Annotated in this window: 96 protein-coding genes (1 of these 96 running past the window's edge); 45 read left to right on the top strand and 51 right to left on the bottom strand. The window is 43.8% G+C overall.

The genetic code is table 11. The features are described 5' to 3' along the window. On the bottom strand, positions 1–1,111 hold the start of the coding sequence (locus Q0L00_RS06820; protein WP_297336124.1) for a TonB-dependent receptor. The gene continues 1,346 nt to the left of window position 1, outside the view; the window shows 1,111 of its 2,457 coding nt (coding positions 1–1,111); it begins with the start codon at positions 1,109–1,111; its stop codon lies off the left edge, out of view. 81 nt (positions 1,112–1,192) lie between these two features. Continuing rightward, positions 1,193–1,498 (bottom strand): hypothetical protein, encoded by a 306-nt coding sequence (locus Q0L00_RS06815; protein ID WP_297336123.1) that lies wholly within the window; start codon positions 1,496–1,498, stop codon positions 1,193–1,195. Positions 1,499–1,592: 94 nt separating this feature from the next. Here Q0L00_RS06815 and Q0L00_RS06810 point away from each other — a divergent pair, with 94 nt between their 5' ends. Continuing rightward, positions 1,593–4,169 (top strand): TonB-dependent receptor, encoded by a 2,577-nt coding sequence (locus Q0L00_RS06810; RefSeq protein ID WP_297336122.1) that lies wholly within the window; start codon positions 1,593–1,595, stop codon positions 4,167–4,169. Between the two features lie 71 nt (positions 4,170–4,240). Here Q0L00_RS06810 and Q0L00_RS06805 read toward each other — a convergent pair whose 3' ends face one another. Together Q0L00_RS06805 and Q0L00_RS06800 are read right to left on the bottom strand one after the other, a co-directional pair. Next, positions 4,241–5,581 (bottom strand): amidohydrolase family protein, encoded by a 1,341-nt coding sequence (locus Q0L00_RS06805; RefSeq protein WP_297336121.1) that lies wholly within the window; start codon positions 5,579–5,581, stop codon positions 4,241–4,243. Between the two features lie 225 nt (positions 5,582–5,806). Then, positions 5,807–9,034: a S41 family peptidase gene (locus Q0L00_RS06800; protein WP_297336120.1), complete on the bottom strand. Its 3,228-nt coding sequence runs from the start codon at positions 9,032–9,034 to the stop codon at positions 5,807–5,809. Positions 9,035–9,316: 282 nt separating this feature from the next. Here Q0L00_RS06800 and Q0L00_RS06795 point away from each other — a divergent pair, with 282 nt between their 5' ends. Further along, positions 9,317–10,270 carry a nitrilase family protein gene (locus tag Q0L00_RS06795; RefSeq protein WP_297336119.1) on the top strand — a complete coding sequence of 318 codons (954 nt, stop codon included), beginning with the start codon at positions 9,317–9,319 and terminating at the stop codon, positions 10,268–10,270. A 105-nt stretch (positions 10,271–10,375) separates the two neighbouring features. Here Q0L00_RS06795 and Q0L00_RS06790 read toward each other — a convergent pair whose 3' ends face one another. The 12 genes from Q0L00_RS06790 to Q0L00_RS06735 all read right to left on the bottom strand — a co-directional run bounded on the left by Q0L00_RS06790 (position 10,376) and on the right by Q0L00_RS06735 (position 21,865). Further along, positions 10,376–10,663, bottom strand: a complete 288-nt coding sequence (locus tag Q0L00_RS06790) for a hypothetical protein (RefSeq protein WP_297336118.1) — start codon at positions 10,661–10,663, stop codon at positions 10,376–10,378. 108 nt (positions 10,664–10,771) lie between these two features. Continuing rightward, positions 10,772–11,308, bottom strand: coding sequence for a GNAT family N-acetyltransferase (locus Q0L00_RS06785; RefSeq protein ID WP_297336117.1), 537 nt, complete (start codon positions 11,306–11,308; stop codon positions 10,772–10,774). 184 nt (positions 11,309–11,492) lie between these two features. Continuing rightward, complete coding sequence (locus Q0L00_RS06780) at positions 11,493–12,455, bottom strand: transketolase C-terminal domain-containing protein (protein ID WP_297336116.1); 963 nt, start codon at positions 12,453–12,455, stop codon at positions 11,493–11,495. An 18-nt stretch (positions 12,456–12,473) separates the two neighbouring features. Beyond that, on the bottom strand, positions 12,474–13,325 hold the full coding sequence (locus Q0L00_RS06775) for a transketolase (protein ID WP_297336115.1): 852 nt from the start codon (positions 13,323–13,325) through the stop codon (positions 12,474–12,476). Positions 13,326–13,335: 10 nt separating this feature from the next. Continuing rightward, positions 13,336–13,785 carry a thioredoxin-dependent thiol peroxidase gene (gene bcp, locus Q0L00_RS06770; RefSeq protein ID WP_297336114.1) on the bottom strand — a complete coding sequence of 150 codons (450 nt, stop codon included), beginning with the start codon at positions 13,783–13,785 and terminating at the stop codon, positions 13,336–13,338. Positions 13,786–13,810: 25 nt separating this feature from the next. Continuing rightward, complete coding sequence (locus Q0L00_RS06765; RefSeq protein ID WP_297336113.1) at positions 13,811–15,685, bottom strand: M23 family metallopeptidase; 1,875 nt, start codon at positions 15,683–15,685, stop codon at positions 13,811–13,813. Further along, positions 15,672–16,283, bottom strand: coding sequence for a fumarylacetoacetate hydrolase family protein (locus Q0L00_RS06760; RefSeq protein ID WP_297336112.1), 612 nt, complete (start codon positions 16,281–16,283; stop codon positions 15,672–15,674). Before Q0L00_RS06760 ends, Q0L00_RS06765 begins: the two co-directional genes overlap by 14 nt. Before the next feature lie 153 nt (positions 16,284–16,436). Further along, positions 16,437–17,153, bottom strand: a complete 717-nt coding sequence (locus Q0L00_RS06755; protein ID WP_297336111.1) for a GDSL-type esterase/lipase family protein — start codon at positions 17,151–17,153, stop codon at positions 16,437–16,439. Further along, positions 17,150–18,193, bottom strand: coding sequence for an LD-carboxypeptidase (locus Q0L00_RS06750; protein ID WP_297336110.1), 1,044 nt, complete (start codon positions 18,191–18,193; stop codon positions 17,150–17,152). The genes Q0L00_RS06755 and Q0L00_RS06750 overlap by 4 nt, the downstream gene beginning before the upstream one ends. A gap of 141 nt (positions 18,194–18,334) precedes the next feature. Then, positions 18,335–19,321 carry a 6-phosphofructokinase gene (gene pfkA, locus Q0L00_RS06745; RefSeq protein ID WP_297336109.1) on the bottom strand — a complete coding sequence of 329 codons (987 nt, stop codon included), beginning with the start codon at positions 19,319–19,321 and terminating at the stop codon, positions 18,335–18,337. Positions 19,322–19,324: 3 nt separating this feature from the next. Beyond that, positions 19,325–19,696, bottom strand: coding sequence for a methylglyoxal synthase (locus tag Q0L00_RS06740; protein ID WP_297336108.1), 372 nt, complete (start codon positions 19,694–19,696; stop codon positions 19,325–19,327). A 123-nt stretch (positions 19,697–19,819) separates the two neighbouring features. Further along, positions 19,820–21,865: a S9 family peptidase gene (locus tag Q0L00_RS06735; RefSeq protein WP_297336107.1), complete on the bottom strand. Its 2,046-nt coding sequence runs from the start codon at positions 21,863–21,865 to the stop codon at positions 19,820–19,822. A gap of 176 nt (positions 21,866–22,041) precedes the next feature. On the opposite strand from Q0L00_RS06735, the gene mscL reads away from it, so the two are divergent. Then, positions 22,042–22,464, top strand: coding sequence for a large-conductance mechanosensitive channel protein MscL (mscL, locus tag Q0L00_RS06730; protein WP_297336106.1), 423 nt, complete (start codon positions 22,042–22,044; stop codon positions 22,462–22,464). A gap of 74 nt (positions 22,465–22,538) precedes the next feature. On the opposite strand, the gene Q0L00_RS06725 is transcribed toward mscL, so the two are convergent. Genes Q0L00_RS06725 through Q0L00_RS06710 form a run of 4 tightly spaced genes read right to left on the bottom strand, consistent with a single transcriptional unit; the run spans position 22,539 to position 25,238 of the window. Beyond that, complete coding sequence (locus Q0L00_RS06725) at positions 22,539–22,991, bottom strand: hypothetical protein (RefSeq protein ID WP_297336105.1); 453 nt, start codon at positions 22,989–22,991, stop codon at positions 22,539–22,541. After that, the gene (locus tag Q0L00_RS06720) at positions 22,988–23,353 is read right to left on the bottom strand and encodes a hypothetical protein (protein ID WP_297336104.1); all 366 of its coding nucleotides are present in this window, start codon (positions 23,351–23,353) and stop codon (positions 22,988–22,990) included. Before Q0L00_RS06720 ends, Q0L00_RS06725 begins: the two co-directional genes overlap by 4 nt. 31 nt (positions 23,354–23,384) lie before the next feature. After that, entirely contained in the window at positions 23,385–23,933 is a 549-nt protein-coding gene (locus Q0L00_RS06715; RefSeq protein ID WP_297336103.1) for an RNA polymerase sigma factor, read from the bottom strand. 54 nt (positions 23,934–23,987) lie between these two features. Then, positions 23,988–25,238 carry an Nramp family divalent metal transporter gene (locus Q0L00_RS06710; RefSeq protein WP_297336102.1) on the bottom strand — a complete coding sequence of 417 codons (1,251 nt, stop codon included), beginning with the start codon at positions 25,236–25,238 and terminating at the stop codon, positions 23,988–23,990. A gap of 65 nt (positions 25,239–25,303) precedes the next feature. Between Q0L00_RS06710 and Q0L00_RS06705 the strand changes: the two genes are divergently transcribed. The 4 genes from Q0L00_RS06705 (at position 25,304) to Q0L00_RS06690 (ending at position 30,495) form a co-directional block, all read left to right on the top strand. After that, complete coding sequence (locus Q0L00_RS06705; RefSeq protein WP_297336101.1) at positions 25,304–26,317, top strand: alpha/beta hydrolase; 1,014 nt, start codon at positions 25,304–25,306, stop codon at positions 26,315–26,317. Next, on the top strand, positions 26,307–27,554 hold the full coding sequence (locus tag Q0L00_RS06700) for a DNA recombination protein RmuC (RefSeq protein ID WP_297336100.1): 1,248 nt from the start codon (positions 26,307–26,309) through the stop codon (positions 27,552–27,554). The genes Q0L00_RS06705 and Q0L00_RS06700 overlap by 11 nt, the downstream gene beginning before the upstream one ends. Positions 27,555–27,695: 141 nt before the next feature. Then, positions 27,696–29,042 carry a Trk system potassium transporter TrkA gene (gene trkA / locus Q0L00_RS06695; RefSeq protein ID WP_297336099.1) on the top strand — a complete coding sequence of 449 codons (1,347 nt, stop codon included), beginning with the start codon at positions 27,696–27,698 and terminating at the stop codon, positions 29,040–29,042. A gap of 4 nt (positions 29,043–29,046) precedes the next feature. Further along, positions 29,047–30,495: a potassium transporter TrkG gene (locus Q0L00_RS06690; protein WP_297336098.1), complete on the top strand. Its 1,449-nt coding sequence runs from the start codon at positions 29,047–29,049 to the stop codon at positions 30,493–30,495. Here the strand turns inward: Q0L00_RS06690 and Q0L00_RS06685 are convergent. Then, positions 30,492–32,951 carry a ligase-associated DNA damage response DEXH box helicase gene (locus tag Q0L00_RS06685; RefSeq protein WP_297336097.1) on the bottom strand — a complete coding sequence of 820 codons (2,460 nt, stop codon included), beginning with the start codon at positions 32,949–32,951 and terminating at the stop codon, positions 30,492–30,494. The genes Q0L00_RS06690 and Q0L00_RS06685 overlap by 4 nt on opposite strands. After that, a complete protein-coding gene (locus Q0L00_RS06680; RefSeq protein WP_297336096.1) occupies positions 32,941–34,533 on the bottom strand; it encodes an ATP-dependent DNA ligase in 1,593 nt (530 codons plus the stop codon). The genes Q0L00_RS06685 and Q0L00_RS06680 overlap by 11 nt, the downstream gene beginning before the upstream one ends. 122 nt (positions 34,534–34,655) lie before the next feature. Here Q0L00_RS06680 and Q0L00_RS06675 point away from each other — a divergent pair, with 122 nt between their 5' ends. Next, on the top strand, positions 34,656–35,162 hold the full coding sequence (locus Q0L00_RS06675) for a hypothetical protein (RefSeq protein WP_297336095.1): 507 nt from the start codon (positions 34,656–34,658) through the stop codon (positions 35,160–35,162). Between the two features lie 76 nt (positions 35,163–35,238). On the opposite strand, the gene Q0L00_RS06670 is transcribed toward Q0L00_RS06675, so the two are convergent. The 5 genes from Q0L00_RS06670 to Q0L00_RS06650 all read right to left on the bottom strand — a co-directional run bounded on the left by Q0L00_RS06670 (position 35,239) and on the right by Q0L00_RS06650 (position 41,851). After that, positions 35,239–35,841, bottom strand: coding sequence for a hypothetical protein (locus Q0L00_RS06670; RefSeq protein WP_297336094.1), 603 nt, complete (start codon positions 35,839–35,841; stop codon positions 35,239–35,241). Positions 35,842–35,854: 13 nt separating this feature from the next. Further along, on the bottom strand, positions 35,855–38,170 hold the full coding sequence (locus Q0L00_RS06665; RefSeq protein ID WP_297336093.1) for a TonB-dependent receptor: 2,316 nt from the start codon (positions 38,168–38,170) through the stop codon (positions 35,855–35,857). A 109-nt stretch (positions 38,171–38,279) separates the two neighbouring features. After that, a complete protein-coding gene (locus Q0L00_RS06660; RefSeq protein WP_297336092.1) occupies positions 38,280–39,524 on the bottom strand; it encodes an MFS transporter in 1,245 nt (414 codons plus the stop codon). Between the two features lie 115 nt (positions 39,525–39,639). Continuing rightward, the gene (locus Q0L00_RS06655; RefSeq protein ID WP_297336091.1) at positions 39,640–40,515 is read right to left on the bottom strand and encodes a PfkB family carbohydrate kinase; all 876 of its coding nucleotides are present in this window, start codon (positions 40,513–40,515) and stop codon (positions 39,640–39,642) included. Beyond that, positions 40,505–41,851, bottom strand: coding sequence for a sugar porter family MFS transporter (locus Q0L00_RS06650; RefSeq protein ID WP_297336090.1), 1,347 nt, complete (start codon positions 41,849–41,851; stop codon positions 40,505–40,507). Before Q0L00_RS06650 ends, Q0L00_RS06655 begins: the two co-directional genes overlap by 11 nt. Positions 41,852–42,274: 423 nt before the next feature. On the opposite strand from Q0L00_RS06650, the gene Q0L00_RS06645 reads away from it, so the two are divergent. The 11 genes from Q0L00_RS06645 to Q0L00_RS06595 all read left to right on the top strand — a co-directional run bounded on the left by Q0L00_RS06645 (position 42,275) and on the right by Q0L00_RS06595 (position 57,406). Next, the gene (locus tag Q0L00_RS06645) at positions 42,275–45,652 is read left to right on the top strand and encodes a methylmalonyl-CoA mutase family protein (protein ID WP_297336089.1); all 3,378 of its coding nucleotides are present in this window, start codon (positions 42,275–42,277) and stop codon (positions 45,650–45,652) included. A 62-nt stretch (positions 45,653–45,714) separates the two neighbouring features. Then, a complete protein-coding gene (locus Q0L00_RS06640; protein WP_297336088.1) occupies positions 45,715–46,131 on the top strand; it encodes an OsmC family protein in 417 nt (138 codons plus the stop codon). Next, on the top strand, positions 46,128–46,367 hold the full coding sequence (locus Q0L00_RS06635; protein WP_297336087.1) for a hypothetical protein: 240 nt from the start codon (positions 46,128–46,130) through the stop codon (positions 46,365–46,367). The genes Q0L00_RS06640 and Q0L00_RS06635 overlap by 4 nt, the downstream gene beginning before the upstream one ends. Positions 46,368–46,388: 21 nt before the next feature. Then, complete coding sequence (locus tag Q0L00_RS06630) at positions 46,389–47,399, top strand: cysteine protease (RefSeq protein WP_297336086.1); 1,011 nt, start codon at positions 46,389–46,391, stop codon at positions 47,397–47,399. A gap of 2 nt (positions 47,400–47,401) precedes the next feature. Further along, a complete protein-coding gene (locus Q0L00_RS06625) occupies positions 47,402–50,254 on the top strand; it encodes a PAS domain-containing hybrid sensor histidine kinase/response regulator (protein ID WP_297336085.1) in 2,853 nt (950 codons plus the stop codon). Positions 50,255–50,929: 675 nt separating this feature from the next. Beyond that, positions 50,930–51,406, top strand: a complete 477-nt coding sequence (locus Q0L00_RS06620) for a TIGR02391 family protein (protein ID WP_297336084.1) — start codon at positions 50,930–50,932, stop codon at positions 51,404–51,406. Between the two features lie 370 nt (positions 51,407–51,776). After that, positions 51,777–52,541, top strand: a complete 765-nt coding sequence (locus Q0L00_RS06615) for a DUF6577 family protein (protein ID WP_363318517.1) — start codon at positions 51,777–51,779, stop codon at positions 52,539–52,541. Continuing rightward, positions 52,538–53,650 carry a nucleotidyl transferase AbiEii/AbiGii toxin family protein gene (locus Q0L00_RS06610; RefSeq protein WP_297336082.1) on the top strand — a complete coding sequence of 371 codons (1,113 nt, stop codon included), beginning with the start codon at positions 52,538–52,540 and terminating at the stop codon, positions 53,648–53,650. The genes Q0L00_RS06615 and Q0L00_RS06610 overlap by 4 nt, the downstream gene beginning before the upstream one ends. 87 nt (positions 53,651–53,737) lie before the next feature. Further along, a complete protein-coding gene (locus Q0L00_RS06605) occupies positions 53,738–54,793 on the top strand; it encodes a DUF4917 family protein (protein WP_297336081.1) in 1,056 nt (351 codons plus the stop codon). A gap of 41 nt (positions 54,794–54,834) precedes the next feature. Beyond that, the gene (locus Q0L00_RS06600; protein ID WP_297336080.1) at positions 54,835–55,980 is read left to right on the top strand and encodes an ATP-binding protein; all 1,146 of its coding nucleotides are present in this window, start codon (positions 54,835–54,837) and stop codon (positions 55,978–55,980) included. Next, positions 55,958–57,406 carry a hypothetical protein gene (locus Q0L00_RS06595; RefSeq protein ID WP_297336079.1) on the top strand — a complete coding sequence of 483 codons (1,449 nt, stop codon included), beginning with the start codon at positions 55,958–55,960 and terminating at the stop codon, positions 57,404–57,406. The genes Q0L00_RS06600 and Q0L00_RS06595 overlap by 23 nt, the downstream gene beginning before the upstream one ends. Here the strand turns inward: Q0L00_RS06595 and Q0L00_RS19670 are convergent, their stop codons facing one another. From Q0L00_RS19670 to trpS, 3 genes are all read right to left on the bottom strand, one after another. After that, positions 57,407–57,643: a LytTR family transcriptional regulator DNA-binding domain-containing protein gene (locus Q0L00_RS19670; RefSeq protein WP_363318516.1), complete on the bottom strand. Its 237-nt coding sequence runs from the start codon at positions 57,641–57,643 to the stop codon at positions 57,407–57,409. Continuing rightward, positions 57,628–58,797, bottom strand: coding sequence for a helix-turn-helix domain-containing protein (locus Q0L00_RS06590; protein WP_297336078.1), 1,170 nt, complete (start codon positions 58,795–58,797; stop codon positions 57,628–57,630). Before Q0L00_RS06590 ends, Q0L00_RS19670 begins: the two co-directional genes overlap by 16 nt. Before the next feature lie 237 nt (positions 58,798–59,034). Then, entirely contained in the window at positions 59,035–60,009 is a 975-nt protein-coding gene (gene trpS / locus Q0L00_RS06585) for a tryptophan--tRNA ligase (RefSeq protein ID WP_297336077.1), read from the bottom strand. Positions 60,010–60,078: 69 nt separating this feature from the next. On the opposite strand from trpS, the gene Q0L00_RS06580 reads away from it, so the two are divergent. Further along, positions 60,079–61,170, top strand: coding sequence for a DUF1573 domain-containing protein (locus tag Q0L00_RS06580; protein WP_297336076.1), 1,092 nt, complete (start codon positions 60,079–60,081; stop codon positions 61,168–61,170). A 25-nt stretch (positions 61,171–61,195) separates the two neighbouring features. Continuing rightward, positions 61,196–64,945 (top strand): T9SS type A sorting domain-containing protein, encoded by a 3,750-nt coding sequence (locus tag Q0L00_RS06575; RefSeq protein WP_297336075.1) that lies wholly within the window; start codon positions 61,196–61,198, stop codon positions 64,943–64,945. A gap of 246 nt (positions 64,946–65,191) precedes the next feature. On the opposite strand, the gene Q0L00_RS06570 is transcribed toward Q0L00_RS06575, so the two are convergent. Beyond that, a complete protein-coding gene (locus Q0L00_RS06570) occupies positions 65,192–66,397 on the bottom strand; it encodes an acyl-CoA dehydrogenase family protein (protein ID WP_297336074.1) in 1,206 nt (401 codons plus the stop codon). Positions 66,398–66,517: 120 nt separating this feature from the next. On the opposite strand from Q0L00_RS06570, the gene Q0L00_RS06565 reads away from it, so the two are divergent. Beyond that, the gene (locus tag Q0L00_RS06565; protein WP_297336073.1) at positions 66,518–67,477 is read left to right on the top strand and encodes a tryptophan 2,3-dioxygenase family protein; all 960 of its coding nucleotides are present in this window, start codon (positions 66,518–66,520) and stop codon (positions 67,475–67,477) included. A 13-nt stretch (positions 67,478–67,490) separates the two neighbouring features. Here Q0L00_RS06565 and Q0L00_RS06560 read toward each other — a convergent pair whose 3' ends face one another. After that, positions 67,491–69,095, bottom strand: coding sequence for a membrane dipeptidase (locus Q0L00_RS06560; protein ID WP_297336072.1), 1,605 nt, complete (start codon positions 69,093–69,095; stop codon positions 67,491–67,493). A gap of 3 nt (positions 69,096–69,098) precedes the next feature. Further along, positions 69,099–70,160: an alpha/beta hydrolase gene (locus Q0L00_RS06555; protein WP_297336071.1), complete on the bottom strand. Its 1,062-nt coding sequence runs from the start codon at positions 70,158–70,160 to the stop codon at positions 69,099–69,101. A gap of 238 nt (positions 70,161–70,398) precedes the next feature. Here Q0L00_RS06555 and Q0L00_RS06550 point away from each other — a divergent pair, with 238 nt between their 5' ends. Further along, positions 70,399–71,418: an alkaline phosphatase D family protein gene (locus Q0L00_RS06550; protein WP_297336070.1), complete on the top strand. Its 1,020-nt coding sequence runs from the start codon at positions 70,399–70,401 to the stop codon at positions 71,416–71,418. 11 nt (positions 71,419–71,429) lie between these two features. Then, complete coding sequence (locus Q0L00_RS06545; protein ID WP_297336069.1) at positions 71,430–72,926, top strand: calcineurin-like phosphoesterase family protein; 1,497 nt, start codon at positions 71,430–71,432, stop codon at positions 72,924–72,926. Between the two features lie 39 nt (positions 72,927–72,965). On the opposite strand, the gene ggt is transcribed toward Q0L00_RS06545, so the two are convergent. From ggt to Q0L00_RS06530, 3 genes are read right to left on the bottom strand one after another with little or no spacing between them, the layout of a single operon-like run. Continuing rightward, positions 72,966–74,678 carry a gamma-glutamyltransferase gene (gene ggt / locus Q0L00_RS06540; protein ID WP_297336068.1) on the bottom strand — a complete coding sequence of 571 codons (1,713 nt, stop codon included), beginning with the start codon at positions 74,676–74,678 and terminating at the stop codon, positions 72,966–72,968. Further along, positions 74,671–77,043 (bottom strand): prolyl oligopeptidase family serine peptidase, encoded by a 2,373-nt coding sequence (locus Q0L00_RS06535; protein WP_297336067.1) that lies wholly within the window; start codon positions 77,041–77,043, stop codon positions 74,671–74,673. Before Q0L00_RS06535 ends, ggt begins: the two co-directional genes overlap by 8 nt. Positions 77,044–77,063: 20 nt before the next feature. Then, positions 77,064–77,399, bottom strand: coding sequence for an Hpt domain-containing protein (locus Q0L00_RS06530; RefSeq protein WP_297336066.1), 336 nt, complete (start codon positions 77,397–77,399; stop codon positions 77,064–77,066). Between the two features lie 175 nt (positions 77,400–77,574). Between Q0L00_RS06530 and Q0L00_RS06525 the strand changes: the two genes are divergently transcribed. From Q0L00_RS06525 to Q0L00_RS06515, 3 genes are read left to right on the top strand one after another with little or no spacing between them, the layout of a single operon-like run. Further along, positions 77,575–77,721 carry a hypothetical protein gene (locus Q0L00_RS06525; RefSeq protein WP_297336065.1) on the top strand — a complete coding sequence of 49 codons (147 nt, stop codon included), beginning with the start codon at positions 77,575–77,577 and terminating at the stop codon, positions 77,719–77,721. Continuing rightward, positions 77,721–78,179, top strand: a complete 459-nt coding sequence (locus tag Q0L00_RS06520; protein ID WP_297336064.1) for a DUF2452 domain-containing protein — start codon at positions 77,721–77,723, stop codon at positions 78,177–78,179. Before Q0L00_RS06525 ends, Q0L00_RS06520 begins: the two co-directional genes overlap by 1 nt. Position 78,180: 1 nt before the next feature. Beyond that, the gene (locus Q0L00_RS06515) at positions 78,181–78,855 is read left to right on the top strand and encodes a hypothetical protein (protein WP_297336063.1); all 675 of its coding nucleotides are present in this window, start codon (positions 78,181–78,183) and stop codon (positions 78,853–78,855) included. 35 nt (positions 78,856–78,890) lie between these two features. On the opposite strand, the gene Q0L00_RS06510 is transcribed toward Q0L00_RS06515, so the two are convergent. Together Q0L00_RS06510 and Q0L00_RS06505 are read right to left on the bottom strand one after the other, a co-directional pair. After that, a complete protein-coding gene (locus tag Q0L00_RS06510) occupies positions 78,891–79,508 on the bottom strand; it encodes a deoxynucleoside kinase (RefSeq protein ID WP_297336062.1) in 618 nt (205 codons plus the stop codon). 27 nt (positions 79,509–79,535) lie between these two features. Continuing rightward, a complete protein-coding gene (locus tag Q0L00_RS06505) occupies positions 79,536–80,426 on the bottom strand; it encodes a 3-hydroxybutyryl-CoA dehydrogenase (RefSeq protein ID WP_297336061.1) in 891 nt (296 codons plus the stop codon). Between the two features lie 180 nt (positions 80,427–80,606). Between Q0L00_RS06505 and Q0L00_RS06500 the strand changes: the two genes are divergently transcribed. The 3 genes from Q0L00_RS06500 to Q0L00_RS06490 are packed head-to-tail and all read left to right on the top strand — an operon-like array spanning position 80,607 to position 82,933. Continuing rightward, positions 80,607–81,437: a S1-like domain-containing RNA-binding protein gene (locus Q0L00_RS06500; RefSeq protein WP_297336060.1), complete on the top strand. Its 831-nt coding sequence runs from the start codon at positions 80,607–80,609 to the stop codon at positions 81,435–81,437. Positions 81,438–81,439: 2 nt separating this feature from the next. Next, positions 81,440–81,955 carry a YkgJ family cysteine cluster protein gene (locus Q0L00_RS06495; protein ID WP_297336059.1) on the top strand — a complete coding sequence of 172 codons (516 nt, stop codon included), beginning with the start codon at positions 81,440–81,442 and terminating at the stop codon, positions 81,953–81,955. A gap of 42 nt (positions 81,956–81,997) precedes the next feature. After that, the gene (locus Q0L00_RS06490; protein ID WP_297336058.1) at positions 81,998–82,933 is read left to right on the top strand and encodes an ROK family protein; all 936 of its coding nucleotides are present in this window, start codon (positions 81,998–82,000) and stop codon (positions 82,931–82,933) included. Here the strand turns inward: Q0L00_RS06490 and Q0L00_RS06485 are convergent. Continuing rightward, positions 82,914–83,297: a hypothetical protein gene (locus tag Q0L00_RS06485; RefSeq protein ID WP_297336057.1), complete on the bottom strand. Its 384-nt coding sequence runs from the start codon at positions 83,295–83,297 to the stop codon at positions 82,914–82,916. The genes Q0L00_RS06490 and Q0L00_RS06485 overlap by 20 nt on opposite strands. A 306-nt stretch (positions 83,298–83,603) precedes the next feature. Between Q0L00_RS06485 and Q0L00_RS06480 the strand changes: the two genes are divergently transcribed. The 4 genes from Q0L00_RS06480 to Q0L00_RS06465 all read left to right on the top strand — a co-directional run bounded on the left by Q0L00_RS06480 (position 83,604) and on the right by Q0L00_RS06465 (position 89,945). After that, on the top strand, positions 83,604–84,092 hold the full coding sequence (locus Q0L00_RS06480) for a DNA topoisomerase IV (RefSeq protein WP_297336056.1): 489 nt from the start codon (positions 83,604–83,606) through the stop codon (positions 84,090–84,092). A gap of 16 nt (positions 84,093–84,108) precedes the next feature. Next, the gene (locus Q0L00_RS06475; protein ID WP_297336055.1) at positions 84,109–86,010 is read left to right on the top strand and encodes a DNA topoisomerase IV subunit B; all 1,902 of its coding nucleotides are present in this window, start codon (positions 84,109–84,111) and stop codon (positions 86,008–86,010) included. Between the two features lie 606 nt (positions 86,011–86,616). Next, positions 86,617–89,229 carry a DNA gyrase/topoisomerase IV subunit A gene (locus Q0L00_RS06470; RefSeq protein WP_297336054.1) on the top strand — a complete coding sequence of 871 codons (2,613 nt, stop codon included), beginning with the start codon at positions 86,617–86,619 and terminating at the stop codon, positions 89,227–89,229. A gap of 17 nt (positions 89,230–89,246) precedes the next feature. Then, positions 89,247–89,945: an RNA methyltransferase gene (locus Q0L00_RS06465; protein WP_297336053.1), complete on the top strand. Its 699-nt coding sequence runs from the start codon at positions 89,247–89,249 to the stop codon at positions 89,943–89,945. On the opposite strand, the gene Q0L00_RS06460 is transcribed toward Q0L00_RS06465, so the two are convergent. The 3 genes from Q0L00_RS06460 to pckA all read right to left on the bottom strand — a co-directional run bounded on the left by Q0L00_RS06460 (position 89,942) and on the right by pckA (position 92,862). After that, the gene (locus tag Q0L00_RS06460; RefSeq protein ID WP_297336052.1) at positions 89,942–90,541 is read right to left on the bottom strand and encodes a hypothetical protein; all 600 of its coding nucleotides are present in this window, start codon (positions 90,539–90,541) and stop codon (positions 89,942–89,944) included. The two genes, Q0L00_RS06465 and Q0L00_RS06460, sit on opposite strands and share 4 nt — an antisense overlap. A gap of 123 nt (positions 90,542–90,664) precedes the next feature. After that, positions 90,665–91,102 (bottom strand): peptidylprolyl isomerase, encoded by a 438-nt coding sequence (locus Q0L00_RS06455; RefSeq protein ID WP_297336051.1) that lies wholly within the window; start codon positions 91,100–91,102, stop codon positions 90,665–90,667. 158 nt (positions 91,103–91,260) lie between these two features. After that, positions 91,261–92,862: a phosphoenolpyruvate carboxykinase (ATP) gene (gene pckA / locus Q0L00_RS06450; RefSeq protein ID WP_297336050.1), complete on the bottom strand. Its 1,602-nt coding sequence runs from the start codon at positions 92,860–92,862 to the stop codon at positions 91,261–91,263. Between the two features lie 282 nt (positions 92,863–93,144). Between pckA and Q0L00_RS06445 the strand changes: the two genes are divergently transcribed. Next, positions 93,145–94,701: a peptide MFS transporter gene (locus tag Q0L00_RS06445; protein ID WP_297336049.1), complete on the top strand. Its 1,557-nt coding sequence runs from the start codon at positions 93,145–93,147 to the stop codon at positions 94,699–94,701. A gap of 56 nt (positions 94,702–94,757) precedes the next feature. Here the strand turns inward: Q0L00_RS06445 and Q0L00_RS06440 are convergent, their stop codons facing one another. Then, the gene (locus Q0L00_RS06440; RefSeq protein ID WP_297336048.1) at positions 94,758–95,453 is read right to left on the bottom strand and encodes a TetR/AcrR family transcriptional regulator; all 696 of its coding nucleotides are present in this window, start codon (positions 95,451–95,453) and stop codon (positions 94,758–94,760) included. A gap of 137 nt (positions 95,454–95,590) precedes the next feature. After that, positions 95,591–96,883 (bottom strand): tyrosine--tRNA ligase, encoded by a 1,293-nt coding sequence (gene tyrS / locus Q0L00_RS06435; RefSeq protein ID WP_297336047.1) that lies wholly within the window; start codon positions 96,881–96,883, stop codon positions 95,591–95,593. 174 nt (positions 96,884–97,057) lie between these two features. Here tyrS and Q0L00_RS06430 point away from each other — a divergent pair, with 174 nt between their 5' ends. Then, positions 97,058–100,285 (top strand): S41 family peptidase, encoded by a 3,228-nt coding sequence (locus Q0L00_RS06430; RefSeq protein ID WP_297336046.1) that lies wholly within the window; start codon positions 97,058–97,060, stop codon positions 100,283–100,285. A gap of 88 nt (positions 100,286–100,373) precedes the next feature. On the opposite strand, the gene Q0L00_RS06425 is transcribed toward Q0L00_RS06430, so the two are convergent. Together Q0L00_RS06425 and Q0L00_RS06420 are read right to left on the bottom strand one after the other, a co-directional pair. Beyond that, positions 100,374–100,703 (bottom strand): BlaI/MecI/CopY family transcriptional regulator, encoded by a 330-nt coding sequence (locus Q0L00_RS06425; protein WP_297336045.1) that lies wholly within the window; start codon positions 100,701–100,703, stop codon positions 100,374–100,376. Positions 100,704–100,851: 148 nt separating this feature from the next. After that, on the bottom strand, positions 100,852–101,601 hold the full coding sequence (locus tag Q0L00_RS06420; protein WP_297336044.1) for an acyl-CoA desaturase: 750 nt from the start codon (positions 101,599–101,601) through the stop codon (positions 100,852–100,854). A gap of 219 nt (positions 101,602–101,820) precedes the next feature. Here Q0L00_RS06420 and Q0L00_RS06415 point away from each other — a divergent pair, with 219 nt between their 5' ends. Further along, positions 101,821–102,189: a phage holin family protein gene (locus Q0L00_RS06415; protein WP_297336043.1), complete on the top strand. Its 369-nt coding sequence runs from the start codon at positions 101,821–101,823 to the stop codon at positions 102,187–102,189. Here the strand turns inward: Q0L00_RS06415 and Q0L00_RS06410 are convergent. Next, positions 102,178–102,612 carry an ATP-binding protein gene (locus tag Q0L00_RS06410; RefSeq protein ID WP_297336042.1) on the bottom strand — a complete coding sequence of 145 codons (435 nt, stop codon included), beginning with the start codon at positions 102,610–102,612 and terminating at the stop codon, positions 102,178–102,180. The genes Q0L00_RS06415 and Q0L00_RS06410 overlap by 12 nt on opposite strands. Before the next feature lie 104 nt (positions 102,613–102,716). Here Q0L00_RS06410 and Q0L00_RS06405 point away from each other — a divergent pair, with 104 nt between their 5' ends. The 5 genes from Q0L00_RS06405 to Q0L00_RS06385 all read left to right on the top strand — a co-directional run bounded on the left by Q0L00_RS06405 (position 102,717) and on the right by Q0L00_RS06385 (position 107,610). Continuing rightward, positions 102,717–103,265, top strand: coding sequence for a hypothetical protein (locus Q0L00_RS06405; RefSeq protein WP_297336041.1), 549 nt, complete (start codon positions 102,717–102,719; stop codon positions 103,263–103,265). Between the two features lie 56 nt (positions 103,266–103,321). Continuing rightward, positions 103,322–104,224, top strand: a complete 903-nt coding sequence (locus tag Q0L00_RS06400; RefSeq protein ID WP_297336040.1) for a histone deacetylase — start codon at positions 103,322–103,324, stop codon at positions 104,222–104,224. Positions 104,225–104,313: 89 nt separating this feature from the next. Then, on the top strand, positions 104,314–104,916 hold the full coding sequence (locus Q0L00_RS06395; protein ID WP_297336039.1) for an OmpH family outer membrane protein: 603 nt from the start codon (positions 104,314–104,316) through the stop codon (positions 104,914–104,916). Between the two features lie 100 nt (positions 104,917–105,016). After that, positions 105,017–105,988, top strand: a complete 972-nt coding sequence (locus Q0L00_RS06390) for a deoxyhypusine synthase family protein (RefSeq protein WP_297336038.1) — start codon at positions 105,017–105,019, stop codon at positions 105,986–105,988. A gap of 2 nt (positions 105,989–105,990) precedes the next feature. Continuing rightward, complete coding sequence (locus tag Q0L00_RS06385; RefSeq protein WP_297336037.1) at positions 105,991–107,610, top strand: OmpA family protein; 1,620 nt, start codon at positions 105,991–105,993, stop codon at positions 107,608–107,610. 74 nt (positions 107,611–107,684) lie between these two features. On the opposite strand, the gene Q0L00_RS06380 is transcribed toward Q0L00_RS06385, so the two are convergent. Continuing rightward, positions 107,685–109,142, bottom strand: a complete 1,458-nt coding sequence (locus Q0L00_RS06380; protein WP_297336036.1) for a Gfo/Idh/MocA family oxidoreductase — start codon at positions 109,140–109,142, stop codon at positions 107,685–107,687. A 406-nt stretch (positions 109,143–109,548) separates the two neighbouring features. On the opposite strand from Q0L00_RS06380, the gene Q0L00_RS06375 reads away from it, so the two are divergent. From Q0L00_RS06375 to Q0L00_RS06365, 3 genes are all read left to right on the top strand, one after another. After that, on the top strand, positions 109,549–111,162 hold the full coding sequence (locus Q0L00_RS06375; RefSeq protein ID WP_297336035.1) for a beta-N-acetylhexosaminidase: 1,614 nt from the start codon (positions 109,549–109,551) through the stop codon (positions 111,160–111,162). Positions 111,163–111,309: 147 nt separating this feature from the next. Continuing rightward, positions 111,310–112,662, top strand: coding sequence for an alanine/glycine:cation symporter family protein (locus tag Q0L00_RS06370; RefSeq protein WP_297336034.1), 1,353 nt, complete (start codon positions 111,310–111,312; stop codon positions 112,660–112,662). After that, positions 112,659–113,756 (top strand): glycerate kinase, encoded by a 1,098-nt coding sequence (locus Q0L00_RS06365; protein WP_297336033.1) that lies wholly within the window; start codon positions 112,659–112,661, stop codon positions 113,754–113,756. The genes Q0L00_RS06370 and Q0L00_RS06365 overlap by 4 nt, the downstream gene beginning before the upstream one ends. On the opposite strand, the gene Q0L00_RS06360 is transcribed toward Q0L00_RS06365, so the two are convergent. From Q0L00_RS06360 to Q0L00_RS06350, 3 genes are all read right to left on the bottom strand, one after another. After that, positions 113,753–114,184 carry a DUF6526 family protein gene (locus Q0L00_RS06360; RefSeq protein ID WP_297336032.1) on the bottom strand — a complete coding sequence of 144 codons (432 nt, stop codon included), beginning with the start codon at positions 114,182–114,184 and terminating at the stop codon, positions 113,753–113,755. The two genes, Q0L00_RS06365 and Q0L00_RS06360, sit on opposite strands and share 4 nt — an antisense overlap. Before the next feature lie 300 nt (positions 114,185–114,484). Further along, positions 114,485–114,673: a hypothetical protein gene (locus Q0L00_RS06355; protein WP_297336031.1), complete on the bottom strand. Its 189-nt coding sequence runs from the start codon at positions 114,671–114,673 to the stop codon at positions 114,485–114,487. Positions 114,674–114,742: 69 nt separating this feature from the next. After that, entirely contained in the window at positions 114,743–115,216 is a 474-nt protein-coding gene (locus Q0L00_RS06350; protein ID WP_297336030.1) for a hypothetical protein, read from the bottom strand. Positions 115,217–115,343: the final 127 nt, after the last annotated feature.

The raw sequence follows: 115,343 nt of genomic DNA, 5'->3' as shown, positions 1-115,343 counted from the left end.
CTGAGAAATTGTGACGCAAGGAAACCGTAGCGTTGAGCGTATTTTCATTAAGGTAATCATTGGACGCACTCAAGGAAGTCGTGATGGGAGTGGTAAACAAATCTCGATTCCCAAAAGCTGCCTGTCCACGATCCAGTCTTCCTTTAGAATCTTGATAGACGATATCAAAGTTTAGACTGGTATTTTCTGTAGGTAAAAAGGCAAAAGAGGGTGCGAGAACCAGATTTCTACTGAATTGCAAATCCCGGAAACCGTCGGTGTTCTCAAATCCAATATTCAAACGGTAAAGTAATTTTTCGTCCTCGGTCATCGCTCCGGTGAAGTCAGCCAAGGTGCGGATGGTATTAAAGCTCCCTACAGAAGTGGAGATGGATTTTCGGGATTCAGCCAAAGGTTTTTTGGTGACCCGGTTTATTGCACCTCCCGGAGAGGCATTTCCAAACAGGGCTGAAGCAGGTCCTTTGATGACTTCCACCCGCTCGATATGAGGGATCAATTGCTGTTTCCAAAAACTGGTAAACGTTCGCATTCCATTGAGTAGGGTACCTGAGTTTTGCTGTCCCTGTACTCGAAATCCTCGAATGGTAATATCATTGTAAAAACTGTATTGATTGACTCCAGCTACATTTTTGACCACATCGTTGACAGTAAAAGCTACCTGATCCAGCATCAATTCTTTGGTGACAAAGTTTATCGATGTGGGGACATCCTTGATCAAGGATGCAGTTTTTGTAGCCGAAAAGGTTTTTTTATTGTCGTAGCCAATTTCACGTCTTCCGGTGATTTCTACAGTTTGCAAAGCCTGAAGTGACTCAGTTAAGGTAAAGTTAAGTTCCAAGGTCTGTCCGGCCGAAAGGGAATAGGTCTGACTTTCTTTACTAAAACCGATGGAAGAAATCGTTATGGTTCCTTCCCCACTCGGGACATTGTCGATTAAAAACATCCCTTCTATGTCGGTGATGGCACCTTTTCCAGTTCCGATCAAGCTGACATTCACAAATTCCAAAGGTGAGCCTGCTTGGTCGGTGACCCTACCTTTGATGGTGCCTGTTTGGGCAAATACACTCTGGGTGATGAGGATTGACCAAAAGAACAGTATAATGTATCTCATTGCTTTTATTTAGATTGATTTTAAACAGAGACAAATATAGAGGGGCAACTTTAATCTATCCAAATTTTATCTAGACTATTTCTAATTAACGATCCCCATGTGGGGATGGAGCTTTGGATGAACCGTTTTCTTTAAATAAAAATGGGAAATGGGAAGAAACCCGAACCGTTGCCGATACTTTCGATGGGGTTGGTAGAAATGAACGGGTGGTACGGCAAGTGCTTTTTCAACCTGCCGGTAGGCTGCAATTCCTTTTTCAGCTTTTTTAAATTCACGGATAGTCCTGTGCAAGATCATTGCTGAAATCCTGTATTTGATAACAAAGCATTTATTTCCGGATAACCGTTGACTGCATTTTCCTCCGTATTTTTGATTCAATGACCCCATGCATAAAATCGAGCTTGACCTCAAAGGTCCAAGCGGAGAGCCAAAATTCCCTGAGCGAGATTCCTGCGGGCTATCAAGAACAAAAACTAACTTTATGAAACAGCTTTTACTTTCAGTGCTGCTGCTCTTTCTTTTTTTACATGCAGGCGCGCAATCTTTGGGAAATTTACAGGGAACGGTTCGGAATGAGAAAAAAGAAGTACTGCCCGGTGCTCTGGTCATGATGAAGGGCTTAAATAAATCTGCGGTTACCAATACGAACGGACAGTTCTTTTTTGAAGAAATTCCAACAGGAAACTATTCTTTAGAAGTTAGTTTCATTGGGTTCACAACCCTTCAAATTGAAGTTTCTGTATCTTCAGAATCGAGTTCTCCTTTAGAGCTTACCCTGATTTCCAATGCAATTCAGCTGGAAGGGCTGGTAGTGACGTCCCAGCGAAGAAGTCAACTGATCAAAAATGTGCCCATTGCCGTGACTTCTTATGGCAATGAGTTTCTGACCCGAACCAATACCTTTGAATTTGATGCACTTTCAGAATTTGTACCGGGTTTGCAAGTACAACTTCAAAGTGTAAACAACCCCGGTTTTGTAATCCGTGGGATCACCTCAGATGATGGGGATTCTCGCGTAGAACCTCGGGTTTCGGTCTTTCAGGACGGGGTGTCGATTAGTAAATCCAGGGGTTCGGTTGTGGAGCTATTTGATATGGAGCGGGTCGAAGTACTGAAGGGGCCACAAGGGACGCTCTTTGGTAGAGGGGCTCAGATTGGGGCCATCCATTTGATCCAAAATAAGGCAAAAAACAGGTTTTCCTCCCAAGTTCGATTGGGTGCGGGGGATTTCGGTCAGCGATTGGCAACCGGACATGTAAATGTTCCCCTTTCGGATCAATTTTTTCTTCGAGTGGCAGGGATTTATAATGGAAGAGAGGGATATGTTGAGAATATTTCCGGAGGTAGGTTAAACGGAAAGGAAACTCGAGCAGGACGTGTAGCCCTAAAATATCTTCCGGGAAAAAACACGGCCATTGATTTGATTTTCAATTATCAAAAGGACAGCCCTCCAGGCACGGCTTTCAAAAGCGGGACGTATGCACCTTTAGGGGGAGACTTGCGTCCGAATACATTTGCAGATTTGGAACGGGGGCGACAATTGGGGGTGGAACGCTCGGTATGGGGAGCCACTTTTCTGTTGAATCAAACCCTGGGTCCAACTTGGGATTTGAGTTCGATTACCGCCTATCGGGCGTTTGATTCTTTTGAAACCTTTGATTCAGATGGGACAGCGGCTCCTGCTTTATTTTTGGGGGAGGAGGCCATCGGAAAGCAATTTAGCCAAGAGCTTCGTTTCAACTTTGCCGATGAGTCCCGGTTCAGAGGGTTTACGGGCTTGAGTTTTTTTTACGAAAATGGATTTCAGCGATTGCCCTACCAGGGCGACGAGCGAAGTTTGTATGCCTTATTCACTCCTTTTATCAGGGAGGGAATAAGTGGGGCTCCACTTCCTGATCCGGTAAAGGAACAGCTTTTAGCCGCCATTCCATTTGAGCCCTTGGTGATCAATGGACAAGCCAACCTGGTAAATAACATTCCCAATGTGCCGGCTATTTTTGGGCCCTTAGCGGGGGCTCCGCTCAAATCCAATCATCGCGAAGTCAGCACAAATTTTGGGCAAAATTATGCCTATGAGGTCTTTGCTGACGGTACCTATGATTTGAATTCCAAGCTAAGTGTGACCGCAGGTCTTCGTGGAACCTATGAACAGATTACAGGAGCCTTGGATACCCCGGAAGCCGAGGAGCGAGGGACATTGGGCTTTATATTGACGGGAGGGTCTGCAAACAATATTTTCACTCCGACTAACGGAAGACTGGAAACCAGGGAAGAATTTTTATCCGCAGTGGGAAGATTGGCGCTGGATTATAAAATGAATTCAAGCACTACTTTTTTTGGCAATATGGCACGAGGTCGACGACCTAATGTGGTACAAGTCTTAGCCACAGAGACCAATGTGCTCAATGCAGAAACTGTTTGGAGTTATGAAGTAGGGGTGAAAACCCTTTCTTCGGATGACCGCCTAAGTTTTGATCTGAATGCCTACTACTACGACTATTCCAATTTTCAAACCAGTATTGCCGTGGCTGATCAGGACGGTTTACGGATTGATACCCGGGATGAAGGCGCATCCACTGCTCTTGGCTTTGAGACCGCTTTCCGATATGCGGCATTACAAAATCTTAGTTTCTTTGCCAATTATGGCTTTATCGATGCCAGCTTCGATGAAGTTGATGCGGAAGGGAACGCACAGAATTTGGCCGGAAACACCTTTCGTTTGACCCCAAAACACAGTTTTTCTGCGGGCTTGGACTTCGGTCTTCGGTTTATGGAAAAAAGTCTGATCTATTTTAGGCCAACTTACAGCTATAAGTCACGGGTGTTTTTCGAGGAGACCAACCTTGCAGGGATTGAGCAGGGAGCCTATGGACTGCTTAATCTTCGGTTAGGACTCAATTTCAATCAAAAATACGACTTGATGCTTTTTGCCAATAATGCTTGGGATGAATCTTATAGCATTGATGCGGGCAATACAGGCGGGGCTTTTGGAATTCCCACATTTATTGCTGGTCCGCCTCGGATGATAGGAGCGCAATTTACGGTGAACTTTAAGTAGAAGCAGGCTGCCTGGAGGTTCTTTTTGGAGTCGGATTTTGAGGAGTAGAAGCCTTCCTGCTTAGTCTAAAATCAATTTTCAAGTTGATTTTTAATGATTCTTCCGTCTTTGAGAATGAATTTGATCGTTTCCTTTGGCTTTAGGATTTGTTCTAAATTCTGGATCATGCTTTCCTCAAAAATCAGGATATCGGCTAAGGCCCCTTCCTCAATGACTCCCAGCTTACCGGCGTAAGGGCTTCTTTTTCCTGAAAGGGCCAATAAGCTGCCATTGTTTCCGGTTGCCATTTTCAGAATTTCCAAATTGGAAAACCAACGTTTCATTTTAAGGAGCTGCGCTCCGGGCTGAGCAGCCTTTTGAGCATCAAAAAGCACATCGGTACCGTAGGCGATTTTCATCTGGTACTTTTTTGCCAGTTCAAAAGCAGTGTCTGTTCCTTGATACATTTCGAGTTGTTTGGCACGACTCTCTGGGCTTAGTACTCCTTTGTCTCCTTCATCAATAAAGGGTTGCAAACTCCAAAATACCTCATGCTCTACCATCATTTTGACCGTTTCTTCATCGATAAGTTGGCCATGGTCAATGCATTTGACCCCGGCGCGGATCGCCTGTTGAATGGCTCGTGGGGTGTAGGCATGTACGGTCACATAGGTTCCCCAATTTTCAGCGGCTTCCACTGCCGCCCGGATTTCGGCTTCGGTATATTGGGTGACATCGAGTGGATCGTAGAGGGAAGAAACTCCTCCGCCTGCCATGAGTTTTACCTGAGATGCTCCCAGCATCAGTTGCTCCCTTGTTCGTAAGCGAACCGCATCCGGGGAGTCCGCAATAGCGGCTGCATTGATGCGCTCGGCATAGCTCAAGCCACGGTTGGGATCGGTTGGAATATCATTGGGAAAACGAAAATCGCCATGTCCACCTGTTTGGGAAATAAAAGCTCCCGATGGCCAAATTCGTGGACCGGGAATGATTCCTCGGTCTATGCCCATTTTCAATCCGAAGATAGGCCCTCCTAAATCACGAATACTGGTAAAACCGCTTTGGAGTAGGTTTTCCGCATTTTTACCGGCTACCAAATTGACAAAGCCAATGTCAGCAGTCAATAAAGCCACTTGGGAAAGGGTAGCAAACATGGCATGATAATGCGCATCGATTAAGCCGGGCATCAGGAATTTACCTTTTCCATCGATGCGGGTCACCGCGGTGTTTGCAGGGACAGGGATGGGAGAGGAAGAAATCCGATCGATTTTATTTCCTCGGATTAGGAGATTTCCTATTTGGGTTTGGTTTGATTTCCCGTCAAAAATTTCGACGTTGTTGATTAAAATCAGGGATTCAGTTTGAGCTTTCAATTCGAAAGTGAAGCAAATCAGGAGGAAGAAAAAAAAGTAGGTAGGTAAAAGCTTTTTCATAAAGAAATCAGGTTAAAGATCGATGTTTCAAAATAGGGAAAAATCAGATATACTGGGGGTTTTGGTTCCTATTTTTTTACCAAGCACCTAAAAATCTTTGGTAGTAAAAGGGGGGATCTTAGCAGTTTTTTACCCGCTGACCAAGGAAAAAGCGATCTAGGGTTGATTTAGAAAAAAACCTGCTGAATGGTCCATTCAGCAGGTATTAGCCTCAAATCATCGATCTTAATTTCCTTTCGGTCTAAAATATCGAATCGGTGGAGCAGGTTCAGGCTTTAGTTCAATTCCCTCGGTTTCGAGTAATTTCAAGGCCTCCTGAACGGCTCTTTCCAACTGGGGATCTCCTCTGGCAGCTACCTGCTTTGGAGTTTGCTCTACGGCAATATCCGGGGAAATTCCTACGCCCTCAACGGCCCATTCTCCATTTACATCATAGAATCCTCCTCGTGGTGCTACCATTCGCCCCCCATCAATAAACGGAGGTGTATCCCAAGTCCCCACTAATCCTCCCCAGGTTTTGGTTCCAATCAGTGGTCCGATTTCCATCTTATTAAACAGATAGGGAAGCAAATCACCCCCTGAACCCGCGCGCTCATTAATGAGCATGACTTTGGGACCCCAAATGCCTGACATGGGAGTGGTAAAGGGACGGTGGTCGTTAGCTCGAGAATTGAAATAGCCGTGTAGTTCTCTAGCCATAATATCCACCATGTAGTCGGCTGCCGAACCGCCACCATTATTTCGCTCATCGATGACAGCCCCTTTTTTGTCTTGCTGGGCAAAATAATAGCGGTTAAAGTAGGTGTAGCCAGGTTGTCCGGTATTTGGAACATACACATAGGCTAACTTACCCTCAGAAAGCTCCTCTACTTTGCGTCTGTTTCCTTCTACCCAATCCATCATGCGGAGCTGTCCTTCATTGGCTACTGGGACCGTGGAAATCATTCGTGCACCGTCCATTCCAGGTTTGCTATTCAGGTGCACGGTGGTGTATTGGTTGGCTGTTCCCTCAAAGTAGGTGTAGAGGTTGGAATTGGGTGAAATCTCTTGCCCATTTACCGCTACCAGATAGTCACCCACCTGGGCTTCATTGCCGGGATGGGCCAAAGGAGCGGTGAGATTGGGATTCCAACTTTCTCCATTGTAGATTTTGCTGATGCGGAAGTGGCCATTTTCCAGTTCAAAATCCGCTCCCAACAATCCGATGGGGATCCGATCAATTTCAGGGAAATCTCCACCTCTGGTGTAGGAATGACCCACGGCCACTTCTCCACCCAAAATATCGATGATGTAATTCATATCTGTGCGGTGCCTGACATGATCCACCCAGGGTTTGTACCATTCGTAGATTTCATCCCAAGGCGCTCCGTGAACATTGTCCACGTACAAAAAATCCCGCTGATAGCGCCAGCCTTCCCGATAGATTTGCTGCCATTCTTCCTGTGGATGAACCTTTACTTTCATGGAAGAAATCGCTTTCAATGCGCCATCACCGATTTTCTTACCCGATCCGCTCGTTTCAATAATTCCCCAGGTACCCCCAGACTGATAGAGCATGGATTTTCGGTCTTTGGAAACCACTACTTGATTGACTCGGGGAAGAAAATCCTCCGATTTACGTTTATTTAAGTCGTACTTTTTCAGGGTAGTGCCTTCGTTGGGAATACTTTCCATGTAAAAGACAGTATTGGAAGGTCCTGCTGCCAAACCGATGTAATTTCTTTCCGGAATATCCACCGCTACAATTCGGCGATCCAGATTTTCTTCATCGATTTTTACTGTGATAGTTTCTTCATTTTCTTTCTTTTCTTCAGCTTTTGCTATTTCCTCATCACTTTGAGGCAGAAGTGGAGATTTTTCATTGGCATCCAGGATGGCAAAATAAAGATTTCGTGTTACCGGTCTATCGTAACTGCTCATATCCAACCAACCCGTATTCAGCCCAAAATTGGTAGAAGCTAGGAAGTACAAATACTTACCGCTTTGGTCCCAAACTGGGGAGATCGCATCGGCTAATTGATCACTAATCTGGATCTTTTGGTTGGTTTCTACATTGAAGACAAAAATGGACTTGAATTGATTATCCATCAGACGGGCATAGGCAATCCATTTGCCGTCCGGAGACCAAACTGGATTCATGGACCGATTGGGATGGGCAAAACGGTCTGTATCGACGATTCGAGCATTTTCGCTTTCCAGATTGACTACCCAGATGTTGTAATCGGTATCGGTAAAAGCCAAATGCTTTCCATCAGGAGCCCATTCGGGTTTGAAGAAAAAACTTGGATCTGGAATCGAAATAGTCTTTTCAATTCTGCTACCGGTTTGGTCAGTAATGACTAATTCATATTCCCCAGAAGCATCTGAAAAATAGGCAATTTGCTGCCCGTCAGGGGACCAAGCCGGAGAGCGCTCTGCAGAACTGGACGTATTGGTGATATTTCTTCCCGCCCCGTTTTCTTTGGGAACTGTGATGATTTCTCCGCGAAATTCAAATGTTGCTCGTTGCCCTGTCGGGGAAAGGTAAGGGTTTTGAAGCTGGTTGGCCGATACATCTACCCATCGTTCACGAGCCCAATGAAAATCTCCATTGACCTCTATTTCGACTTGCTTCAGGGCCCCATCGGTTGGATAATAGAGATGCAAATAACCACCTTGCTCCAAAATCAGGGCATCCGGTCCCGCATCAATATTTTTGATGTCAAAATCTTTGAGAAATGTCTCCTGCTTTTCTGTTCCCGTCTCAGGGTCATAGGACCAGAGGTTAGCCAGGTAATCCCGCTCGGAGATGTAAAAAACTTTGTTTTTGAACCAAACCGGATCGGTGTGGCGCTCATTGTCGGTTTGTGGGGTCATTTTTAGGGAAAGATCCTTCGTATCGACAATCCAGATGGGTTTGGCTTGACCCCCCCGGTGGTTTCGCCATTCCGGATCCCAAAATGAAATCTGTTGATAGGCGATATGATTTCCGTCTGGAGAAATTTCACCGGTTACTGCACGGGGGATAGCCAGGGCCTCCGGCATTCCACCTGTTGAGGAAATTTGAAAAAACTTACTTTCTTCGGTGGCATGGCCTTCTCGTGCCGAACTAAAAATCACTGATTGACCATCTGGACTCCATCCGGTCACAAGATCTGCCCCAGGGTGCCAGGTCAAGCGCTGGGGTTCGCCTCCGCTGGCAGGAATCAGGTACACATCGGTATTACCATCATATTCTCCGGTAAATGCGATCTGGGATCCATCAGGAGAAAAATGAGGAAAACTTTCTTCTCCCTCATTGCTGGTTAGGCGAATGGCTTGTCCGCCCTCCCGTGAGACTTTCCAGAGATCATTGGCATAGACAAAAACGATCTCGGATTGACTCAGTGTGGGTTGTCGAAGCAATTGGGTGCCTTGACCCAATGCCAGGATGCTGAGCGAACCGCAGATCAAAAGGGTAATGAGTTTTTTCATAATAAGATTGGATTTGGGATTGAATAAAAATAGGTCAAAAATTAGAAGAAATCTAACCGCCGATGGATTACCCCGTGCAATCCAATTCAAGAAAAAAGGTCGAGGTATACGAGTAGCTACGAATGAGGCATCGGGCAATTTTCATTTTAGCTGTGGGGGTTGAGCCTAAAATACCACTCGCTTTAACCATAAGTCATTCGGTTTTTAGTGACCAGCTGTCAATTTTCCTTTTTTCCCTTCATTTCGATTCTTTAGTTTAATGGATCAGAAAAAAATCAACCCATGAAGCCCATCAAAATTGCCACTGCCCAATTCGAAAATCGAAGCGGAGATAAAGAATACAACCTATCCGTGATTGATAAGCTTTCCGCCCAGGCGGCAAAAAAAGGAGCGCAGGTGATTGCCTTTCATGAATGTTGCATCAGTGGATATTCTTACGCCAGAAAGTTGAGTAAAGCCCAGCTCTTAGGGGAGGCGGAACTGGTCCCTGAGGGAGAGTCAGTCCAACGGCTGGTGGAGATTTCAAAAAGGAATGAGATTGTGATTCTGGCAGGATTGTTTGAAAAAGACGAAAACGGAAAGGTTTATAATACCTATATCTGTGTAAATCAGGAGGGGATGCTTGCCAAATACAGGAAGCTTCATCCGTTCATTCATCCCGATTTAAGTCCAGGAAATCGCTACGTCGTTTTTGATTTGTTGGGTTGGAAATGCGGGATTCTGATCTGTTATGACAATAATATCATCGAGAATGTCCGGGCTACCAAATTATTGGGAGCAGCTGTCATTTTCATGCCCCACGTGACCATGTGTACGCCTTCAACCCGGCCCGGGGCGGGTTTTGTAGACCCTAAGCTTTGGGAAAACCGAGAGGCGGATCCGACTTCGCTTCGAATGGAATTTGATGGACTGAAGGGGAGAGCCTGGCTGATGAAATGGCTGCCTGCCCGTGCTTATGATAATGCAGTATATGCCGTATTCTCCAATCCCATTGGCATGGATGATGATCAATTGAAAAATGGATGCTCCATGATTTTGGATCCTTTTGGGGATAGGTTAGTGGAGTGTAGAAGTTTCGAGGATAGTTTTGAGATTGCTACCCTAGTCCCTGAAAAACTCACCCAAGCAGGGGGTCATCGTTACCTCCAGGCTCGAAGACCAGAACACTATCGGGATATTTTAACTCAGGATCATCAATCCGAACAGCAGGTGGCTTGGTTGGGGAAGGAGAGTTGACCGGTGAGGATTTAATATTTGAAGTGAGAATCAAAAGATAAGAGCTAGAAAATTACAATACCTTTTTGAACGATTTAAAACCCATCGGATTCGCCAGGGGGCTAATTAAAATTGATCCAAAAGTTCAACCTGTAGCTTATTGGGATAGGATAGGATGGAGAACTTGTACTTTCCAACATTCAGTTGAGGTAGAAATGGTTGGGGGACATCATCCCAAATAATCATACCCGGAAAGAATTGGGAGCTACTTACATTTTGATTAAACATTAGGATCTGGAGGGAACGTTCTATCCCAAAAAAATAAAGCCACTTACCAATCAGGCCTTGTACCGTTAAGGTGATTGAGTTAAATCCGGGAAAGCCATTGATTTTGAGTTGGCTTAGGCTCTTCATGGGAAGTCTTTTGCAAAGTTCGGAAAAAAATAAAGGGTAACTAGAAACCAAAAATTTCAGTATTCAATTGCCTGGAGTTGATGGCGTCAACCGTCCGAAATGTTTTCTTCAAACTCGCTTTTGCATGATCTCAATTTGCCGGTATTGAGGATAAAGTTGTTCAAAATCTAGAGTATAGCTTAGAACTTGCTCGAACCCGTTTTTCTCATAAAATCGCTTGGCCTGGGGTTTGCAAGACATGGCCTCCAACCAGATATATTCCAACTGGGCTGTTTTGGCGACTTGTGTGCAGTGCTCGAGTAACAAGCTCGCCACCCCTTTGCCATGGGTGGAAGGGTCCAAGTAAAGCCGGTGGAGTTTCATGGCATTGGAAATGTCGATTACCCGAGGCGAAAAGGGGAAATCATATTTTAATATTCCCACTTTTTCCTTTTTCCATTCCACAAAAAAATAATTTGTTCTGCTTCTGGTAAGCTCCTTTTTCACATTCTCCTCATGGTAAATTAAATCCACATACCAATTGCCACCATCTTCCCAAAATTCCGCATAAGCGGCCTTGTAGATGCGGTTCATCAGTTGATAAAGAAGTGCTGAATCCGATGGGGTGATCGTTGTCAGTTGAAGGTGTTCAGAAAGGGTGATCATGGGCTAAAATTGGAGAAATTGAGGAAATAAAAAAACGGGTATAGCGATTTGGAAGGAAAGAATAAGGGGAAGGCTTCAGCCTGAATTCGGGTGGTGGCCATAAAAGAAAAAACCTCCGATTGCTGTCATTAGGCAGGTCTCGGAGGTTTTGGTTTAGCTAAACCCTTGGGCAAGGTTTTAACGTTTATTTTCTTGCTAAGGCTCGTTTTACGGCCTTAACGATATTTTCGGCATTCAAGCCGTATTTTTCCAACAATTCGGTCGGTGTTCCAGACTCCCCAAAGCTGTCATTAACCGCTACATATTCTAAGGGTGCAGGGTTATTTCTGATCAAGGTCTGGGCAATGCTATCCCCCAAACCCCCGTTGATTTGATGCTCTTCGGCAGCTACCGCACAGCCTGTCTTTTTTACTGACTCCAAGATTGCCTCTTCATCTAAAGGTTTGATCGTATGAATATTGATTACCTCGGCAGAAATCCCTTCCTGTCGAAGCATGGCTTCTGCGACAACGGCTTCCCAAACCAAATGGCCGGTGGCGAAAATGGAGACGTCTTTTCCATCGATCATTTTCCAGGCCTTTCCGATCTCAAATTTCTGATCCGAAGGGGTGAAGATCGGCCAGCTTGGACGACCAAAACGCAAGTAGACCGGACCTTCGTATTCGGCAATCGCCAAAGTCGCCGCTTTGGTTTGATTGTAGTCACAAGGGTTGATCACGGTCATATGGGGCAGCATTTTCATCATACCCATGTCCTCAAGGATCTGATGAGTGGCCCCATCTTCCCCTAAGGTCAAGCCTGCGTGAGAGGCACAGATTTTGACATTTTTGTCGGAATACGCCACCGATTGGCGGATCTGATCATAAACCCGACCGGTGGAGAAATTGGCGAACGTTCCGGTAAAAGGAATTTTTCCGGAGGTGGCCATCCCCGCTGCTAAACCAATCATATTGGCTTCGGCGATTCCGGTCTGGAAAAAACGCTCGGGAAATTCCTTTTGGAAAGCCCCCATTTTTAGCGAACCGATCAAGTCGGCACAGAGTCCGACAACATTGGGGTTTCTACGCCCGGCTTCCAGCAATCCGTCACCAAATCCGGATCGGGTATCTTTTTTTTCTGTATAGTTGAATTTTAAATCTAAGCTCATGATGTTCTGTTGGATGGATTAATAATCACCGAGGGTTTCAGGGAGTTGTCCCAGGGCATTGGCAAGCTGCTCATCGTTGGGAGCAACGCCGTGCCATTTGTGGGTGCCGACCATAAAGTCCACCCCGTAGCCCATTTCGGTGTAAAGAAGGTTGAGAACGGGTTTGCCTTTTCCGGCTAGGGATTTGGCTTTGTTCAAGCCTTCCAAAACCGATTCCATCTCATTTCCTTTTTTGATTTCATTGACTTCCCATCCAAAAGCTTCCCACTTTCCTTTGAGATTTTTTAAATCCATCACCTCATGGGTAGGACCGTCGATCTGCTGTCCATTGTAATCAATCGTGGCAATGAGATTATCCACTCCATAGTGAGCGGCATACATGGCTGCCTCCCAAACTTGTCCTTCTTGCTGCTCACCGTCTCCCATCAGGCAATAAACCAGGCGATCATCCCCATTTAGTTTTTTGACTTGAGCCGCACCAATCGCGACAGAAAGTCCCTGTCCAAGTGACCCGGATGCAATACGGATTCCTGGCAGGTTTTCCTCAGTTGCCGGATGACCCTGAAGTCTGGAGTTGAGTTTGCGGAAGGTTTTCATTTCCTGAATCGGAAAATATCCTGAACGGGAAAGGACAGAATACCAAACCGGAGAAATGTGCCCATTGGATAGGAAAAAGAGGTCCTCGCCTTTTCCTTCCATTTGGAAAGCAGCATTGTGATTCATCTGATCAAAATACAGGGCGACAAAAAACTCGGTGCAACCCAAGGAAGCCCCGGGGTGACCTGAATTGACCGCATGTACCATCCGGAGGATGTCTCTGCGTACCTGAGAACAGATGGATTGGAGTTGTTCGATTGATTTTTTTTCCATTACGGAGGATTTATTTGAGAATTTGTGCTGTGTGTTCTTTGGTTTTAACTTTTTCGATGATCTCGGCAATTTTTCCTTCTTCATCGATTACAAAAGTGGTGCGGGCTGTGCCCATGTACTTTCGGCCGTACATGGATTTTTCTACCCAAGTGCCGTAAAGTTCGTGTACTTTTTTATCCTCATCGGCAATCAGAGAAAAAGGTAATTCCTGCTTTTCGATGAATTTTTGATGCGATTTTTCCGAATCCGAACTGATCCCCAAAACCACATATCCCGCTTTTTGCAAGTCCTGGTAATTGTCCCGAAGGTTACAGGCCTGAGCCGTGCAGCCGGGAGTGTTGTCTTTGGGGTAAAAATAAAGAATGACTTTTTTTCCTTTGAAATCAGAAAGCTTGATGGTTTCTCCTGTTTCAATTTTTGCTTCGAAATCTGGGGCCAGTTGGCCAACTTCTACTGACATAAAATTTTATTTTTGGTGGAACAAATTAACTGATGGTCCCTTTCCATTCGGCAACGTTGCCTGCCTGATCAGTGACCTTGAGTATAACCGGTCCTTTGAAGGCTTGTTTATCCAACTTTTCGGACCAAATCAGGGCGCGTTTGTGTTCATAGCGCATCAACACCCATTTTCCATCTACCCAGGCCTCAAAAGACTGAATGCCTGACAAATTATCCGTAATGGTAAAACGGATCTCAGTGGAATTTACCCGAACAGGCCGGATGGTCGGTTGGGTCTGATCTTCAGCCAGTACAAAAGTACCAAAATTTCTGGTTTTGAAGCGGATATTTCCATCTTCCCATGTCCCGCCCACAAAGGAGCGTCGTTCCCGATTTCCCAGTTGATAGACATGGGTTTTTTGCCGGTTACCGCTGTATCCTGAGACATCCCAAAGGACTTCAATCGGCGCAAAAAGATGCTCATTGGGAGTATTGATTTCCAGTCGTGGGGCAGTCATACTTCCCCTGTCAGCGACCCGAAGGTAGAGATCTTCCAGCAGGCTATTTTCTTCAAAATGAAGTTGGATTCCTCTTTTTGCAAATAATTTTTCCTGCCCCAAAGGAATGAAGGCATGGACGTTGGGAATCACAACTTCTGAGCAGATGTCTACCTCTTCGGGAATTCCAAATCGCATATCCCAGAGGTAAGTCCGGCTTTGGGCATCCTGGTAGGCGGGTAACATCTCAAAAGAATGAGCTCCGAGGTAAAATTTCGCCAATCCTCCTTCGGCAGCTAGTGGGGCTTTAATTTTGAGAATATTTCCCAAGTACTCCACTTTGGCTCGAGCTGGGGCGGCTCCATCAGCGACCTGATGGGCAGCATCTTTTCCTTTCAGGGAAAAACTGATTTCGCGGCTATTATTATAGGCGTCTTTAAGCAGGAGCCTATAGTTTTTTTCTTCCTTCGGAGCTAAATTCAAATAACCCGTACCGACCTGATTTGGACTTAGGTAATCAAATTTTAACTCTGGTTGATGGTAAAGTTTGGTAAAGCGGTTTTGATGGGTATGAAGTAAAAACTGTCGGGTGAAGTTAAAATCCACTTGATCCACTAGCAGGCGGAGAAGGGTACTGTCTTCCTCGATTAATTCGAAATAAGGAAAGCCATTCCGGTTTGGGGCCCCATCCAGCTGATCAAATCCACGGAATTCCAGCCCAACCGGACCGGTGATTTCAATGGGAGTGGGAACTCGATAATTGGCTCCGTTCGGAGTAGGGGTGATTTCCAAGCGCTGAAATTTCCCATTGATCCGAGAATCGATTTCCAAGGGAACAAAGGCGATGCTTTGAGGAGTGGGGGCGAGCCGATCTAAAACTTCCGGGAATCCAAAAAGCAGGGGATCCAACGCTCGATCCAGACTGTCTCGGATTTCAAAGTGTAAATGGGGTCCTCCCGAACTCCCGGAGTTTCCTCCATCGGCAATCCGTTCTCCTTGTTTAACCGGGAGTTCACCGGGTTCAGGGTAGACTTCCAATTCATTTACCTGTCGATCGTACATTTTTTCAATCAGGTACTGTTGAAGTTCCGGATTAAAATTCCTCAAATGACCATACAGGGTGATGTGTCCTGAAGGATGCTTCAGATAGATGACATTGCCATAGCCATAGGTGGAGATTTTAATTCGATGAACCCAACCGTCAGCTGCGGCATAAATGGGTTCCCCTTCTACGCCTCCAAACTTGTAATCCAAGCCTGTGTGGAAATGGTTGGGGCGAAGTTCGGCAAAATTTCCAGACAGGAAATTTCTCCCACCAGGTTTGACAGGGGAACGAAAATAATTTGGAATGATTCCCTGGGAGAAAACCTGAACAGAAAGTAAACAGCAAGCCAAAAAGGGGAGAATAAACTTACTTAACCTCAAAATCCAGTAATTTTTGAGTCCCGATAAATCCTTCCAAGTGATCTCCAATATGGACCGGACCCACGCCCGCCGGAGTGCCGGTATAGATTAAGTCCCCTTTCTTCAAGGTGAAAAATTCAGACACGTATTCAATTAGGGTACTAAAGTCAAAAAGCATAAGACGGGTATTTCCCCTCTGTCTCTCTTCTCCATTGATTCGCAGGTGAAAATCAATGTTATTTAATTCTTTCAATTCAGAAACCGGAAGAAATTCTCCTAAAGGCGCTGAGCCATTAAAGGCTTTGGCGATTTCCCAAGGTAAGCCCTTAGCTTTACATTGATCTTGAAGGTCCCGGGCGGTAAAATCAATTCCCAACCCGATCTGCTCAAAATAGCGATGGGCAAATTCTTTTTGAATGTATTTGCCTTCCTTACTGATCTTGAGCACCAATTCTACTTCGTGGTGGATGTTTTTTGAAAAATCCGGGTAATAAAACGCGGCACCATTTTTCAGGACTGCGGTATCGGGTTTTAAAAAGACTACGGGATTCCCCGGCGTTTCGTTTTTGAGTTCTTCAATATGTGCGGCATAATTGCGGCCGATGCAGATGATTTTCATAGATATTGAGCGTTTTTGGAAGGTGATTCCTAAGGCTTTCCACTCGTGAAATTAACCATATCCGATGCAAAAAAGTGAACTTGAGGACGAAAGCCTGATTTTTTTCTCTCAGTGGCTCCGAGCAGTTTACTTCTAGCTCCTGTCACTAATCGTTTAATTCTGATAAATTTTTAGCACTTCTTGTAAAAGTTTATCGGTCCATTGGCTATAGACTAATCCGGAAGGGTGAAGCTGATCTTCCACAACCATTTCAGGAAGGCCTCCGATTTGACGGTATTGTTCGGTGATTTCAATAAAGGCTACTCCATACTTTCGACAAACTTCCTTTTTTGCTGCGTTGAATGCGTCGATTTGGGATTTGACCTGATCAATATCCGAACCCTTTTCAGCGGCGAAGGGAGTAACTCCCCAATCGGGAATGGAGAGCACAAAAACATGATTGGGTAGATTGCCAGCAAATCCAATGGCACGCAATAGCATCTGTTCAAATTCGGATTCGAATTCCTCCACTGATCTGCCTCGATACTGATTATTCACCCCGATTAGCAAGGTGACCAAATTATAGGGCTCCCCAGTGGGTGCTGCGTCTAAAATTCCTTCTTCCAGCTCTTCCACCGTCCATCCGGTTTTGGCAATGATTTCAGGTTCAGACCAGGTTCGCTCCATGGAGGCATTCAGTTGGCGTACCAATTGATTCGGGTATCGCTCAGCTTCCGAGACTCCTTCTCCAATCGTGTAGCTATCTCCTAGGGCTAAATACGTAAGTGGTCGATCTTGCATGTCTTCGGGTGCGATTGAGGAATTTGACTGGGGAGTACCACAGGCAAAGACCAGTGTTAGGAGAAATGGAATAAAAAGAGTTGCGATCATGAATGGAATAGGTCTTGAATGAGTTGAATACTGCCTTGATCGGCGTTGAGCTGGACCAAAGCCCCATTGGGAATAATAAATTGTTTGGGAATATGGCCGATCATTGCGCCTGAATAGGCGGGAATTCCCAAAGGAAGAACATAATCGTCTAACACCTGATCGACGGTGAGAGATCCGTATCCTCCACCCGGACTGCAATCCGAACATTGACCAAAAACAAATCCAGCAATGACATCTAAGGTACCGTTTAATTTTAAGGTACTCATCATCCGGTCAATTCGGTAGGGATCTTCGCCGATATCTTCGATGTACAAAATGGCCTCCTTGAAATCCGGATAATACGGCGTGCCACTCAGAGCAGTGAGAACGGTCAGATTTCCTCCCAGTAGTCTTCCACTTGCCTGACCTGGAGTCAGGGTTTGAATCCGATTGGCCTTGATCACCAAATCGCCCGTGTCGGTTTGTTCATTTTGATAAAGTACTTGGGATTGATCAAAAAATACCTGTTCAAATTGCTTGACATTGAATTTATTCCAACTGCCTGTTCCATTGGGGCCATGAAAGGAAATTAAACCTGTTTGAGAATAAATTGCGCAGTGTAAGGCAGTAATATCCGAATAGCCCAAGAGTGGCTTTGGATTAGTTCGGATCAAATCGTAATCGAGTAAGGGCAGGATTCTAGCTGCACCCGATCCCCCTCGAATACAAACGATGGCCTTCACATCGGGATCGGCAAACATTGCATTGAGATCTGCGGCTCTTTCTTGATCGGTACCCGCCAAATGTCCCCGGCGATTTTTGAGATGGGCCCCCGGTTTTACTTGAAATCCCAAGGCTTCCAATGCCTCTTTGGCAAAAGTGAATTCCATCCGGTCCGCAGTAGCTGCAGATGGGCTAATCAGGCCTACGGTATCTCCCTTTTGAATAGGATTGGGAAGGATCGTAGCTTGGGGATGACTTATTTTTTGGCGATCAAAAGCTAGAAACGGAAGTGCGGCTCCTGCAATTCCCAAGCTTTTTAAAAAGGTTCGTTTGTTCATGAGATTTGGTTTGGAGGAATGAAATTAATGCTTTTCCCTTTCTGGGGAAAGAAAGATAAAAAGCTTACTTCCCTAATTTAACAAAAAAAGGGCCGATTTGGCCCCTTTAAAAACTAGGAAGTAACCACAGGTCAGTAGGGTTTAGGTGGATAGGATTTTGGCTACCCGGAAATCATCCTCATCCACTTCCTTATCATCGACAATTGCCCGTTTGATTGGGGTATAGACCACCTTGTGATTGATCAGACCCGCCATAACATCATATTTTCCTTGAAGTAGGCCTTCAACTGCCGATACCCCAAGTTTGGAGGCCAACAGTCGATCGTAGGAGCTCGGAGCCCCGCCTCGCTGTAAGTGACCCAATATGGTGACTTTGATATCGTAATAGGGAAGGTGTTTTTTAACCTTTTCGGCAATTTCAGCCGCACCCCCACTTTTCCCCCCTTCGGCTACAATTACAATATTGGAGGCTTTTTTGGCTTTGGTTCGGACCCGGAGTTTTTCCACGAGCTCTTCGATGGCCATTTTTTTCTCCGGGATCAAAATCGCAGCAGCCGCAGAACCTATTCCGGCATTGATGGCAATAAAGCCGGCATCTCTTCCCATCACTTCCACGAAAAAGAGCCGGTCATGAGAGGTGGCCGTATCTCGAATCTTATCAATGGCTTCGATGGCCGTATTGCAGGCGGTATCAAAACCAATGGTTGCATCGGTTCCCGACAGGTCATTGTCAATGGTTCCGGGAAGTCCCACTGCCGGGATTCCAAACTCTTTGTAGAACAAGTGGGCTCCGGTCAACGAACCATCCCCTCCGATAACAATCAGGGCATCAATGCCGTGAGACCGAAGGTTAGTATAGGCTTTTTGTCTTCCTTCAGGGGTACGAAACTCTGCACTTCGGGCAGATTTGAGAAAGGTTCCCCCACGTTCCAACACATGGGCAATGTCTCCAGAATGGAGTTTCTTAATGTCATTTTGAATCAATCCTTCATAGCCGCGGTAGATTCCGTACATCTCCAGATTGTAGTAAAAACCGGCTCTTACCGCCGCACGAATGGCGGCGTTCATTCCGGGGGAATCTCCACCCGAAGTCAAAACTCCGATTTTTTTGATGGTTTTCAGTTCCATTTTTTAGGTTTGAGTGAGGGCTTGAAACATAAGATCTGCCGAGGCAGGATTGGTCGCCAGTGGAATATTGTGTACATCACAGATCCGCATCAGCATTTGCACATCCGGTTCATGGGGGTGCTTGTCCAAAGGATCTCTGAAAAAGACCACCATGTCCAGTTCTTTCTGGGCAGCCATGGCAGCGATTTGAGCATCTCCACCGACAGGTCCAGATAGCAATCGCTCCACTTCAAATCCAGCTTTTTGGATATGTGAACCCGTAGTCCCTGTGGCCACCAAATTAATGTCGACCTGAAGGAGGCGATCTTTGAATCCACTTAAAAAATGCACCATATCGGCTTTTTTTCCGTCATGTGCGATTAGGGCGATTTTCATGAATAGCTATCTAATAGGTTGAGGCCAAAGTTAGGAAAAAATCCTTTTCCCGAAATTTATGTTTGAGTATAAAAACGAAACATTGGAATCATTTTGCTTGAATTTATTCTTTTGCCAGTCCAATTAATTTTTGATCTGTTCTAATTTAAGAAGAAAAGCATATTCCAAGGCAAGTTCCTTCAGGGCAGTGAAACGTCCTGAGGCCCCCCCATGTCCGGCTTCCATATTGGTATGAAGGAGTAGGAGATGTTGATCGGTTTTGTGTTCTCTGAGTTTGGCTACCCATTTGGTGGGTTCCCAATATTGCACCTGGGAGTCATGCAGTCCAGAGGTCACCAGGATATGGGGATAATTTTTTTTCTCCACATTGTCGTAGGGGGAGTAGGAAAGCATGTATTCGTAATATTCCTTATTCTTCGGGTTTCCCCATTCATTGAATTCCCCGGTAGTCAAAGGAATGCTTTCATCCAGCATGGTGGTGACTACATCCACAAAGGGTACGGCTGCAATCACCCCATGAAAGAGCTCCGGCTGCATATTTAGAACCGCTCCCATCAACAGCCCACCCGCACTTCCTCCCATGGCATAGAGGTGTTGGGCTTGGGTATACTGTTGCTGAATGAGGTGTTTGGCACAAGCGATAAAATCAAGGAAGGTGTTTTTCTTCTTTAAAAGTTTCCCCTCTTCGTACCAATGCCGGCCCAGATCCTCTCCTCCTCGGATATGTGCGATGGCAAAGACAAAACCGCGATCCAATAAACTTAGCCGGCTGCTGGAAAAATAGGCATCCATGCTGAATCCATAGGAGCCATATGCATAAAGTAACAGCGGGTTACTGCCATTAGCTTGAAACAAGTCTTTTTTATATACCAGCGAAATGGGTACCCGTGTCTCATCTTCGGCTTTGGCCCAGATTCTGGCTGATTCATAGTCGGATTCAGTATAACCTCCTACGATTTCCTGTTGCTTGAGTAGTTTTCGCTCTCTGGTGTGCATGTGATAATCATAGACCGAGGAAGGTTTGACCAGCGAATTGTATCCAAACCGCAACCAGGGGGTATTAAATTCTGGATTAGTGCTGATCCAGGTGGTGTAGGTTTCTTCTTCGAAAGCCAATTGATGTCCGGCACTTCCGTCCCAAGGTTTGATCAGAATTTGTGTGAGGCCATTACTGCGCTCTTGGCTGACAAAAAAGTCTTTAAACAGATCAAAATCCTCAAGTAATACCTCTTGCCTATGGGGAATGAAATCTTCCCAATTTTCCATTCCGGGGTTTTCAATGGGGGCTTTGACTACCTTGAAATTTTTTGCCTGATGATTGGTTCGTATCCAAAAATGATCTCCATAGTGATCAGCGGCATATTCCAGATGGGGTATTCGTGCTTGCAGAAGTTGAAATCCCTGAGCGGGATCAGAAGCCCTTGCAAAACGAATTTCTGAAGAAATGGTGCTTTCGCTATGGATGAGGATAAATTCCTCAGACTTGGTTTTATGAACCTGGCAGGTAAACTCCTCATCCTTTTCTTCATAAACCAAAACATCTTTTTCAAATGAACTGCCTAGTTGATGTTGGTAGATTTGATGGGATCGGAGCGTGTGGGGATCTTGTTTGGAATAAAAAAGCGTCAGGCTATCGGCAGCCCAGACTACATTTCCGGTCATGGCTGGAATGGTTTCTTCCAGGGTTTCTCCGCTGATTAGATTTTTAAAATGGATGGTGTAAATCCTTCTTCCTACCTCGTCCACCGGATAAGCAATCCAGTTCAGATCTGGACTACTGGCGATTCCTGCTACCTGAAAATAGCTTTTGTCTTTAGCCAATTGGTTGACATCCAGTAAAATTTCTTCGGGGTTTTCCAGGTTTCCACGTTTGCGGCAAAAAATGGGGTATTCTCCTCCTTTTTCATACCTGCTGTACCAATAATACCCATATTTGAGGTAGGGAACACTTTGATCATCTTCCTTCATTCGCCCCTTCATTTCTTGAAAAAGCTTTTCCTGAAGGGGTTCGGTATCCTTCATTTTGAATGTGAGGTAATCGTTTTCCTGTTGAAGGTAGTCGATGACCTCGGGGTTTTCCCGATCGTTCATCCAATAATAGGGATCATTGCGACGATGTCCGTGAAATTCTATACTATGGTCTCGCTTGATTGCTTTGGGAGCTTGCATGTCGTTGAATAAAATTTGGCTGCAATGTTAATCAAATTCATCGGGCGCAGGTTCCTTCCCAAGGGATTTCTGTTTTTTTTATCCCGCTTTAGGTCCAATTCAGGGGCTGCATATTGCAATCATGAAAATTTAGTGAAATATTGATCTATTAAATTTCACCATCAACCTCAACACTTATGGGAATGTTAAAAGAGTTTAAGGAATTTGCCGTCAAAGGTAATGTCATCGACTTGGCAGTCGGTGTGATCATTGGTGCTGCTTTTGGGAAAATTGTCAGCTCCTTGGTCAATGATGTAATCATGCCGCCGATTGGATTGGCCCTGGGCGGAATGGACTTCAAAAAATTGGCCCTGACACTTAAAGAGGCAGAAGTCAATGCAGCCGGAGAAGTGGCTGTGGCTGCTGTAACGCTCAATTACGGGATGTTTATTCAAAATGTAATTGACTTTGTTATTGTGGCTTTTGTGATTTTTATTGCCATTAAAGGGGTAAATAAAATGAACCGCAAACAAGAAAAGAAAGAGGCGGCTGCACCCCCTCCTGCACCTCCCAAGTCGGAGGTTTTACTTGAAGAAATTCGGGATTTACTGAAAAAGTAATCCTATAGTAACCAAAAAAGGTCCTCTTGGGGACCTTTTTTAGTTCTGATGTTCACCTTTCTGTTGGTGGGCTATTAATTATCCGAGGATCGTCGCTGTCGATTGCGCTGATAGATCATTCGGGTGAAGTCCCTGGCGATTCCGTTCAGTTTCATGATTTGCGGATAGCTGATTACTTCGGAGACCTGCTTGACAAATTTCTCTTCCTCATCAATCATTTTTCGCTGGATGGCAAAGCGTTTTTCCAAGGCTTTTTTGGCTTCCTGCTCACTGAGTGAAGGGGCATCCCTCCGAGGATAAAGTCCGGCCATTTCTTTTAAATTAGTTTCCCGTTTTTCGGTATAGGCATTGTAAATCGGCCAGAATTTCTCGGCCTGATCGGGACTTAATTCCAGTCGACTGGTGATAAAGGCGATTCGTGCTGCCTGCAGTCGCTCAGGATCAAAATCTTGTTGGCCACTGCGCTGAGCAAAGCCCGTGATGACGGTGAGTAGAAAAACAGAAAGGAATAGGTGTAGTTTTCTCATGGGGTTTGGGGGATTTCGGATTCTTGATCCCAAAGGATATCGGCATAAGGAAGTTCTTCTTCAATGATTTCATCGAGAATTTCTTCCGGATTTTCGCTCATTCCCAATACTTCTTCGGCCGTCCAATAATTGGATTCAAGGTATAAGTTTACTTCTTCCTCCAGGGCGAGAAGCTCATTTTCGGGTGAATTGGGGTAAAACAAGTATGTGCCTACCGAAAGGAAAATCAAAACGGCAGCCGCCCATTTGACCCAAGCATAATCGGGCTTGGGTTCTAATTTTTGAAGGATCTGATCGGGTAAGGATTCAAAATATCCTTCAGGACTTGAAAAGGGCTTAAGTTTTACAAATTGTTGCTTCATTGTAGGTTAGACTTCATTGAGTAAAGAAGGTTTATTCGTTTTTGAGGAATTCTTCAATTTTTTTCACCGCTAGGTGATAGCTGGCCTTGAGGGCACCTACACTGGTTTGGGTGATTTGGGCCATTTGTTCGTAGGTGAGCTCCTCCTGATACTTGAGGTGAAAAACCAATCGCTGCTTGTCGGGTAATTTGAGCAGGGCTTTCTCAAGTTTGTATTCGATTTCTTCTGTGGTGGGCATGCCCGGTTGATCCAGATAGCTTTCCAATTTTTGCTGGTGATCATCGAGGGCAAAGAAAAACCGTTTTTTCTTCTTTTCCAGAAAGGTCAGGGTTTCATTGGTCGCAATGCGATAAAGCCAGGTAAACAAAGTGGAATTTTCCTGAAATTTATCGATATTCTTGAAGGCTTTGATAAAGGTGTTTTGGGTAAGGTCATCGGCGTCTTCATGAATCAACACCATTCTTCGGATCACTTGATAAACCCGTTGTTGATAACGCTGAATCAGTTGGCGATACCCCATATCCTGTGTGGATTTTTGACGGATTAACCGGAGGATATCTTGGTCGGAAATCTGATTCATGGAGTATTAGACCAATGCGGTGATTCAAGGTTTAGTGGCAAATGGGTAATTTGATCAGAAAATTTCCAGATTTAGGACAGCACTGATGCTTTTGAGTCCCAGCCCTATGGTGATCAACAGGATACTCAGCGATAGGAGCGTAACCCAAGCCGGGTTTTTGTGGGTTTTCATCCAGATTTTTTGATTGGCGAGCCAAATCAACCAACCTGATATCAGGGGCAACAAAAGGCCATTGGCCAGTTGGGCCAAGGCGATCAACTCAGCAGGTTTGATCCCCAACGAAGCAAAAACCAACCCCATTCCGACCACCAGGCCGATGGAGAGTCGCATGGGCACGGAGTGGGTTTGTTGGTTCCAGCCCATGATTCCACAAATTACCAGACCGGCAGCCAAGGGAGCCGTAATGGAAGAGGTGAGACCTGCGGCCAATAATCCAAAGCCCATCAAATATCTTCCAAAACTGCCAAATACCAGATCCAGCCCCATGGCAATATCCTGGGCAGAATGGATTTGCTCACTTTTATTAACCGAACCTACGATTAAAATCGCCATGGAGACCAACCCCCCTAACAGGACCGAAAGCACGATATCTCTTCGCATCCAGTGGATCCCCGCTGGACTTTTCCATTTATTTTTGACTAAGGAAGCATACAAAAATAAATTGTAGGGAACGACGGTGGTTCCGATTAAAGCCACCAAGGTGGTTGTTTGCTCAACCGATAGGCTGGGGACAAAACCGTTTAAAACCGCCGTCCAGTCAGGTTGCACCAATACCGCAGTGAAGAGGAAGGCCATAGACATGAGAATCACTAATCCCACCAACACGCGTTCTAACACCTGGAAATTCCCTAAAATCAATAGGAAAAAGGCAAGAGCCCCGATTAGAAAATTTCCAGATTGAATCTGTCCTATTCCTAAGCTTAGGGTAGGACTATCCCAAAAAACCGCTAATCCCAACTGTGCCCCGGTAATATTACCCGATTCATAGGCGGTGTTTCCCAAAACGATGGCCAGGAGAACCAGGATCATCTGAAGAATTTTAAGCAGGGGAGAGTGCGTTTGACTTCGTAGCAATTGAGCCAAATCTTTTCCGGTGGCCAATCCAATTCTTCCGGCAGTCTCTTGAAGAACTACGGTGGCCAGGATGGAAAGGAGCAGTCCCCAAATTAAGGAAAAGCCAAATTGATATCCGGCCAGCGTGCAGACCATCACGGTACCCGGACCGATGAAGGCCGCTGCTATAATTGGTCCTGGGCCGATGTTTTGGAAGAGATTTCGGATGCTCAAGGGATAGTTTTTTGACAAAATAGTGTTTTGGGTAGAATATTTGTTATTTCAGGAGTTATCTCTTTGATAACAACTCTTTGGATATGAACTGGCTTAGTAAAACTCTGAAAATTCTCGCTTCTTTGCTGCTTGCATTTGTGTTTTTTTTGGCTCTACTCTACCGAAGCGATATTTCAAAGGAAGAAATAATTCAGAAATACAGCTATCCGGAGTCGCATTTTATCGAGGTGGACGGGATGAATCTCCACGTACGGTTTATGGGTGAAGGTGACCCTATTTTTCTAATTCACGGAAGCTTTTCTTCCTTGCATACCTGGGATGAATGGCAGCGGGAATTGAGCCCTTATTTTATGACCATTTCGGTGGATTTACCGGGGCATGGCCTGACCGGACCAGATGAACTCAAGCGCTATACGGTGGAAGATTATGGTCAGGTGATTTTACGTTTGGCTGAAAAACTCAATTTGCCCAGGTACCATATCGCAGGCAACTCCATGGGCGGGGCCGTGGCCCTTCAAGTGGCCAGTACTCGACCGGATCAGGTGCTTTCCTTGAATTTGATCAATTCCTCAGGAGCACCCCGGCCCATAAGCCGAAAATTGCCTTCCCAATCCGAATCCGAATCCCAGCAAACCTGGATTTTTCAACTGCTGGAACATCCTGTTTTTGCCAAAGTTCTGTTGAAATGCACGCCAAAGTTTCTTTTTTCCATGAACATGAAAGAGGTCTATGGTGATCCTGAGCGGATTAAAGCCGAATCGGTGGATCGTTATTTTGAGCTGATGCTTCGCGAAGGGAACCGGGAGGCTACCCTGGATCGGATTTCAGGAAAACAGAATTCTTCCATTCAATTTGATCGGTTGACGATGCCGACTCTGATTATGTGGGGAGATCTGGATCGGTGGATTCCTGTCCAGCAAGCTTTGGACTTTGAAAAAGAAATACCCGGATCCAATTTGATTATTTTCGAAGGAGTCGGGCACGTGCCGATGGAAGAAATTCCGACAAAATCTGTCGCAGAATACCTTTCTTTTTTAGGAGTGGAGGTGCGTAAAAACTACCTTCAGGCTCCAAATTACGTGAGTTATGACGATTGAAATTTTAGTAGCCTTGACTATCCTTCTTCAGGTGGGGATGATCATTCTTTTTATTAGTACTCAGCGAAAAGACCGGGATGGGGAATTGGTAATGCAACAAATTCAAGAACTTCGTCAGGAATTGGACCGGTCACTTGCGCTTGCCCGTAGAGAAAATCAAGATAACCTGAACGGACAGTTCCAGCTGGTTTTTCAATCCCTGCGAAGCAATTCCTTAGATCAAAAGGAGGCTTTAAAAAGTTTTGGAGAGCTTTTTAGGCAAAATGTGCAGGACTTCAATACCCTGCAGCGGGAAAAGCTCGGCGAGCTTAACCGCCGGCAGGAGGAGTTGATGAAATCCACTGAACTCAGGTTGGAAAAAATCAGGGAGACGGTGGATGAGAAATTACAGAAAACATTGGAAACCCGATTGGGGCAGTCTTTTGAAATGGTAAGCAATCAGCTCCAAGCGGTCCAAAAAGGACTGGGGGAAATGCAGCATCTGGCCAATGGAGTAGGGGATCTGAAGCGAGTACTTACCAATGTCAAAAGCCGGGGCGTGCTTGGAGAGTACCAACTTCAAGCCATTTTGGAAAATATATTGACAGCCGAGCAGTATGAACTCAATGCTGCGGTGGGAAAAGGAAATCGAGAGCGGGTCGAATTTGCCGTCAAAATGCCCGGTCAAGACCAGCCTATTTTATTGCCGATCGATTCAAAATTTCCTCAGGAATCCTATCTCCGCTTGGTTGATGCCTACGAATTGGCATCCAAACCGGAAATCAATCAACAGCGTGCCGAGCTGATTAAAGCGGTAAAAAAGGCAGCTCTGGATATTCGGGATAAGTATTTAAACCCACCGCTCACCACTGATTTTGCGATTTTATTTCTTCCGGTGGAAAGCCTCTATGCGGAAATTCTCCGGGAGCCGGGCTTGACACAGCAAATTCAGCAGGAATACAAAGTCGTGGTCACCGGACCGACGACGCTTTCGGCGATTTTGAATAGCCTGCAGATGGGCTTCCGCACCTTGGCCATTCAAAAGCGGAGTTCGGAAGTCTGGCAAATTTTAGGTGCCATTAAAACCGAATTCGGCAAATTTGGGGAACTGATTGAAAAGACCCAGCGTAAACTCAACGAGGCCAATTCGGAGTTGGATAAGCTTGTTGGGGTACGAACCCGTGTCATTCAACGAAAGCTAAAGGAAGTAGAGGAAATGCCCGATTTAGAAAGTAAGCGCCTGCTTGATGAACTGTAAATTTTGGGCCGAAAATTGAATTTTTTAAAAGTAGCTTTGTTACATTAGCCCTTAGGGGGGAAAAGTTTTTTGTTAAATCCTGATAACCAAAAGGAAAAGCACTTACTTTTGCGCCCTGATTAAAATTTCAGAAAGGAATTTATGGCCATGCACATTGTAATTGCAGGAGCCGGGGATATGGGATACCACCTGGCTGAGCAATTAAGCTACGATAATAAAGACATCACCCTCATCGATACCGAGCGCGAAGTATTGGACTACGTGTCCTCCAAACTAGATGTGTTGACGGTCTTGGGTGATGCGACTTCCATCGAGGTATTGCAACGCGCCAATGTGGACCATGCCAGTATGGTGTTGGCTGTGACCACCTCGGAGAAAACCAATATTGTGGCCGCGGTTCTAGCCAAACAACTCGGAGCCAAGCGGGTGATGGCTCGGGTCCGGAATCATTCTTACCTGCATGGCGATAACATCAAATACTTTGAAAACCTGGGGATAGATAATTTGATTTCTCCCACCATGCTTTGCAGTAGAGAGATTTTTAGTTTGATTCAGAATTCCAGTTTTACCGAGGTTTTTGATTTCGAAGGGGGAAAACTCAATGTAGTAGGGGTAACCTTGGACCAATCCAACCCACTGGTTAACCAGCGGATTATGGATATGAGTAGTAATCCGATTTTTGACGACGTGCGCATTATTGCCATTCTGCGGGATCAAAAAACCCTAATTCCACGCGGAAGTACCATTATCCGAAATCAGGATCATGTTTTCTTCATATCGACCAAAAAACACACTCAAAGTATTCTTCAGCTGATCGGTCAGGAGAAAAAGGAAATAAAAAATGTGATGATTATCGGCGGCGATGATATGGCGCTGACTACTGCCCTCAAGCTGGAAAATCACTATCGGGTCACGCTGGTCAATAAGGACAAGGATCGGTGCAAATGGCTGGCCGAGAACTTGCCCAATACCCTGGTCATCAATGGAGATTACAAGAATGTGGAACTGTTGGTTGAAGAAGGGCTGGAGCAAATGGATGCCTTCTTGGCACTGACAGATTCTTCAGAGACCAACATTATTACCAGTTTGACGGCAAAAAATCACGGAGTGTATAAAACGATTGCCCACGTGGATACCCGGGAATACATTCATATATCCCATAGTATCGGGGTGGATTCGCTGATAAATAAAAAATTGGTCGCTGCAAATGAGGTGTCTCGGTATTTGAGAAAAGGCGCGGTAGAGGCGGTTTCAGGAATTTATGGAGTGGATGCTGAATTTGTTCAATATTCGGTTTGCAAGACTAATCGACTAACCAAATACACGCTCAAAGATTTACATTTTCCTGATTCGGCAATCGTGGCAGGGGTTATTCGTGGCGAGGAAGTATTTATTCCCGATGGAGATTTCCAACTTCAGGTGGGCGACAAAGCCATCGTTCTGGCTTTGCCCCAGGCGAAGGGTTCTTTAGAAAAACTATTTCATTAAATCCATGATTCATTTTAAGGAAATCGCCAAAATCATGGGAGCCCTATTGGGACTTCTGGCAGTTTTGATGATTCCGGCGGTCATTTTTTCGGTCTATTTCCGAGAAGATCCCTGGCCGATTTTGGTATCCATTTGCATTTCATCCGTGGTGGGTGGAATAGCCTATTTTTCATTTTCTAAACAGGATCAAAACATCCGAAAGCGGGAGGGGTATCTAATTGTGGCCTTAAGTTGGGTCTTCATGACCCTATTCGGTATGCTGCCTTACATCCTAAGCAAGGAAATAGTATCCTTTGACGATGCCTTGTTTGAAACCATGTCGGGCCTGACCACAACGGGCGCATCAATTTTGACCGATATCGAGGTCATGCCCAAGGGCCTCTTATTTTGGCGGAGTATGACCCAATGGATTGGGGGACTGGGGATTATCGTGTTGACCGTGGCTATTTTTCCACTTTTAGGTATAGGGGGAATTGAGCTTTTTGTAGCTGAATCCCCGGGACCTACCTCCGATAAAGTTCACCCCAGAATCTCAGAAACAGCCAAGCGACTTTGGTATGTTTATGTGGGATTGACTTTGACGGCCACCTTATTGTACTGGGCCGGTGGGATGACGTTTTATGATGCGATCAATCATGCCTTAACCACCTTGGCTACGGGCGGGTTTTCGACCAAAAATGCCTCCATGGCCTATTATGATTCTGCCTTTATTCAATATGTGGCTATTTTCTTTATGTTTTTAGCCGGAACCAACTTCACCATCATTTACTTTGGGTTGATTGGGAAATTTAAACGGGTCCTCAAAAGTGATGAATTCAAAGTGTATGCCTTTTCCCTTTTGGGGCTTGCCCTGATCGTGGGGTATTTCATTTTTGCGAAAGGCGGTGTTGATGGGGAGTTGGCCTTTCGAAAAGCACTTTTTCAGGTCGTTTCAGTAGTAACCACAACCGGATATGTGACCGATGATTATACGCAGTATGGCGCTGGATTGACATTTTTCTTTTTCATGATGCTGTTTTTGGGCGGATCCGCAGGGTCCACGGCCGGTGGGATAAAATTTGTCAGGCACCTGACCTTCATTAAAAATTCCTGGCTGGAATTCAAACGTCTGGTTCACCCTAGAGCAATTGTCCCCTTGATGATCAATGGAGATCGGGTTACCGGCAGAATCATTACCCACATTATGAATTTTCTGTTGATCTACCTGTTAACCTTTGTTTTAGGATCTTTGGTGATGTCTTTTTTAGGATATGATTTAGCCACTTCTTTAGGAGCTGTTGCCACCTGTTTGGCCAATGTCGGTCCGGGGATAGGGAAGGTTGGTCCGGTTGATAATTTTGCTTTCTTTTCTCCTACCGCAAAAATATTCCTCTCTTTTATCATGCTTTTGGGCAGACTGGAACTGTTTACCATTTTGATTCTTTTTACCCCGTTCTTCTGGAGAGCCAACTAATCCACCACGGTGAATTGGGCCTGAATTTTGGCAATTCGATCTTCTAAACTTTCCGATGATATCGTCGTGCGGCTTAATCGGTCAACCATAATGGGGAAGGAAAAGGGGGTAAACTGAACCGGATGCTGAATAATCATCTCAAGCTGATTGACTTTTTTCATGGCCTGGATTAATTTATCCTGATCCATTTGCTGATTCATGGCTTCTGACCGTGACTGCTTGAGTAGGAGATTCTCAGGGTCGTATTGCTCAAAAACCTGAAAAAGTAAGCTTGAATTGGCCTGAATATGTTTAAAGGTCATGGGTTTACCCGGATATCCCTGAAAGACCAATCCCGAAATTCCTGCGATCTCTCTGAATTTTCGCCGAGACATTTCACTTTCATTGATGCAGTGAAGCACATCCTCTTCAAGATTTTTCAAGGTAAAGATATCCTCTTCTAAAATTTCTTCAATGCGAATGGCCTCGTCCGAAAGCAGTTCAAATCCATAATCATTCATGGCCAGGTTAAAGGTGACCGGGAAACTGGTTGATATGCGGTAGGCGATTAAGGCGGCCATCAATTCATGGATCATCCGACCCTGAAAGGGATAAAAAAACAAATGATACCCTTGTTTACTCCGATGGGATTCAATCAAAAACGTCCGATCGTCGGGTACCACCGATAGCCGACTCTGCAATTCCAATATCGGCAAGACCCGCTGAACCTCTTCGGAACGATAAATTCCTTGATTGTAGGCATGAAAAATCCGCAGAATCTGCTCGGAAAGCTTTGAAGAAAGGGACATCCGTGCTCCCATCCAACTCACCACATTAGAGGTCTTTTTTTCAGAAAGCTGCACAATGGCGTTGAGATCTTTGATTTGTAGGAGTTCGAGATTTCGTCCGGCGAAAAAAAAGCGATCACCGATTTTCATTTTGGCGATAAAATACTCTTCTACACTCCCCAGATAGGTGCCATTCTTAAATTTGACTTTCATCATTGCCTCTGAAACAATGGTTCCCATCGAAAGCCGGTGTTTCATGGCAATGCGTTTGTTCTTGACCCGATATAACCCGTCTTCATCCCGAATCACTTTCAAAAAATCCTCGTAGCTTCCCAGGCTATTGCCACCGATGGTAATAAAATCCATCATCCAGTCCATCTCTTCCTGCTGCAGGGAGGAAAAGGAATAGGTTTTTTTGGCTAAAGCAAAGGCTTGGTCCCGGTCAAATCCTTCCCCTACGGCCAAGGTGACCAGAAATTGAATCAACACATCGTAGGGCAAAATGGGGGCAAATTGAGATTCCATTTCCCCTGCCTCGATGGCTTCCCGCAAGGCCGCTGCCTCGATGAGCTCCAACGAATTGGTAGGGACAAAAAAGATTTCAGAAGGCAGCCCAGGCTGATGCCCGGCACGTCCTGCCCGTTGGATGAAACGGGAAACTCCTTTTGGGCTTCCCACTTGTATCACGCGATCCACCGGTCTGAAATCCACCCCTAAATCCAAGCTTGAAGTGCAGACGACGAGTTTGAGTTTCGCTTCATGGAGGGCTTGTTCCACCCAGGCTCTCACACCCATATCCAAACTCCCGTGATGCATGGCAATTAATCCGGCCCAATCAGGTCTGGCTTCCAGTAGCTTCTGGTACCAAATTTCAGTTTGGGAGCGCGTGTTGGTAAAAAGCAGGACCGTCCTTCCTGCCTCGATAATGGGAATGACCTGGTGAATCATTCGGATACCCAAATGCCCAGACCAAGGGTATTTTTCAATTTCCTCCGGAAAAACAGAATGGAGGATAATTTCTTTTTGAATGTTGGCTTGGACCAGGTGCAGAGGTAAATCTGCTCCCAGCAGCACCTGTGCGGCCTCTTTCAGATTTCCAATGGTAGCAGAAACTGCCCATCGTTTAAATTGTTGATTACAAATGGATTGGATGTATTCCAGTGCTAGTTGAACTTGTACTCCTCGCTTGTTGCCCACCAATTCATGCCACTCGTCCACAACGACGGTTTGAAGGGTTTGAAAGAGGGTTAGATGACTCTTTTGAGCAATTAAAATATGCAGGGTCTCCGGGGTGGTGATCAGGACTTCGGGAGGCCTTCTTTTCTGAGCAGCTCTGGTTTTGGCATCCGTATCTCCGTTTCGCACCGCAATTTGCCAAGGTAGACCGATCTGATCGCACACTTCCTGCATGGCTTTTTGGATGTCTTGGGAGAGTGCACGAAGCGGCGTGACCCAAATTAACTGCAAGCCATTATTTCGGCTGGATTGCCAGCTTTCCGGATGCCTTCTGATGAATTCCAAAATTACGGGAAACCAAAGGGCAAAAGTCTTTCCCGAACCCGTTGGTGCATTGAGCAAACCGGATTTTCCATCCAAATAATCTCTCCAAGTTTGTAGTTGAAATGGAAAAATATTCCAGCCCTTTTTGTTGAAATAAGCCAGTCCGATTGCTAAATCCTTATCCTCCATATAGCTTGAGTAAATCTTTTAAATCGCTTAGCGTGTTGGCCTGTTCTTTGGATTTGTCCTTACGCCAGCGCAAAATACGGGGAAAGCGTAAGGCAATCCCACTTTTGTGACGGGGACTTTCTTGAATTCCCTCAAAGGCAATTTCAAAAACCAATTCAGCTTTTACGGTGCGGACCGGACCAAATCGCTCTCGGGTATTTTTTTTAACAAATTGATCTACTTCCCGCATTTCTGCGTCGGTGAGTCCGGAATAGGCCTTGGCAAAGGGAACCAACTGATCCCCATCCCAAACCGCAAAGGTGTAGTCACTGTATAAATCAGCTCTTCGACCATGTCCTTTTTGGGCATAAATCATCACTCCGTCAATGGTTAATGGGTCAATTTTCCATTTCCACCAATCCCCCCTTTTTCGGCCGGATTGGTAGGTGGAATTCAGTTTCTTCAGCATCAAGCCTTCGGCAAAATGACTTCTGGAATCTTGACGAATCGCAGCAAGCTCCTCCCAATTATTGGCAGAAATGGGATCAGAAATTTCCAGATGGGGATGGGGGTGATGGGCTACGAGTCGCTCTAACTCAGCCCGTCTTTTGTTTAAAGGATGGCCTCTATAATCTAGATATTGATATTCAAGTAGATCGTAGGCCAAAAAACTTACCGGAGCGGTTGATCGAATATTTTTACTCACATTTTTTCGGCCGATCCGGGTTTGAAGAAGGTTGAATGGTAAGGGGCTACCCGCTTTGAATGCCAAAATCTCCCCATCCAGCACCACCCCATCGGGCAAGCTTTTACCCAAATCCATCAGTTCGGGAAATTTCTCATTGACCAGCTCTTCTCCTCTGCTCCAAAGAAATAGCTCCCCTTCCCGCTTGATCAGCTGCCCTCGGATGCCATCCCATTTCCATTCGACTTGCCATTCCTTGGGGCTGCCCAGAGCATGGGGTTCTTTTTCCAGGGGATGGGCGAGAAAAAACGGATAGGGTTTGGAACGGTCTTTTTCCTGCTCGGTTTGATCAAAAAGCTGTTCGAAACCCACGGTGCCCGGATCCCAATTGCCCATCAGCGCATAGGCAATGTCGGCTTTTTCCCGATTCAGGTAAGAGGCTAAGGCTTGTGAAATCAAATTTTGACTGACCCCGATGCGAAAGCCGCCGGTAATGATTTTGTTGAAAACAAAGCGCTCCTGTCGGTTCAGTTTCATCCAGGAATCGAGAATGAAATGTCGCTTGTCCTCCTCTTCTTTATCCTGAAGCTCAGAAAGTGCTTGGATCCATTCGCTAAGGCTGTGGGTTGACTTTTTGGTGGGAATGGGAAGCAACAGGGCAATGGTCTCAGCCAAATCTCCGACAGTCTGATAGGATTCCTCAAATAACCAACCTGGGATTTGGGCCAATTCTAAACACCAATCTCTTAGTTGTCGAGTGGAAATCTGCCTTTTTGGACGTCTATGGGAAAACAAAGCGATTGCCCATACTTTGTCCCGAGCTGGCGCTTGTTCAAAAAAGTGCAGAAGGGAGGCTAGTTTATCCTTGGTCTTGTTTGATTGATCGAGTTGAGTGATGAGCTCGGCAAATTCCTTCATGAGGGGAAATTAATTACTTAATGTGATCAAAGTCTTATTAAAATCTAGTTTAATGGATAAATTTAGATTCTAATCGAACAGGGCAGGAGTATTTCCCGTTAAGAATTGAAAACTTGGAACCTATGAAAAAGTTAATCCTTGGTCTGATCTTGTTGATCTGTTTTGGCGCCTGTACTGATCAAGAATCTGAAAAATATACCGGCAAGTCGGTGGAGTTTCAATTGTATCAGGCCTCTGAATTTGAATTCGTGGGAAAAGCCCTCATCAAAGAATTAATCGGAGGAAATCTCGAATTGAGCATTCAGCTGGAAGGTGCCAGAGGCGATTCGGAAACGAATTATCCTGCTCATCTTCATTTTGGAAATTACACCGATGCAGACGCTCCGATCGCATTTATGTTAGATCCGGTCAGAGCCTCCGATTTAAAAAGCAGCACGATATTGGAGCAGCTTTCTGACGGAAGTCGGTTGACTTTTGAAGAAGTGTCAGGCTTTGACGGGCACATCAAGGTTCACTTGGCAGCAGACGGTCCGGACTACGAAGTGATTTTAGTGGCTGGAAATATCGGGTTAAACGCCCAATCAGGTTTTAACGTGGATGAAATGGCAGTTTGTGGGAAGAGTTATTAACGAGCTGTTCTCTTTCTAAAGATAAAAAAAGCGGGCCGGAAAATTTTCCAGCCCGCTTTTTTATGCAGGGTACGGATTAATTCAAAATCAAGGGAAACGTTACATCCAGGTCAGACTCCCCACCCGCTTCGGTGAAGTTGGAGAAGCTTGGATTAGTTGCACCTGGAAAATCTTTGTTTAAGTCATGGCGCAATACCACTCTGAACTGTGCATTGTTAAAGCCTGGGCTGGAAGATACTGTCACGATGCCGCTCACGCCAATCAATTCGCCGCTTTCATCGTCATAGGCATAAGTCAAAGGCGCTGAGCTACCCTCAAATGCAGATCCTAAGAAATAAAATTGATGCTCATCCCCTTCTTCAAGAATTTCTTCGGTGATGTCTTCATTTTCAATGGAGTTTAGTACTTCAATATCCAATCGGTAGGTTTTACCCGCTTCCAACTCGATATCATCGGTAGTCAAGGCATTGCCCACTTCAATTCCTTCGGCATCAGAAGCGTTGAAGGTAAGAGGAGTTCCCACTTCATTTCCAGATGCATCCAGTTCAGTAAAATTCAAGTTGACATCGGTGATCACCTCGCCGTCGTTTTCAATGACGGGATCTTCGCTTTCACAAGATGCAAAAGCAAATAAAGAGATAGACAATGCGTAGATGGGTAGTTTGTGATAGGTTTTCATTGTTTGTGTTTAATTAAAATTGATAATTGATTTTGAGTGAAATATTTCTTCCGATATCATCGGTGAAGTATCGGAACCGGTTCATGTACTCTTTGTAGGAAGTATTGAAAATATTTTGAATCTGCAGGCCCAGATTCAAGTTGTTTTCTCCCATGTCTAGCTGCTGCAAGTAGGCGAAATTGACTAATGCATAAGCAGGAGGGGCAGGAGCAAGGTCAAAATCAGGCTCACGATGCTGCTTGGCAACCAGTAAATTGCTCAGGGTGAATTTATGTGTTTTACCCTCCCCATTCAGACGGTAGGCTAATCCCCAGTCCATTCTGTCCGAGGGGATAAAGGGGAAAAAGGAATCAGTCTGGGTGTTTCGAGCACGGATGATGGAACCTTTCAGGTAGCCGCTAAATTTGCTTGTAAATTCATGGCTTCCCGATACGTCTAGCCCATAAAACAAGGCATTGGCTTGCAGGTACTCATAGACATTGAAAGTGCCTCGAAGACTCACAAAGGTTTCTCCCGTGGGGTTGAGGTAAATGTAATTTCCAATGGCATTCACATAGCCGGTCACTTCCAAGACGGTTTTCCGGGTTGAATACTCCAGTGAATTGACCCATTTGAAGGATTTTTCCGAAACTAAGTTTTGGTCACCGATTTCCACTGCGGCTGCTCCATGATGAAGTCCTTGGGAAAAAAGCTCATTGACATTAGGCGGCCTCCAAGCCGATCCCAGATTACTTGAAAAGGTCAGGTTCTTGGAAAGCTGATAATAGGCGCCAAGAAACGCGGTGAAATTTTGATAATCCAGGTCCGCGCTTTCCAATTGCCCATCGACAAAGCGGGCCGTGGTGATGGTTCTCAAATCATAGCGAATGCCTCCTTCCACCTCCAGTGGACCTTTGGAAAATTTTTCCATTCCATAAATTCCCAAATTAACCATATCAAAATTGGGAATCAGGGGAGTTACCCCGGTTCCGGGGACATTGGTATTGGCTTGTTGAATGAGATTCAATCCCCACGTTCCGCTAAAAGCATTGGGGTGGGTATGATCAACAAATAAATCAAGGGTGTTGGTAAATAGTTGCAAATCCAAACTTGGGCGGGTATTTAATTCCCCACGTCTTCGGTCAAATTCCTGTCGTTCGTTGAGCTGAAATCCGTACTGAAGATTGGCCTTCCAATTGGAATTGAGGTGGTAGTGTGATTTGAACTTGGCCAAATGATGGACGACCTTTTGTTTGGGGTTAGCAATCTGATAGGTAAAATCACTTTCACTAAATGGTCTTCCATTTTCAATAATGCTTTGTAGATCCGAGAGATTCCCAGTATGGGCATCCCGTAATATTCCCAATTCACTGTTGAAATAACTGTAATAAAGCTCGGTGCCCAGTTTTTTATTCGAATAGCCCAGTGTTCCACTGAAATTGAGTTCGCTGATTCCAGTATTGGACTGGTAGTAATTTGGACTTTTGATGGTTCCTCCTCTTTTGGCAGAACCCTGTACCCGATAGCCCAGTCCTTTGAATTTTTCTGAGCCCCCAGTGTGCGTAAAAGAAATATTGCCCATTCTGCCATTGGTGGCGCCCAGAATATGAAGATCGGTTTTATGTTCTTTTTTGGTCGGTAAATCCGCAGGGGAGACCAAAATGACACCACCCATGGCTTCAGGACCAAAACGCACGGTTTCTGCACCTTTAATAACGGTGATCTCATCGGCCAAAAAGGGGTCGATTTCTGGGGCATGTTCTGCGCCCCATTGCTGACCTTCCAGTCGGATTCCATTATTGAGAATCATGATTCGGTTGGAATGAAGTCCGTGAATGACGGGCTTGGCAATGCTGTTTCCGGTAGAAAAAGTCGTTACCCCTGCAACTCTTTTGAGGCTTTCTCCCAAGTTTTCACCCCTGGACTCCAAGAGTTCTTCCCCATAGAGAGCCTGAATGGCTGTGGTGGTCTGAATGGCATCTTGATGACCATGAATTTCCACTCCTTCCAATTCCATGGGATTTTCCTCCAGTCGATAGGTTTTATTAAAGGAGCTTTTGTCCAGTGTGATGGTTTCAACGATGTCCTGATGCCCTAAAAATTGAATTTTGAGCGTGTAAGTCCCCGCGCATAGGTCTTTGATGATGAAGTTTCCATCAGGGTCTGTGATGGCTCCGTTCTTGATTTCCTCGATCCAGATGTAAGCTCCGGGGATGGACTGGTTATTTTCCATGTGGATTACCTTCCCACGAATCGATAAATTACAGGTTTGAGCCTGGGTTGAAAAGGAACTCAGGACACTCCAAAGGCCTAGAATAAGTGTAAACGCTGTAATATTTTTATTTTTCACAGAGCAAAAATAGAGGGCTTTTAGGGATTAAACCATAAAAAGTGAAACAAAGTTGCAAAAAGGGATGAATGGTTTTTAATAAGGAGGAACCCGTCCCTTCAAAATCAGGCTAGAGGTTTCGCATTCGATATTTCCATCGAGCAAAGGTAAAGTTGGGAATGACACGCATGGATTGACTTATTACCAGGATGACCAAGACTATACTGAATTGAAATACCTGCGAGTAGGTCATTCCTAAATCCAAAATCAATCCAAATGCCGCTGGCCCGGCGGCAGAACTCAGTACCATTAAGGAAGTAAATACACTTCTGACCGCTCCGATTTGCTTCGGCCCAAAAAACTCTACCTGCAAGGCAGATACAGTTGCATTACCAAAACCTCCGCTCATTCCTAATAAAATCATGTAGGGAAAAATCACCCATCCCTTTGTCGAAAAAAGGATAAGTAGGAGAGCCAAGAGAAAGGGAAAAAGGTAAAAGGGGAAGAATTTTTTAGCCGAGTATTGATCGATCAGCGGTCCGGCCAACAGGATACTTCCCACGCTGGATAAAGCAAATACCGTTAAGCCTCCGGCAATTAAAGCCGGATCCCAACCCTTGTACTCAATAATGGAAAACTGGAAAAAAAATAATCCGGTGATGGTAAAGGAAAGAAAAAACAGATTCGGTGCCAACATCCAAAAGGCTCGACTTTTTAAAATATCCCGTTGTCTGATTTTTTGGCTTTCAGTTAGGGTTGAACCCTTTGGGTCAGCCCCCACCTCTTCGTAGACCAGGTGTTTTTCTTTCAAGAAAAAAGCCAAAAAACCAAAAACGACCCCTGCGGTAATTCCGGCATTGACCCATAGGGATTCTCTCCAACCGATCCAGCCGATTAAAATTAAAATCAAGGCCGGGAAAACCGCTTGGCCCAGCGGATGTCCCAAGGATGCTAAACTGATGGCTTTGCCTCGATGAATACTAAAATACCGTGACATGCTGGTGATGGAAATATGGGTGTAAAGTCCCTGTCCTGCCAATCGCAAGCCGAAAAAAGCCAGTAATAATCCCCACCATGCGGTATTGAGACTCAGGTAAACCAATGCTGCCAAAAATACCAAGGTGGTTAAGCTGGTATATTTTTTAAGGGGAACTTGATCGATGTATTTTCCCCATTTTGGTAAAATCGCTGCTGAAGCTATGGTGGCAATGCCGTAAAAGGAACTGATTTCTGAATGTTTAAGGCTGAATTCTTCCATCAAAAACGGGACATAGAGCGAAAGCAAAAAAGTCTGCCCAAAACTAGATAGGGTAGTCATCATCACCCCAAAGAGGATCAGTTGGGTATGTTGATTAACTAAGGCTAAGTAATTCATGGCAGTAGGTTTAGGTTAACTTCTTCAACCCTAAGGGCAAGGGAAACCCTAAATTGCCCAACCGCAAAGTCAGGATTTGCCTTGAGGGAAATAGAAGCTTATCAGCTCAGGGATTTTAGTTGATTTTTAAGATATCGGCCAATCGATACCTGGGGGTTCCTCCTTTTTGGGTGGCGACAAACGCACCAATTTTACAGGAGAATTCTAAAATTTCCTGTGCTGATTTCTGCTCCAGGTACATTTTCACAAATCCACTTAAAAAGGCATCTCCGGCACCGATGGTATCTTCGACGCTGATTTTATAGCCCGGGTGATGGTGGAATTCCCCCTGTTGATAAATCATCGCTCCTTTGGATCCCAACGTAATGCAGATCACCTCTACCGGAAAGTGTTGGTCTAAAAATTCACAAAGGGTTTTGGGCTCGGCTGAGGTGTTAAAATAATCCGCAAAAGCAACCAATTCGTCTTCGTTGATTTTTAGAATATCGGTATAGGCCAAAAGCGTTTCGATCACTTCAAAATCATAGAAAGGAGGCCTTAAATTGGCATCAAAAATCCGAAGTTTGCCCAAATGAAGCAGATCCAGTAGGGTTTTTAAACTTGTGGTATTTCTAACCGCTAAGGTTCCAAAAATAAAGGCATCGGATGAGGTTACAGCAGCTTTATTTTCTTCAGTGAGGTGAATGAAATCCCAGGCCACTGGGGATAAGATCGTGTATTTGATGTTTTCCAGATCTGAACTGTCCACCAAAACACGCGAAGTTTCCTGATCTGATTTCACCTGGATCAGCTTGTCGGAAATACCATAGTCACGGTAAAAATGGAGCAATTGTTCGCCCCATTCATCAGAACCGACTGCAGAGATTAATTGGGTCTTTAATCCGAGCTGATGAAGATTTAGCGCCACATTCATGGGGGCCCCTCCGGCTACCCTTCCGCCGGGCAGGCAATCCCAAAGCATTTCTCCAAAAACAACGACTTTATTCGACATAGTTAGCGTGTAAATCTTTTTGAATTTCTTCCAGGGATCGTCCTTTGGTTTCAGGCATTTTGAACCGTACCCAAATCAATTGTCCCACCATCATCAAACAAAAGAATGAAAAAATATAACCCGGACCGAATTGATTGGCAAAGAATGGGAAGACGTTGGCGATCAATGCGGCTAAAATCCAGTGGGTAAAAGAACCCAGAGACTGACCATAGGCGCGAAGTTCATTGGGAAACATCTCTGAAATAAAGACCCATATCACGGATCCTTGACCTATGGCATGGGAAAGGATAAATCCAAAAACAAAAATAGGGAGCCAAAATGATGGAATTCCTGGTCCCAGAAAATTGTAAGCCATCAGGGAAAGTGAAACGATGTATCCAAAGGATCCAAGGTACATGAGTTTTTTTCTTCCCAATCGATCAATGAGATATAAGCCTAAGAAGGTCCCCAATAGATTGGTGATGCCGATTCCGATGGTTGAGATTAGGGCATTTTCAGTGGAAATTCCAGCCATTTCAAATACCCTTGGAGCGAAGTAAATGATGGCATTTATACCCGAAACCTGGTTGAAAAAAGCAATCATCACCGCAAGTAGGGTACTGGAGAAGTATTTTTTGTTAAAAAGGGCCGAAAAACTGCCATTTTGCTTCTGATTTTTTTCCTCAGCAATTGCCAGTCGGATAGATTCCTCTACTCCCTCGGGATCGGTTCGGGTCAAAATGACTCGGGCTTGGGCTTGATCGTTTAATTTGGAGATCAACCAACGCGGGCTTTCCGGGATTCGGAAAATCATCAAGCTGTAAATCAAAGCGGGAATCCCTTCCACTGCAAGCATCCAGCGCCAATCTTCAGGTAATCCTGCCGTACCGATTAAGTAGTTGGAAAGATAGGCGATGACTATCCCAAAGACAATGTTAAACTGGTAAAGAGCCACCAGCAGTCCCCTGCTTTTGGCTGGTGCAATTTCAGAGATATACATCGGGGCCACCACCGAAGATGCGCCGACTCCCAAACCACCGATAAATCGAAAAAGCGTAAAAGAAGTCACGTCCCAAGCCAGCCCAGAACCTACTGCCGAAATAAAATACAACAGCCCAATCCAGAGCAAACTTTTTTTCCGACCCCATCGATCTGCGGGAATTCCCCCGAAAATCGCTCCGATCACTGTTCCGTAAAGGGCTGAGGCTATTGCCAATCCATGCATCCAATCGCTGAGTACCCAGACCTCCTGAATGGCCCGCTCTGCCCCCGAAATCACCGCGGTATCAAATCCAAACAAAAAGCCGCCTAAAGCAGCGGTAATGGAAACAAAAAAGACGTATTTGTTTGATGCCATAGCAATTTTGGGTTTGAATAGGTTACTAAACTAATCAGAACCGAAGGAATTCAAAACTACGGGCAGAAATTTCAATAGCTGGTTTACCTTTGGAACCTGAGGAAACCAACCCTGGACGTAGCGGGGTTCATCCATTTGAGGGGATTTGCCGGGATCATTCCAACAGGCCATTATTCTGGGAAAAAAGAGAAACCCCTTGATTTTTTTGAACTTAGACAAATTAGGCAAACTCAACAGCTCAATTTGTGGTTAGTATTACCCATACGATAAATCTAAACTTGCTGACCAGCCAAATAATATTTTGTTTTTGGACGGATTTTGAAGTCCCTCCTTTTCATTATTTCTTATATTCGCAGGCGTAAAAGAGAACGTGATCGTTCGCCTCTCTTTAGTTGATCATCGAACGTATATAAACCCAACCTTATGACTACCCAAGTCGAAATTTACAAACCCAAAAACCATATTCGCCTAGTTACGGCGGCCTCCCTTTTTGATGGGCATGATGCTGCAATCAATATCATGCGACGAATTATACAGTCCACGGGCTGCGAGGTAATTCACTTGGGCCATAACCGTTCCGTACAGGAAATTGTGGATTGTGCCATTCAAGAAGACGTGCAGGCCATTGCCATCACTTCCTATCAAGGCGGCCACGTCGAATTTTTCAAATACATGTATGACTTGCTTCACGAAAAGGGAGCCGGACATATTCGCATTTTCGGAGGAGGAGGAGGAACAATCCTTCCTGAAGAAATTAAGGAATTGCATGAGTATGGGATTTCCCGTATTTATTCGCCCGATGATGGCCGTGCGATGGGCTTGCAAGGCATGATCAATGATTTGGTTTCCAAATCCGATTTTCCCATCGGAGATCAAGTTTCTGATTCGGTCGCATTGACAAAAGAAAACATTCCTCAAGTGGCCCGATTGATTTCCGCTTTTGAGAATTTTCCAGAAAATTCAACAAACCTGTTGGACAAGGTTCGTCAGGAAAGTAAAAATTCGACCGTTCCCGTGTTGGGAATCACAGGAACTGGAGGCGCCGGCAAATCCTCTTTAGTCGACGAATTGGTTCGTAGATTTGTGATGGACTTTGAGGATAAAAGTTTGGCGATCATTTCAGTGGATCCCTCCAAGCGAAAAACTGGTGGCGCTTTGCTTGGGGACCGAATCCGGATGAATTCCATCCATCATCCGCGGGTGTTTATGCGTTCTTTGGCTACCCGTCAATCCAATTTGGCGCTTTCCCGTTACGTGCAGGATGCCGTGGATACGGTAAAAGCGGCTGGCTTTGATCTGGTGATTTTAGAAACCTCCGGTATTGGGCAATCTGATACCGAGATTATTGAGCATTCTGATCTTTCCCTGTATGTGATGACTCCAGAATACGGAGCAGCCTCACAATTGGAGAAAATTGATATGTTGGATTTTGCCGACGTGATTGCCCTCAATAAATTTGATAAGCGTGGTGCCTTGGATGCAATCCGGGACGTTAAAAAGCAATACAAACGAAATCATAACCTTTGGGAAACCCCGGATGAGGATATTCCGGTTTTTGGAACGATCGCTTCTCAGTTTAACGATCCGGGCATGAATCAGCTCTACCGGGCGATTATTGCAAAGGTCAACGAGAAGTTTTCCAACTGGGAAAGCACTTTTGAACTTACCGCAGGAAGCTCTGAGAAAATTTACATCATCCCTCCGGCCCGAACCCGTTACCTCAGTGAGATTGCCGAAAACAACCGAAATTATGATCAGTGGGTTGAAGAGCAAAAAGAAATCGCCCAGCAACTCTACAGTATTCAAAAATCCATCCAAACGATCCAAAATTCCGCACTGGAGGATAGGGATCGATTAGCCAAGGAACTTGAGGAAGTTTATGCCCAGGTCGAGCTTAATTTAGATCCTAAGAATAAAAAATGGCTGGAAGATTGGCCTGAGGAAGCCGCTCGATACAAGGAAGAATATTACGTTTTTAAAGTTCGGGATAAGGAAATAAAAGTAAAAACTCATCACCGATCCCTTTCTGATTCTCAAATTCCAAAAGTGGCCTTGCCAAATTACGAAGCTTGGGGAGAATTGCTCAAATGGGGTTTGCGGGAAAATGTGCCCGGTAAATTCCCCTATACCGCAGGTGTTTTTCCCTTCAAAAGAGAGGGAGAGGATCCTACGCGGATGTTTGCCGGGGAGGGTGGTCCTGAACGAACCAACAAGCGTTTCCATTACGTGTCCAAAGATATGCCGGCCAAGCGCTTGTCGACGGCCTTTGATTCGGTAACTCTTTATGGAGAAGACCCAGACTACAGGCCCGATATTTATGGCAAAATCGGTAACTCGGGGGTGAATGTTTGTTGTCTCGACGATGCCAAAAAACTCTATTCGGGTTTTAACCTGGTCGACCCGATGACCTCCGTTTCTATGACAATCAACGGGCCTGCAGCTACGATGACGGCATTTTTTATGAATGCTGCCATCGATCAACAGTGTGAGGTGTACATCAAAGCAAATGGGCTGGAGGAAGAAGTCAATCAGAAGATAGCCGCCATTTATCAGCAAAAGGGCATCGAAAGACCTACCTACAAAGGGGCGATTCCAGAAGGAAATAATGGCTTGGGATTGATGCTTTTAGGAGTTACCGGGGATCAGGTTTTGCCCAAAGAAGTGTATGAAAAGATCAAGGCGGATACCATTTCCAAGGTCAGGGGCACGGTTCAGGCAGATATTTTGAAGGAAGATCAGGCGCAGAATACCTGTATTTTCTCCACCGAATTCTCCCTGAGATTGATGGGGGATGTACAGGAGTATTTTATTCATCACAAAGTAAGGAACTTCTATTCGGTATCGATTTCCGGGTACCACATCGCTGAGGCTGGAGCCAATCCGATTACCCAATTGGCCTTGACGCTCTCTAATGGATTTACTTACGTGGAATACTATGTGTCCCGTGGGATGAATGTCAATGATTTTGCGCCCAACCTTTCGTTCTTTTTCTCCAATGGAATTGATCCGGAATATGCTGTGATTGGTCGGGTGGCTCGGAGGATTTGGGCCAAAGCCATGAAGCTGAAATACGGGGCCAATGAGCGTTCGCAAATGCTCAAGTACCACATACAGACCTCAGGCAGGTCCTTGCACGCACAAGAAATTGACTTCAACGATATTCGTACCACACTGCAGGCCCTTTATGCGATTTATGATAATTGCAACTCCTTGCACACCAATGCTTATGATGAGGCGATCACTACCCCTACGGAAGCATCGGTTCGAAGAGCAATGGCTATTCAGCTGATTATCAACAAGGAATTGGGTTTGGCTAAAAATGAAAATCCGCTTCAAGGAGCCTTCATTATAGAGGAATTGACCGATTTGGTGGAAGAAGCCGTTTACGTGGAATTTGATCGGATTACCGAACGTGGTGGCGTCCTAGGTGCTATGGAAACCATGTATCAGCGGGGCAAAATCCAAGAGGAAAGTATGCATTATGAGATGCTGAAGCATACCGGAGAATATCCGATAATCGGGGTCAATACCTTCTTGGCAAGCGACGGTTCCCCCACGGTAACTCCTGGAGAAGTGATCCGGGCGACGACCGATGAAAAAGAAGCCCAAATTCAAACGTTGAATCAACTCAAACAGGCCTATGCCGGGAAGGAAGAGGAGCAATTGATGGGGTTGAAGAAGGCTGCCATTACCAATGAAAACGTATTTGATCGACTCATGGAGGCAGCTAAGTTTTGCTCCCTTGGTCAAATCACCCGAGCACTTTACGAAGTGGGTGGGCAGTACCGCAGAAATATGTAAGTAAGCCGATAAGGTGGAAAAATAAGGACTATCCAAGACTAACAAAGTTAATACAAGGCACTATGTCAAAACGAAATGTCACCGTCCGAATGAAGGCGGATTATGAATACGAGGCGGTCAATCAGCAGGGAAATAAAGTACAGATTGACATGTACGATGCACCCGATAAACGTGCTCAGTCCCCCATGGATTTATTGCTTTCTGCGCTGGGAGGCTGTGCCTCGGTGGACGCAGTGCTGATGATGAAAAAGAAGCGAAAGGAAATCCTGGATTTTTACGTGGAAGTGGAAGGGTTGAGGAATGAAGGAGTCCCGGCATTTTATACCGATATTCATTTAAAATTTACCTTGGTTTCTCCCGATGCTACTCAAGAGGAATTTGCAAAGGTGGTAGCCTTATCGGTAGAAAAATACTGTTCGGTATCTTCTTCGCTGAAGTCGAGGGTGACATTTTCTTCAGAAGTCAAAAAAGCCCTATGAGAGTAGTCAAAGAATTGGTTCAGGAGGATGTACGGATCAGTATATTCTCCTGGAACAATAAATACCTGCTGAAATTTGAGTTGGGGCCATTGGAGCAGACGTTTAAGCTCAGTGAAATGGATGTGCTGGAGGAAGCCGAACTCGAGCAGTTTTTAATTGGGGATTTTTTTAAAAAAGTTCTCGAAAGATTTGAGGAAATGGGAAAAACATTTCGTGAGCAATTGGAAAATTTATAATTTCAGAAAATCTCTGAATTTATGCGTTTTTTGCTCCTTGCTCTTGGTTTGATTAGTGGCTCCTTGGTGGTTTCGTGCGATTCGGCTACTTCTGTCAAAACCCAAGAGCAGCGGATTTACATGGAGCGGGTGGTCTTCGGTATTGAAAAGGAATTGCAACAGTTGTCTGAAGAAATCCAAGCCCTAGCCAAATTCAATGAATTTTTACTTGAAAAACAGGATAGTCTTCGTCCGCTCCAAGATCCTGAACGCTACAAATTAAACGGCTATTATTCCTCCAATTCCATGGATTCTGTGGATGGAAAAAGTTCGGTGATTTTACTCAATACCAGCCCAAATCCCGCCCAGGCAAAAAAAGATATATTACTTACCAATGGCTTGGACTCTGCTTTTGCTAGACTATATGCCAAGTATGATTTAATTGAGCAAGTGTATAGCAATTCCAAGTGGCAGCTTTCCCGGGTTTATCCTCCTTATGATGTGGTCAATATCGTTGATCCTACCATCGATGTGACCCAATTTAATTTTTACTACGAAGCGGACCAAGAACATAACCCGAGCCGTGGCCCGGTATGGATTCCCGAGCCTTACGTCGATCCGGCAGGCCGGGGTTGGATTTTGTCACTGGTGCATCCGGTGTATTTTCAGGGGGAATTGCACTCGGTCCTGGGGATTGATTTAACGGTAAATGATGTCATACAGGGTTTTTTGGAAGAGGAAAAGGGCAATTACATCATTGTCAATAAAAAGGGGGATATCGTGGCTGGAAAAGCTACAGCGATCGAAGCCTTAAGTATGCCGCCGCTACGAAATCACGTGTATTTGGAGACGATCAGTTCAGATAATTTTCGAATTTCAGATTACAATCTGTTCAATAGTAAAAGCCGGGAAGTCCGCAAAATGGGCCAAACTTTCCTCATGGCTAAAGACCATCACTTTAAATTTGAAGAGGAATCATTTTTATCCGATGCAGTTTGTAAATCATTTTCCGCCATCGAATGGTACCTCATTCGAATTAACGACAATTATTAATCATGGGAAAGTTTACCTGGCATTCCAATTTTTGGTTGACTCTCACAGCAGGTACTCTACTGGTGTTGTTGGTGATTGTTTTTGGCTTGAGTTTTTTTGATGCCATTTTTGAAGCCCAGATCAATTCCAGAAAGGAGTTTCTTTACAAACAAACCGAACTCGCCGCTCAAAGTCTGGAAATGGACATCCGGCGATTTGAGGACGAGGGAAAAGGTTTAATCAGCTATTTGGAAGATCCTTTTCATGAAATTGATGATTACGATGAGGAATTGACTTCTGCTGCACGGCGCCTATTCAATGCCTATCCGGGTTTGGTCGATAGTGCATGGGTGGATATGCAGGATTCGGTTTTGATCTTTACGATGACTGATCGCAATAATTTTATCCGAACTCAATCGAAGGAAGCATTTCCGAGTACCAGATCCCGCGCCTATACCTATGATGTGATTGGAAAAAAGGGTTTTCGGATTATTTATTCACTTAACCTAATTGATTTTACCAAGGAGACAGTCCTCAATTATTACCTCAATCCAGGGGGAGCTAAAATGATGATCTACCACAATGAACTCATCGATTTAAGCTCCAATGGATCTTCAGGAATTGAGTTTTCTCCCCAAAATCTCCAACCCGTTTTAGAGGATTTATCCCTTGGCCTGAAAGGACTTTATGAGTTAAATTGGCAAAAGGAGGGAGAAGCGATTTCAGGAATCTTGGCCCAGTATCCCTTCAGTTTTGACTTGAATAGTCGTACGGGCACCTTGGCGTTTATGGTACCTGTGGAGGGCTTACAATCGGGAATTTATGGAACTTACCTTTTGCTGTTTTTGGGATTTGTGATCCTGCTTATTTTTACCATTGGTTTTTTTATTGTTTCGATTAAAAATAACCTGGAATCCGACCGCATCAAAGAAGAAAATATCAGGGAAATCTCCGTGCTTTTTGAACAGCAAAATTTGCTTTTGCAGGAACTCCGGGGCTTTGTGTTTTTTCATGATGCCAGAGGTCAGATTACCCGAGTCAGTGATGAGGTGGAAGAGATTTTGGGTAGACCTAAGACGGATTTTATCCAAGCATTTAATGGAGAAATAACACATAAGGATGTGGATCAGGTTCAGCAGCATGTAAAAATGGCCGTTGCTGAACACAAGGATGTGATAGATATGGAATACGATTATCAGCATCCGGACGGCAGAGAGATCAGGCTCCGAGTATTTGAAAAACTGGTTTACGATCAGTCAGGTGAGTTTACCGGTGGCATGGGGCTTTGTACCGATATCACTGCGAACTACTTAGCTAACCTCAAAATCGTGGAAAGTGAGAATAGACTTCGAACCCTGATTGGGAATATCCCTGATATTCTTTTCATCTACGATAATGAAGGGGAAGTAGTGGATTTTCATGTGCAGGATAAAGAGAAGATTTATGAAGCCTCTCAGGCCACAGTGGGGAAGAAATTAGAGGAATTTGTTCCTCATGGCCAAGCCACCTTGGTCAGGAATGCATTCAGCGAGGCCCGGAAAAAAGAGGCAATGCAATCCGTGGATGTCAAATGGGATTCCCAAATGGGAGAGCGGCATTATGAAATTCGGTTTTTTCCGCTGGATGCCGATAGAATGATGTCCATTACTAAAGACATTACCGGACAGAAAATATGGGAAAAGGGTCTGGTTGATGCAATGAAAGCAGCAGACCAGGCCAGTCGTGCCAAATCTGAATTTTTGGCCAATATGAGCCATGAAATCCGAACACCGATGAATGGGCTTTTAGGGATCATTGATCTGTTGGAGCACACGGATTTAAACCGGATTCAAAAACAATATGTGGAGATCATCAAAAACTCCGGCAATACGCTGCTGTCGATTATCAAGGATATTTTAGATTATTCTAAAATTGAGGCAGGAAAAGTTGAGATTCATGCCGAGCAGTTTGATCCTATTGAGGAGCTCGAAAAACAAGCCCAGATTCTTTCCGGTTTGGCCAAAAAGAAGAAAATTCATTTTACCCTGGAGAAGGAAAGTTTAGATCCGCTAGTCATTTCAGCCGATCGGGTCAAACTCAATCAGATTTTCCTGAATTTGGTCGGCAATGCGATCAAGTTTACCAATGAAAAAGGAAGAGTAGGGGTAACTTTATCGTGGGAACCGATTTCAGACTCCCTGTACTTTTTGAAATGCCGTATCGTGGATACCGGTATCGGGATTTCCCAAGAACACCTCGAGCATCTTACCGATCCTTTTTACCAAATCGAAAGCTCTTCCACACGTAGTTATCAAGGGACTGGACTGGGTTTAGCCATAGCCAAAAAGTTGATTGAACTGATGGGCGGAGAGCTCGAAATCCAGAGTGAAATTGGCAAAGGCTCTGATTTTACCTTTGGAATCATCGTCAAGAAAGTTGCCAAGGAAGAATTGGAGCCAAGTCCCAAACTGCCTGTTAGCTGGAAGGAAGTCCGGGAAAAGGGGAGAGATATCCCGTTCAAAATTTTGGTTACCGAAGATAATGATCTCAACCTGCAGCTGTTGGAATTGATGTTGGAACAGTTGGGCTTTGAATATAAAATTGCCAAAAATGGCTTGGAGGCAATTGAAAAAGTCAAGGAAGAGGATTTTGATGTGGTGCTGATGGATGTGCAAATGCCGCTGATGAATGGGCTGGAAGCCAGTCGGGAAATCCGAAATCTTCCCGATAAAGACAAATTGATTATCATTGGGCTTTCGGCCAATGTCTTTGATGACGATAAAATTTTGGCGATCGAAGCCGGGATGAACGATTACCTCACCAAACCCATTCGTTTGGCCGTCTTGGCAGAGAAACTGGAGTTCTACCTTCAGAAGTTGATCTCTAAAAATGGCTAAGGCAAGCTCGCCTGTATTATGAGCCGCAGCCCGCTCACCTTTTCGTTTACTCGATATGGGGGGGAATCCCTTTGCCCCATCAAAAGAAGGTTAATCCAATCCTTTTATCTTAACGGAACACCGAGGAAAAGGAGTAGCTTCAAATGTGGTTAGACTTCTTATTGAAACCTATGGAAGTTCAAACCTGATGGCATCTACAGAGATTTCATCGAACCCTTCTATGGTAAGAATTCTTGAAAATAATGGGTTCAGACACTATGGATTGCCTTGGAAAAGTAGTATCCATGAAAATTACATCGCTTTATTTTTAAAATTAGCTTAGAATGGACAAGGGCAAAGAATTACTCCTCCAATAGATCGCAGTGTATTAGAAGGTATAAGCAAGACTTTAGGTGATTCAGTAAATGGATTGACAGACACTGAAATTGAAAAGTTTTTGAGAAAGGCAGGTATTCAGGATGTTGATCCTAAAAACACAAAGTGGAAGAGAGGTTATAACGCGTTGGCAGCGTTCCAGAACAACAGAAAAGCTTCAAAAAATATCCTGATGTTCATAAACAAATCAATGACCCCGCCAGGTTTATTGGGAAAAGTGAACAATATGAATACATAAGGTCGGAATTAAACAAACGAATTTCTTTTACAGGGTAGGAATTATCTGAGAGCGCAAAGTTCTTGCGCATAACTGGTGCAAAAACCATTTCAGATGCAGAACTACGTGCAACCCGGCTCATAAATAAACTGGAACTCCGACAGACCCACCCCATAATCTTTGAGTTTTGTAAAGCAGAACTATTAGCAGACAAGTACTTCCACACTGATTTTGAAGCTGGGAAAAGTATTGCAGAAATAATCAGGCAAAGAACCGGGTTGACCGAAAATGGGGGTGAATTAGTTGAGAAAGCATTCAGTCTGAAGAACCCTATGATAAAAATTAATGATTTAGCCAATGAAACAAAAGAAAGTGAACATAAAGGCTTTGCTAATTTGATCAAGGGGGTTTTCGAGATGTTTAGAAATACTACCACTCCTGTTCCAAAAGTTAATTGGGATATTAATGAAGCAGATGCGCTTGACATTCTGTCAACTATTTCATTGATTCACAGGCGCCTTGACATCAATATCAAATTAAGCACAATGTCTCCCTCCTGATGATTGAATCATCAGGTATTCGTCCAGGTAAAAAAAGTCCTCTTTCTGCAGGTTGGATCAACCCCTTAGGGTTTGAAACGAAAATCCTCTGAAGGAGATTGAAGTGAAAAGCCCGGCCACAGGAACGGCCAATCTGATTTCAAGTTTTTATCATTTGATTTTCAATTAGGATATAAAATGCCTTGACAATCATCCCAATTACTTGTCAAATTATTTATTATCAACAATTTACTCGTAATCACCTAAGCTCATCTACCCAAAAAAAGACAAATTCTTTGAATCCAATATTTACCAGTTTTTGAAATTACTGGCATTTATTTGATTTCTAATATTCACCATATTTTCTTAACTTTGGTAAAAATTGGATAAAATGCCTAAAATCATAGATAATAAGCTTATAGAAGAGTTTAAGAACAAAGAGTCCTTCAGCCGCGAGGAACTTTTCGATTTCTACCGCTCATTCGAACCTGACCTAAAGGAAGGAACACTAGGTTGGCGAATCTATGACCTGAAAAACAAAAACATTATCAAGCCACTTAAAAGAGGATTGTATGTTATTTCATATAAGCCTCCCTATAAACCTGAACTTTCCCGTGACCTATTAAAAATTGCACATCGAATCAACGATGTATTTAAAGAGATTAGGTATTGTATTTGGGAAACAGGATGGCTCAATGAATTTTCCCAACACCAATCAGGCAAACGAATGATCCTGGTTGAAATAGAGAAGGACTTTACGGAATCACTCTATTTCGAGTTGAAAACCTCCTCAAAACGGGAGATATTTTTAAACCCTGACAGCAATACTATTGACTTTTATATTGCTGAAAGTAATTATCCGGTTGTCATAAAGAAGCTTACCAGCCGCTCTCCTATTACCACCAGGACAAAGGAAAAAGTAAAACTTTACACCCCCCTCCTTGAAAAAATTCTAGTGGACTTGTTTGCTGACGATAAAATCTTTTACCATCTCCAGGGAGCTGAACTAACGCATATTTATGAGCATGCAATAAACCACTACACCATCAATTTCACAAAACTCTTCAGTTATGCCAAGCGAAGGGACAAAGAACCAGAAATAAAGCAGTTTATGATTAACCACATGTCTCACCTTGTAAATGAAATCATAGAATGATCAAGGACCACTGTTTCACTGAAGAATGGCTTGAGGCCTTCCGGAAGCAAAAAAATCACAGCCGCATTGACAAAATCATTCTTGAAAAAATGATTTATGCGCTCCACCTGCTGGAGGAGCTTCGGGCCCGTGGGCTTGAATTCGTTTTTAAGGGAGGCACCAGCCTGGTCCTGTTATTGGAACAGGACAATCGTTTTTCTATTGACATAGATATCATCTGCACAGCAGGCAGGGAAGAATTGGAGTCCATATTCGGAAAAATTGTAGAGGTATCCAGGTTTACCGGCTTTGAAATAGATACACACCGAAGTTACTTACCCGGTGTACCCAAAGCACATTATAAATTTTCATTTGAAACTAATCTCCAGGGTTCAGGCACAATTCTATTAGACATCCTCTTTGAAAAACAACTCTATCCGGAACTCATTGAAAAACCTATAAATACAAAATGGATAGAAGTAGAAGATGAACATTCTGTCACACTGCCATCGGTTGACTCTATAACAGGCGATAAACTCACTGCATTTGCGCCAAATACAATCGGCATTCCCTATTTTAAAGGCAGGGACCGCCAGCCATTTTCCATGGAAATATGCAAACAGCTCTTTGACTTGAGTAGATTATTTGAGCAAATCCGGAACATGGAGACGGTGGCTGCAAGTTTCAAAGCTTTTTCGGGACAGGAAATAGCCTATCGAAAAAATGGCCAGGAACAATTTGACTTGACTCCGGGAGACATATTACAAGACACGCTGGATACCTGCCTGATCCTGGCAAAGCGTGGAACAGGTTCAACTGGGGAGCAGGAAAAATTTGCTGAATTACAAAGAGGAATCCGGGCCTTTGGCACAGGATTCTTAATGTCAGGAACATTCCGTATTGACGATGCCATTCCCGCATCAGCAAGGATTGCTTACCTCGCTGCTAAACTAAAGGTTAATGACCTTTCCCCAATTGATTATTATAACGGGCAAGATGTAAGTAAACTGACTATTGAAGACCCTGATTGGAATTTCTTAAATCGTCTTAAACGTCAGCCTGACAAATCCTCTTTCTATTACTGGTACCATACAATCAGGCTGCTTACTGGTTCAAAAAACAATCCTTAAGTGGAGTAGACACAATAGAGATGAATAAGCATAATGTAACTATTTTGACATGCAAAAATTGGAATTCTTTGACTCAATTAAAGCTTTGTGGGAGACACTGACTTATTGACCTACGAGGAAGTTATTGCCTCGCTCAGAAAAAAAAACCGGAAGAAACATTTATTGCTGGGCAATGGCTTTAGCATGTCCTATGATTCCGGGATATTTTCGTATAATGCCCTAAGTAAGTTTTTGGAGAATATAGAGAACGATACTCTTCAAAAGCTTTTCGGAATAATTAAGACCAGTAATTTTGAGTTGCTGATGGAGCAGCTCGAAAATGTTGCTAAAATTGCCGGAGTTTTTGGCGCTGAAAAAGGAGTAGTCGACAAGATTCACCAGGCTACCACAACCTTAAAAGAAAGCTTGATTGAAGCCATCAAAGAACTCCATCCTGAACATGTCTTTTCCATTTCAGAAGAGAAAAGCCAGGCTTGCGCGGATTTTCTTAATGAGTATCTTTCTCAAGAGGGCAATATTTTTACTACCAATTATGATTTGTTGCTCTATTGGGTTTTAATGAGAAACCAGCTCGATCGGATTGGAGACGGTTTTGGAAGAGAAACCGACGAGACTGACGAATTCATAGCTCCTGAAGACAGCATGTGGTCTGAACTGCGGTGGGGCAAAAACAAGGATACACAATCAATTTTTTACGTTCACGGAGCACTCCATATTTTCGATGCCGGGATAGATATCGTTAAGGAGGAATACAGCAACGAACATGTTTTATTGGAAAATGTCAAAGCCAGAATGGCAAGAAAGGAATACCCCATCTTTGTAACGGCCGGGAACGGAGAAGAAAAACTAAGTCATATCCGGCATAACAGGTACCTGTCTTTCTGCTACGACACGCTCTCAAATCTTGAAGGCTCCCTGATATGCTTTGGCTTTGGTTTTGGCCCCTATGATGAACACATCATCGCCGCTATCAATAAAGCGGCAAAGAAAAAGAAAGAAGGTGATGGTAAATGGCATATGTTGAATAGCATATACATCGGAGTTTATTCCGATTCAGACTTGAAACACCTGAAAACTATTGAAAGTAAGTTTAAGTGTTATGTCCGGTATTTCGACGCTAAAACGGTAAAAGTTTGGGGTTAGGCTTTATACCCGACCGCAGTAATTGCCAATAAAAACAACATATGGCTCAACAGCTTGAATTTATCATCAGGGAATTGATCAGCAAAAACAGGGAAGGGAGTTTCTGGGACTTTAAATCTGAACCGCACGACAATAATGCTTCCCTCCTCCATGACATCCTTTGCCTGGCTAATTCGCTACATAAAGGAGACAAATACCTCATCATCGGTATAGAGGAAAGCCAAGAAGGAACCTGGGTAAAAGGATTGGCCCAAAATCAGCCCAACCGGAAAAAGCAATCCAATTACATTGATTTCCTTAGAAGCAAAAGTTTTTCGGGAGGCAAACGGCCTGAGATTGAACTACAGACACTCAAAATTGAAGACAACGAAATCGATGTACTGATAATTCTTGACCGGCCATTTAAGCCCTATACACTGACTGAGGATTACAAGGACAGAGGAACAACAGTCAAAGCCCATCATATCTATTCCAGAATAAATGATACCAATACCCCGCTTAACGCCTCCACAGACTTTTGGATTGTGGAGAAAATGTGGCGGGAAAGGTTCGGAATTGACCTTACCTCGCTTGACAGGTTGAAGGCCTTGCTCAAAGAGCCTGGAAACTGGTCTATGGACATTGGCAATAGTAATCATTTTTACCACCTGATATATCCTGAATACTCCATCATCCTGAGCGAACCGGAAAGGTTTTATGAGCCCTATAGCTACTTCTACACCAATGAATCCTCATTTCTGGGAACAGCCAAATTCATGTACCATACCACACCTATTGCGGAATTGGAATATATGTATTGCGATGAAATGCGGATCATGCTTCCTGTGCCAAAAACCGGCTACCTTGATTTAGAGATGGGAGACCAATGGTACTATCACTACCTATTGGATTCCCTGAATGGGCTGTTTTTATATCTTTTGACGAAGGGTGAGCTTTCCCTGGAGTCGCGAGGAATGTCCGCACCCTTTATCATCTTCAGGGATGAGGCAGAAAAGCAGCATTTCGAAGATTTTTTAACTGACAACCAACCCCTTCTTGAACAAACAGCTGTTGGATTTGCCGGAGAATTTGCCTCAAGAAACATCAAGAGGGTAGGGAAAGAATTTGGTGTTGACCCAGCTTTCGCGGATAAAGTATATCAACTTTTTAACAGATGGAAGTCGAATGCCAGAGCAGATGAATTATAAGCCTATTCAGAATAAGCTGGGTAGATTTACCTACAACTCCTTGGTTCGGGAGTTGCTATCTATACTTAAAAACCAGGAAAAATCATCCCGCCCCCAGGCTTTTTGGCAAGGCTTACTTCTGCTCAGGTGGGCAATTGAATTTGGAGGTCGAAATTATCCATTGAAGGAAGCTTCTCGCAAAGATATCATTAGTCTGTATCAACAAATCGAAAAACTAGAAAACGCACACAACATCTTCTATCCCGGAAGAAACGGCGGCAATCTCAAAAAGACCTTCATTATTCTTTCACTGCAGCAAATGGTTTACCAGGAAAAGGCCTTTTGGGATTGTACGGCAAGACAATATCTGTTATTCAATCAAATAAAGCACAAGTATGATATCGCAGGCAGTTTTGAAAAATTGACCGGAATTTCAATAACAGATTTTTTAAAAGTTCTTCATTTTAAACTTCTTCTACTTTTAAATGACACCGCTTCAGAAAAAATAATTAAAGGAATCTCAATTGATAGGTTCCCTGAATTAGTTGAAATACAATTTGGGTCGAAACTCAGTAATCAATTGTTTAAACTATGGACCATATCGCGAGAGTCCATAGATGTGGCGATAAATATGGATACTCGTCAGATTCGAAATTACAACCTCCAGATTTTTGAACCATCGATATTCACCCGGAGGCCTATGTTTCTCTTCGATAATCGCGTAATCATTCCCCATAGAGACATATTGAACGTGACCATCAATCACTTCATCTATGAATTTATGAAACATAAGGACCCTGACTTCTCTCCGGAGCTAGGACGCCGGATGGAAAAATATGTTGAAATGGGTCTTCATGAATCGGGGATAGATTTTAAAAATGAAAATGAGCTAAAGTCCAGGTTAGGAAAACACCACACCCTTGTAGATTTTCTTTTGGAAGATCATATTGTTGTTGAAGTAAAAGGCATTGAAGTTAAGCCCTTCACAGCAGCGAATCCTACTGATGAAATTCTTGCAAATGAATTCAGGCAGAATATAGTTAAGGCATATTGTACTCAAATGATTTCTGTGGTTTCATCAATAGCTTCACACGGAACTGAATATTTTGGAATCATTATTACTTATCGAGATTTAATGCTTGGGAATGCCACAGATTTATGGGACCAGTTTTTGAAAGAAGAAGCTGAGAAGATTGGACTAAACGAGGAAAACATTAGCCTCCTACCAGTTGAAAATCTCTTTATCATGGATTTGCGTACCTGGGATTATTTGGTTCACCTTTTAAAGAGCAAACAAGTAACCCTAAAGGAACTTTTGATAAAAATCAGGGAAACAGATAAAGACCCGATAACGAAAAAATACAATTTCAGAATGCACCTGGACGATTATTCCTGTCACCCTCTTGATCTAACTTATTTATTAGAAGTCAGGGAGAAACTCGATTAATTAACTCTCCGCCCATTCCTTAAATCCTTTTGCCCGCTTCTGGCTGATGATAATCCTGTTAGCCAATTCGGGCTGCACTATCAATTGTAGTTTACCATTTCCTATGGGTTCGAAATACTCACAAGCATGCCGGTTCACCATTACCTGGCGGTTTGCCCAAAAAAAACTTCTTACCTGGCAACAGGTATTGTACTTGGTCCAGTGATTGGGTAACCAGAAAGTCAACAATCCCGCCATTCCACACCCGTTACCTTTCCGGAAAAGTAGGCTTTGGGTTGATAACCGGAAAACTTGGTAAACTCATGGATAAAGTGTGCCTGGTCATAATAACCGCAGTCTAAGGCTAGATGGGCTAGGTTAAGATCCTTGTTTTTATAGAACTCAGTTGCGTGTTGGAACCGAAGAATTCGGTAGTATTTTTGGGGACTCAAACCGGCATAATTCAAGAATTGGCGCTCAAATTGCCTTCTGGATAAATTACAGTCTGCTGCCAGTTTTTCAATAGTGAATTCTTGTTGGTAATTCACAAGAGATTGTATGACTTGTTGGAATTTCAGTTCGTTTGGGAGTGTATCTCTTAGCCTTCTTCGAAGAAAATCAGTCATTATTTTCATTCTTTCTTCATTAGACACCGCTCCCAAAATCCGCTCCTCCAACATCCGACCCTCTTTTCCTAGAAAAGATTGAAGATCCAGCATTTGATCACTTAAGGCCAAAGAAGGTATATTAAACAGAAAGGGGAGGGCATAAGGATAAAAATAAATACCAAAAATTCCAAAGGAGGAATCACACTGATATTCCTGATAAACAGAAGATACTCCCGTTATTTCATAGATTCCGAATTTTTTTTCAAGTTGAATCCCTTTAAATTGTTGTAATTCATTAGTTAAGTTTGTTTTCTCTCTGTAAATTATTCTGTCAGTATGGTTTATATTCTTTGACTTAAAAGTTTGTAGAATTTCTAATTCCCTTTTTTGTTTTTTCAGCTCACTTTCGGTCTTTAACGTTTTCTTTTTATAATATCCGGAATAATCTAGATACATTATTCCAGAGCACATTCCTATTCCAAAATTTCCATCCCTATTTTTAATCGCATAGGCGATAAGTTTGGTATTTGCTGGAATATACATATCACAAGAACTTCCAATTCCGTTATCACTTCTTCCATAAATATAAATTGACTTTAGGTTTTCTCCTTTGAATAATTCATTAATTTGAATATCAGCTTTATATCCTGCCTCATTTCCTTTGTTGGGATAAATTTTGAGGATTGTCACATTGGCAACGAAATCAGATCGAATGAATTTTTCGGTGATATCCGGCGGGTTACAATCGCAAGCGAAGGCTCGCAATGAAAGTAGAAAGATTGAAAGATGCAGGATTTTTTTCATGGTTGGCAAGGTTGAGGTATTACCCTGATATGAGGAACCTGAGCATTTAAAGACTATCTCACGGTTTGCATCTAAGAAACGTGGGGTTTTTCGAAGCGATTATTTGTTTCGTGCCTTCAGTACATTTTGGTGGTCAAACACTCCACCGAATTGGTTTCTTGATGAAGTTGAAAAGGGATAATTCTTAATGCGGATATTAAGATACTTTCAGAAGGTAACCGAATAAGAAATTTACCCTTATCGAAACCCCAACTTTTCCCTCACCCGATTCAAAATTTTCTCGCCTTCGGTTTTGGCCTTTTCTTCTCCCGCAGCCAACTTTACCTCAATTTCATCCGGATGAGCCATGTAAAAATCAAAGGCTTTCCGCTCTTGGGCATACTTGTCTAAAATCAATTCATAAAATTCCTTTTTGGCATGACCATACCCGTAATTTCCACCCAAGTATTTTTCCCGGAGTTGGGCCGTTTGGCTTTCTTCAGCGATTAGGCTATAAAGCTTGAATACATTACAGGTGTCTGGGTCTTTGGGATCCTCCAATGCGGTGCTATCGGTGATGATGCGGTTGATGTTTTTTTTGAGTTGCTTCTCCGGCAGGAAAATATCAATGTAGTTTCCATAGGATTTACTCATTTTCTGACCATCCGTTCCGGGAATGGTTTTTACCGACTCGGAAATTCTGGCCTCAGGAATTGTCAAAATTTCCTCTTCCACGATTCGGTTAAAAGCAGTTGCAATATCCCGGGTCATTTCCAGGTGCTGCATTTGATCTTTTCCTACAGGAACCAAGTCTGCCGAATACAACAAAATATCCGCAGCCATCAGGACAGGATAGGTAAAAAGGCCTGCATTCACATCGGCTAATCGTTCGGACTTATCTTTGAAACTATGGGCATTGGCCAGCATGGGAAATGGCGTAAAGCAGTTCAAATACCAGGTCAATTCCGCGACCTCTGGCCTTCGGGATTGGCGGTAAAAAACTGTTTTTTCGATATCCAGTCCAAAAGCCAACCAAGCCGCGGCTACCGCAAGGGTGTTTTCTTTGCGCAAAACTCCGTCCTTGGAACTGGTAAGCGAATGAAAATCCGCAATAAAAATATAGGATTCTTCGGTATTTTCTTTAGCCAGTTGGATAGCAGGGACGATCGCTCCGAGGATATTTCCCAAATGGGGTCTTCCACTACTTTGGATACCTGTAAGTACTCTTGCCATTGCTCTAATTTTGGCGCAAATTAAGTAAATCAGCCTATAATTCGTCTGGATTTATCCGTTATTTGCAGTATGAATACCCGCACCCAATCATTCTTCTTCTTAATTCTAGGTTGTTTCTTCTCCCAAGTCATTAGTGCCCAGGAGCTTCCGGTCTCCAAGTTGGTTTGGGAAGTCAATAAAGTGAATCTGGGAACTGTATTTGAAGAAAACGGTCCTCAGGTAGCTACCTTTCGATTTACCCACACCCAGGATTCGGTCTTTGTCCTAGAGCGAGTTTGGACTGATTGCGGTTGCACCACGGTGGACTACACCCAGGACAGCGTAAATGTAGGAGAAGAAGGAACGGTTTCCGTGTCATTTAACCCCAGTACGACGGCGGGTTATTTCTCCAAACTGGTGGTGGTTAAAGGGAACCTGCAAGGCACCCAAGATACGCTCTACATCGAAGGGGTTTCCATCCCTACTCCCCAAAATCCGGACTTGGATTATCCGGTGCGAAAGGGGGATTTAGGTTTTAGGTTGGAAAAGGTCAATATGGGGGAAGTGTTTACTCATGAACCCAAAATCAAGGAGGTGGAATTTTTCAATTTCGGTGAGGATCCCCTAATTCAAGACAGCCTGAGGTTTTATGCTCCAGATTACATCGATCTACGACTAGTGCAGGATTCGGTTCCCCAACATTCCCGGGGCTTGCTTCAATTTTCGTACAATGGAGCTGAAAAAGGCGACTTGGGTTTCTTTGAGGAAGGGATTTCCTTGACTTTTGGCGATTCGATTCCCCAGCAAATTGCCGTCTTGGCCAATGTTTTTGAATATTACCCGCCGTTTGCAAAAAGTGACCTTCGCGTCATTCCCAATTTGAAAATTAGTGAGCCAGAGCTTGATTTAAGAGAAATTTCGGCTAATGAAATTCAAAATGAATGGGTAACGCTGATGAATAATGGCCAGAAAACCTTGGAAATCAAAAAAATACAGGGAAACTGTGAATGTCTAACTTTAGTGATACCTAAACAGGAATTGGCTCCTGGCGAGCAGATGAATTTAGAAATTACCTTTGATCCCAAGGGAAGAAAGGGAATCGATCAGCGGAATATTTTTATTTTCAGCAATGATCCTTTAAATCCCGTTCAATCCTTGGTAATCAAGTCTCGAATCAAGTAAATTAGGGTTAATTCAAGCTCCATTCATGAACACTAGACATTTATTTTTTTTGATTTTCCTCCCGCTCCTTTTTGGAATGAGCCTGAATTCCGTACCAGAAGAAAGTCTTTTTCGAGTAAAACCGTATTTGCAGCTGTATGGGCAGGGAAATATTCAGATTACTTGGTTTTCAGATCAGAATCTACCAAGTGAAATTTTAGTTAAAAATGCAGAAGGAAGCGTCGTTTGGGAATCTGGAGTGACAGGGGAATTCATTCCTGAGATTTATTATACCGCACAGGAAAAAGCCCAAATGATTTCCGATTTGCCTCAAGGTTCCTGGCTTTTTGCTGAGCAAACCCATCGCTACCGGGTGGCTCTTGTGGATCTGCCAGCTGGCCAAAGCTACAGCTATGAGGTTACCCTTGGTTCAGAGAAGTTTAGCGCCAGTTTTAAAACCAAACCTGATCAAGATTGGGAGAGTTTACGATTTATTGCGTTTTCGGATAGTGAGACCGAACCTCGGGGTAGAGATCGGCATCGGCCTTGGGCCCCCGGCACACCCTTGCTTCGACCTTTTGGGTTGACGGTTCCTTCGCTATGGAAAGAGAAATTTGGATTTACTACCCAAAGTGGAATTGAGATTCCCCACTATTTGCTTAGTGAAACTCAAGGTTATGCAGAAAACCTAAACATCATCAAATCCCGGAAACCCGACTTCATCCTCATGCCCGGCGACTTGGTTCAAGGTGGGGGGTATCAACCTGCCTGGGATGAATTTTTCAGGCACAATGCCGGAGAATTTGATCAGGTGCTGACCAGTTTACCTTTGATACCGGCTTTGGGTAACTGGGAGAATTATGGCGGAATCAGCGGCGGCTATCGATACAATGATCGAGGGGAGTTTGCTCCCAAAGTGGGGCGCATGCGCTTTCATGCTTATTTTGAAACCCCTGAAGAAGATCCACTCAAAAAACATCGTCAGAGTTATTATCGCGTGGACTATGGGCCGGTGACGATTCTGACCCTGGATTCCAGTAATGGTACTCCGGATCAGTTGGCCTCTGATTTTTCAGACGAGGAGAAAGTTTCCGGTAAGGAATTGACCGAATTGGGTACCGATACACAAGAAAATTATACAGCGGCAGAATACGCGAGTAATGGAGGGACAGACTTGTCAGGATTTCATCCGGGGAGTGACCAATATCGATGGCTGGAATCCAACCTCAAAGCGGCTTCAGAAGCGGGTCAGCTGATTTTTGTCCAATATCATCACATTGCCTATAGTTCCGGTGAGCATGGGGTACCGCTCAATCATGAATTGTCAGTAGGCCAAACAGGACTTCCCATGCGGGTTCTTCACCCCCTTTTGGAAGAATATGGAGTGATTGCAGTTTTGAGTGGGCATGATGAGCTATTTGAGCGAAGTGTGGTCGATGAAAATGGCGATGGCAAGGGAGTTTTGTACTATGATGTGGGCGTGGCAGGCGATGGGATTTTTGGGGTGAAACGCGATTACAGCGCTATTCCTTTTCCCAAGGTGGATTATAATCCGTTTAAAGTTTGGACCGCGGATGAAAATTCGGAGGAAATCTGGAATTCTGCAGGTGCCAATCCGGTAATTACAGACGGGGGAAAGCATTATGGACATTTGGAAGTCAATGTAAGCAAGGTAAAGGATGGAGCCAAAACCTTTGCTAAGGTGGATTTTACTCCGGTTTATGTCTTTCCTCAGATGAATGAGGCCTATGAACTTCAATCGGTCGAACGAAGGGTGTATCCTGATGAAGTCAGTGTGCTGGTTGAATTGACCGGAGCAGAAACCACCCTCGAGCCCCTCTTCAAATCTTCCATTCGCGTGGAATTGAATGAAAATGGAATGGCGGAGACCAGTCTTCAGGATTATCTGGAAAATGAGGTTCAATCGGACTGGGAAGTGATTTTTTCCCGATCCGAAACCTATACCTGTGCAGACCTTTCGGGTACTGAAAATGAATTGAAAATCACAGATTCAAAAGGAAATACCTGGACCAAAGTGGTGCTGGTAGAGGTGCTGGACACCCTTCCTCCGGATTTTGAAGCTACAAATGCAAATCTTCCCTTTGATCAAACGATCGGAAAAGCGACCTTATCCCCTGATGATTTTTATATCCGGACCGAATTCATTTATGAGAATTGTTTGGCGACTGCACCGGTCCGTATAGACCTGAGTAAAACTGAAATTACCTGTTCGGACCTGAATCCCGATGGAACCTACGAGCCGATTACCGTAGAAATCACGCTTACAGATCAATCCGGAAATTCAACCACTAAGAAGCGAATGGTTGAACTGAATGTCTTTGAGTCGAAGAAAGTCTCACTTTCTGCCCTCAATGAGCTCTATGAAGGCGGAGAGGTAGAGCTCAGACTAGGAGAAGAACTCGAGTATGAGGTTTTGTCCTGGTATCGGAATGATCAATTGATAGAGGGAGAAAAAGGGAATTCGATTTTAGTCCAGCAACAGGGATTGTATTATGCCGAGATTCAATTGAGTAATGGCTGTCAAGTGAAATCTGAGCGTTTGAATGTGGAGCAAAGTTCATTTGATTTTCCGGAGTTAAAAGCCGAGATTTTATTGGAACTGGGTTCAAATGGCAAGGTGGATTTGGCTCCGGAATCGGTCTTTTTGCGTTGGCCATTGGAAGATCCCAACTGGACGGTCTCTTTGAGTCAGCAGCAATTTGATTGTTCAGATTTAGGAGAAAAGACCATTGAGGTAACCCTCACGGATGAAAGCGGAGCAATCTGGACCAGGAACTTGGGATTGAGGATAGCAGACAAACTTGCCCCGAATTTGGTAGTCAACAATCTGGAAGTCCATTTTGATGTCAGCATCGGAAAGGTGGAACTAACAGAAGAACTGTTGATTGAGGAATTTTCGGATAATTGCGGGGAGTTGGAATTTGGATTGAGCCAAACCGAATTGACTTGCGCCGATATTGGGAAGAAAGTGGACATCCGGGTTGTGGCTGAGGATTTTTCAGGCAATCGAACCGAAAAGACCGCAGTGGTCACCGTTACGCGTTTTGAATCCGATCCGATCCAAATTCAAGGGGAGTCTTTGATTTGTGAGGGGGATGAGGCAAGACTTGAAGTAAGTTCAGAAAAAGATTTTGAAGTAGTCGAGTGGCGTAGAAACGGGCAAAAGATTTCGGGACAGCACACTAAAGTTTTGGAAACCAAGGAACCCGGAGTTTATCAAGCCTTGATTCGCTATGCGGGTGCTTGTTTGAGCGAATCCAATGATTTTGAAGTTGAACTTGCCCAATTTCCAGAAGGTGCCATTATCCAAGATGGATCTAAATTAGTTGCCCCTGAAGGGGTAAAAGGCTATCAATGGTATCGGAATGGGGAATTGTTGGAAGGAGAAAATGAACGAATGCTCGAATTGAATCAAATGGGTAGCTATGAGGTAGAACTGGAAAATGAGGTGGGTTGCAAAAAAAGGTTAAGTGCCATTGAAGTGAGCATTTCAGGCTTAATCTCCCGGTTGGATGTCATGGAATTGACCCTGTATCCCAATCCGGCAAATCATCAAATTAAGGTGAAACTTCCCCGCGATTTAGGCTTAAAAATTGCCTATTTTGACGTCTTTGAAATGAATGGAAAACGGGTGACCGAATCACTTTTTACCAGAGCGATGGGTGATGCTGTGCTTGAAATAGAGGTAGAAACCTTAAGTTCGGGGGTATATTTGATCTGGGTGCTGGATGAAAAGGGTACTGCTTATTTGGGTCGGTTCAGTAAAGTAGAGTGAGAACTGAATTTTTTTTAATCAATTAATCGGTTTACGAAGTAAAAGTGAAAAAGTTGGCGCTAAAATCTAATACCTGAGCAAGCGGATATTCTCCACCCATGCCAAGGAGGGGTAGAAGAAAAGGCCTGGAATGAAATTGAAATTAGGTAAATCAACCTTTTGTATTCTGTAGACCTGGTCCGGTGAGCGTATAAAAAATGCCCAGTTGGATTTTCTGAGCATTTTGTTTGATATTCAGGCATGCGGTTATTTAAAAGCCGGAATCCCTGTTATTTCATTTCCTAGAATCAGCAGATGAATATCGTGCGTACCCTCATAGGTGATCACAGATTCCAAATTCATCATGTGTCGCATCATCGGGTATTCCCCGGTAATTCCCATACCGCCATGAATTTGTCTCGCTTCTCTTGCAATAGTAAGAGCCATTTCTACATTGTTTCGCTTGGCCATTGAAATATGAACGGTTTTGGCTTTTCCCTCATTCATCATCTTGCCTACTTTCCAAGCCAAAAGCTGGGCTTTGGTGATTTCGGTCAGCATTTCGGCCAGTTTTTTCTGGGTAAGCTGGAAAGCACCGATTGGCTTGTCGAATTGAATGCGCTCCGCAGCATATTTTCGGGCAGATTCATAGCAGTCCATTGCCGCTCCGATTGCTCCCCAAGCAATCCCAAAACGTGCCGAATCCAAGCACATCATGGGTGCGCCGAGTCCGGATTTGCCAGGCAATAGATTTTCTTTGGGAACCTTCACGTTATCGAATACCAATTCTCCGGTGCAAGAGGCACGAAGTGACCATTTACTGTGCGTTTCTGGAGTCGAAAACCCTTCCATTCCACGTTCCACAATCAATCCGTGAATTCTGCCCGCTTCATTTTTTGCCCAAACCACGGCGATATCTGCTTTAGGTGAATTGGAAATCCACATTTTAGCGCCATTGAGCAAATAATGGTCTCCCATGTCCTTGAAATGGGTGGTCATCCCGCTGGGATTGGAGCCATGATCTGGTTCGGTTAGGCCAAAACAGCCCAGCATTTCTCCGGAAGCCAATTTGGGAAGGTATTTTTTTCGCTGCTCTTCAGAGCCGAATTTATAGATGGGATACATCACCAGCGAGCCTTGCACCGAGGCCGTGGATCGCATCCCGGAATCCCCCCGCTCGATCTCCTGCATAATCAACCCATAGGCAATATAGTCCAGGCCACCTCCGCCGTATTCTTCTGGGATCTGCGGACCAAAGGCTCCCACATCTCCGAATTTTTTGACAATCTCGGAAGGAAAATGGGCTTTTTGTGCCCAGTCTTCGATGTAGGGAGAAATCTCCCGCTTGACAAAGTCCCGGATCGAGGTTCGGATCAATTTATGCTCCTCTGTTAAAAGATCGTCCAGATCTAAAAAATCCACCCCTTCAAATGTATCCTGCTTTTGTGATTTTTGGATTCCCTCGGCCCCCATAGTTGATTTGGTTTATTGAATTCTATCAGACAATTTTACCGGGAAGAAAAGCTTCCCGCCTAGACCCGAAATAAATAGATCGCTTCTTAAAAAACTATCTTTTTTCCTAAAAGTTGCCCCATGCACGAAAACCAATTTGATCCTCAGATTTTAGATAAAATCCATTTGCTCGAGGAGAAATTCAAAGCCTCCGGACAAGATATGCTTTCCTATTTGGAGGGCTTGCTTTATGCAGATTATTTAACCTATTGGGAATATATCAATTTGGATGTGTTGCTCTCCCTTCAGCAACCCAAAACCAGCTTCAAGGATGAAAAGATTTTTATTATTTATCATCAGATTACCGAACTGTATTTCAAGCTGATTATTTCTGAAATGGAACAAATCGCTGATCATAAGCCGCTTTCCCAAGAATTTTTCAAGCAACGCTTGGAGCGAATTCTGATGTACCTGGACCATTTGATTTCTTCCTTTGCCATGATGTGGAAGGGCATGGAGCGAGAACAATTCTTGAAATTTCGCATGTCGCTTCTTCCGTCTTCGGGTTTTCAAAGTGCCCAATACCGGGAAATCGAACTGATGGCAACGGATGCTTTTCATTTAGTCACATTGAATCGAAGAGACGAATTTGACTACCATTCTCCTTCGGATGATCTTTTTGAGCATTTGTATTGGCAGCAGGGAGCCATTGAGTTGGCAACGGGAGAAAAGACATTGACGCTGAAAAATTTTGAGCTCAAGTATGGGAAAAAGCTCAAAGAATTGATCGAAAACTACCGAAGAAAAAATCTCTGGCAGCGCTACCTGGAAATCAATCAGCCGGATGAAGAGTTGACTGAGCTCATGAAGCAGTTGGATTTGAAAGCCAATGTGTTTTGGCCATTGGCACATTACAAGTCGGCGGTTCGCTACCTGCAGCGCGATCCGGTGGATATTGCTGCTACCGGAGGCACTAACTGGCAGAAATACCTTCCTCCGCGTTTTCAAAAAGTGATCTTTTTCCCTGAACTCTGGACCGAAAAGGAAATCGAAGAGTGGGGAAAGGGCTGGGTAGTGAAAGAGATTTTCGGGGAAGATTAATTTCTACTTTCGATTATCTGGGGTAGTTTTCCATTACAAACCGCTCCGCATTCCCAAAACAAAAATCATTCACAGCCGCGGCTACATCTTCCCGCGATTGGAGGTGGTTGAGGTACTTTTTGTTTCCTGATTTTCGTGCTTGATCGATGGTGAAAACCAAATTATTGGCCATCAATTCAAACTCCAGAGCGCTGGGATAAGGGTCCACGGGATCGATCAGACCTTCGAAGTCCGTTCCAATCGTGATGCATTTCCAGACTTGTTCCTTTTCTTGGTTGTTGAGATTCGGATTGGTATAGGGACTTTGGATAATGGCTTCTAGGTTTTCCCAAATAAGCTGAATCCCGTTTCGATTTGGGTTTTCTTTCAGGTCTTTTTTAGTGATTCCCAATATCCGCTGATCAAAAGAAAGGCCGAAAAGCCCTTTGGTTTTCACAATCATTTCGATATCCTCATCGCACATATTGATATTCCAGGCATTGAATTTTCCGCTGGGATCGGTGTAGTCGTCTTGTTCCTGATCTTCCCGTTCGATATGCTTGTCCAGAGTGGAAATCCCCGAATAGGCACAGTGAGAAGCGATCACGGGGATTCGATCTCCTTTTTGATGGCATTTATTGACCAAACTGTAAAACTCTTTGCGTGAGCGTGCACTCATGTGCTTGACGTCGATAAGAATTCGGTAGCCTAGGCTTGAATCCCGTTCAAAGTTCGAGTCAATACTCAGGAGCGCTTTGATCACACGTCTTCCATCATTGTTGAACCCCCCGTTCATTCGTTTTCGCTGGTTCAAAAGCATTTTCCCCATATCCGGAATGGAATGTGCATGGCCGCAAAGATGATTATCAAAATGATGGGCAAACGTGATAAAGAAAACAGGAAATTTCCAGACCGTCTTGATGAAGTGAATCCGATCGGAGATTTCTTCGATGGATCCTACCCTGTCCGTACCCAAAGCATGGGCACCTTCTATGGTCAAAATCATGGTGATCTCCTGATCATCAAGTAGCGAAGCTTCCAATTCCCTTCGATCAGCGGGAATTTTGTAAGCTGCTTTTTTAGCAAGGTAAGACTTGGGAAACTGCTGCATTCTTCGCATTTCAGCTTTTTTCCGGCCGATAAATTTCCCGGGAATATGAATTTCATTCTTGTGGATTACTTTCCCCGAATCCATGCTCACAAACTCCAATTCCCGGTTTAGCGATTCCCAATAATCATATGCTGGAGATTGAAAAAAATCGACTGCTGCATCCGGAATCCGCATATAAGCCACTTGGATAAAATCCCGTAATGGAAGCTTATGTGAGGTAGCAAATGCGATCAGAAACTTATACCATTTATCCTCTCCGAATTGCGGCTTCATTCCTTTGACAAATTCCCGCTCAAGCGGGTAGAGGGAATTAAAGGTCAGTCTCAAATTCGAATTCCAGCATTTGACCAGATCCATTTGAGAATAGGAGGCCCCCATTTTTCCGGCTTGGTAGTTTCTTCGATTGGAAGCGATTACTGTCCAAGGACTGAACTTATCACTGCGCCGAAATTTCCGCTCCTTCTCCTGCATCTGAAAATGGGCCCGCATGTGATTGTGGCAATGTAAATCTGAAAATTTTCTTCGCATGGCTTATGAGCTAAAAATGGAACCTTCACCCTGGATCACGTGGATGATATCTTCGACTACTGAAGGGGAATTGGTATAATACCAATGGTGAACCGTGTCGTGGAGCAACCCTTTGTCATCTTGGATGGGGGTGACATCGCATTGGTAAATATCATCGGGAAGATTGATGGAATTTTTGGCTCCCCATCTTCCGAGTCGATTGAAGGCATTTTTGGTTAGCTCGGAAACACCCAAAGCTTGATCTTTGTTGTGATAATACACATGAACCCGCTCTCCAAAATCAATCAAACGATAGAGGGGATGGGGTTGCTCCAGCGCATAATAATCGATATCTGCTCCCACTAGGATGATTTCTGCGAAAAGGGAATTGATTTCCATGCCGATGTCGACCACACCTCTTACCATATTTTCCAAGACTCGATTCCCCATGCTATGGCACATCAAATGAATTTTTTGTTGGCATAGAGGCTTCCGCTCCTCCACAAATTTCTTTTTGAAAAACTCTCTGAGCGAAGCCATGGAACGAGCCAAGGCAAACCCAGACTGCATGGCATCGTAGGCGTCGGAACGGTATTTCAACAGTTTTTTCTTTGCCGGCCAGGTGAACAGGACCAGATGCTTGATAGGGGAGTTTTCAGGTTCTACGTATTTTCGGTGCAGCTCGGCCAGGGTTTGCATGGCTGTTTCCAAATCGGATTTGAACCCATGAACAAAAACCAGAATATCTTCCTGAATTGGCATGCCCTTGGCTTTTTCTCCAGCAGCAACTCCGGCTTCATAGAGCTCATTAAAAACCTGAGAGGAGGGAAAAACCGATTTGTTGACCTCCTTATCGTCTGCGTATTTGGCAAGCAAATCTTCGTTCACCTCTGGAAGGATTTTGATGTCAAAATCCTTTAGCTTTTTTGCTTTGTTGGGATCGAAGCGAACGGTTCCATAACGCAAGTTATGTCTGGCTTCCTCATCCCCATCTTTTCGCATGTATTCACGATCATTAACTGCGATGTAGTTTTTGCTGTTGCGGGAGGTAACTTCCCGATTGGTAATGAGATAATGTGTGACCATAGGAATAGAGTAAAAGAGTTGAAACACTTAAAAACACCCACTAAAATCTTTGTAGGAACCCGATTGCTTTTCATTAAGCATGAACACCTTAAATTTTGCAAATAATCTTTTGAATCACAATTACTTGTTCGATCTTTTCCATGTGATTTTTAGGTTATTTCTTCTTTAAGTTTTTCCACGGTCTAGAAGATTTGAGGATCCCTGTGCATTTTTGAATCCTTATAAATCACTACCCATCATGAAACTGCTAAACATCACCTTCGTTTTTGTCGCCCTGCTTGGCCTGGCTTCCTGCGATTCCAAAAAATCCGTCACCAAAGGGGAATCCATCACCACCATCACTTTTGGTTCATGCAATAGACAAGATGATCCCCAGCCACTATGGGATCCGATTTTAGCGGAGAATTCCGACCTATGGATTTGGATGGGGGATAACATCTATGGGGATACTCATTCTATGGATACGCTTCGGGAAAAATATGCCCGGCAAAAAGCCCAACCTAAATACCAGGAATTAAGAAATTCCACCGCCATCATTGGCATCTGGGATGATCACGATTATGGGATCAATGATGGGGGAAAATATTATGCGAAAAAGAAAGAATCTCAACAGTTGATGATGGATTTTTTGGATGTACCCAAAAGTGCCCCCGAGCGAAAGCGGGAAGGAGCTTATGCCGCTTATATGTTTGGTTCAGGGGATAAACAAGTGAAGGTAATTCTCCTTGATGCGCGCTATCACCGCGATACGCTGATGCGTGAAAATCGAAATTACCTTCCCAATGAGCAGGGACAGATTTTAGGAGAAGCGCAATGGAAATGGTTGGAAAATGAATTAAACACCAGCCAGGCTCAGGTCAATTTAATTGTGTCCGGAATTCAATTTTTACCAGTGGACCATGTGTATGAAAAATGGGCTAATTTCCCCAAAGAACGGGAACGGCTCTTGGACTTGATCGCTTCATCAGCTGTAAAAACACCTATTCTGCTCAGTGGGGATCGACATATTGCTGAATTGATGAAATTGGAAGATGAACGCTTTCCAGAAGGCCTCTATGAAATTACCTCAAGTGGATTGACCCATACTTGGAGTAAGGCAGGGGAGGAAGAGAACCGATTTCGGATCGGTGAATTGATCGCAAAACTAAATTATGGATTAGCCGAAATTGATTGGCAGAATCGTTCGGTTGACTTTCATATCAAGGGGCTGGAAGCGGAAACTTATGCCAGTCTCAGGGTTCCATTTTCTAATCAATAAACGCATAAACTATGGTTAAACGGAGAGAATTTATCAAATCATTGGGGGCCAGTTCGGCGATGTTTTGGGGTATGGGAGGCGCTGTATTAGCAGAAAACCCTACCTTCCAAAAGCAAGCAATGGTATCCCGGTTTTCACCGATTCGTGTTCGGGGGAAAGTAAGTGCTGCAGGAAAAGGTATATCTGGGGTTGCCATCTCGGATGGAAGGTCAGTTGTGCAGACCGATCAAAATGGAGAATACACCCTTCTCAGCTCCTCGGATCGGCAATTTGTATTTGTTTCCCTTCCTTCAGGATATCAAATCCAACGTCAACAAAATGGTTCTGGCCGGTTTTATGAACGATTACAGGCCGACCAGGAGGAGCAGCAGATTTCCTTTGAACTAACCAAAACCATCCAATCGGATGAAAACCATCATTTCTTACTGCTTTCCGATACTCAGATCCAGGACGCCTACGAAGCCGAACAACTGTTAAGTACCAGTATTCCGGATGTACAACAGACCATCGCCAAAATCAATGACCCCAATATGTTTGGGATTGGCTGTGGGGATCTGGTTTTTGACCGTTTGGAACTATTTAAGGAGTATAATCAAGGGATTGCCGCAACAGGAATTCCTTTTTTTCAGGTTCTTGGAAATCATGACATGGATTTTGGCGTTCGCTCTGATGCGGGAACAGCCCAAACGTTTAGCGGTCATTTTGGCCCAACCTACTATTCCTGGAACCGTGGAGAAGTTCATCATGTGGTCTTGGACGATGTTTTTTATCTCGGAGTAGGAACCAAATACATTGGCTATATCTCTGAAGAACAATTGGCTTGGCTAGAGCAGGATTTGGCTTGGGTTGAAAAAGGGAAAACCGTGGTGGTTTCTTTGCATATTCCCAGTTATACCGGAGCCGTTGAGCGTTATCCTGATCGGGATACTTTGGGTGGAACGGTGAGCAATCGGGAACATCTTTACCGACTGTTGGAAGGATACCAAGCCCACCTCTTATCGGGGCACACCCATTTCAATGACAATATGATCATGGGGCATGTTTACGAGCATTGTCACGGAACCGTTTGTGGAGCCTGGTGGTCAGGGCCAATTTGCTATGACGGGACCCCGAGCGGCTATGCAATCTATGAAGCAAGGGGTTCGGAACTGAAATGGACCTACAAGGGAACAGACTTGAGTGAACAGGAACAATTTAGGGTTTATCACAAAGGGTATCATCCTAATTTTAAGGATTATGTCTCAGTCAACTGCTGGAATTATGATCCGGCATGGGAACTCAGCTGGTATGAAAATGGGATCAAAGTGGGTTCACCGGAAAAAATACGGGCTTTGGATCCTTGGAGTATGGAGTTGCACACCGGCCCGGAATTGCCCGCCCGCAGACAATGGGTAGAACCCCAACTCAATGATCACATGTTTTTCTTCAAACCAGATCAAACCGAGAATTTGGTCTTCGAAGCCAAAGACCGATTTGGTCGGGTATTTTCTAAGCAAGTAAAGTTCTAAAAAACATAGGCCTTGAATAGGGGATTCAAGGCCTTGTTTTTAATATCCAGCTGCCTCATTTTCCCTTCGGGGATCAGCTCCGCCTTCGAGTTTTCCATCAGGTAAGCGCATTATTGCGTCTACTGAACCTATGATTGGAGTTCTGCCTTCATGGATTCGGTAATTTTTGGAACTTAAACTCCGGTATACCGAACTGTCAAGACTTTTCTCCTCAAACAAAATCTGATCAGGGAGCCACTGATGATGAAATCTCGGAGCCTCAACCGCCTCCTGCATGGTCATGTCAAATTCGTAGGCATTGAGAATGGTCTGAGCCACTGCGGTGATAATGGTTGAGCCACCCGGAGTACCCAAAATCATCCAAAGCTCTCCATCCCGCTCCACCAATGTAGGGGTCATGGAGCTCAACATTCGTTTTCCCGGGGCAATGCTATTGGCATCGGCACCAATTAGGCCAAACATATTCGGAACGCCAGCTTTGCTGCTGAAGTCATCCATTTCATTGTTCATGAAAAAGCCCAACTCATCCAAGTAAACTTTTGATCCGTAGGCCCCATTTAAGGTGGTCGTCACCGCCAAGGCATTTCCTTCTGCGTCCATGATGGAATAATGGGTAGTTTCCATGCTTTCTGCAAATTGAACCTTTCCTTCGGCGAGATCCTCTGATTTGGTGGCCAAATTCGGATCGTAATTTTCCATGCGTGATTTTAAGTATTCATCGTCGAGTAACTCTGGAACTGGGATGGCAACAAAATCAGGATCACCCAAATAAAAATTTCGATCGGCATAAGCCCTACGCATGGCCTCTGTTAAGACTTGGATGTATTCCGAGGAATTGTGCCCCATTTTTTTCAAGTCAAAAGGCTCGACCATTTTAAGGATTTGTCCGATCGTTATTCCTCCAGAACTCGGTGGGGCCATAGAAATGATGCGTAATTCTTTATAATCAAAAACTACAGGTTCTCTCCAAACGGCCTGATAAGATTCCAAATCCTCCAAAGTGATGATTCCACCCAGGCTTTGGAGGTGATCAACCAGGATTTTTGCCGTCTCGCCTTTATAAAACTCATCTCTTCCGTTTTGTGCAATGCGCTCAAGCGTCTGTGCCAAAGCTAAATTTTTTATTGTATCTCCAGCACTTCTTTCTTTTCCATAAAAAGTATCCTCTCCATTGACTTCTCTGACTACTTCTAAGATTCCTCTCAATCTCGATTCTTGTTGTTGGCTGACCACAAAGCCATTTCGTGCCAAGTCAATGACGGGTTGTAAAATCTCGGCAGGACTGAGTTTTCCGAACTTTGCCTGTGCAGTAAAAATCCCGGCTATCGTTCCGGGAACTCCCGAAGCCAGGGCTCCCTGTGTACTTAATCCGGGAATCACTTCTCCATTTTCATCCAGGTACATATCTCTACTGGCAGCCATGGGTGCTTTCTCTCGGTAATCTAAAGAGCCAATCTCCCCGTCAGCCATCCGATACACCGCAAAACCGCCACCGCCCAAATTTCCAGCAAAGGGAAAGGTGACCGCCAAAGCCATCTCAGTAGCCATCATCGCATCAAAGGCATTTCCTCCCTTCTTCAAGATTTCTACGCCAATTCGAGATGCTTCACCTCGGGCAGAAACGACCATGGCATTTTCAGTGATCAGCCCGCTTTTGTGGTTGGGTTCCTCTGCCGGCCGGGAACAGGAAAAGAGGAGGAGTTGAACACTGGTCAGTAGTGCGATTCCTCGGGTGGATACGATTCTATTCATCTAATAGGGTAGTGTTAAACAGCTTTACTATTCGCTTGTATTCATCTGTCCAGGAACTGGGCTCTACAAATCCATGATCTTCTACCGGATAAATGGCCATTTCCCAATTGTCTTTTCCAAGTTCAATCAGGCGCTGAGAAAGCCGGACGACATCCTGAAAATGCACATTCACATCGACCATCCCATGGGCGATCAACAAGTTTCCTTGAAGTCCTTCCGCATAATAAATAGGAGAGGAGCGGCGGTAAGCAATCGGATCTTCTTCGGGTGTATTGAGAATATTGGAAGTGTAACCGTGGTTATAATGCGCCCAATCGGTAACCGATCGTAGGGCTGCTCCAGATTTGAATGTTTCTGGCTCTGTAAATAAGGCCATTAGAGTGATAAAGCCTCCATAGCTACCGCCATAAATTCCAATTTTATCTGCGTCTACCCCATAGTTTTCAATGAGGTGTTTGGCTCCGTCTGTCTGATCAGACAGGTCTTTTCCGCCCATGTGTCGGTAAATCCCAGTTCGCCAATCCCGACCGTAACCCGCAGAGGCTCGGTAGTCAATATCCAAAACTGTGTAACCCAAATCAGCTAATAAATTGTGAAACATGTACTCTCTAAAATAGCTGCTCCACCATTTGTGGGCGTTTTGGAGATAGCCGGCTCCGTGGACAAAGATGACTGCCGCACCGTTCTTTTTGTCGGGATCGGGTTGATAAATGCGAGCAGGAACCTTAGCTCCATCCCGTGCTTCAAACCGGATAATTTCAGGATCCCGCCAGGGGTAGGATTTAAACTCCTCGCTTTGACCGAAGGTCAACTGCTTTTCTTCCGCTTTTACTTTATTGGCTTTGATAAAAAGCTCGGTAGGCCGGTTGCTGTAAGAATGAAGAATAGCTAATTTTTTCTCATCCGGGGAAAGCTTTACCTCATTATTTCCGGACATGGAGGTCAATTTTTCCAATTTTCCACCCATCAGAGGCATTTTGTAAAAATGGCGCTCTCCTGGATCTACTTGGGAAGTTGTCAGGTACCAAGACTTTTGATCCTTGGAAATAAAAGGGTCAAAAACCTCGAATTCCCCTTGGGTCAGGGCAGTTTTTTCTTTGGATTCGACATTCAATACATACAAATGGGAGTACCCACTTTCCTCAGATTGAAAATAAATATGTGCGTTGTCCGGAAGCCAACCCAAGGTCCCTCCTGAGAAAGTCCAGCCAATCCCCGGTCCACCGATCCAAGCTTCATCCCGCTGTCGGTCCAAGGGAATCAATTCTCCTGTCAGTAAATCAAGTTCGGCGATCCATCTGTCTTTATTGTCAAAGGATCGGGCCTGAATAATCGCTTTGGATCCGTCAGGAGAATACACCGGACCAAACAAAGCTACTTCTCGATCTTTCTCCTCTAGTTTTCGATCGGGATAATCTGCCAGATAATCCGGCTGATCCTTCAGGCCGGGAAGATTTTTGGTGGAAACAAAATACACCGTATCCCGAGTCAAATCATAAATCCCGATTTCTGATTTGGTAGGATTGGTCCCCACTTTTGGCCGGGAATTGAGGTCCTCGGTGTACCCGGAAGCAGCCACATAGTCTGGCACTTTCGTATTTTTATTGCTCGCAGAACTGTAAAACGTAAAACTTGCAAATCGAGCATCGGGTGATACTTGTAGATTGGAAGGATTTTTTCCTGAAGTGTAATAAATAAATTCCTTGGTTTCGCTTTGGGTCGCTTCTCTGTAGGCTCGGCTAAGCTCCTGGGTTTCCTGCCGTCGCCTAATAACCTCCAGTAAATTGAGATTTTCAACCTCCACAAAACTTTTGTCGGCTTCATCGGATTTTTTTGAGTCCTCGTTTGGAGGGTTTCCGGTAGAAATCGCTGTTTTTTTGCTCACTGTTCCCGTTTTTCGATCCAATACAAAGAGATTTTGCTCACTGACAAATGAGATAAAATTTTCATCTGCCAAAAAGTTAGGATTGCTCAGTCGATTGGGCCAATCCAAGATGAGCTCTGTCTTTCCTTTTGAGAGATCTTCCAGCCAGATTTTTTGGTTATTTTCCACATAAAGTCTTAACTCTCTATTTGAATTAATCCGCAGCTGACTTTTTCTGAGCGCTTTTTCTTCCCTTAAAGGGACTTTTTGTATTTGATCAGGTTGATCAAGATGGATTTTGTATAAGGAGTCTGAGGGGTCGGATTCCAAGTTGTATTCAAAATAAATCGTTTGGCTGTCATCACTCCATCGTACCGAGGAGGGAAAAGTACCCATCCACTTAGGGTCACGCATGATGTAGTCTACCGAGAGTGCAGATTGGGCAATGGATTCTACTGACCAAATCAGCAGAAAGGCCAGTAAGGTGTACTTAATTCTCATGGATTGGTTTTTAGATGCGATTAAGCAAGCGCACCGAGAAATTGTGCCAGTTCGGTTTCGATCGTTCGGATTTCTTCTTGGAGTTGTTTATTTAGCTTCTCCGAACCCTCTAAATTTGCCTCGATGTCTTCCAGAATTTTCCTTGTTTTTAAGGCTCCAATATAGCTCATGCTGGGTTTGGCCTTGTGACATCTTTTTTTAATGGTTTTAAAATCATGTATAGCGTAAAAAGTATCCAGTTCTTTCAAATCTGCAATATTGGTATCTAAAATTATCTGAATCATTTCCCGAATCATATCCGGGTCGTCATCACCGAAATATTGGTATATGGCTTGCTCACTGATGATTTTATACATAGTTGTTTTCTTGGGGGGTTAAAAATTTTGAGTCTCCATTCTCTAAAATTAAAAACATTTTTCAAATCACATTATTTCTACCTTTGAGATTTAAGAATTCAACCAAAATTAGGGAGGTTTAAGGCATCTAATTAATTTTGCTGATCTCTTTGGTTTCTATGAAATAAACCGATTTATGCAAAAGAACAAAAAACTATTTCTCTTGCTATTTGTCCTATTCATGTTGCTCATGCTTTGGATTGGGTATGACATCTCCCAGCGGACGACATTTCCGGGAGCAAAGGGGAATTTGAAAGAACGAATCAGTACTGGACAAGACTAATGACGGGAAAAAAAATAGATATCGATCGGCTCGATCTGGAGCGCATGAAGGATAAAACCACCGATACGCCGGGGACCTTGCCCTATGCGCATCATTCGGGTAGTGCACTGATCAAACCCGAAGACAAGGGTAAAATCACGGGGCGGGCAGTAGCTGCCATGCAATCCCAAACTGAGATGCAGATGGCTCAGATTTATGATCAAATGCAGCTGCTGGCCGATCAGGCAAAAAAAATCAAAGCTAGAGTAGAAGTTTCTGAGCGGATTTACCAAGCCTCTATCCCTTTTGAACCCTTAATCAATCACCACTATTTCCTTTACCAAAAAGAAGATGGCGTGGACTTTCTAAGCATGATTGCGCCCGAAGAGTGGGGAAGAAAGAAGAATTTTGCCAGCTTTGTAGCCGAAGTAAAATTGCTTGCCGATCATACCTGGGAAATTCTCCGGGAAAATACCTAAAATGATGTCTAGTATTTTTGCCCAGAACTTATTGGCTATTCTCAACGAAGAGTTGGATGGAGTAGAGCAAAACATTGCCATGGAAGTCAATCCCAAATTTCTGGATGAAAAAGGGAAAACTTGGCTTCAAGAAATTTTTGAAGAGTTAGGTGGTAAAGGACCTTTTCCGCAACTCGAAAAAGTGAAATTTGATGCCAAAATTAATCGGATGGTTATCCTGGTTGATTTTGAATTGAACTTCAATAGATACCGGTTAAAAACTTTTAGATCAGAGCTTTATGATAATTTTCAATTTCCATTTGTGGAGGCTCACAAACGCCTTTGCCGAACTTTTGAAAAAGAATGCATGAAGGCTGGGTTTCAGGGGCGTCATTGGAATGGTCCTCCGGTTGCAAGACAATGGTTTGGGGACTCCGAAGAAATCGGGGACTTTTCGGGAAATGGATCTGCCGGCTGGAAACTGCGTGCCTATAACGACGCTCAAATCGATTTGCTGTCCCGAATTCATGGCTTTAAACTGATTCGAATTTCTCCTTTTGAAACGCTGATGACCGGTGGTGCCCTGCGTCGTTTGGATCAATTGCTGATGAATCCAAAAGAGGAGCAGCAAAAGGTGGTTTCCAGTTGGTTGCTTCGCAAATTGGAAATCGAGGCAGAAAAGAAAAACCAGTCCTAAAAAGAACTGGTTTTGCCAATAAATTGAAAGAAGAATTAGGCAAATAATCCAAAAATCTCCCGTTCGATTTTTTCCACGATAAAGGAAAAGTCTTCTGATCGCTCTACAAAATCCAGCTCATTGACATCAACGATCAGCAATTTCCCTTCCTTGTACCCAGCGATCCAATCTTCGTAATGCTGATTTAGATTTTTGAGATAGTCTATCCGCATGGTGGTTTCATAGCTTCGACCGCGCTTTTCGATTTGCCCGACGAGTTTGGGAATATCTGCCTTGAGATAGATCAGTAAATCGGGAGCTTTGACGTGACGGATCATCGAGTCAAACAAACTCCGGTAATTCCAATAATCCCGCTCAGTCAGCAACTTACTTTTATACAGATTGGCTGCAAATATGTAGGCATCCTCGTAAATCGTACGGTCCTGAATCGTGTTTTGATTTTCATCCTGGATTTTCCGAATTTGATTGTAGCGGGAGTTTAGAAAATAAACCTGCAGGTGAAACGCCCATCGCTTCATGTCTTCATAAAAATCCGGCAAATAGGGATTATTGTCTACTGCCTCAAATTCAGCTTTCCAGCCATAATGCTTGGCTAGTTTTTCGGTAAGCGTAGTTTTTCCGCTTCCGATATTTCCGGATACTGCTAGGTGCATGGATAGGATAGGTTTAGAAAGAGTAACTTATTTTTTGAATCGAGCAGCGACTTCCAGCTCCTTGCTTCCCGGTGTATAATGATAAAATCCTTCACCTGTTTTGGCTCCTTTGTATCCGGCTTCCACCATATTGACTAAAAGCGGGCAAGAGGCGTATTTTGGATTGCCAAAGCCATCGTGTAGGACTCGAAGGATAGATAAACACACATCCAGGCCGATGAAATCGGCTAATTGTAAAGGTCCCATGGGATGGGCCATTCCCAGTTTCATGACCGTATCAATTTCTTCTACTCCGGCTACTCCTTCAAAAAGGGTATAAATTGCCTCATTGATCATGGGCATCAGGATGCGATTGGCTACAAATCCTGGATAATCGTTGACTTCCACAGGCACTTTACCCAAGCCTTCGGAAAGCTTCATGATCTTTTGGGTAACCTCATCGGTGGTGGCATATCCTCGGATTACTTCCACTAATTTCATTACAGGCACGGGATTCATAAAGTGCATCCCAATAACTTGAGCCGGACGCTGAGTGGCTGCAGCGATTTTGGTGATGGAAATGGAGGAGGTATTGGAGGCCAAAATGGCCGATTTTGGTGCCAGTGCATCGATATTTTTAAACAGATCTAGTTTGACCCCCATGTTTTCTGTGGCAGCTTCGACCACGAGGTCAGCAGATTTTACACCTTCCTCCAGCTGGGTGAGTGTATGGATCCTTCCGAGCGTGTTATCTTTTTCTTCCGCGGTTAAAATTCCTTTGGCTACCTGCCGATCCAAATTTTTGCTGATGGTGGCTAGGGCTTTTGTCAAAAACTCTTCGTTCAAATCGACAAGGGAAACTTCAAATCCATTTTGTGCAAAAACGTGGGCGATACCATTTCCCATCGTCCCGGATCCAATTACGGTTATATTTTTCATTTTTAGTGAGTTAGTAGATAAAAACGTTAGTATTTGGGTTTTCGATAAACCAACCGAACGGTTCGTCTGGTCAAAACTACTTCTCCTAAGAGGTAATTCCAATTTTTAACCTGCTGATTCCAGTCATTGTTTGTCCGATTTTCATCCCCTGAGTTTTGGATTTATACCTACCTTTACTGCATGAAAGAACTTGGCTTAATCAGTAAATTACAAATCAATCGATTCACCGATTTTGGTGCCTATTTGGCTTTGGAGGATGGGGGGGAGCTCTTATTGCCTCAGGGCTATCTTACCGGGGATGAGCGAGAAGGCGACTGGGTCGAGGTCTTTGTCTATACCGATAGTGAAGATCGTCCCGTCGCAGTGAAGGACAGGCCCAAGGCACTGCTGGATGAATGGGCAGTCATGGAGGCCAAAGAAATCACCCCTTTTGGTGCCTTTATGGATTGGGGCTTGCTCAAGGACCTGTTGGTTCCCAACGCTGAAATGGGTAAGCAAATGGAAATAGGGGGGAAATACCTAGTGAGAGTCTGTGTGGATTTTAAAACGAATCGACTCATAGGGAGTACCAAGTATCGGGATTTTATTTATCCCGCTCCCAAAGACTACGAGCCGGGAAATGAAGTGGAAGGATTGATTTTTGACAAAACCGATTTAGGCTATAAAGTCTTACTGGAAGATCGATATGAGGGATTAATCTACGCCAATGAGGTGTTCGAATCGCTTCCAATCGGTACTAGTCGGAAATTATACGTCAAAAAACGTAGAGATGATGGAAAGATTGATCTGCAGCTTTTGCCTGTGGGGCGAGAAAAATACGAGGAAGGGGCCGAGAAGATATTGAGTATTTTGAAGGAGAAAGGATTTTTAAACTTACACGATAAGTCTGACCCGGAAGAAATTAAGTCTCAACTGGGTATGAGTAAAAAGCATTTTAAGCAATGCATCGGGCAATTGTATAAAGCCCGTGAAATCAAGCTGGTGGATGGAGGAATTACCTTGATAGACTAGCCATGGCTAAGAGGAAGGATCAGACTGAGCTAGATTTGGAGCAGTTTAAAACCGAAAGTAGTTCGGATTTTTCTGCCAATAAAAAACTCAAAGACCGACTCAGGCGAGTCAAATCCAAAGAACTGGATGAAGCGTTTGAAGTGCTTCATGATGCTGTATTTGAAGAAATGGATTGTCTGGATTGTGCCAATTGTTGCAAAACGACCAGCCCGATTTTTTTACAAACCGATGTGGATCGTTTGGCAAAAGTGTTTCGGATGAAAACGGCTGAATTTTTGGACACCTACCTTCACCGTGATGAGGAAGGGGATTTTGTGTTGAACAGTTCACCATGTCCCTTTTTGGGGGAAGATAATAAGTGCCTGGTGTACCAGGATCGTCCGAAGGCCTGCCGGGAGTATCCACACACCAACCGAAAGAATATGCATGGAATTTTGGGTTTAACCCTCAAAAACACCTTGGTTTGCCCTGCGGTTTACAAAATTTTCCAGCAGATTGGCAAAGATTATAGGAAGTAAAACTTTTTTTTGGCTTTTTTGAATATCAAACCTATCAATGATATGACTGAAATTAAGGAGACGCACTTTTTAGGCGTTGATGTGGGGGGCACCCACTTAAAAATCGGACTCGTCGATAAAAACGGGACCATCGTGGATTTTGAAAAAGAAGAAACTACTCCTTTTAGGGATCACCCTGAAGGATTTGGAGTGGCTTTTATTGAAGGTTTGGAGAAATATTTGAGAAAATATCCACAAGTGGAAAAAGTGGGGATAGGACTGCCGGGTTTGATCAGTAAAGACCGAACCACGCCTTTGGAAATCCCGGCCATTCCGAGTTTGAACAATTTTAAACTCAAGGAAGGATTGGAAAAAAAGTATCCCAACATCGAGTTCTTTCTTGAAAATGATGCCGCGGCGGCGGCTATCGGTGAGTTTTATTTTGGCAAAGACGATGCCTCAGCTAATTTTTTGTTCATCACCATGGGAACCGGTATCGGAAGTGCTTTGGTCTTGGATGGACAGATTTTCAAAGGCTCTCGAGGAAATGCCCTGGAGATGGGGCACATGCTCTCTACCGGAAATGCAAGACTCGAAACGCTCGTAGGAAGAAAAGGAATCCTGGACATCATGGAGCGATTGATCGCGGCCTACCCGGATAAAGCAGGAAGATTAAAGGATAATGAACTGGGAATTCACCTATTGGTAGCCACCGCACGAGAAGGAAACGAAGTAGCCTTGATGGTTTTTGAAGAGGTGGGCGTGATTTTAGGCTCGGCTATTGTATCGGCTGTTCGTATTCTTGATGTAACAGAAGTTCATTTTGGAGGGGGGATTTCTGCCGGATTGGAGTTTATGATGCCAGCCTTGGAGCGTACCATCCGCCAATATCTGACCCCGTATTACAATAAAAACCTGGTATTGAAAAAAGCGACCTTGGAAAACAATGCCGGTACCCTGGGGGCAGCGGCACTCTGTTTTATGGGTTCAGGGTTGTAATCGTAACTTCTGAAACTTTGCTGATTGCATTCATTCGAAAAAGGACCTTCAGGGGTTCTTTTTCGCTTTCTACCCCAGCACAATTTTCACTGGGCTCCAGAAAGTAAAAGAAAAAACTTTGGCTTTTATCCACGAGCTCCACTCGGTCCGGCCTTCCAAAGGTTTTGATTAAGGCCTGATTATCTGCTCCCAAAAATGAATTTTTAATTCGCTGCAATTCTTCTAAATCCTGGATGCGAAGACCTTTACAGCCGTAACGGTCATTTTTCCAGTTTTCCATATTGAGGGTTCCGGTTTCCAATTTGGAAGAGCATCCGGCCAGGCTCAACAGTACAGCAGCCAAAAGGGCAATAGAAAATTTCATAAATTTCAATTTTAACGGTCAAAGGTACGCAGGGCAAGGTTGCCAAGTGTTATGTAATTTGATTTTGGTGAATTTTTCAGAAATGGATAGCCACCTACTTGTTTTGCTTCTTTTGAAAGGGTTTTAGTTTAGATTACTGGCCCCGTATTTTTTGTTCCCTTCCCAAGTCAAAACAAGCCATGGCTTAAGCCTTGGAAATCATTCCCTTAATTTTTTCCGACAAATATTGTCTGATTACCAAACCGAAAATAGCGGCTGCTGTTTGCCCAAATCGGTTATATTAGCGCATTCAATTGAAGCAATCCTATGTATCACCGATTTGGCAAAGCCTTCTATTATTTTAGTATTTTCATTTTCCTGTTTTTATTGCTGTATTTCTATTCAGCCATGAGTGAACAGGTGATTTATAACCTAGGAGAAAGTGAATCCGGTGGGGGACGAATAGGGAAGGATTCCTTATTCTATGGCTTGATTGGTGCGTTCATCCTGTTCAATGTGATTGCGATTTTTCCAGCAAAAATGCTGGAAACCAAAACCCATCAGAAAATGCATCGGATTTTCCCACTGGGTGATCCTTATCGGGATTACATGTTAACCTGGTTTTATTCCTTTGGAGGAGTGCTCAATGTAAGCTTGGGCATTATGACCTTTTATTTTCATGCGATCAACAATCAGGAAGGAATCAGTTCGGATTATTTCAACGTTTTCTTTTACTTGATTCCAGTTCTATTGGTGGTCTGGATCATCGGTTTAGTGGCGCTGTTTGTGGGAAAAGCCAAACAATTGAAAGCTTAAGGTAGAATCTAAGACTATGGCAGAAGCGGTAAAATATAACGAAGACAGTATTAAATCCCTGGATTGGAGAGAACATATCCGATTGCGTCCCGGCATGTATATCGGCAAACTTGGCGATGGAAGTGCACAGGATGATGGGATTTACGTGTTGGTTAAAGAAGTCCTGGACAATTCCATCGATGAGCATATGATGGGGTATGGGCGGACGATTGAAGTCAAGATTTCCGAACATCGGGTAGAAATCCGAGACTACGGACGTGGCATTCCTTTGGGAAAAGTGATCGACTGTGTTTCCAAAATCAATACTGGGGGGAAATACGATTCCGGTGCTTTTCAGAAATCTGTTGGCTTGAATGGCGTAGGTACCAAAGCGGTCAATGCACTATCGGATTATTTCAAAGTGCAGTCCTACCGGGATGGAGAAACTAAAGTGGCGGAATTTGAAAAGGGAATTTTGATCGAAGATCGAAAAATTGAAAAAAGTTCTGATCGAAACGGCACCAAAGTGATTTTCACCCCAGATGCCAGTATTTTCAAAAATTACCATTTTATCCCTGAATACCTCGAAAATCAAATTTGGAATTATGCCTATTTGAATGCCGGGCTGACCATTAATTTTAATGGAAAGAAATTTTTCTCCGACCGGGGATTGTATGATTTGCTTTCCAATAAGGTGGACGAAGAAAGTGCCCGATATCCCATTATTCACCTCAAAGGGAATGATATTGAAGTGGCCATAACCCACTCCAATCAATACGGAGAAGAGTATTATTCGTTTGTCAATGGGCAATACACCACCCAAGGGGGGACACACTTGGCAGCTTTCCGGGAGGCAATTGTGAAAACGGTTCGGGAATTTTATAAAAAAGATTACGATGCCTCTGATATCCGGCAAAGTGTAGTGGCTGCCATTGCTGTTCGGGTCCAAGAGCCGGTTTTTGAATCGCAAACCAAAACCAAATTGGGCTCCCAGTCTGTCGGACCCGAAGGGCCTACCCTACGGACTTTTGTCAATGATTTTATCAAAACTGAACTGGATAATTACCTGCATAAAAATCCGGCTGTTGCAGATGCCTTACTCAAGCGGATTTTACAATCTGAGCGGGAGCGAAAGGAAATTTCGGGCATTAAAAAACTGGCAAACGAGCGGGCAAAAAAAGCCAATCTTCACAATAAAAAGCTCAGAGACTGTCGGGTACATTACGATGATCCCAAAGCCAATGAGGATCAAAAAAATAATACGATGCTCTTCATTACCGAGGGGGATTCAGCTTCCGGATCGATCACCAAATCCCGGGATGTACAGACACAGGCGGTATTTTCCCTTCGAGGAAAACCCTTGAACTGTTTCGGAATGACCAAAAAGGTGGTGTACGAAAACGAGGAGTTTAACTTGCTGCAGCATGCCCTCAATATCGAGGACGGCATCGAAAATCTGCGCTATCGGAAAATCGTGATTGCCACCGATGCAGATGTGGATGGCATGCATATCCGTCTGTTGATTATGACCTACTTCTTGCAGTTTTTTCCGGATTTAGTCAAAAATGGTCACCTGTTCATCCTGGATACCCCGCTCTTTCGAGTGAGAAATAAAAAGGAAACCATTTACTGCTACTCGGATGAAGAGCGTCAGCGGGCCATTCATAAACTGGGCAATAAACCTGAAATCACCCGGTTCAAAGGCTTAGGTGAAATATCGCCCGAAGAATTCGGGAACTTTATCGGAGAGGATATTCGGCTCGAACCCATCATATTGAATAAGGAAACCAAAATTGTGGATCTACTGACCTTCTACATGGGAAAAAACACCCCGGATCGTCAAAACTTCATTATTGATAATTTGAAAATTGAAAAGGATTTGGCTTTGGATGATCCTCGGAACCAAGAAGTAAAGGAAGAGGAAGAAGAGGCCGCCTAAGCCTGAATGATCCATTTCGAGGAATTGGATAACCCAATCAAAAAATAGTGAAAGGGTGAAAATAGGCAATGAATTAGCATTCAAAACAACAGGAAAATGATGCTGAATTGGATTTTAAAGGGGGATATACTGGACAGTACTCAGGAGGAAGGGGTTCTGCTTAAGCAAGAATTTGCAAAGTTGATTTCAGATCCATCAGGATTTAATTGAGGATTTGCTTTCATCTTAGCCTATCCTCCGGGGAAATAAGATTCATCTGTGGTCAAAAGCTTAACAACTTCAGTGGAACGCTGAAGGAAAGGGGAAAAGTAGAAAAGGAATTGAATCGGTCTAGTTACCTTAGGCTACTGTTTGGTGTACGATGGATACTTCCATCCATTCGGAAACTGCCCAGGTGGAATGGGATCATCTACCTCCTTTTTTAGAGCGCTGTTTGTTGAGCGGGATTGATCATGAATTGGACTTATCCGGAGCTTTAACCGTTGGAACAGCAAAAAAAAATTGAGAGAAATAAACGATCAAACGATTACTTTCTAATCGGAAACATGATTTCAGTCGGGATTGTCCTTTTGGTGGTCAATCGGTATCAAAATCGGATTTAATGAAATGAGCGAAGAACTTAATAAACCTGGAGATTCAGACGAAAGCCTACACGATTCGGTTCCGGTGACGGGCATGTATAAAGATTGGTTTTTGGATTATGCCTCCTATGTGATTTTGGAGCGGGCTGTTCCCGCTATCGAGGATGGATTAAAACCCGTTCAGCGCCGGATTCTCCATGCCATGAAAGAAATGGATGATGGGAGATTTAACAAGGTGGCCAATATCATCGGGCAATCCATGCAATATCACCCTCATGGAGATCAATCCATTGGAGATGCAATTGTCAATTTGGGTCAAAAGGAACTGCTCATCGAGACCCAGGGAAACTGGGGGGATGTGCGAACCGGAGATTCAGCTGCTGCTGCTCGGTACATTGAAGCGCGCCTTTCCAAATTTGCTCTCGAGGTAGTCTTCAATCCCCAGACGACCGAATGGCAACTTTCCTATGATGGACGGAAAAGGGAACCGGTCACGCTTCCGGTCAAGTTTCCGCTTTTATTGGCGCAGGGAGTAGAAGGAATCGCGGTGGGACTGTCGACCAAAATCCTTCCGCACAACTTCTGTGAGCTGATCGAAGCTTCCATTGAGATCCTGAAAGGAAATAAAACCAATGTGCTTCCCGACTTTATGCTCGGAGGGATGGCCGACTTTAGCGAGTACAATGAGGGCTTAAGAGGAGGGAAAGTAAAGGTTAGAGCTAGAATTGAAGAGCAAGATTCTAAAATATTATTAATCAAAGAAATACCTTATGGGGTAACCACGGATTCTTTGATTGATTCGATTTTGAAAGCCAATGATAAAGGGAAAATCAAAATCAAGAAAGTGGTGGATAATACCGCCAAAGATGTAGAGATTCAGATTCATTTGGCCCCAGGGGTATCGCCTGATGTAACCATTGATGCGCTTTATGCCTTTACCGATTGTGAGATTTCCATATCACCGAATGCCTGCGTCATTATCGAGGATAAACCCGTCTTTTTGACGGTCAACCAAATCCTGGAATACAACACCAAACAGACCAAAAATTTACTCAAAAGGGAGCTTGAAATCCGGAAGGGTGAATTAATGGAGAAATTACTCTTTTCCTCCCTGGAGAAAATCTTCATTGAGAACAAGATCTATCGAGACATCGAAGAGTGTACTACATGGGATGCGGTTTTGGAGGCCATTGATCAGGGGCTTGAACCCTATAAGCCTGATTTTTATCGTACCATTACCCAAGAGGATTTGATTCGATTGACTGAAATCAAAATCAAACGGATTTCCAAGTTTGATACCTTCAAGGCTGATGAACTCATGAGGCGACTTCAGGATGAGTTGAAGGAAGTCAATTACAACCTCAAGCACCTAACCGAGTATTCCATTAATTACTATCAAAACCTGCTTGAAAAATACGGCAAAGGGCGGGAGCGTAAGACTGAAATCCGTGCCTTTGACACCATTCAGGCCAGTGTGGTTGCTGCCAATAATGCCAAACTCTACGTAAATCGTGCCGATGGATTTGTCGGAATGGGGCTGAAAAAGGATGAATTTGTGAGTGATTGCTCAGATTTGGACGATATCATCGTCATTCGAAAGGATGGAAAAATGATGGTCTCCAAAATTCAAGAGAAAAACTTCATGGGGAAGGATATCCTTCATGTGGGGATTTATCGAAAGAATGACGATCGTCTGACCTTCAACCTGATTTACCTTGATGGTACTTCGGGTCGGGCGATGGTGAAGCGTTTTCAGCCCGGAGGGGTCACCCGAGATAAGGAGTATGATTTAACCAAAGGGACCAAAGGCTCCAAAACGCTTTACCTCACAGCCAACCCAAATGGAGAGGCAGAGATTGTTACCGTTTACCTGACTCAAGGAGCAAAGGCCAGAGTGAAGGTATTTGATTTTGATTTTTCCACCATTGAAATCAAGGGACGGGGCGCCGGCGGAAATATTTTAACCAAATATCCTGTTCGCAAGATTCAACTCAAAATGGAAGGGGTGTCTACTTTAGGTGGATTGGATATCTATTACGATGCGGTGGTGGGACGAATCAATACCGATGAACGCGGGAAACTCATCGGTAATTTTCTAGGTGAGGATAAAATCCTGGTCTGCTACAAATCAGGAGATTATGAACTGACCAATTTCGAATTGACCAACCGTTATGAACCCGCTGAGGTGCTTTTGATCGAGAAATTTGATCCGGAAAAAGTAGTTTCGGCTGTTTATTTTGACGGAGCCAGTAAAACCTTTTATGTCAAGCGTTTCCAGATCGAAACGACCACGGTTAACAAGAAGTTTAACTTTATTTCTGATCACAAATCTTCCTATCTAAAAATTGTCTCCACAGACAAGCAGCCTCAAGTTTCGGCTCAGATTCAAAAAGGCAAGGAAACCGAAACGGTCGATTATGATTTGGATATGTTGATTGATATCAAAGGCTGGAAAGCCATGGGGAATAAGCTCAGTACCCATCAGGTCAATGAATTGTCCCTGATTGCTCCCAAAGCAGCAGCTAAACCTGCCGAGCAGGCTGACAATTCCCCGGACTCAGCCGATGATTTCGAAGTGGGAAGTACCCTTGATCTTTCGCCCAAAAAAGATGATGAGGAACAGCTTGGGTTATTTTAAATTTGACCCATCCGAGCATGTCGCCAACCGATAAAAAGTTCGAACTGAGTTTGTTGGACTATTTCAGTCAATTCATTACTCCACATAAAAGGGAGTTGATGGAAAAAGTATTGAACCAGCGAACTCGGTTTTTCACCGTAGTACTGGAGGATATTTATAAGCCTCATAATGCCAGTGCTGTTTTAAGGACTTGCGATTGCTTTGGGATTCAGGATATACACATTATTGAAAAGACTAATCAGTATAAAATCAATCCTTATGTGACGCGTGGGGCTTCCGATTGGGTGACCATTCATAAGTATTTTGAACCAACAGGCTCCGGAGTGAAGCCATGCTTTTCAAAACTTCGTGAGCAGGGATATCGGATTTTAGCCACCAGCCCTGACAAAAACTCAACCTCCATTTTAGACTTAGACGCATCTCAAAAAATTGCTTTGGTTTTTGGAAATGAACACGAAGGAGTGAGTGAAGAGGTTAAAAGTCAAAGTGATGGATTGGTGCACATTCCGATGCTGGGTTTTACTGAAAGTTTTAATATATCAGTTTCTGCCTCCATTTTTCTATTTGAATTAATGAAGAAAGCCAAGCCCGAACTTCATCCCGACTTTTTTTTGACTGAAGCAGAGAAACATGAATTACGGATGATTTGGTATCGACAGGTAGTAAAAAATTCTGAAGTTCACGAGCGATTATTCCGAGAAAAGAATTTGCTTTAGTTTTTTGTGTTGAACAGGGAATTGAAGCGGTCAGAAAACGATTCTCCGGAGGCTTTTCTTCTGGCCTTTGCTTTTTGACGTTGCTTACGTTTCTGTTCTTTGCTTTTGGTCAGGACCATTCGGGCGGTAAACCCTGTCTGCCCCCTGAAAAATTCGGATCTACCCATCAAATTTACATTTGGTTTGTAATCCAGCGAAAGGACTGTTTTAACTACTGTGAATTCCAATCCCAAAATAAAATCTACCCCGAAAGTCCCGTTGCCGTAGGTATGCGTAATGGTTTTGTCTTGTTCATTTTTAAAGAAGCTTTCCTCTCTTCCTAATGCTAATCCGGTACCGTAATAATAATTGAGTCGTTTGGACAAAATAGGTCTGTGGCGTTCTACCAACAGGTGGACAGTGGTATTTCTGGAAAAATCAGACTGAAGGATTCCCTCTAAGGTTAGGTTTTTTTGAACTCGATGCTGGTAACTCATTCCTACAGTTCGGTTGAAATTACTGTTGCCCAATCGTAAACCCAAGGCATTTCCATAATGCTGGGCAATTGCTCCCTGGGTGATTAAAATAAGAAGGAAAGCGTAAAATAATCTTTGCATAGAAATATAATTGACTTTCAAGGCTTTCAATAACTATTCCAAAGCAGCAAAAACTTAAACCCAAAGCCTAAAAATGGAAAAAAGCGGAAATCTCAGACCTCCGCTTTTTTAATTCAGCCAAGTTTAGTTTTCTAAAATGGTGATTTTTTCGATCTTATCGCCAGCTCTGATTTGATCGATTACCTCTAATCCTTCAACGACTTTTCCAAAAACGGTATGGTTTCGATCCAAGTGTTTGGTATTGTCTCGACTATGACAGATAAAAAATTGTGACCCCCCGGTATTTCTTCCTGCATGGGCCATAGAGATCACACCACGATCATGATACTGATTGTCTCCTGTCAATTCACAATCAATTTTATACCCAGGTCCGCCTGTCCCATCACCTTTGGGACATCCGCCTTGGATAACAAAATTTGGAATGACTCGATGAAAAGTAAGACCATCGTAAAATCCCTTTTGGGACAAATCGACGAAGTTTTTCACGGTATTTGGCGCATCCTTTTCAAAGAATTCCAACTTCATAATTCCCTTTTCGGTAATGATTTCAGCAGTTTTCATTTTTTGTTTTTCGAGTTAAATTTTAAAGAAGCCAAAAATAAGAGATGATTTTAATTATATGCATTCCTTTAGGATTTTATTGTACTTTTTTGGATCCCTAAACCAAAAAAGACCTACTCCAATCGAGTAGGTCTAGGGTTACATTTGGGTTAATGGGTTTAGGGCCGGGGAGCCCCACTGCGTAGTGTTGGGTTGGCAAAATTTTCAAATTGGCTAAAATTTTGAATGAAAGCCTTGGCAAGAGAAGAAGCTTGGTTATCGTAGTCTTCTGGATTTTGCCAGGTGTTGCGCGGATTGAGCACCTCATCGGGGATATTTGGGCAGGTTTGGGGAACTTGAAATCCAAAGAAACGATGGGTTTTGTAGTCAACCTGATCTAATTTTCCCTCTAGGGCAGCAGCGATCATAGCTCGGGTATAAGCCAATTTCATTCGAGATCCCACTCCATAGGGTCCACCGGTCCAACCGGTGTTGACCAGCCATACTTTGGTGTCGTTTTTTTCCATCGCATCGCCAAAAAGCGTAGCATAATAGGTCGGGTGAAGCGGTAGAAATGCCGCTCCAAAACAAGCAGAGAACGTTAGCTTGGGTTCGGTGATCCCCATTTCGGTGCCTGCTACTTTTGCGGTGTAACCGGAGATAAAGTGATACATGGCTTGACTTTTATTCAACCTGGAAATTGGAGGAATTACCCCAAAAGCATCGGCTGTCAAGAAAAATATATTCTTTGGAATTCCTGCCATAGACGGCACCAGGGCATTGGGAATAAAATGGATCGGATAGGCCGTCCGTGTATTTTCTGTGACGGATTTATTCCCATAATCCACCTCCCTGCTATGCGGCTTAAATCGAGTGTTTTCAACGATTGCTCCAAATTTGATGGCATCCCAGATTTCGGGTTCTTTCTCTCGGCTGAGGTCGATGACTTTTGCATAGCAGCCCCCTTCGAAATTAAACACACCTTTTTGGGTCCAGCCATGTTCATCATCTCCAATCAGCGCTCGGTTTGGATCGGCCGAAAGGGTGGTTTTTCCGGTTCCGGATAATCCAAAAAACACGGCAGTATCTCCATTTTTGCCCACATTTGCTGAGCAATGCATGGAAAGTGTATTCTTTTCATAGGGCAGAATATAATTCAATACCGAAAATATCCCCTTTTTCATTTCTCCAGCATACCCGGTGCCTCCGATCAAAATCATGCGTTTGCTCAGGTTGATGATCGCAAAATTTGGGTTCTTGGTGCCGTCTGTTTCGGGGTCTGCTTCAAACTCGGGTGCACAAATGATGGTAAAATCATGCTTGAAATGGGAGAGCTCTTCGGCCGTTGGACGCAAAAACATGTTATGGCAAAAAAGATTGTGCCAGGCTAGGGTATTAATTACCCGGATATTGAGACGATATTCGGAATCTGCTCCAGCAAAGGCATCACGGACAAAAAGTTCTTTATCCGCTAGAAATGCTTTCATTTTTTCCAGCAGACGATCGAATTTTTCCTCTTCAAAAGGAATATTGATATCACCCCACCAAACCGATTCTTCCGTTTTTTCATCTTTGACGATAAAGCGATCTTTGGGAGACCTTCCGGTGAATTTTCCCGTGTCGGCCATCAAAGCTCCGGTGGAAGTAAGGAGCGCTTCTTTTCTTCCCAGTGAAAGTTCAATGAGTTCGGCTTCACTAAGATTATAATGGACTTTTTGGTTCGACTCAAAGCCGAGAAAGTCCAAAGGTGAGTTCTGGGGAGCCAGAGCTAAATCCTGCATAAAATTTTGGGTTTACATACTGAAAATTAATCCCCCAAAATTAGATAATTGGATTGAATTCAAAACAAAAAAAGGCTAAAATTTGAGCGTTCAATCGATTTCGAAGGAAAAACAAACTATTCTTCGGTTTGTCCAAATTCCATTTGTATTTTGGCAACTCGTTCGATTGTTTTTTCGGTTTTAGTGAGATTTAATTCAGCACCACAGCATAAATTCTCTTGGAAACAATTCACAATTTCTTTTATCATTGTAAAACTTATCAAAATCTAAATCGACGAATCTTTGGAAACTCCTAACAATCCCGAATTTGAAGGGCCAACTATTTTTGGCCACCCAAAAGGTCTGATGACGCTGTTTTTCACAGAAATGTGGGAGCGATTTAGTTATTATGGGATGCGCGCTTTGCTGATCCTATTTATGACAGCAGCCATTACCGAAGGAGGAATGGGCTTTGATGACAAGACTTCCGGGGCTATCTATGGATTGTATACCATGGGCGTTTATCTTTTGGCGCTTCCCGGTGGCTGGCTGGCGGATCGGTTGTTTGGTTTGAAAAAATCGGTTTGGTATGGTGGGATCATCATCGCCATGGGACATTTTACGATGGCCCTGCCTGGCTTAGTGGGAGGTGGGGATTATGCCAGTAAGACGGCTTTAACTTCTTTGGATACCAATTCCTTTTTCCTGGGCTTAATTTTGATTGTGCTGGGCACAGGATTACTTAAACCCAATATCAGCTCCATAGTGGGGCAGCTGTACCCGGAAGGAAGCTCTAAACGAGATGCAGGCTTTTCTATTTTCTACATGGGAATCAATCTAGGGGCATTGATCGCTCCAATCGCTTGTAGTACTTTGGCCGAATACGATTGGCATTTGGGTTTTGGCTTGGCAGGAATGGGCATGGTGCTGGGGCTAATCCAATATAAATTAACGGGAAGCTCGCTTCATGGATATGGGGATGCACCGATTGTTTTGGAGGAAACCGAACGGGTCAAGCAAAACAAACTTCGCTCCATGGTCACTTGGATTGGTTTGGGTACTGCGTTGATAATTGGAGTCCTTTTTACCGGGATCATTCCTATTGATGTCTCGGCGATAGCAGGAGCTTCAGGGACCATTATTGCATTGGTGGCAATTGGTTATTTGGGCTATGTGATTCTATTTGGAGGGCTGAATAAATCTGATCGGAATAAAGTTGGGGTGATCGCGATCCTATTTTTGTTTTCGGCTATGTTTTGGTCTGGCTTTGAGCAAGCCGGTTCTACCTTGAATCTGTTTGCAGAACGCTTTACCGATAAGCGGGTATTGGGAATCGAAATTCCGACCGGCTATTTTCAATCGATCAACTCCATGTTTATCATAATTTTTGCCCCCATTTTTGGCGGAATGTGGGTTTGGTTGGGAAGGAAGAATTTAGAGCCGAGTTCTCCGCTCAAATTTACATTTGGTTTATTGTTGCTCGGTCTGGGATTCTTTGTGATGTATTTCGCTGCAAAAATTGCTGCTTCCGGCCAAATGGCTGCTCCAACCTGGTTATTGATGACTTACATGTTCCACACCTTTGGTGAGTTGAGTTTGTCTCCGGTGGGACTTTCTTTGGTGACTAAACTGGCACCCAAAGGCTATGCCGGACAAATGATGGGGATCTGGTTCCTTTCAGTCTCTTTGGGTAATTTGTTTGCCGGATTGATTGCTGGCGAAGCCAGTGGGGGAACCGAAGAAGCCTTGTTGAGAATGCCGGATCAATACTTATTGATTGTTTATACGGTGATCGGATCGGCCATTTTATTATTCTTGCTCAAACCGGTGATTCGAAAAATGATGGGGAATGTGCATTAATTAAACCTAAAACAAGGCTGATCAATCTGATCAGCCTTGTTTTATTCGAAGTTCGCTTAAAACAAGCTCGTTTGAACGGTAGTAGGTCTGCTCGCTTGGATGGTTCCCCTCAGCATTTCTTTGATGAGTTTGATGAAACCAGGTTTCCAGTTTTCAGGTCTGATTTTAGTCTCTTTGGCTTCGTATTCGATCGGGCCACGCATTTTTTCATAGCCTATAATCATGCTCCAAATCGTATAAAACGTAATTTCGGGTTGCAGTTCAGGGCGAATGCTTCCGTCCTTGATTCCCAAACTGACAATCATGACCCCAATTTTTGCCGGGTCATGTTGGATTTCAAGCAATTTTTGAAAATGTGGACTTTCCAAAATCAAGGGGCTAATAGTTGATTTTCCTTCCTCGGAATTGTAGCGTTTCATCAAATCCAAAAAATTGATAATGGAATCGTATAACACCTGATTTTTTTCGGCAAAATCGATAATCCGTTCTACCAATTCCACAATCATTTCCAGTCCGGATCTCCCTTTATTTCGGTAAACTTCTCGAAAGTCCTCCTTAAACTGCTCAAAAGCTTTTCGGGTCAGGGCCATGAAAACATCTTCCTTGTTTTTGTAATAAAAATAGGTGAGCCCCTTACTGATTTTGGCAGTTTTGGCAATGTCTTCCATTCGCGTAGATTGATATCCTTTGCTGGTAAAAGTGGAAATTGCTGCCTCGAGGATTAATTTTTCTTTATTTTTATCGCCTGCCATTTGCTGTCTGTCTCTTTCGATTCAAAGATATTAAACTCGGGTCAAAAATAAGACTTAAACTCAATTCAAAATCGGTGATGGCGCTAAAAAAGGCTCTAAAATTAATTTCAGAGCCTTTTTTATGGATACAGAAGAAATTATATCACCTCGACGATGAAATAATTTTTCTTTCCCTTTTGCACCAAAAGGTATTTCTCTTGGAGTAAGTTTTGGGACACAGGAGCATTGAAGTCCGTCACCTTTTCCTTATTGATGCTTAATCCACCTCCCTGAATCATTTTTCTGGCTTCTCCCTTGGAATTGAAAATTATTCCTTGGGTGATTTCCCCAAAAAGATCCAAAACAGATTCCAATTGCTGATATGCTGACTGGGGCACTTTCACCTGAGGTACTCCCTCAAAAACCTGCAGGAAGGTCCGTTCATCCAAGGTGGCCAAGTCTTCAGTAGATGATTTTCCAAAAAGGATTTCAGAAGCCTTGACCGCCATTTGATAGTCGGCTTCACTGTGAACCAAAATAGTCACTTGTTTGGCGATTTCCTTTTGGAGTAGTCGCAAATGTGGTGCTTCCTGGTGCTCTTGTTCCAACTGTTCAATGGTCTGTTTGTCCAAAGTGGTGAAAATCCGAATGTATTTGGAAGCATCGGCATCGGATACATTCAGCCAGAATTGATAAAAGGCATAGGGAGAGGTTTTCTCTGGATCCAGCCAAACCGAACCCCCTTCGGTCTTTCCAAATTTGCTGCCGTCGGCTTTGGTGATCAACGGGACAGTTAAGGCATAAGCACTTCCGCCCCCCATTCTTCGAATAAGCTCTGTTCCGGTGACAATATTTCCCCATTGATCAGAACCGCCGAGTTGAATGGTGCAATTCTCATTTTTCCACAGGTGATAAAAATCATAGCCCTGAATGAGCTGGTAGGAAAATTCGGTAAAGGAAAGTCCACTTCCATCTTCCAATCGACGCTTAACGCTGTCTTTAGCCATCATGTAGTTTACTGTAATGTGCTTTCCCACATCCCGGATAAATTCCAAAAATGAAAATTGAGACATCCAGTCGTAGTTATTGACCAATTCGGCTTTGTTTTTAGATTCACCCGAAAAATCAAGAAACTTGGCCAATTGCTCTTGGATACAAGCCACATTATGGTCCAGTGTGGCTTTATCCAGAAGATTCCGTTCGGCAGATTTAAAAGAAGGGTCTCCGATCATGCCGGTGGCACCGCCCACCAAAGCAAAAGGTTTGTGACCGGCTCGCTGAAAATGCACCAGGGTCATTACCCCGACTAAATGTCCGATATGAAGGGAGTCTGCGGTCGGATCAAATCCCAGATAAGCAGAAGCCATCCCTTTTTCCAGGTGTTCGCTTAGTTCCGGGGTCATGTCTTGGAGCATTCCTCTCCAGCGTAGTTCTTCTATAAATGAATTCATTTTTTCGTTTGGATTGCAGGCGCAAATATAAGCGGGGCTACTCAAGTAAGGAAGGAATACCCAAAGGAATCCATGGAATTGACCATTTGAAGGAGAAAATCCCCGATTTATTCAAATTGAAAATTTCTTGCTTGTTATTTTATGTATTTTCAGGTCGTAAAAAAAAATTAATCTATGAAGAATGCTTTGACATTTTTGGGGGTTTTACTCATTTCAGGAATGAGTGCATTTTCCCAAAATAATCCACAATGGATGCGGTATCCGGCGATTTCACCCGATGGGAATACGATCGCTTTTACGTACAAAGGGGATTTATATACCGTTTCAAGTTCCGGAGGGGAAGCCAAACAAATCACCTTTCATGAAGGCCATGATTTTAAGCCGGTTTGGAATCAAAAGGGGGATAAAATTGCCTTTGCTTCGGATCGCTACGGAAATTTTGATGTGTTTATCATGGAGGCAGCCGGAGGACCGGCAGAACGATTGACTTTTCATTCCAATGACGAGTTGCCCTATGATTTTTCAGCAGATGACACCCAAGTAATCTTTGGGGCAAACCGAATGGACATTGCCAGCCACCGGCAATATCCTACCGGTTCCCAACCTGAATTGTATCAGGTGCCAACCAAGGGAGGAAGAGTAGATCAGATTTGGACTTTGCCTGCAGAATATGCGCAAGTAAGTCAAGATGGAAGCAAAATCATTTACCATGATAAAAAAGGAGGGGAAAATGAATGGAGAAAGCATCATCAGTCCGGCATAGCACGTGACATTTGGGTCTTTGACGCCGAAGGTAACTCTCATCAAATGCTTACCACTTTTTATGGAGAAGACAGAAATCCTGTTTTCTCTCCTGATGAGTCAGAGATTTATTACCTCAGTGAAGCGGAGGGCAATTTTAATGTATTTGCCATGAATCTTTCCAATCCTTCCCAAACTGAGGCCTTAACCCGACTTGAAAAATATCCAGTTCGATTCTTGAGTAGTTCCGATCAGGGACTGATGTCGTTTAGTTATGATGGGGAACTTTATACACTCAAAAAAGGAGAATCCCCCAAGAAAGTACCCGTTTCTTTGAAGACCCAGGCAATTTCAAATCCCGATAATTACATCTCCATCAATGGAGGAGTTCGGGAAATGAGCCTTTCTCCCGACGGAAAAGAAATTGCTTTTATAGCCCGCGGAGAGGTATTTGTGACTTCAGTTGACGGTTCCTTGACCAAAAGAATCACCACTACTCCGGAGGAGGAAAAATTTGTTGAATTTGCGCCCGATGGAAAGTCAATCCTTTATTCTAGTGAACGGGAGGGGCATTGGCAGATTTTCAAATCCACCAAAGTAAGGCCAGAAGAACCTTTCTTTTTTGCTTCGACACTCCTGAAAGAGGAATTGGTGTTGGATTTTGAAGGGGATGCCTATTTGCCTAAGCTTTCTCCGGATGGAAAGAAATTAGCCTATGTCGAGGATAGGCGCAGTATAAAAGTGCTGGATCTGGCCACACAAGAAAAAGTGACCTTGATGACTCCCGAGCAGCTTTTTCACATGCGGGACGGAGATCAATACTATACCTGGAGCCCAGACAGTAAGTGGTTATTGGCGACCTACAGACCGACGATGGTCAATTCGGAGGTGGTTTTGTTGGATGCCTCTGGAAAAGAAGAAATTCGTAAAATCACTCAAAGCGGGTATTCCGATGATCGAGCAACCTGGGTAAACGAAGGCAAGCAGATGCTTTGGTTTTCCAACCGGGATGGACTCCGAAGCTATGCCACAAGCGGTAGGAGCGAGGATGATGTTTACATGCTGTTTTTTGATCAAGAAGCTTGGGATTCGTTTAACCTTTCCAAGGAGGAATATGACTTGATGAAAGAGATCAAGAAAAGTAAAAAAGAGGAAGAGAATAAAGAATCATCCCAATCAGAGGAGGGGGAAAAAAAGGAGGTTGCGCCATTAACCTTTGATTGGGAAGGAATAGAAGAACGAAAATCTCGCTTGACCATTCATTCCAGTAATTTGGGGGATGCGGTTTTAAGTAAGGATGGGGAGAAGCTTTTCTACTTGGCCCGATTCGAAAAGGGGATGAATCTTTGGAGTACTCATCTGAGAACCAAAGAAACCAAGCAGGAATTGAGTCTTAATGCGGGCTATGGAAGCCTACGATGGGATCAGGAAATGAAGAACCTGTATTTACTCAGTGATGGGTCCATTTCCAAGATCAACCCGGAATCCATGAAGCGAGAACCAATTAAAATCAGCGGAGAAATGACTTACGATCGAGAAGCGGAGCTAGCCTTCTTATTTGAGCATATTTGGCTCCGAACCAAAGGAATATTTTATACCCCTGATATGCATGGGGTGGATTGGGAACAATCCAAGGTGGATTATCAGAAATATCTTCCGCACATCGGCAACAATTACGAGTTTGCAGAAATGATCTCAGAAATGATCGGTGAACTAAATGTATCGCATGCTGGGGCTCGTTATTCCAGAAGTATTCCATTGGCAGATGCCACCGCTTCTTTAGGCGTATTTTGGGATTATGGGCATCAAGGAAATGGAATAAAAATCACTGAAATTATTTCAGGAGGTCCTTTGGATAAAGCTGATTTTGAGTTGTCTGAAGGCATGATCATTCAAAAGATCGATGGAGTGACCCTTGAGCCTACCCTGGATTTTGCTCAGCTCCTTAACCGAAAAGCCGATAAGTTTACCTTGATCGAAATCACCGATGCCAAGGGCCAAAATCCACAACAATTGACCGTTAAGCCCATTTCTCTGGGAGAGGAGAACCGATTGCTTTACAAAAGATGGGTAAAAGCCAACCAACAGGAAGTGGCCGAGAAAAGTGGTGGAAAATTGGGCTATGTACATATACCCGGTATGAGCGATGGACCTTACCGAAATGTGTATGAAGAAATGATGGGCAAATACCATGATACCGATGCGGTGATTGTGGATACCCGTTTTAATGGCGGAGGAGATTTGGTTGCCGATTTGGCTATGTTTTTTACCGGTGATCGGTTTTTAACCTATGCAACGGCTGATAAAGTCGTTGGATATGAACCTACGGCTCGTTGGACCAAGCCCACCTTGGCGATGTTTAATGAAGCAAACTATTCAGATGGACATTGTTTTGCTTGCGGTTATACTGACTTAAATATTGGAATCACTGTCGGAATGCCAACGCCGGGTACCTGTTCTTTTGCCGGTTGGGAGAGTTTGCCCAATGGGGTGCGCTGGGGAGCAGTACCGATTTCTGCTAAAAACAAAGCAGGGGAATGGCTGGAAAATAATGAAACCAGACCCCAGATCGAGGTGAAAAATATGCCGGGAAAAATTGACCAGGGAATCGATCAGCAGTTGGACCGAGCGATCCAGGAACTTTTAAAGCAAGTGGATTAGTGTTTGATGGAAACTAAAATAAAAATGCCGGGTTAGTTACCCGGCATTTTTATTATCTAGTGCTTATTCAAAAATTACGTATCCTATTTTATTGGTAGGTTTTGTTGTTCAAAGCATCATCATTCTTAAAGAAAGACTGAAGCTTGGCAAATGAACTGTCAAAATACCCTTCCAACATCCTTTTGATGATGAATGTACGGTATTCATCTTTGGATACGATAGGAAAGTACTCATGGCTTTTGCCATAAGATTTGTGACTAACAAACCCCTTTCTTTCCAGAATTCTTACAATCGTGGATACGGTGTTGTAAGCGGGTTTTGGCTCTGGCATAGGGACTAGGATATCTTTGACGAATCCTCGCTCGATATCCCAGAGGATCTGCATGATTTCCTCTTCTGCTCTAGTTAATGGTTTCATAAGGTGTTAAGTTTTAAATCGATAGAAAATTATCAGTTTAGTTTCGGAAATCCAAAGAAATTAGACAAAGAGTTTTAAAATTAGTTTGAAAAACATCTAACTATCTGATTATTAGGTAAAAAAAATAGTCTCCGAGGAGACCATTTTTTTAAGCTGTCCTTAATTTTATGATTCCACTTGCATGGAGTAATCGGACGATAGGGTAGGTGGGGTCAAACTCAAACCATTTGACCGCAAAATTGGGTCGGTTTGGAAGCTTGTGGTGATTATTCTGGAAAAGCTCACCTAGCATCAATACATCCAGCAACAAGCTATTTTTGGATTTGTCGTTATTGTCAAAATTGGCGTAACCATATTTGTGTCCACTCCAGTTGACAATTGCCCCATGGACTGGACCCATCAAAAAATGGATAGGTAGGAGAAAGTACATCCACCAATGGGTTCCAGGTAACTCAAAGACCGAAATACTCAATACATAAATGGCCACATAAACCAAAAGCCACGATACTCTAACGAGCATATTGTCGGCTAATTTGTCAAAAGAATACCAATCCGGAATGTCTTTTGAAAAACGCTCCTCAGGCTTTAGTTTGAACGAAAAATAATCATTGTAAATATTTTTTGTTTTCCACATCATGGTAAACAGATTTTCGGTATGATGAGGACTGTGGGGATCTTTTGGGGTATCGGAATAGGCGTGGTGCATCCGGTGAAGAATCGCATAGGCTCGTGGTGAAAGGTAGGAGCTCCCCTGCCACATCCAGGTGAAAATATAAAAAAAGCGTTCCCACCATTTGGACATGACAAACATTTGATGAGCAGCGTAACGATGAAGAAAGAAACTTTGGCAAAATAAAGAGAAATACCAGTGCAATAGGAAGAAGATAATTAGAATCACTCGAAATTTGGTTTGAATTGATGGAACAAATATACGTCTTGGATGCTTAACTTCCAGATATTGGACCGATAGCTTTTTTGGGATTTTGCATGATATATGTCAATTTTACCTAAATTCAGGAAAGTATTTTAGCAATAGGGGAACGTTTTTACCTATTTTCAAAATGACTTAAATTTCGCGTACTATTCACCTTATTTATTGACCCCATTCGGCACAACCATGGCACAACGATCCTTAGCAAGCACAATTTTGATTAAAATTTTACTGGGCAGTATAGCGGTGATGATTGCGGCTTTTTTTCTACCCGGGATTCAAATCGACGGTTGGATTACGGGTATTTTACTAGCCGCTGTTTTGATTTTGATTAATTTAACGATCAAACCCCTCATGATTATTTTGACCTTACCCTTGACTATCCTAACCTTAGGGTTATTTCTGTTGGTCATAAATGCCTTGATGATTCTTTTGGCTGATGAAATTATTCCGGGATTTGAGGTGGACGGGTTTTGGTGGGCATTGATCTTTGCCATTCTAACTAGTATTATCAATTCCTTGTTCGGAAATAATCTCAATTCTTCACGGGATTAATTTACTTTGGTCTCCTGATCTCCGATAAATTTTCCGTTGACCGTCTTCAGTCCGGTAAATGATGGGACTAGCCCTGTTTTGGAAAACTTCCACCTTGAGGATGTATTTTTCGGATGGCTCATACGGGGCGGGGGCTGGGTCGTTCCATTGGATGACCTCATAAGATAAGCTGGCCGGTGGAATACAAAATTGCTTATTGGCTTTTTCGACCATGAAGATTTCTTCCTCGGGATCAATCCCGATCACTCGTTTTTGGTCTGAAATTCCCACAATAATCAGCCCTCCTTTGGCGTTGGCCATAGCAGCAATAGCTTTGGCTATTTTGGACTCTGAAGTTACTTTCTGCTTGAATTCCAGGCTAATACCTTCCTTTGATTTGGTTATTTTATGGACAAAATCTTCTTCATTACTTGTGAAATTCATTTCTACAGATAAAATTTAACTTCTAGATTTCTTTGGACCTTGGTATTCCTCAATTATATTACGAGCATTACCGATGCTTATTAATGATACTTTATTTATAACACATGAATCCAGGCTTTGATCCCAGTACTATTAAAGCGTTGAAAGAGGAATTGAAAACCCTTGGTCAACCATTTAAACTGATTCCTGAAGAGGAAAATTCAGACGAATACGTAAACTTTTACTTCATCGGCATGTATGAAGGTAAAGAGGTAATTTATGATACCGCACTGTATACACTTCGGCTTCATCACTCCAGTGAGGTATATGAATTGGCCGAACATGAAGCTGCAAAAAAATTCCCCAACTTTTCGGGTATTTCTTATCAGGAAGATGAAAATGGAAATTTGTTGCCGTTAAGCAGTGAGGAAGAAGAAGTCGGTTGGTTTATTACCGAAATCATCATGGAGCTGGAGGAAGAAGAAGCAGTTAAAGTACAGGAGTTTGTGGATATAGACACCCATCATGACTATGGAATTGGATTGGATGCGGCTTTGAATGTGGATTATATCGACGAGAAGACCATTCGTAAATTTATTCAGGAATTTAACGATGATACACTCAAGCTCGATGATACGCTGTATAGCTTCCAGTCAGAAGAAGAAGATGTTTAATACCTTTTGAAAACAATAGCTTTGGGCGCTAGTTTTAAAACCAGCGCTTTTTTTTTATGCTCAAAATAGCCTGGTCACCCGAATATTGCCATCCTCTTCCTGCAGGACATCGTTTTCCGATGGAAAAATACGAACTGCTTCCCGAGCAATTGCGCTATGAAGGAACCGTTTCTTCTCAAAATTTTTTCAAGCCCACACCGGTCAGTGAAGACTTGATTTTGCAAACCCATAAGGAAGTGTATTGGGAAAAACTCAAAAAGTTGACCCTTTCAAAATCAGAAATTCGCGCCACGGGTTTTCCTTTGAGCAAAGCGTTGGTCGACCGGGAGGTACTGATTGCCGGAGGATCTGTTCAGGCAGCTGAGTTTGCCTTAGAATATGGAATTGCCATGAATATTGCCGGCGGTACCCATCATGCATTTGCTGATCGGGGCGAAGGTTTTTGCCTGCTCAATGACCTTGCTCTAGCGGCAAAGTATCTTCAAGGTCATAAAAATATGGAGCGGATCTTGGTTATCGATTTGGACGTACACCAAGGAAACGGAACGGCTGCTATTTTTCGGGAGGATGAGACCGTCTTTACCTTTAGCATGCATGGAGCAAAAAATTATCCCCATCGAAAAGAGGAATCAGATTGGGATATTCCCCTGGAAGATGGATTAGAGGATCAGTCCTATTTGGACATTCTGAGCACTTGTTTGGAAGAATTGCCCCGTCGATTCCAACCGCAGTTTATCCTGTATCAGTGTGGAGTGGATGTTTTGAAAACCGATAAACTGGGGCGATTGGGGATGAGTATTGACGGGATTCGGGAACGGGACCGAAAAGTATTGGAATTTGCTCAACAAAATCAAATTCCGATCATGTGTTGCATGGGGGGGGGATACAGCCACAAAATAGCCCACATCCTAGAGGCGCATGCACAGGTTTATCGTCTAGCCCAAGCGCTTTACTTTTAAATATTTTAAGATTGCCTTGGGGGTAAAAATCTTGGAAAATCAATACTTTCTTTATATTTGCGCCCTTGTCATCAATAACAAAATATAAAGTGAAAAAAGGATTCAAATTATTCGGAGTGCTTGCTTTGGTTGCCGCTCTTTCGTATGCCTGTCAGCCTGCTGCTACTGACGCTAATTCCTCTTCCAATGAAGGTTCGACTTCTACTGCTACCTCTGATTTAAAAGTAGCCTATGTCTACACCGACAGCGTCATCAATCAGTATGAATATTTTAAAAAACGTTCTGAAGAAATTACCGAGAAGGGCAAAAAATTTGAGGGGGATCTACAGAGTAGGGCTCGGGGATTTGAGCAGGAGGTGGCCAATTTCCAACAAAGTGGTGGAAATATGACCCTGAATCAGCAGCGTGCCAAGCAAGAGGAGCTGATGAAAAAAGAGCAAAACCTGGTAACCTACAGAGATAACTTAATGCAGGAACTTTCTGTGGATGAAACCAACCTTTACAACGAGGTTTTTGAAAAATTACAGCAATACCTAAAGAAATACGCCGAAGAACAAAATCTGGACCTTATTCTGAGCTACACCCGGGGTGGCGCAATTTGGTATGGCAAAGAGTCTTTTGATGTGACCCAATCGGTGATTGAAGGATTAAATCAGGAATACAATCAAACGGCTGCGGATTCTGCCAAGTAATGATCCGATGATCAGTCCATATACCAAAAGCCCGGACTTGTTCGGGCTTTTTTAATGAAAAATAAAGTATTTTTGGAATCGAAAAGAATAAATCAAGCAAATGAAAATTACAGAATTTTTAAAACACCACTACAGACATTTCAATGCTGCGGCGCTGATAGATGCCGCTGAAGGCTATAAAACGCATCTGGATGAAGGCGGGAAAATGATGATCACCTTGGCCGGGGCGATGTCTACTGCTGAGCTGGGCTTGTCTTTGGCCGAGATGATTCGTCAGGATAAAGTCCAGATCATTACTTGTACCGGAGCAAATTTGGAAGAGGATGTCTTCAATCTGGTTGCCCACAATTATTACGAGCGAATTCCAAACTATCGGGATTTATCTCCAGAGCAAGAACAGGATTTGCTAGACCGTCACATGAATCGGGTTACCGATACCTGTATTCCTGAAATGGAGGCCATGAGACGAATTGAACATGTGATTTTGGAAGAGTGGGTCAAAGCAGATCAGGCGGGTGAAGCGTACTTTCCTCATGAGTTTTTTTATAAAATTCTATTGTCAGGCAAACTCGAGGATTCTTTCCAGATTGACCCCAAAGATAGTTGGCTATTGGAAGCTGCTAAAAAGAACTTGCCTATTATCGTGCCCGGATGGGAGGATTCTACCCTGGGAAACATGTTTGCTGGACACGTCATTTCAGGAGATGTCAAAAATGTACACACGGTAAGAAGTGGGATTGAGTACATGATGTTTTTGGCAGAATGGTACACCGAGAACGCCAAAGAAGAAAGTAAGGTAGGATTTTTCCAAATTGGCGGGGGAATTGCAGGTGATTTCCCAATCTGTGTGGTACCGATGTTGCATCAGGACCTTCAGCGCGATAATGTACCTCTTTGGGGTTATTTCTGCCAGATTTCTGATTCGACCACTTCTTATGGCTCATATTCAGGGGCAGTTCCCAATGAGAAAATTACCTGGGGAAAACTGGGATTGGATACCCCTAAATATATCATTGAATCTGATGCTACAATCGTTGCCCCCTTGGTATTTGCCATCGTTTTGGGACAATAAAGATGAGTAAACTAGCGAACGTTTTCCAAAAAGCAGGCAGTACTCTACTGCTTGCTTTTTTATTTCCAGTTTGGATTTTTGCACAGGAAGTCAAAAGTTTATCGGGTGCAAATAGTCCACAAGACGATCAAAATCCCATTTGGATCGGCTCCAATACCTTGTTGTTTTCCAGAGCTTTCCACCCCGAGAATCTGGGAGGTAAAAAGGACCCTGGGGATATTTGGATGACCCAACGGGATGATAGGGGGATATGGGGGGAGGCGATGCATCGACCCGACTTGAGCACCGAGGGATACGATATTCCTTTGGGCTTGGAGGATGTACTGACCCTGTTGGTATATCATCGTGCCCAAGACCGAAATGGGGTGTATCAATATTCAAAATTCGGAACAGATTGGAATTTTCTTCGCCAAATTGAACTGGAAGGTTTGGATCAGATCAAAGGGGATTTCAAAGGTCGGGTGACCAAAGACGGAAAAGCTATTTTTTTTTCCGGGATGGGACCGCTCAGCTTGGGTAATGATGACTTGTATGTCAGTAAAAAAATCGGCCCGGTTAATTGGTCCAAACCACTGCATCTCGGCCAAGTAATCAATACGCCTGGACAGGACGTCAGTCCCTTTTTTGATATCCAAACCCATCAACTTTATTTTGCCTCCAATATGCACCCGGGTGCAAAAGGGAAAGATATTTTTATTGCCAAAGCCTTGGATAATTCGTTTCAGAATTGGTCCAAACCTGTTAAATGGGAGCAATTGAGTTCCCCTGGTTCGGAAAGTTCGGTGACCTTTATTTCTTCCCATGAGGTAGTCTGGACGAGTACTCAAAATTCTGACGGTTTTGCAGACCTGCTCACCTTCAGCACTCCTGTTCCCCTTGAAATCCCCGCTGATTTTCAGATCCCTGAGTCCACTTCCCGTCAACGTGAGGGGATGGGGAATAAAGCAGAGAGAACTGACACTCAACTGATTCCGATATACCCTCAACTAAGTATCGGTATACCGGAGGTTAAACTCACATCGGATGAAAAAAGCGAAGCTGTTTCTCCTATCACACTGTCGGTGATCGATGAAAAATCCAAATCTGAAATCTCTGATTTCAGGCTTTTCCAACAAAGCGAAGACGGAGTTGAGAATTTGGATGCTCAAAACCTGACTCTTGAAAAATTATCCGCTGAAATTCGTGTGGAAGCAGCAGGCTATTTTCCCAAATTAATTTCCAAATCACTTCTCCGTCCCGACACACCGGTGGTCATTGGCCTGACTAAATTAGAACCAGGAGCAAATATCCTATTGGATGCAGTGAAATTCAGAAGAGGAACTGCGGAGCTGGAAGGAGAGGAGACGCTCACCTTTTTGACCGGTTTGGCAGCAGTTTTAAACCAAAGTGAGGGGTTTAAAGTCCGAATCAGTGGACACACCGACGGAGCAGGAGATCCCGGATTAAATAAAGCGCTTTCCTTGGAAAGAGCTGAAGCGGTACGGGATTTTTTGGTAGCGCTTGGGGTGCCTTTTGAGCGGCTCCGAATTGCTGGCTGGGGAGGGACTCGGCCGCTTGCTTCCAATGCCACTGAAGCCGGTCGTGCAAAAAATCGGAGGGTTGAATTGACCATCGAAAATTAATTTTTACTCCTGGTTAGGTTAAATGAATGTCAACAAAAAGGGGACATCTGCCCCCTTTTTGTTGATCCTGTAATTTAGAGTGTAAAATCGCCCCGATACACCCGCTTTACAAATTGGTTGGCCGGTTCAAAATTAGTCACCTTCATATTTGGGCCGTCCCAGACAAGTTTAATTCCTCGTCCCGGATAGTCAAACTGATCGGGATTTCCATCTCGGGGAACCCGGTAATCATAGCTTCGGATGGCTAGGTTGCCCATTAAAACGGACTCGGTCAAGGGTCCGGCTACAGAGAAAGGCGAACTCAATTGATCGTATTGCTTTGATCCATATCCGCCGATGCAGGCTTCTACCCAATTGTTGTAGTGGCCCCTATCTCCATCAGGAACTCGGTATTCGGTTTCCGGGACTGAGACTTCTTCTGTTCTTGAAGTGGGTAATAATTTAGGATCGGCACCATAGGTGGAGCACATCATTTTTCCTTTTGTGCCTTCGATGATGACCCCATTTCCTCCATCACCCATTTGTTCGTTGGGACCAAGTTCTTCGGGGCGCATTGGCTGGATTCCACCATCCATCCAGTGAAACTCCAAATCATCCTTACCCGGACGATCAAATCTTAAGGTAATGTGTGAGGAAGGAGGGCAGCTGTCCGGGAAATATCCCCGTTGGAATTCCCCCACATAAACAGATCCTACTGAGCATTCGGCAGATTTAGGATAGCCCAAGCCCAACACACGGAAGGGAGGCTCCATAATATGGCAGGCCATGTCGCCCAAGGCTCCAGTGCCATAATCCCACCAACCTCGCCAATTGAAAGGAACCAAGTTGCCTACATAATCTTTGTACGGGGCGGTACCTAGCCAAAGGTCCCAATCCAAATCGGCCGGCGGACTAACCGGATTTTGGGGCCAAGGAATTCCTTGTGGCCATACCGGACGATTGGTCCAAGAGTAAACTTTGGTAGCCTCTCCGATCAATCCGGCATTGTACCATTCCACCATTTTGCGAACGCCCTCTCCAGAAGATCCCTGATTTCCCATCTGGGTAACGACTTGATATTGATCCGCTGCCTCGGTGAGCATTCTTGCCTCATAAATATCATGGGAAAGTGGTTTTTGCACATAGACGTGTTTGCCCATCTTCATGGCCATCATTGCCTGGACGGCATGCATGTGATCAGGAGTGGAGACGGTCACCGCATCGATGTTTTTTTCTTCCTTTTCCAGCATTACCCGAAAATCTTTGTAATAGGGAGCTTTGGGATGGTCCTCTCGGGCACGTTTGCCTCGGGTGTCATCCACATCGCACAAGGCAACCATATCCACTTTTCCACTTCGGTAAACTCCACTTACGTCATTGTAGCCCATTCCGCCGATTCCGATTCCCGCCACTCTCAAGCGGTCACTGGGAGCGATAAAGCCCGGTCCACCTAAAACATGTCTGGGAACAATGTAAAAGCCGGCCAAGGCCAAGGTAGAGCCTTTGATAAAGTTTCTTCGCGAGTTTCCTGATTGGGGTTGATGTTCTTTCATGTTAATTACTGTATTGAAAATGATTGGAATAAAGTTTACGGTTTTGGATTATCCCTGGCTCGACCCATGCGAAACGAGCGGATCTAAATTCAGCTCGGAAGGTTCAGGTAAGTAAGCCTAGGTTTTAGTCGTTAAATTTTCAAAGGAAGGGTTGAGTTAGAGGAATGCTAGATTTTCCCAAGATTCATCCGGAGAACAATTCCTGTTTCAAATTATCAAAATCTTTTTATTTACCGATGGACTCGTTGAAAAATGTGACCAAAGGTTTTCGGGTAGCTGCCAAGGACTTCTACCCAAAAACCATTTGGGCGCTTAAGGCTTTCTTTTTTAAATATTTTTAGGAGTAAAAAAAAGATTCTTAAAAATTTGAATTAAGTTTACCCAATTACCAACACCCAAAAGACAAATGAAGAATTTATACGCACTGGTTGCTCTAGGCTTTTCCTTATCGATGTTTGCTTGCAACAAATCGAAAAATGAGCTCTCCGAACGCGGTTTTGTTCCCCATCCAGTACAGGTGTCCTCTAGTTCAGGCTCATTTAGGTTAACTGCCGAACAGGGAATTCAACTCTCAACCAATGACGAACGTCTAGCAGGGATCGCCGATTATTTTAATGAGCAAATTGCAAGGTCATTAGGGTTTAAACTGGAAGTGGGCACCGAATCTGGAGCCATCAAATTTCAGCTCAATGGAAATGATTCAGCAGATGAATCGTATGAGCTGACTATTAAGGAAGATGAGCTTTTGATCTCTGCAAATTCTCCTTCGGGAATTTTCTATGGTGTACAAACGCTGCTCCAAGCCATGCCGGTAGAAATTTTTGCAGAAAATACCGGCTTGAATGCCGTGGAGATTCCAGCCGGTCAAATCCAAGATCAACCCGCTTATGCTTACCGGGGGTCAATGCTGGATGTGTCTCGACACTTTTTTTCAGTCGAAGACGTCAAACATTATTTGGACCAAATGGCAAATTTGAAACTCAATTACCTGCATCTCCACCTTTCCGATGATCAAGGCTGGCGAATTGAAATCAAGTCTTGGCCCAAGTTAACCCAAATCGGTGCTCAAACCGAAGTGGGTGGCGGAGAAGGTGGTTTTTATACCCAAGAAGATTACAAGGAAATTGTCCGCTATGCAGCCGAGCGGTTTATCACCATCGTGCCAGAAATAGACATGCCCGGACATACCAATGCGATTTTAGCATCCTATGGGGAGCTAAATCCAGGAATCAATCTTCCTGATGGGGATTATGAGACGGTCACCAAAACAGTGGAGAAAGCCGAAGATGAATTTAAAGGCTCCAATATTACTCGGGAAGCTGCGGAGCTTTACACCGGAACCGAAGTAGGCTTTAGCACATTGGATACAGACTTGGATTTGACCTATGCGTTTATTGAAGATGTGGTTCGGGAGATTTCTCAAATTACGCCCGGACCTTATTTTCACATTGGAGGGGATGAGTCCCATGTAACTGCCAAGGAGGATTACGTGTATTTCATTGAACGTGCCCAACAAATTGTCAAAGAACACGGTAAAATTAGCATCGGCTGGGATGAAGTGGCGACAAGTGAACTGCTGGAAGGGAACGTTGCCCAATTTTGGGCGCTGGAGGAAAATGCCAAACTAGCTGTAGCCCAGGGCAATAAAGTCCTTATGTCTCCTGCCAAAAAGGCCTATCTGGACATGCAATATGATTCCACTACCCGAATCGGCCTGCATTGGGCAGCTTATATTGAATTGGACTCTGCCTATTTGTGGGATCCGGCCACGTATGTATCGGGAATTTCGAAACCCAGTATCCTAGGCGTAGAAGCACCACTTTGGACAGAAACAGTGGAAAACAGAGCCGATATGGAATACCTGGTTTTTCCCCGGATAGCTGCCTCGGCCGAAGTGGCATGGAGTCCTGCCTCAACCCGGAATTGGGAAAGCTTTCAATCTCGGATCCGAGTGATGGGCAAGCGTTGGGACAATCAAGGCATTGGGTTTTATAAATCCCCTTTAGTGGATTGGGAATAAAGGCCTTAGAAGAAATACACCCGATGGACAAGGAGTCTGTCGGGTTTTTTTATTGGTCAAAGTATCCTGAATTCGATGATTTTTGTCAAAAATGCAGTAATATGGAAGTTAAATCGAAAATTAAACGCTAATTCTATTACCTGATCAATGGGAGACATTATAATTTATTTTGCCAACTGGATTTGGGGCACACCGATGTTATTGTTACTAATGGGTGGGGGATTGATTCTTTTAATTCACTCTGGATTTGTTCCTTTTCGAAAAATCGGTCATGCCATTGGTTTGCTAAGTGGAAAATACGATGATGATTTGGCTCCGGGTCAGATCACCTCTTTTCAGGCCTTATCTGCTGCCATTGCCGCAACGGTAGGCTTGGGTAATATCAGTGGGGTAGCCATTGCGATCAATATGGGAGGTCCAGGTGCCATTTTTTGGATGTGGGTTTCGGCTTTTGTTGGGATGGCTACCAAATTTTACAGCTGTAGTCTTTCGATTATGTATCGGGGAAAAGATTCTGCCGGGGTAGTCCAAGGAGGTCCCATGTATGTGATCGAAGAAGGAATGGGGAAAAAATGGAAATTCCTTTCGGTGATTTTCTGCGTGGCTGGGGTGATAGGCCTTTTGGCGATATTTCAAGCCAATCAGCTATCGGCTGTATTTCGGGCGGTGATGCTTGAGCCTTCGGGTATTTCTACAGGGGAAACAACCAAATGGATCATCGGCATAACCATGATGGTTTTGGTTGCCATTGTCATTCTAGGAGGTATTCAGCGAATTGCTACTGTCGCTTCTAAGTTGGTCCCTTTTATGGTGGGCTTATATTTTGTGTCTGTCCTCATCATTGTATTCAAATATGTGGGAGATGTTCCTGAAATGCTTTTAAAGATCGTTACTGATGCCTTCACCGGCGAGGCTGCCGCAGGAGGTGTGGTAGGGGCCGTGATTATTACCGGAGCACGAAGAGCTGCATTTTCCAATGAGGCTGGAATCGGTACTGCACCCATGGTTCATGGGGCTTCTAAAAATAGAGAACCTATCCGTGAGGGATTGATTGCCATGTTGGGCCCCTTTATCGATACCGTGGTGGTTTGTACCTTAACCGCTTTAGTAATTATGCTCACAGGCGTATGGCAAAGCACCGAGGCAGATGGCGTCCGATTGACCCTGAATGCCTTTGAAACCGCTCTTCCAGGAATCGGTAAGTACCTTTTGATGTTGGCCGTTTTGATTTTTGCTTTATCCACCATGTTTACCTATTCCTACTACGGGCATAAGTGTTTTAATTATTTATTTGGTGCAGAAAAGGCAAATTATTACAATTACTTCTACTTGATTACCATTGTGGTCGGTGCGGTGGCCTCTTTGGAAGTAGTGGTGAGTTTGGTCGATGGGATGTATGCCATCATGGCCATTCCGACAATGATTTCCACCATTTATCTGGCTCCTAAAGTAAAAGCGGCCTACCATGATTATTTCAATCGGATGAAGGCGGAAAAATGAAAATTCTGATTGCTCCTAATGCTTTTAAAGGTACCCTGAGCGCCTCTGAAGCTGGGAGTATCATCGAGCAGGTGATTTTAAAAAAGGCCCCGAGTGCCCAAGTTTCATTGCATCCCATTGCGGATGGTGGGGACGGAACATGCCAGTTGATCAGTCACTATTTAAAGCTGGAACGTCATTCCATTTGGACTTTGGATGTACTGGGAAGGCCGATCTGTGCAAATCTCGGAGTTGATCCTAAATCCAAAATGGCTTATTTGGATGTTTCTTCAGCCTCGGGTATTGGTGTTTTAAAAGAATTTGAAAAAGACCCCTGGATTACATCGACCTTTGGTACGGGGCTTTTAATTCGAAAAGCCACTGAATTAGGTGCCAAGGAGCTTGTATTGGGTTTGGGAGGCAGTGCCACCATTGACCTGGGGATGGGTATGTTACATGCTTTGGGCTGTATTTTTTTAGATGATAAGGGGAGAGAATTGATTCCATTTACCAGTCAGTTTGGTAAAAATGCCCGTTTTATTCAGCTGATTCCGACCAAGCCAACGATCAAGTTCACCTGCCTTTGTGACGTGAACAATTACTTTTTAGGTTCTCAGGGTGCCATTTCTGTTTTTGGGGCGCAAAAGGGATTGAAGCCGCAGGATGAGGAAGCCTTTGAAAGGCAATGCCAAAGCAACATTGATCTGATGAGAAAGAAAGTCAAAAGGAATTTCATCGATCAAAAGGGATTTGGAGCAGCTGGAGGAATTGCGTTGGGTTTGAGTTTCTTTTTCCCCGTTCAAATTCATTTTGGATCCAACTATTTCTTTGAGTTGACTCAATTAGAAAGTGCAATTCAACAAGCCGATTGGATCATCACTGGAGAGGGAAAGTATGATGCCCAGTCGAGTGGGGGAAAGGCCTGTTTTGAGCTCTTGAAAATGGCGAAATCCCATCGAAAAAAAATCGCTCTGATTAGCTCGGGAGCCGAAGCGCTATCAGCCGGATTTGATCAGGTGATTAGGCTTCCCGAATTAGATTTTTCTGACCCTGATGTGAAAGAAATTGCCAAAAAAAAGTTGATTCAGGCTTTGGAAAAAGAGTGGCGAGTTTAGACTCTCCGGTAGTCAGGTCTCCAGTTTTTGATGGCTCTTTTGATCGCTTTGTTCGTCAAGTTTTCCAGAATTGCCTGTTCCATAAGTGGAATTAATTCTTCATCAGAGGCAAAACGTAAAGCGATGATTTGACCCGTTTTCAGCTTCTGTTCCTTTGGCTCAAATCGCTTTCCGGTCAATTCAAAGTAGCGTTGTCGCATTTCCATCACGATGATCCGGTTTTGGTTTTTGAGTGCATAAATTCTGGAAAGAAGGGGTATAAGTAACAGGATTACGGCCAAAAGAAGCGACTGAATGGCCTCACTTACAGACTCATGCTGGTTGATGGTATACAGGGTGTACCCCAAGTAAATCAACGTGAGCGGAGTTAGGACAAAATGATGAAAGAGGTAGTAACGCGCGTGATTCTCGAAGTTTTGTGCTTTCATTTAAACGATGGATATAAAAAAAGGAGACTGTTTAGTCTCCTTTTTAAGTTTTTTGAATTGATCAATGATTATTTTTCTTGCTCTTGGAAAAGGTGCTCCGAGCATCTATTGCAGAAAGTCCTGCTCCTAAACCGATTAGGATACAAACTATTAAAATAAATAACTGAGCTCCTGAGGCGATGGGTGAACTGAAGATATCTAGTAAAATCATGATTTGATCTTTTAATGTCTAAATGAGTGCCCGAAGATAAATTCAAAGCGGGAATTTACCAAGTCACAGGCCCATCGACTCTGAAATTATTACAAATCATCCTCGAAATCGTCCTCCAAATCATCTTCGAATTCGTCATCTTCATCAAAATCCATGATGTTGTCATCCACAAATTCGTTTTCCTCGTCCAAATCATAATCATCTTCAAATTCAGACTCGAAATCGTCCTCATCTTCGAAGTCATCAAATTCGTCGAAATCTTCTTCAAAATCCTCCATAGTGGTCTTTAAATCGGTTATTTAGTATTGACAACACGAAATAAATTAAAAAATCAATTAGCGCAATATCTAGTCCGCTAATTTTTTTTCAGCCAAGGACAAATCTTCAATTTGTTGTGCCGTAGCCCATTGATTGGTCAGTAATTTAGCCCAAGTTTGAAGGTAAAGGATAACGTCTTCTTTGCTGTTTTTGCTCAGCGAATTTCTCCGCTCAAATGGAATGGCTTGAAGAACTTCCGGGGAAGACAAACGCTCTAGATGGCGGAGGTCATCAAGGCTTAACCCGTAATCAAGCATTTTTTCAATGATTAAATCCAAGGGATATCCACTACTGGGACAAAATTCCAACAACTGATCGTTCCAGTCCCCGGAACGCTCCATGGCATAGCGGTGAATTTCTGCTTTACTCAGGTAAGTTAATTCTTGGGCTAGATTCCCACAGTTGCAAGCGCCCATATGTCCCCATTGATAAGCTGCTCCATCTTTTAGTTTTTTTGCCGTTCGCTCGATTGCAGCAATAAGTTCAGGTTTGATCTTTTTCATGGTATGACTTTTTTATGTCAACTCAAAAACAGCAAGGATGTTGCTGACAAAGGCCGGAATTTATTGGCTAAGGGAAAAAGAAACAGCTTGGACTATCCGAGACGGATTAATCCAGGTCAATTAAAAA

The sequence above is a fragment of the Algoriphagus sp. genome (assembly GCF_024305035.1).
GTDB lineage: Bacteria > Bacteroidota > Bacteroidia > Cytophagales > Cyclobacteriaceae > Algoriphagus.
This window is presented reverse-complemented; position numbering and strand designations above follow the sequence as displayed.

What these genes read in the sequence shown, in the direction of transcription:
- Q0L00_RS06645 (WP_297336089.1), top strand. Translation starts at nt 42,275, where the DNA reads ATGACTACCCAAGTCGAAATTTACAAACCCAAAAACCATATTCGCCTA.
- Q0L00_RS06405 (WP_297336041.1), top strand. Translation starts at nt 102,717, where the DNA reads ATGAATCCAGGCTTTGATCCCAGTACTATTAAAGCGTTGAAAGAGGAA.
- Q0L00_RS06580 (WP_297336076.1), top strand. Translation starts at nt 60,079, where the DNA reads ATGAATACCCGCACCCAATCATTCTTCTTCTTAATTCTAGGTTGTTTC.
- Q0L00_RS06775 (WP_297336115.1), bottom strand. Translation starts at nt 13,325, where the DNA reads ATGGAAAAAAAATCAATCGAACAACTCCAATCCATCTGTTCTCAGGTA.
- Q0L00_RS06735 (WP_297336107.1), bottom strand. Translation starts at nt 21,865, where the DNA reads ATGCAAGCTCCCAAAGCAATCAAGCGAGACCATAGTATAGAATTTCAC.
- Q0L00_RS06475 (WP_297336055.1), top strand. Translation starts at nt 84,109, where the DNA reads ATGGCAGAAGCGGTAAAATATAACGAAGACAGTATTAAATCCCTGGAT.
- Q0L00_RS06390 (WP_297336038.1), top strand. Translation starts at nt 105,017, where the DNA reads ATGAAAATTACAGAATTTTTAAAACACCACTACAGACATTTCAATGCT.
- Q0L00_RS06610 (WP_297336082.1), top strand. Translation starts at nt 52,538, where the DNA reads ATGATCAAGGACCACTGTTTCACTGAAGAATGGCTTGAGGCCTTCCGG.
- Q0L00_RS06720 (WP_297336104.1), bottom strand. Translation starts at nt 23,353, where the DNA reads ATGAAGCAACAATTTGTAAAACTTAAGCCCTTTTCAAGTCCTGAAGGA.
- Q0L00_RS06815 (WP_297336123.1), bottom strand. Translation starts at nt 1,498, where the DNA reads ATGGGGTCATTGAATCAAAAATACGGAGGAAAATGCAGTCAACGGTTA.
- Q0L00_RS06785 (WP_297336117.1), bottom strand. Translation starts at nt 11,308, where the DNA reads ATGATCACCCTTTCTGAACACCTTCAACTGACAACGATCACCCCATCG.
- bcp (WP_297336114.1), bottom strand. Translation starts at nt 13,785, where the DNA reads ATGTCAGTAGAAGTTGGCCAACTGGCCCCAGATTTCGAAGCAAAAATT.
- Q0L00_RS06400 (WP_297336040.1), top strand. Translation starts at nt 103,322, where the DNA reads ATGCTCAAAATAGCCTGGTCACCCGAATATTGCCATCCTCTTCCTGCA.
- Q0L00_RS06725 (WP_297336105.1), bottom strand. Translation starts at nt 22,991, where the DNA reads ATGAGAAAACTACACCTATTCCTTTCTGTTTTTCTACTCACCGTCATC.
- Q0L00_RS06670 (WP_297336094.1), bottom strand. Translation starts at nt 35,841, where the DNA reads ATGAAAACCTATCACAAACTACCCATCTACGCATTGTCTATCTCTTTA.
- Q0L00_RS06440 (WP_297336048.1), bottom strand. Translation starts at nt 95,453, where the DNA reads ATGGCAGGCGATAAAAATAAAGAAAAATTAATCCTCGAGGCAGCAATT.
- Q0L00_RS06780 (WP_297336116.1), bottom strand. Translation starts at nt 12,455, where the DNA reads ATGAGCTTAGATTTAAAATTCAACTATACAGAAAAAAAAGATACCCGA.
- trkA (WP_297336099.1), top strand. Translation starts at nt 27,696, where the DNA reads ATGGCCATGCACATTGTAATTGCAGGAGCCGGGGATATGGGATACCAC.
- trpS (WP_297336077.1), bottom strand. Translation starts at nt 60,009, where the DNA reads ATGGCAAGAGTACTTACAGGTATCCAAAGTAGTGGAAGACCCCATTTG.
- Q0L00_RS06425 (WP_297336045.1), bottom strand. Translation starts at nt 100,703, where the DNA reads ATGAAACCATTAACTAGAGCAGAAGAGGAAATCATGCAGATCCTCTGG.
- Q0L00_RS06680 (WP_297336096.1), bottom strand. Translation starts at nt 34,533, where the DNA reads ATGAAGGAATTTGCCGAGCTCATCACTCAACTCGATCAATCAAACAAG.
- Q0L00_RS06690 (WP_297336098.1), top strand. Translation starts at nt 29,047, where the DNA reads ATGATTCATTTTAAGGAAATCGCCAAAATCATGGGAGCCCTATTGGGA.
- Q0L00_RS06790 (WP_297336118.1), bottom strand. Translation starts at nt 10,663, where the DNA reads ATGAAGAGCCTAAGCCAACTCAAAATCAATGGCTTTCCCGGATTTAAC.
- Q0L00_RS06630 (WP_297336086.1), top strand. Translation starts at nt 46,389, where the DNA reads ATGCGTTTTTTGCTCCTTGCTCTTGGTTTGATTAGTGGCTCCTTGGTG.
- Q0L00_RS06410 (WP_297336042.1), bottom strand. Translation starts at nt 102,612, where the DNA reads ATGAATTTCACAAGTAATGAAGAAGATTTTGTCCATAAAATAACCAAA.
- Q0L00_RS06640 (WP_297336088.1), top strand. Translation starts at nt 45,715, where the DNA reads ATGTCAAAACGAAATGTCACCGTCCGAATGAAGGCGGATTATGAATAC.
- Q0L00_RS06550 (WP_297336070.1), top strand. Translation starts at nt 70,399, where the DNA reads ATGAAACTGCTAAACATCACCTTCGTTTTTGTCGCCCTGCTTGGCCTG.
- Q0L00_RS06520 (WP_297336064.1), top strand. Translation starts at nt 77,721, where the DNA reads ATGACGGGAAAAAAAATAGATATCGATCGGCTCGATCTGGAGCGCATG.
- Q0L00_RS06685 (WP_297336097.1), bottom strand. Translation starts at nt 32,951, where the DNA reads ATGGAGGATAAGGATTTAGCAATCGGACTGGCTTATTTCAACAAAAAG.
- Q0L00_RS06525 (WP_297336065.1), top strand. Translation starts at nt 77,575, where the DNA reads ATGCAAAAGAACAAAAAACTATTTCTCTTGCTATTTGTCCTATTCATG.
- tyrS (WP_297336047.1), bottom strand. Translation starts at nt 96,883, where the DNA reads ATGAATTCATTTATAGAAGAACTACGCTGGAGAGGAATGCTCCAAGAC.
- Q0L00_RS06570 (WP_297336074.1), bottom strand. Translation starts at nt 66,397, where the DNA reads ATGGGGGCCGAGGGAATCCAAAAATCACAAAAGCAGGATACATTTGAA.
- Q0L00_RS06760 (WP_297336112.1), bottom strand. Translation starts at nt 16,283, where the DNA reads ATGAAAATCATCTGCATCGGCCGCAATTATGCCGCACATATTGAAGAA.
- Q0L00_RS06515 (WP_297336063.1), top strand. Translation starts at nt 78,181, where the DNA reads ATGATGTCTAGTATTTTTGCCCAGAACTTATTGGCTATTCTCAACGAA.
- Q0L00_RS06500 (WP_297336060.1), top strand. Translation starts at nt 80,607, where the DNA reads ATGAAAGAACTTGGCTTAATCAGTAAATTACAAATCAATCGATTCACC.
- Q0L00_RS06565 (WP_297336073.1), top strand. Translation starts at nt 66,518, where the DNA reads ATGCACGAAAACCAATTTGATCCTCAGATTTTAGATAAAATCCATTTG.
- Q0L00_RS06795 (WP_297336119.1), top strand. Translation starts at nt 9,317, where the DNA reads ATGAAGCCCATCAAAATTGCCACTGCCCAATTCGAAAATCGAAGCGGA.
- Q0L00_RS06655 (WP_297336091.1), bottom strand. Translation starts at nt 40,515, where the DNA reads ATGTCGAATAAAGTCGTTGTTTTTGGAGAAATGCTTTGGGATTGCCTG.
- pfkA (WP_297336109.1), bottom strand. Translation starts at nt 19,321, where the DNA reads ATGGAACTGAAAACCATCAAAAAAATCGGAGTTTTGACTTCGGGTGGA.
- Q0L00_RS06455 (WP_297336051.1), bottom strand. Translation starts at nt 91,102, where the DNA reads ATGAAAACTGCTGAAATCATTACCGAAAAGGGAATTATGAAGTTGGAA.
- Q0L00_RS06380 (WP_297336036.1), bottom strand. Translation starts at nt 109,142, where the DNA reads ATGAAAGAACATCAACCCCAATCAGGAAACTCGCGAAGAAACTTTATC.
- Q0L00_RS06480 (WP_297336056.1), top strand. Translation starts at nt 83,604, where the DNA reads ATGTATCACCGATTTGGCAAAGCCTTCTATTATTTTAGTATTTTCATT.
- Q0L00_RS06615 (WP_363318517.1), top strand. Translation starts at nt 51,777, where the DNA reads ATGCCTAAAATCATAGATAATAAGCTTATAGAAGAGTTTAAGAACAAA.
- Q0L00_RS06470 (WP_297336054.1), top strand. Translation starts at nt 86,617, where the DNA reads ATGAGCGAAGAACTTAATAAACCTGGAGATTCAGACGAAAGCCTACAC.
- Q0L00_RS19670 (WP_363318516.1), bottom strand. Translation starts at nt 57,643, where the DNA reads ATGGCGGGATTGTTGACTTTCTGGTTACCCAATCACTGGACCAAGTAC.
- mscL (WP_297336106.1), top strand. Translation starts at nt 22,042, where the DNA reads ATGGGAATGTTAAAAGAGTTTAAGGAATTTGCCGTCAAAGGTAATGTC.
- Q0L00_RS06365 (WP_297336033.1), top strand. Translation starts at nt 112,659, where the DNA reads ATGAAAATTCTGATTGCTCCTAATGCTTTTAAAGGTACCCTGAGCGCC.
- Q0L00_RS06600 (WP_297336080.1), top strand. Translation starts at nt 54,835, where the DNA reads ATGGCTCAACAGCTTGAATTTATCATCAGGGAATTGATCAGCAAAAAC.
- Q0L00_RS06370 (WP_297336034.1), top strand. Translation starts at nt 111,310, where the DNA reads ATGGGAGACATTATAATTTATTTTGCCAACTGGATTTGGGGCACACCG.
- Q0L00_RS06375 (WP_297336035.1), top strand. Translation starts at nt 109,549, where the DNA reads ATGAAGAATTTATACGCACTGGTTGCTCTAGGCTTTTCCTTATCGATG.
- Q0L00_RS06555 (WP_297336071.1), bottom strand. Translation starts at nt 70,160, where the DNA reads ATGGTCACACATTATCTCATTACCAATCGGGAAGTTACCTCCCGCAAC.
- Q0L00_RS06505 (WP_297336061.1), bottom strand. Translation starts at nt 80,426, where the DNA reads ATGAAAAATATAACCGTAATTGGATCCGGGACGATGGGAAATGGTATC.
- Q0L00_RS06740 (WP_297336108.1), bottom strand. Translation starts at nt 19,696, where the DNA reads ATGAAAATCGCCCTAATCGCACATGACGGAAAAAAAGCCGATATGGTG.
- Q0L00_RS06485 (WP_297336057.1), bottom strand. Translation starts at nt 83,297, where the DNA reads ATGAAATTTTCTATTGCCCTTTTGGCTGCTGTACTGTTGAGCCTGGCC.
- Q0L00_RS06810 (WP_297336122.1), top strand. Translation starts at nt 1,593, where the DNA reads ATGAAACAGCTTTTACTTTCAGTGCTGCTGCTCTTTCTTTTTTTACAT.
- Q0L00_RS06575 (WP_297336075.1), top strand. Translation starts at nt 61,196, where the DNA reads ATGAACACTAGACATTTATTTTTTTTGATTTTCCTCCCGCTCCTTTTT.
- pckA (WP_297336050.1), bottom strand. Translation starts at nt 92,862, where the DNA reads ATGCAGGATTTAGCTCTGGCTCCCCAGAACTCACCTTTGGACTTTCTC.
- Q0L00_RS06510 (WP_297336062.1), bottom strand. Translation starts at nt 79,508, where the DNA reads ATGCACCTAGCAGTATCCGGAAATATCGGAAGCGGAAAAACTACGCTT.
- Q0L00_RS06560 (WP_297336072.1), bottom strand. Translation starts at nt 69,095, where the DNA reads ATGCGAAGAAAATTTTCAGATTTACATTGCCACAATCACATGCGGGCC.
- Q0L00_RS06715 (WP_297336103.1), bottom strand. Translation starts at nt 23,933, where the DNA reads ATGAATCAGATTTCCGACCAAGATATCCTCCGGTTAATCCGTCAAAAA.
- Q0L00_RS06635 (WP_297336087.1), top strand. Translation starts at nt 46,128, where the DNA reads ATGAGAGTAGTCAAAGAATTGGTTCAGGAGGATGTACGGATCAGTATA.
- Q0L00_RS06385 (WP_297336037.1), top strand. Translation starts at nt 105,991, where the DNA reads ATGAGTAAACTAGCGAACGTTTTCCAAAAAGCAGGCAGTACTCTACTG.
- Q0L00_RS06415 (WP_297336043.1), top strand. Translation starts at nt 101,821, where the DNA reads ATGGCACAACGATCCTTAGCAAGCACAATTTTGATTAAAATTTTACTG.
- Q0L00_RS06460 (WP_297336052.1), bottom strand. Translation starts at nt 90,541, where the DNA reads ATGCAAAGATTATTTTACGCTTTCCTTCTTATTTTAATCACCCAGGGA.
- Q0L00_RS06545 (WP_297336069.1), top strand. Translation starts at nt 71,430, where the DNA reads ATGGTTAAACGGAGAGAATTTATCAAATCATTGGGGGCCAGTTCGGCG.
- Q0L00_RS06650 (WP_297336090.1), bottom strand. Translation starts at nt 41,851, where the DNA reads ATGGCATCAAACAAATACGTCTTTTTTGTTTCCATTACCGCTGCTTTA.
- Q0L00_RS06625 (WP_297336085.1), top strand. Translation starts at nt 47,402, where the DNA reads ATGGGAAAGTTTACCTGGCATTCCAATTTTTGGTTGACTCTCACAGCA.
- Q0L00_RS06660 (WP_297336092.1), bottom strand. Translation starts at nt 39,524, where the DNA reads ATGAATTACTTAGCCTTAGTTAATCAACATACCCAACTGATCCTCTTT.
- Q0L00_RS06430 (WP_297336046.1), top strand. Translation starts at nt 97,058, where the DNA reads ATGAAGAATGCTTTGACATTTTTGGGGGTTTTACTCATTTCAGGAATG.
- Q0L00_RS06750 (WP_297336110.1), bottom strand. Translation starts at nt 18,193, where the DNA reads ATGAACAAACGAACCTTTTTAAAAAGCTTGGGAATTGCAGGAGCCGCA.
- Q0L00_RS06355 (WP_297336031.1), bottom strand. Translation starts at nt 114,673, where the DNA reads ATGGAGGATTTTGAAGAAGATTTCGACGAATTTGATGACTTCGAAGAT.
- Q0L00_RS06755 (WP_297336111.1), bottom strand. Translation starts at nt 17,153, where the DNA reads ATGATCGCAACTCTTTTTATTCCATTTCTCCTAACACTGGTCTTTGCC.
- Q0L00_RS06465 (WP_297336053.1), top strand. Translation starts at nt 89,247, where the DNA reads ATGTCGCCAACCGATAAAAAGTTCGAACTGAGTTTGTTGGACTATTTC.
- Q0L00_RS06805 (WP_297336121.1), bottom strand. Translation starts at nt 5,581, where the DNA reads ATGAAAAAGCTTTTACCTACCTACTTTTTTTTCTTCCTCCTGATTTGC.
- Q0L00_RS06530 (WP_297336066.1), bottom strand. Translation starts at nt 77,399, where the DNA reads ATGTATAAAATCATCAGTGAGCAAGCCATATACCAATATTTCGGTGAT.
- Q0L00_RS06675 (WP_297336095.1), top strand. Translation starts at nt 34,656, where the DNA reads ATGAAAAAGTTAATCCTTGGTCTGATCTTGTTGATCTGTTTTGGCGCC.
- Q0L00_RS06495 (WP_297336059.1), top strand. Translation starts at nt 81,440, where the DNA reads ATGGCTAAGAGGAAGGATCAGACTGAGCTAGATTTGGAGCAGTTTAAA.
- Q0L00_RS06490 (WP_297336058.1), top strand. Translation starts at nt 81,998, where the DNA reads ATGACTGAAATTAAGGAGACGCACTTTTTAGGCGTTGATGTGGGGGGC.
- Q0L00_RS06800 (WP_297336120.1), bottom strand. Translation starts at nt 9,034, where the DNA reads ATGAAAAAACTCATTACCCTTTTGATCTGCGGTTCGCTCAGCATCCTG.
- Q0L00_RS06360 (WP_297336032.1), bottom strand. Translation starts at nt 114,184, where the DNA reads ATGAAAGCACAAAACTTCGAGAATCACGCGCGTTACTACCTCTTTCAT.
- Q0L00_RS06535 (WP_297336067.1), bottom strand. Translation starts at nt 77,043, where the DNA reads ATGAGAATTAAGTACACCTTACTGGCCTTTCTGCTGATTTGGTCAGTA.
- Q0L00_RS06700 (WP_297336100.1), top strand. Translation starts at nt 26,307, where the DNA reads ATGACGATTGAAATTTTAGTAGCCTTGACTATCCTTCTTCAGGTGGGG.
- Q0L00_RS06590 (WP_297336078.1), bottom strand. Translation starts at nt 58,797, where the DNA reads ATGAAAAAAATCCTGCATCTTTCAATCTTTCTACTTTCATTGCGAGCC.
- ggt (WP_297336068.1), bottom strand. Translation starts at nt 74,678, where the DNA reads ATGAATAGAATCGTATCCACCCGAGGAATCGCACTACTGACCAGTGTT.
- Q0L00_RS06595 (WP_297336079.1), top strand. Translation starts at nt 55,958, where the DNA reads ATGCCAGAGCAGATGAATTATAAGCCTATTCAGAATAAGCTGGGTAGA.
- Q0L00_RS06705 (WP_297336101.1), top strand. Translation starts at nt 25,304, where the DNA reads ATGAACTGGCTTAGTAAAACTCTGAAAATTCTCGCTTCTTTGCTGCTT.
- Q0L00_RS06350 (WP_297336030.1), bottom strand. Translation starts at nt 115,216, where the DNA reads ATGAAAAAGATCAAACCTGAACTTATTGCTGCAATCGAGCGAACGGCA.